The 102,568-nt window shown below is 72.8% G+C and carries 89 protein-coding genes and 1 riboswitch; of the genes, 27 read left to right on the forward strand and 62 right to left on the reverse strand.

The annotated features are described in order from the left end of the window. Positions 1–616 precede the first annotated feature (616 nt). Positions 617–1,921, reverse strand: coding sequence for a tyrosine--tRNA ligase (gene tyrS / locus ACIBFB_RS24725; protein WP_397234075.1), 1,305 nt, complete (start codon positions 1,919–1,921; stop codon positions 617–619). A 203-nt stretch (positions 1,922–2,124) separates the two neighbouring features. On the opposite strand from tyrS, the gene ACIBFB_RS24730 reads away from it, so the two are divergent. From ACIBFB_RS24730 to ACIBFB_RS24745, 4 genes are all read left to right on the forward strand, one after another. After that, positions 2,125–2,934: an alpha/beta fold hydrolase gene (locus tag ACIBFB_RS24730; RefSeq protein WP_397234077.1), complete on the forward strand. Its 810-nt coding sequence runs from the start codon at positions 2,125–2,127 to the stop codon at positions 2,932–2,934. Further along, the gene (locus ACIBFB_RS24735; RefSeq protein ID WP_397234079.1) at positions 2,927–3,553 is read left to right on the forward strand and encodes a TetR/AcrR family transcriptional regulator; all 627 of its coding nucleotides are present in this window, start codon (positions 2,927–2,929) and stop codon (positions 3,551–3,553) included. Before ACIBFB_RS24730 ends, ACIBFB_RS24735 begins: the two co-directional genes overlap by 8 nt. Beyond that, entirely contained in the window at positions 3,553–4,134 is a 582-nt protein-coding gene (locus ACIBFB_RS24740; RefSeq protein WP_397234081.1) for a permease, read from the forward strand. Before ACIBFB_RS24735 ends, ACIBFB_RS24740 begins: the two co-directional genes overlap by 1 nt. Before the next feature lie 174 nt (positions 4,135–4,308). Then, positions 4,309–5,040, forward strand: a complete 732-nt coding sequence (locus ACIBFB_RS24745; RefSeq protein ID WP_397234083.1) for an HNH endonuclease family protein — start codon at positions 4,309–4,311, stop codon at positions 5,038–5,040. Between the two features lie 73 nt (positions 5,041–5,113). Here ACIBFB_RS24745 and ACIBFB_RS24750 read toward each other — a convergent pair whose 3' ends face one another. The 34 genes from ACIBFB_RS24750 to ACIBFB_RS24915 form a co-directional block, all read right to left on the reverse strand. Then, a complete protein-coding gene (locus ACIBFB_RS24750; RefSeq protein ID WP_397234085.1) occupies positions 5,114–5,620 on the reverse strand; it encodes a hypothetical protein in 507 nt (168 codons plus the stop codon). 138 nt (positions 5,621–5,758) lie between these two features. Next, complete coding sequence (gene lhgO, locus ACIBFB_RS24755) at positions 5,759–6,976, reverse strand: L-2-hydroxyglutarate oxidase (RefSeq protein ID WP_397234087.1); 1,218 nt, start codon at positions 6,974–6,976, stop codon at positions 5,759–5,761. Between the two features lie 47 nt (positions 6,977–7,023). After that, the gene (locus ACIBFB_RS24760) at positions 7,024–7,530 is read right to left on the reverse strand and encodes a DUF742 domain-containing protein (RefSeq protein ID WP_397234089.1); all 507 of its coding nucleotides are present in this window, start codon (positions 7,528–7,530) and stop codon (positions 7,024–7,026) included. After that, on the reverse strand, positions 7,520–9,802 hold the full coding sequence (locus ACIBFB_RS24765; RefSeq protein WP_397234091.1) for a nitrate- and nitrite sensing domain-containing protein: 2,283 nt from the start codon (positions 9,800–9,802) through the stop codon (positions 7,520–7,522). The genes ACIBFB_RS24760 and ACIBFB_RS24765 overlap by 11 nt, the downstream gene beginning before the upstream one ends. Before the next feature lie 312 nt (positions 9,803–10,114). Next, the gene (locus ACIBFB_RS24770; protein WP_397234093.1) at positions 10,115–11,032 is read right to left on the reverse strand and encodes a sirohydrochlorin chelatase; all 918 of its coding nucleotides are present in this window, start codon (positions 11,030–11,032) and stop codon (positions 10,115–10,117) included. A gap of 155 nt (positions 11,033–11,187) precedes the next feature. After that, on the reverse strand, positions 11,188–11,805 hold the full coding sequence (locus ACIBFB_RS24775) for a GTP-binding protein (protein ID WP_397234095.1): 618 nt from the start codon (positions 11,803–11,805) through the stop codon (positions 11,188–11,190). Next, entirely contained in the window at positions 11,786–12,304 is a 519-nt protein-coding gene (locus ACIBFB_RS24780) for a DUF742 domain-containing protein (RefSeq protein WP_397234097.1), read from the reverse strand. The genes ACIBFB_RS24775 and ACIBFB_RS24780 overlap by 20 nt, the downstream gene beginning before the upstream one ends. Further along, entirely contained in the window at positions 12,301–12,735 is a 435-nt protein-coding gene (locus ACIBFB_RS24785; RefSeq protein ID WP_397234099.1) for a roadblock/LC7 domain-containing protein, read from the reverse strand. The genes ACIBFB_RS24780 and ACIBFB_RS24785 overlap by 4 nt, the downstream gene beginning before the upstream one ends. Before the next feature lies 1 nt (position 12,736). After that, positions 12,737–15,322: a nitrate- and nitrite sensing domain-containing protein gene (locus tag ACIBFB_RS24790; RefSeq protein ID WP_397234101.1), complete on the reverse strand. Its 2,586-nt coding sequence runs from the start codon at positions 15,320–15,322 to the stop codon at positions 12,737–12,739. A 374-nt stretch (positions 15,323–15,696) separates the two neighbouring features. After that, positions 15,697–17,148 carry an argininosuccinate lyase gene (gene argH / locus ACIBFB_RS24795; protein ID WP_397234103.1) on the reverse strand — a complete coding sequence of 484 codons (1,452 nt, stop codon included), beginning with the start codon at positions 17,146–17,148 and terminating at the stop codon, positions 15,697–15,699. 62 nt (positions 17,149–17,210) lie between these two features. Then, the gene (locus ACIBFB_RS24800) at positions 17,211–17,741 is read right to left on the reverse strand and encodes an arginine repressor (protein ID WP_397234105.1); all 531 of its coding nucleotides are present in this window, start codon (positions 17,739–17,741) and stop codon (positions 17,211–17,213) included. Beyond that, a complete protein-coding gene (argF, locus tag ACIBFB_RS24805) occupies positions 17,738–18,685 on the reverse strand; it encodes an ornithine carbamoyltransferase (RefSeq protein ID WP_397234107.1) in 948 nt (315 codons plus the stop codon). Before argF ends, ACIBFB_RS24800 begins: the two co-directional genes overlap by 4 nt. Continuing rightward, the gene (locus ACIBFB_RS24810; protein WP_397234109.1) at positions 18,682–19,893 is read right to left on the reverse strand and encodes an acetylornithine transaminase; all 1,212 of its coding nucleotides are present in this window, start codon (positions 19,891–19,893) and stop codon (positions 18,682–18,684) included. Before ACIBFB_RS24810 ends, argF begins: the two co-directional genes overlap by 4 nt. Further along, complete coding sequence (argB, locus tag ACIBFB_RS24815; protein WP_397234111.1) at positions 19,890–20,915, reverse strand: acetylglutamate kinase; 1,026 nt, start codon at positions 20,913–20,915, stop codon at positions 19,890–19,892. The genes ACIBFB_RS24810 and argB overlap by 4 nt, the downstream gene beginning before the upstream one ends. After that, the gene (locus ACIBFB_RS24820) at positions 20,912–21,721 is read right to left on the reverse strand and encodes a bifunctional ornithine acetyltransferase/N-acetylglutamate synthase (protein ID WP_397234113.1); all 810 of its coding nucleotides are present in this window, start codon (positions 21,719–21,721) and stop codon (positions 20,912–20,914) included. The genes argB and ACIBFB_RS24820 overlap by 4 nt, the downstream gene beginning before the upstream one ends. Before the next feature lie 17 nt (positions 21,722–21,738). Beyond that, positions 21,739–22,767, reverse strand: coding sequence for an N-acetyl-gamma-glutamyl-phosphate reductase (gene argC / locus ACIBFB_RS24825; RefSeq protein ID WP_397234115.1), 1,029 nt, complete (start codon positions 22,765–22,767; stop codon positions 21,739–21,741). A 128-nt stretch (positions 22,768–22,895) separates the two neighbouring features. Beyond that, a complete protein-coding gene (locus ACIBFB_RS24830; RefSeq protein WP_397234117.1) occupies positions 22,896–23,045 on the reverse strand; it encodes a hypothetical protein in 150 nt (49 codons plus the stop codon). A 200-nt stretch (positions 23,046–23,245) separates the two neighbouring features. Further along, positions 23,246–23,737, reverse strand: coding sequence for a hypothetical protein (locus ACIBFB_RS24835; RefSeq protein ID WP_397234119.1), 492 nt, complete (start codon positions 23,735–23,737; stop codon positions 23,246–23,248). Between the two features lie 53 nt (positions 23,738–23,790). Continuing rightward, positions 23,791–25,215: an NAD(P)/FAD-dependent oxidoreductase gene (locus tag ACIBFB_RS24840; protein WP_397234121.1), complete on the reverse strand. Its 1,425-nt coding sequence runs from the start codon at positions 25,213–25,215 to the stop codon at positions 23,791–23,793. 197 nt (positions 25,216–25,412) lie between these two features. After that, a complete protein-coding gene (locus ACIBFB_RS24845) occupies positions 25,413–25,904 on the reverse strand; it encodes a MarR family winged helix-turn-helix transcriptional regulator (RefSeq protein ID WP_397234123.1) in 492 nt (163 codons plus the stop codon). 254 nt (positions 25,905–26,158) lie between these two features. Further along, positions 26,159–27,385 carry an aspartate aminotransferase family protein gene (locus ACIBFB_RS24850; protein WP_397234236.1) on the reverse strand — a complete coding sequence of 409 codons (1,227 nt, stop codon included), beginning with the start codon at positions 27,383–27,385 and terminating at the stop codon, positions 26,159–26,161. 482 nt (positions 27,386–27,867) lie between these two features. Next, entirely contained in the window at positions 27,868–30,357 is a 2,490-nt protein-coding gene (pheT, locus tag ACIBFB_RS24855; RefSeq protein WP_397234126.1) for a phenylalanine--tRNA ligase subunit beta, read from the reverse strand. Then, the gene (pheS, locus tag ACIBFB_RS24860) at positions 30,357–31,475 is read right to left on the reverse strand and encodes a phenylalanine--tRNA ligase subunit alpha (RefSeq protein WP_397234128.1); all 1,119 of its coding nucleotides are present in this window, start codon (positions 31,473–31,475) and stop codon (positions 30,357–30,359) included. Before pheS ends, pheT begins: the two co-directional genes overlap by 1 nt. Positions 31,476–31,644: 169 nt before the next feature. Continuing rightward, positions 31,645–32,886, reverse strand: a complete 1,242-nt coding sequence (locus ACIBFB_RS24865) for an ATP-binding protein (RefSeq protein WP_397234130.1) — start codon at positions 32,884–32,886, stop codon at positions 31,645–31,647. A 494-nt stretch (positions 32,887–33,380) separates the two neighbouring features. Then, complete coding sequence (locus ACIBFB_RS24870) at positions 33,381–34,238, reverse strand: TrmH family RNA methyltransferase (RefSeq protein ID WP_397234132.1); 858 nt, start codon at positions 34,236–34,238, stop codon at positions 33,381–33,383. A 20-nt stretch (positions 34,239–34,258) separates the two neighbouring features. After that, positions 34,259–34,630: a 50S ribosomal protein L20 gene (gene rplT, locus ACIBFB_RS24875; protein WP_358572802.1), complete on the reverse strand. Its 372-nt coding sequence runs from the start codon at positions 34,628–34,630 to the stop codon at positions 34,259–34,261. Between the two features lie 167 nt (positions 34,631–34,797). Further along, complete coding sequence (gene rpmI, locus ACIBFB_RS24880) at positions 34,798–34,992, reverse strand: 50S ribosomal protein L35 (protein ID WP_017599963.1); 195 nt, start codon at positions 34,990–34,992, stop codon at positions 34,798–34,800. A 188-nt stretch (positions 34,993–35,180) separates the two neighbouring features. Further along, on the reverse strand, positions 35,181–35,843 hold the full coding sequence (gene infC / locus ACIBFB_RS24885) for a translation initiation factor IF-3 (protein WP_083678385.1): 663 nt from the start codon (positions 35,841–35,843) through the stop codon (positions 35,181–35,183). A 290-nt stretch (positions 35,844–36,133) separates the two neighbouring features. Further along, positions 36,134–36,964, reverse strand: coding sequence for a shikimate dehydrogenase (locus ACIBFB_RS24890; protein ID WP_397234137.1), 831 nt, complete (start codon positions 36,962–36,964; stop codon positions 36,134–36,136). Positions 36,965–36,978: 14 nt separating this feature from the next. Then, positions 36,979–39,552, reverse strand: a complete 2,574-nt coding sequence (mltG, locus tag ACIBFB_RS24895) for an endolytic transglycosylase MltG (protein WP_397234139.1) — start codon at positions 39,550–39,552, stop codon at positions 36,979–36,981. Next, positions 39,549–40,037 carry a Holliday junction resolvase RuvX gene (gene ruvX, locus ACIBFB_RS24900; protein WP_397234141.1) on the reverse strand — a complete coding sequence of 163 codons (489 nt, stop codon included), beginning with the start codon at positions 40,035–40,037 and terminating at the stop codon, positions 39,549–39,551. The genes mltG and ruvX overlap by 4 nt, the downstream gene beginning before the upstream one ends. Before the next feature lie 472 nt (positions 40,038–40,509). Continuing rightward, positions 40,510–43,182 (reverse strand): alanine--tRNA ligase, encoded by a 2,673-nt coding sequence (alaS, locus tag ACIBFB_RS24905; RefSeq protein WP_397234143.1) that lies wholly within the window; start codon positions 43,180–43,182, stop codon positions 40,510–40,512. 417 nt (positions 43,183–43,599) lie between these two features. Next, entirely contained in the window at positions 43,600–43,881 is a 282-nt protein-coding gene (locus ACIBFB_RS24910) for a hypothetical protein (RefSeq protein ID WP_397234145.1), read from the reverse strand. Beyond that, positions 43,878–44,270, reverse strand: a complete 393-nt coding sequence (locus tag ACIBFB_RS24915) for a DUF948 domain-containing protein (RefSeq protein WP_397234147.1) — start codon at positions 44,268–44,270, stop codon at positions 43,878–43,880. Before ACIBFB_RS24915 ends, ACIBFB_RS24910 begins: the two co-directional genes overlap by 4 nt. A gap of 372 nt (positions 44,271–44,642) precedes the next feature. On the opposite strand from ACIBFB_RS24915, the gene ACIBFB_RS24920 reads away from it, so the two are divergent. After that, entirely contained in the window at positions 44,643–46,223 is a 1,581-nt protein-coding gene (locus tag ACIBFB_RS24920; RefSeq protein ID WP_397234149.1) for a protein kinase, read from the forward strand. Here the strand turns inward: ACIBFB_RS24920 and ACIBFB_RS24925 are convergent. Together ACIBFB_RS24925 and ACIBFB_RS24930 are read right to left on the reverse strand one after the other, a co-directional pair. Beyond that, positions 46,213–47,550 (reverse strand): replication-associated recombination protein A, encoded by a 1,338-nt coding sequence (locus ACIBFB_RS24925; RefSeq protein ID WP_397234151.1) that lies wholly within the window; start codon positions 47,548–47,550, stop codon positions 46,213–46,215. The genes ACIBFB_RS24920 and ACIBFB_RS24925 overlap by 11 nt on opposite strands. A 35-nt stretch (positions 47,551–47,585) precedes the next feature. Then, complete coding sequence (locus ACIBFB_RS24930) at positions 47,586–49,601, reverse strand: SpoIIE family protein phosphatase (protein WP_397234153.1); 2,016 nt, start codon at positions 49,599–49,601, stop codon at positions 47,586–47,588. 598 nt (positions 49,602–50,199) lie between these two features. On the opposite strand from ACIBFB_RS24930, the gene ACIBFB_RS24935 reads away from it, so the two are divergent. Continuing rightward, positions 50,200–50,340, forward strand: coding sequence for a hypothetical protein (locus tag ACIBFB_RS24935; RefSeq protein ID WP_397234155.1), 141 nt, complete (start codon positions 50,200–50,202; stop codon positions 50,338–50,340). Between the two features lie 93 nt (positions 50,341–50,433). Here the strand turns inward: ACIBFB_RS24935 and aspS are convergent, their stop codons facing one another. Together aspS and ACIBFB_RS24945 are read right to left on the reverse strand one after the other, a co-directional pair. Then, positions 50,434–52,197 (reverse strand): aspartate--tRNA ligase, encoded by a 1,764-nt coding sequence (gene aspS, locus ACIBFB_RS24940; RefSeq protein ID WP_397234157.1) that lies wholly within the window; start codon positions 52,195–52,197, stop codon positions 50,434–50,436. 196 nt (positions 52,198–52,393) lie between these two features. Next, the gene (locus ACIBFB_RS24945; RefSeq protein ID WP_397234159.1) at positions 52,394–53,068 is read right to left on the reverse strand and encodes an MBL fold metallo-hydrolase; all 675 of its coding nucleotides are present in this window, start codon (positions 53,066–53,068) and stop codon (positions 52,394–52,396) included. A 500-nt stretch (positions 53,069–53,568) separates the two neighbouring features. Between ACIBFB_RS24945 and ACIBFB_RS24950 the strand changes: the two genes are divergently transcribed. From ACIBFB_RS24950 to ACIBFB_RS24960, 3 genes are all read left to right on the forward strand, one after another. Further along, the gene (locus ACIBFB_RS24950) at positions 53,569–54,801 is read left to right on the forward strand and encodes a DUF349 domain-containing protein (protein ID WP_397234161.1); all 1,233 of its coding nucleotides are present in this window, start codon (positions 53,569–53,571) and stop codon (positions 54,799–54,801) included. 122 nt (positions 54,802–54,923) lie between these two features. Then, complete coding sequence (locus ACIBFB_RS24955) at positions 54,924–55,637, forward strand: response regulator transcription factor (protein WP_397234163.1); 714 nt, start codon at positions 54,924–54,926, stop codon at positions 55,635–55,637. Continuing rightward, on the forward strand, positions 55,630–57,141 hold the full coding sequence (locus ACIBFB_RS24960) for a sensor histidine kinase (RefSeq protein WP_397234165.1): 1,512 nt from the start codon (positions 55,630–55,632) through the stop codon (positions 57,139–57,141). The genes ACIBFB_RS24955 and ACIBFB_RS24960 overlap by 8 nt, the downstream gene beginning before the upstream one ends. Positions 57,142–57,182: 41 nt before the next feature. On the opposite strand, the gene ACIBFB_RS24965 is transcribed toward ACIBFB_RS24960, so the two are convergent. From ACIBFB_RS24965 to pyrR, 14 genes are all read right to left on the reverse strand, one after another. Continuing rightward, positions 57,183–57,863 carry a hypothetical protein gene (locus ACIBFB_RS24965; RefSeq protein ID WP_397234167.1) on the reverse strand — a complete coding sequence of 227 codons (681 nt, stop codon included), beginning with the start codon at positions 57,861–57,863 and terminating at the stop codon, positions 57,183–57,185. A 94-nt stretch (positions 57,864–57,957) separates the two neighbouring features. Further along, positions 57,958–59,151 (reverse strand): methionine adenosyltransferase, encoded by a 1,194-nt coding sequence (metK, locus tag ACIBFB_RS24970; RefSeq protein WP_397234169.1) that lies wholly within the window; start codon positions 59,149–59,151, stop codon positions 57,958–57,960. 189 nt (positions 59,152–59,340) lie between these two features. Further along, complete coding sequence (gene coaBC / locus ACIBFB_RS24975; RefSeq protein WP_397234238.1) at positions 59,341–60,525, reverse strand: bifunctional phosphopantothenoylcysteine decarboxylase/phosphopantothenate--cysteine ligase CoaBC; 1,185 nt, start codon at positions 60,523–60,525, stop codon at positions 59,341–59,343. A 112-nt stretch (positions 60,526–60,637) separates the two neighbouring features. After that, positions 60,638–60,904: a DNA-directed RNA polymerase subunit omega gene (gene rpoZ, locus ACIBFB_RS24980; protein WP_268643286.1), complete on the reverse strand. Its 267-nt coding sequence runs from the start codon at positions 60,902–60,904 to the stop codon at positions 60,638–60,640. A 78-nt stretch (positions 60,905–60,982) separates the two neighbouring features. After that, complete coding sequence (gene gmk, locus ACIBFB_RS24985; protein WP_397234171.1) at positions 60,983–61,573, reverse strand: guanylate kinase; 591 nt, start codon at positions 61,571–61,573, stop codon at positions 60,983–60,985. 240 nt (positions 61,574–61,813) lie between these two features. Continuing rightward, positions 61,814–62,137, reverse strand: a complete 324-nt coding sequence (gene mihF, locus ACIBFB_RS24990) for an integration host factor, actinobacterial type (RefSeq protein WP_075924976.1) — start codon at positions 62,135–62,137, stop codon at positions 61,814–61,816. A gap of 375 nt (positions 62,138–62,512) precedes the next feature. Further along, positions 62,513–63,226: an orotidine-5'-phosphate decarboxylase gene (gene pyrF, locus ACIBFB_RS24995; RefSeq protein ID WP_397234174.1), complete on the reverse strand. Its 714-nt coding sequence runs from the start codon at positions 63,224–63,226 to the stop codon at positions 62,513–62,515. Between the two features lie 316 nt (positions 63,227–63,542). Next, the gene (locus ACIBFB_RS25000; RefSeq protein WP_397234176.1) at positions 63,543–64,484 is read right to left on the reverse strand and encodes a dihydroorotate dehydrogenase; all 942 of its coding nucleotides are present in this window, start codon (positions 64,482–64,484) and stop codon (positions 63,543–63,545) included. 26 nt (positions 64,485–64,510) lie between these two features. Beyond that, a complete protein-coding gene (locus tag ACIBFB_RS25005; protein WP_397234178.1) occupies positions 64,511–65,410 on the reverse strand; it encodes a dihydroorotate dehydrogenase electron transfer subunit in 900 nt (299 codons plus the stop codon). 100 nt (positions 65,411–65,510) lie between these two features. After that, on the reverse strand, positions 65,511–68,813 hold the full coding sequence (gene carB, locus ACIBFB_RS25010) for a carbamoyl-phosphate synthase large subunit (protein ID WP_397234180.1): 3,303 nt from the start codon (positions 68,811–68,813) through the stop codon (positions 65,511–65,513). 9 nt (positions 68,814–68,822) lie between these two features. Beyond that, positions 68,823–69,965 carry a glutamine-hydrolyzing carbamoyl-phosphate synthase small subunit gene (gene carA, locus ACIBFB_RS25015; RefSeq protein WP_397234240.1) on the reverse strand — a complete coding sequence of 381 codons (1,143 nt, stop codon included), beginning with the start codon at positions 69,963–69,965 and terminating at the stop codon, positions 68,823–68,825. A gap of 50 nt (positions 69,966–70,015) precedes the next feature. After that, entirely contained in the window at positions 70,016–71,317 is a 1,302-nt protein-coding gene (locus ACIBFB_RS25020; RefSeq protein WP_397234182.1) for a dihydroorotase, read from the reverse strand. Between the two features lie 130 nt (positions 71,318–71,447). Continuing rightward, positions 71,448–72,356: an aspartate carbamoyltransferase catalytic subunit gene (locus ACIBFB_RS25025; protein WP_397234184.1), complete on the reverse strand. Its 909-nt coding sequence runs from the start codon at positions 72,354–72,356 to the stop codon at positions 71,448–71,450. Beyond that, complete coding sequence (pyrR, locus tag ACIBFB_RS25030; protein WP_397234186.1) at positions 72,356–72,991, reverse strand: bifunctional pyr operon transcriptional regulator/uracil phosphoribosyltransferase PyrR; 636 nt, start codon at positions 72,989–72,991, stop codon at positions 72,356–72,358. Before pyrR ends, ACIBFB_RS25025 begins: the two co-directional genes overlap by 1 nt. Before the next feature lie 498 nt (positions 72,992–73,489). Here pyrR and ACIBFB_RS25035 point away from each other — a divergent pair, with 498 nt between their 5' ends. Both ACIBFB_RS25035 and ACIBFB_RS25040 read left to right on the forward strand, forming a co-directional pair. Next, entirely contained in the window at positions 73,490–73,984 is a 495-nt protein-coding gene (locus ACIBFB_RS25035) for a transcriptional regulator (protein WP_017576791.1), read from the forward strand. A 312-nt stretch (positions 73,985–74,296) separates the two neighbouring features. Further along, positions 74,297–74,902 carry a GNAT family N-acetyltransferase gene (locus ACIBFB_RS25040; RefSeq protein WP_397234189.1) on the forward strand — a complete coding sequence of 202 codons (606 nt, stop codon included), beginning with the start codon at positions 74,297–74,299 and terminating at the stop codon, positions 74,900–74,902. On the opposite strand, the gene metF is transcribed toward ACIBFB_RS25040, so the two are convergent. Beyond that, positions 74,823–75,683, reverse strand: a complete 861-nt coding sequence (metF, locus tag ACIBFB_RS25045) for a methylenetetrahydrofolate reductase [NAD(P)H] (protein ID WP_397234242.1) — start codon at positions 75,681–75,683, stop codon at positions 74,823–74,825. The two genes, ACIBFB_RS25040 and metF, sit on opposite strands and share 80 nt — an antisense overlap. A 226-nt stretch (positions 75,684–75,909) precedes the next feature. Here metF and ACIBFB_RS25050 point away from each other — a divergent pair, with 226 nt between their 5' ends. The 4 genes from ACIBFB_RS25050 to ACIBFB_RS25065 all read left to right on the forward strand — a co-directional run bounded on the left by ACIBFB_RS25050 (position 75,910) and on the right by ACIBFB_RS25065 (position 80,227). Next, the gene (locus ACIBFB_RS25050) at positions 75,910–76,713 is read left to right on the forward strand and encodes a DUF817 domain-containing protein (protein ID WP_397234191.1); all 804 of its coding nucleotides are present in this window, start codon (positions 75,910–75,912) and stop codon (positions 76,711–76,713) included. 66 nt (positions 76,714–76,779) lie between these two features. Further along, the gene (locus ACIBFB_RS25055; protein WP_397234193.1) at positions 76,780–77,868 is read left to right on the forward strand and encodes a polyprenyl synthetase family protein; all 1,089 of its coding nucleotides are present in this window, start codon (positions 76,780–76,782) and stop codon (positions 77,866–77,868) included. Positions 77,869–77,993: 125 nt separating this feature from the next. After that, complete coding sequence (locus tag ACIBFB_RS25060) at positions 77,994–79,265, forward strand: DUF418 domain-containing protein (protein ID WP_397234195.1); 1,272 nt, start codon at positions 77,994–77,996, stop codon at positions 79,263–79,265. 68 nt (positions 79,266–79,333) lie between these two features. Beyond that, positions 79,334–80,227: an SDR family oxidoreductase gene (locus tag ACIBFB_RS25065; RefSeq protein ID WP_397234197.1), complete on the forward strand. Its 894-nt coding sequence runs from the start codon at positions 79,334–79,336 to the stop codon at positions 80,225–80,227. 148 nt (positions 80,228–80,375) lie between these two features. Here ACIBFB_RS25065 and thiE read toward each other — a convergent pair whose 3' ends face one another. After that, positions 80,376–81,038: a thiamine phosphate synthase gene (gene thiE / locus ACIBFB_RS25070; protein WP_397234199.1), complete on the reverse strand. Its 663-nt coding sequence runs from the start codon at positions 81,036–81,038 to the stop codon at positions 80,376–80,378. A gap of 63 nt (positions 81,039–81,101) precedes the next feature. Further along, positions 81,102–81,461: an Rv2175c family DNA-binding protein gene (locus tag ACIBFB_RS25075; protein WP_397234201.1), complete on the reverse strand. Its 360-nt coding sequence runs from the start codon at positions 81,459–81,461 to the stop codon at positions 81,102–81,104. A gap of 119 nt (positions 81,462–81,580) precedes the next feature. Then, positions 81,581–81,695, forward strand: a riboswitch (TPP riboswitch). On the opposite strand from ACIBFB_RS25075, the gene thiO reads away from it, so the two are divergent. From thiO to thiI, 7 genes are all read left to right on the forward strand, one after another. Continuing rightward, positions 81,692–82,927, forward strand: coding sequence for a glycine oxidase ThiO (gene thiO / locus ACIBFB_RS25080; RefSeq protein WP_397234203.1), 1,236 nt, complete (start codon positions 81,692–81,694; stop codon positions 82,925–82,927). (Overlaps the previous riboswitch by 4 nt.) Then, positions 82,918–83,133 (forward strand): sulfur carrier protein ThiS, encoded by a 216-nt coding sequence (gene thiS / locus ACIBFB_RS25085; RefSeq protein ID WP_397234205.1) that lies wholly within the window; start codon positions 82,918–82,920, stop codon positions 83,131–83,133. The genes thiO and thiS overlap by 10 nt, the downstream gene beginning before the upstream one ends. Before the next feature lie 2 nt (positions 83,134–83,135). Continuing rightward, positions 83,136–83,906 carry a thiazole synthase gene (locus ACIBFB_RS25090; protein WP_397234207.1) on the forward strand — a complete coding sequence of 257 codons (771 nt, stop codon included), beginning with the start codon at positions 83,136–83,138 and terminating at the stop codon, positions 83,904–83,906. Positions 83,907–84,170: 264 nt separating this feature from the next. Next, positions 84,171–86,159 carry a Stk1 family PASTA domain-containing Ser/Thr kinase gene (gene pknB, locus ACIBFB_RS25095; RefSeq protein WP_397234209.1) on the forward strand — a complete coding sequence of 663 codons (1,989 nt, stop codon included), beginning with the start codon at positions 84,171–84,173 and terminating at the stop codon, positions 86,157–86,159. A 95-nt stretch (positions 86,160–86,254) separates the two neighbouring features. Next, positions 86,255–86,914, forward strand: a complete 660-nt coding sequence (locus tag ACIBFB_RS25100; RefSeq protein WP_397234212.1) for a response regulator — start codon at positions 86,255–86,257, stop codon at positions 86,912–86,914. Between the two features lie 110 nt (positions 86,915–87,024). Next, a complete protein-coding gene (locus ACIBFB_RS25105) occupies positions 87,025–88,050 on the forward strand; it encodes a 6-phosphofructokinase (RefSeq protein ID WP_397234214.1) in 1,026 nt (341 codons plus the stop codon). Between the two features lie 192 nt (positions 88,051–88,242). Further along, a complete protein-coding gene (gene thiI, locus ACIBFB_RS25110; protein ID WP_397234216.1) occupies positions 88,243–89,526 on the forward strand; it encodes a tRNA uracil 4-sulfurtransferase ThiI in 1,284 nt (427 codons plus the stop codon). A 75-nt stretch (positions 89,527–89,601) separates the two neighbouring features. Here the strand turns inward: thiI and aroF are convergent, their stop codons facing one another. Further along, positions 89,602–90,648: a 3-deoxy-7-phosphoheptulonate synthase gene (aroF, locus tag ACIBFB_RS25115; RefSeq protein WP_397234218.1), complete on the reverse strand. Its 1,047-nt coding sequence runs from the start codon at positions 90,646–90,648 to the stop codon at positions 89,602–89,604. Positions 90,649–91,030: 382 nt separating this feature from the next. On the opposite strand from aroF, the gene ACIBFB_RS25120 reads away from it, so the two are divergent. Further along, positions 91,031–91,666, forward strand: a complete 636-nt coding sequence (locus ACIBFB_RS25120; protein WP_397234220.1) for a molybdopterin-dependent oxidoreductase — start codon at positions 91,031–91,033, stop codon at positions 91,664–91,666. Positions 91,667–91,679: 13 nt separating this feature from the next. Here ACIBFB_RS25120 and macS read toward each other — a convergent pair whose 3' ends face one another. The 3 genes from macS to ACIBFB_RS25135 are packed head-to-tail and all read right to left on the reverse strand — an operon-like array spanning position 91,680 to position 94,540. Then, entirely contained in the window at positions 91,680–92,882 is a 1,203-nt protein-coding gene (macS, locus tag ACIBFB_RS25125; RefSeq protein ID WP_397234245.1) for a MacS family sensor histidine kinase, read from the reverse strand. Positions 92,883–92,885: 3 nt separating this feature from the next. Then, positions 92,886–93,746, reverse strand: coding sequence for a hypothetical protein (locus tag ACIBFB_RS25130; RefSeq protein WP_397234222.1), 861 nt, complete (start codon positions 93,744–93,746; stop codon positions 92,886–92,888). Continuing rightward, entirely contained in the window at positions 93,743–94,540 is a 798-nt protein-coding gene (locus tag ACIBFB_RS25135) for an alpha/beta hydrolase (RefSeq protein WP_397234224.1), read from the reverse strand. Before ACIBFB_RS25135 ends, ACIBFB_RS25130 begins: the two co-directional genes overlap by 4 nt. A 363-nt stretch (positions 94,541–94,903) precedes the next feature. Between ACIBFB_RS25135 and ACIBFB_RS25140 the strand changes: the two genes are divergently transcribed. Next, positions 94,904–95,752 carry a lysophospholipid acyltransferase family protein gene (locus tag ACIBFB_RS25140; RefSeq protein ID WP_397234247.1) on the forward strand — a complete coding sequence of 283 codons (849 nt, stop codon included), beginning with the start codon at positions 94,904–94,906 and terminating at the stop codon, positions 95,750–95,752. 88 nt (positions 95,753–95,840) lie between these two features. On the opposite strand, the gene ACIBFB_RS25145 is transcribed toward ACIBFB_RS25140, so the two are convergent. Next, positions 95,841–96,788 (reverse strand): ROK family glucokinase, encoded by a 948-nt coding sequence (locus ACIBFB_RS25145; protein ID WP_397234226.1) that lies wholly within the window; start codon positions 96,786–96,788, stop codon positions 95,841–95,843. A 317-nt stretch (positions 96,789–97,105) separates the two neighbouring features. Between ACIBFB_RS25145 and ACIBFB_RS25150 the strand changes: the two genes are divergently transcribed. Both ACIBFB_RS25150 and ACIBFB_RS25155 read left to right on the forward strand, forming a co-directional pair. Beyond that, the gene (locus ACIBFB_RS25150; protein WP_397234228.1) at positions 97,106–98,338 is read left to right on the forward strand and encodes a DUF3500 domain-containing protein; all 1,233 of its coding nucleotides are present in this window, start codon (positions 97,106–97,108) and stop codon (positions 98,336–98,338) included. 19 nt (positions 98,339–98,357) lie between these two features. Continuing rightward, positions 98,358–99,683 (forward strand): HupE/UreJ family protein, encoded by a 1,326-nt coding sequence (locus ACIBFB_RS25155; protein ID WP_397234230.1) that lies wholly within the window; start codon positions 98,358–98,360, stop codon positions 99,681–99,683. Positions 99,684–99,779: 96 nt separating this feature from the next. On the opposite strand, the gene ACIBFB_RS25160 is transcribed toward ACIBFB_RS25155, so the two are convergent. Beyond that, the gene (locus ACIBFB_RS25160; RefSeq protein WP_397234232.1) at positions 99,780–100,166 is read right to left on the reverse strand and encodes a hypothetical protein; all 387 of its coding nucleotides are present in this window, start codon (positions 100,164–100,166) and stop codon (positions 99,780–99,782) included. Between the two features lie 397 nt (positions 100,167–100,563). On the opposite strand from ACIBFB_RS25160, the gene ACIBFB_RS25165 reads away from it, so the two are divergent. Beyond that, positions 100,564–102,363 carry an AMP-dependent synthetase/ligase gene (locus ACIBFB_RS25165; RefSeq protein WP_397234234.1) on the forward strand — a complete coding sequence of 600 codons (1,800 nt, stop codon included), beginning with the start codon at positions 100,564–100,566 and terminating at the stop codon, positions 102,361–102,363. The last annotated feature ends 205 nt before the right edge of the window (positions 102,364–102,568 follow it).

The raw sequence follows: 102,568 nt of genomic DNA on the forward strand, positions 1-102,568 counted from the left end.
TGTGTCCGGTCGCTCTTCCGTGGAAGGCGTCTGCGTTTCCGCTTTGTTGTGTCTTTACTTTATCAGGTGTTCCGTGCCCCGCCAAACCGGCGGTTCCGGATCAACCGAACGGGGTAAAGCACCCGTTGTGCCGCGTTCATTCCAACGACTGGTCGTTGGGACTCGAATTCAGCTCCCCGAGCCTACCGGGTCCGAGCCGGTGCTCGAACCACGTCGACCGGAAGAAGATGTGCTTCGCGGTACGGTTCCGAGTCGACCATACAGGCCGCCCGCCGCCCCGCAGCGACTCTCTCGAGTATAGGGAGGGAGGGGCCAGACGTCAAGGCAGACCCCGGATCGGGTGGGAACCCGTCGATCCGGGGCCTCGTCGCCCCTCACGGGCGGCTTCTGAAGGCCCCCGGCGCGTACGGTCCCCACACCGGGACCGACTGCTCGCGCCAGCTACTGTCACTGTCAACCTGCTAGGTGCCCGGGACATTCCCGATCGAAACCCCCCGAGCCCCGGCAATCCTCGGGGACACCGCCGACCGCGCCCGCGGCCGAACGGCCCTCCGGCACGCGTCGGGGCCGACGCCCGAAGGACGCCGGCCCCGGCCGACACGCATGGGAGCGTCCGTCACCTCCCGGCGAGGATGACTCCGCCGATGTTGCGCTTGCCCCTGCGCAGCACGACGAACCGCCCCTGGAGGACGTCGTCCGAGGACAGTCGCGCCTCGACGTCGGTCACCTTCTCGTTGTTCACGTACGCCCCGCCCTCCTGGATCGCACGGCGGGCGGCGGACTTGCTGTTGGTCAGGCCGCTCTGGGCGAACAGTTCGGCGACGGTCGGCAGCTCCTCCACCGGCCCGGAGACCTCGGCCCTGGGCACTTCGGAGAGGGCGGCGTCCAGCGTGCGCGCGTCGAGGTCGCCCAGGTCGGCGCGGCCGAACAGCGCGAGGCTGGCGTCGAGCACCTTCCGGCACTCCTCCTCTCCGTGCACCAGTGCGGTGAGGTCCTCGGCCAGGGCCCGTTGCGCGGCGCGCGCCTGCGGCCGCTCTTCGGTCTGGCGCTCCAGCTCCTCGATCTCGCTCCGCTCGCGGAAGCTGAACACCTTGAGGTAGCGGATGACATCACGGTCGTCGGCGTTGAACCAGAACTGGTAGAAGGCGTACGGCGACGTGAGTTCGGGGTCGAGCCAGACACTGCCGGTCTCGGTCTTGCCGAACTTGGTGCCGTCCGCCTTGGTGAGCAGGTTGGTGGTGAGCGCGTGCGCCTGGCCGTGCGGCTGGTTGCCGTCGATCCTGCGGACCAGGTCCAGCCCCGCGGTGATGTTGCCCCACTGGTCCGACCCACCGGTCTGGAGCGTGCACCCGTACCGCCGGTAGAGCTGGACGTAGTCGTAGGACTGGAGCAGCACGTAGCTGAACTCGGTGTAGCTCATCCCCTCACCGTCGAGACGGGTACGGACCGTCTCGCGCGCGAGCATCTGGTTGATGCTGAAGTGCTTGCCGACGTCGCGCAGCAGCTCGATCGCGCTCATCGACCCGAGCCACTCAGCGTTGTTGGCCAGGACCGCGTCGGTCGGCCCGGGCTGCTCGCCCTCGGGGGTGAACCGCAGGAAGGCCGACAGCTGGCCGGCCAGATTGTCGACCCAGCCGCGCACGGTCTCGACCGGGTTCATCTGACGCTCGGCGGTGGGCTTGGGGTCGCCGATCAACCCCGTGCCCCCTCCGACGAGGGCGATCGGTCGGTGTCCGGCCTGCTGGAAGCGGGCCAGCGTGAGGATCTGGGTGAGATGGCCGACGTGCAGGCTGCCCGCCGTCGGGTCGAATCCGCAATACAGGCTGACCGGACCATCGGCGAGCGCCTTGCGGAGTGCGTCAAGGTCGGTCGTCTGCGCGAGCAGGCCGCGCCACTGGAGTTCGTCGATGATGTCGGTCACTGTGTGCTCTCTGTCGCTAGGGCGGGCCCGGGGCCCGATCTGCCTGAAAGTGTAGGGCGGGTGTTGCGGATGGTCACTCGACTTTCCCCCACCCCCACGCTATCCGGCGATCACACGTTCACGTGTCGCGCACCGAGCCCTTGACAGCAGAAAGCTAATAGGAATAGCTTTTTGGCTACTGGCACTAGCCACAGGAGGAAGCCATGCACCACCTGCGACGTCCCCAGGGGCGGATCGCCTACGACCTCCACGGTGCGGACAACGACGGCCCACTCGTCGTCTGCGTCCCGGGAATGTTCGACCACCGCGCCTCGTTCCGGTTCGTCGGCTCCGCCCTCGCCGAGCACGGGTTCCGCGTCGCCGCCATGGACCTGCGGGGCCACGGCGACAGCGACGCCGCCTTCGACGACCACACCAACCGCGCAGCCGCGACCGACGCCATCGCCCTGGCCGAGGAGCTCGGCGGCACGGACGTGATCATGGTGGGCAACTCGCTCGGCGGCGCCGCGGTGACCATCGCCGCCCGGGAACGCCCCGACCTCGTCGCGGGCATCGCCCTGCTCGCCCCCTTCCTGCGCAACGAGGGGGACGGCGCGCTGAAGCGGCTGGTGTACCGGCTCATGCTCGTGCGCCCGTGGGGTCCCCCGCTGCTCGTGGCCTTCTACGACAGGCTCAACGTGGGCCGGACGCCGCGGGGCCACGAGGAACACAAGCGCCGGATCCGCGACATGCTGCGCCCGCGCGCCCACTACCGATCCGTCGTCGCCACCGTCCTCGCCCGCTCCGAGCAGATCCTGGAGGCCGGAGAGCTCAGGGCCCGGGCCGCGGTGATCGTCGGCGAGCAGGACCCCGACTGGCCCGACCCCGCGGCCGAGGCGGCCTGGGTGGCCTCCGTGGTCCACGGGTCCGTGGAGATGGTCCCCGAGTGCGGCCACTACCCCCAGTCCCAGCGACCCGACGTCGTCGTGCCCGCGCTCCTGCGCCTGGCCGAGCAGGTGAGCGCCGGTGCCTAGGGCGGGTCTGTCCCCACGGCTGGTGGCGGAGGAGGCCGCGCGGCTCGTCGACGACCAGGGGCTCGACGCCCTGTCGCTCGCCGCGGTCGCCAAACGGTTCGGTGTCGCGGTCCCCAGTCTGTACAAGCACGTGGACGGTCTGGCCGCACTGCGGCGCGAGGTCGCCCTCCTCGGCGCGGCCGAGCTCGGCGATCGGCTGCGCACGGCCGCCACGGGACGCGCCGGACCCGACGCGTTGCGCGCCGTCGCCGCCGCGTACCGCCGTTACGCGCACGCCCACCCGGGCCGGTACGCAGCCCTCCAGCGGGCGCCGGGCGCCGACGACCACGAGGCACGGAGGGTCTCCGCCGTACCGGTCGAGGTGCTCACGGCCGTACTGGCGGGCTTCGGCATCGGCGGCGGTCAGGCGGTGCACGCCGTCCGCACCCTGCGCAGCGCGCTGCACGGGTTCGTGGACCTGGAGACGCGCGGGGGCTTCGGCCTGCCCGAGAGCGTGGACGAGACCTACGAACTCCTGGTCGAGGGGTTCGTACTGGCCGTCCAGAACTGGCCCGGCACCGCGTCCGCGCGGGTCGGGACCGAGCAGGACTCCGAAGGCGAACGACAGGGGAGACACTGATGCTGGCTGGACACTTCGGCGTCGCGGGGATCGTCAAGGCCTGGCGCCCGGCACTGCCCATGGGGGCGCTGCTCGTGGCGGCGCAGCTGCCGGACCTGGTCTTCGGACCACTGGCGCTGTTGGGCGCCGAGACCATGGAACCGGCCGAGCCGGGCCTGACGGGCTACGGCTCGCTCCTGATCACGGCGCCGTTCTCGCACTCCCTGGTCAGCAACCTGGTGGTCGCGTTCCTGGTGGGCGGGCTGACACACCTGTTCCTCCGAGGCCGGTGGGGGCGTGACGCCGGTCTGGTCCTCGGCGGGGTGGTGTTCAGCCACTGGCTGCTCGACCTGCTGGTGCACCGCCCCGACCTGCCCGTCCTGCCCGCCGGAGGGGGCGACCTGCCCCTGCTCGGCCTGGGGCTGTGGGAGCTCCCGGTGGCGACGGGCGTGGTCGAGGGGGCCCTCGTGCTCGCGGGCACGGTGCTGTACACGTGGCGCACGTTCCGGGACGTCCCCGGCCGGACACGGGCATCGTTGTACAGCGCGGGCATCGGTCTGCTCCTCGTGGGCTCGTTCGCGCTCGACCTCCTGTCCGGCTGACCCTCCCCGGGCCGCCTCCGCCGTCTGCTCCGGAACCGTCGACCCCCGCCCACACGCGCGGTGAGAGCTACCTGACCTCCGCTCCTGTTCCCACACGGCATCGGGATGCGCCAAGCTGGTGGTGCCCGGAGCACCCCCGCGCCCGGGGAGATCGGACCGTGTTGGAGTCCCCCCATGCCCAAGAAGATCCTGACCGGTATCGCCGGCGTCCTCGTCCTCGTGGCCGCGCTCGCGCTCTATCGACTGGGCGTCATCGACCTGGCGCCGACCGAGACCGACCAGCAGCGCACCGGCGACACCTCGTCGGGCGCGGCCCCCACCGATCCACCCGCCTCCGGTGGCGCCGACGGCCCGGAGGCAGCCGGATCCTCCTCGGCCGGCACGGCGCTCGCCCTTCTGGACGAGCTGCGTGTGGCGGAGGAGAACGACCCGCCCGGCTACGACCGGTCGCTCTTCCCGCACTGGGACACCGGAGTCCAGGACGACTGCACCACCCGGCAGGCGGTCCTGCTGCGCGACGGCGAGGACGTGGAGGTCGACGAGGACTGCCAGCCGGTGTCCGGCACGTGGTACAGCGTCTACGACGGCGAGACCCTGACGGAGGCGGGGGACCTGGACATCGACCACATGGTCCCGCTCAACGAGGCGTGGCGCTCGGGAGCGGACTCCTGGACGACCGAGGAGCGCAGGCGGTTCGCCAACGACCTCGACAGTTCACAGCTCTGGGCGGTCAGCGCGTCCAGCAACCGGTCCAAGAGCGACGCGGACCCGAGTGACTGGCTGCCCCCGCTGGAGTCCTTCCACTGCGACTACGCGGCGGCCTGGATCGAGGTCAAGCACACCTGGGACCTGGCCGTCGACCCGGACGAGGAGGAGGCCCTGCGCGAGGCGCTGGCGGGCTGCTGAGCCTGGGGCAGGGCGTCCCCTCCGCCGACCGCTCCGGCCCCGGCCCGCCGCCCGGGCGCGGTCCGCCGCCTCGTCAGCCGCGGGCGGTCGGGCTGATCCCCCGCGCGGTCGCCAGCAGTTCCTCCTGGCCGAGGAGTCCGAAGGTGTCCCGGACCTCCACCGCGACCCCGGATTCCGGGCTCCAGAAGGCCTCGGTCTCCCCGTGCAGCGCCGGCGTGCCCCGGTTGTCGAACGGGGTGAGCTCCCAGGCGTCCGGGGCGCGCTCGTGGTACTCGGCCAGGAAGGCGCGGACGGCGTCGAGGTCGGTGAGCCGCTCCCCGCGCATCACCAGGACCTGGAGCACGACCCTGACCCCTCCCCCGTCCGCGGGCTTCTCCCACACACGGGTGGCGAAGGACACGTCCCCCCACTCGTAGTCGAACTCGTCCTCCGTCGTCCGCTCGTCGACCTGCGCGGGCAGGTAGCCGACGGTGAAGCCGTCCACATCTCCTCCTCCGGGGTCAGCGGCGGCCGGGGCCGCCACGAGTACCAGCGCGAGCACGGCGGCGAGCGCCGCCACGAGCCGTCCGACCATGGGCATGGGCACCTCCGGCGGAGGTCACGGGCCCCTCCCGATCCTCCGCCTCCTTCCATCGTCCGACCGCTCCGTGCCCTTCACCAGGGTGATCTCGAACCTGTGGACAACTCCGTTCCGACACGCCTCGGGCCCGCTCCCGCCTCAGCGTCCGGGCACGTGGTGGTCGGCGAGGAACTCGGCGATCGCCAGCGAGGACGTGGCCGCGGGCGAGGGGGCGTTGCGCACGCACACCACCCGTCCGTGGGTGTCGACGCGGAAGTCGTCGAGCAGGCCGCCGTCCCGGCCCAGGGCCTGCGCGCGGACGCCGGACTCGGCGGGCCGCAGGTCGGCCGCGCTGATCTCGGGGACGAGCCGACGCGCCTGGCGCGCGAAGACCGCGCGCGAGGACGACACCAGGACCTCGCGGGCACCCATCGTCCAGTGGCGGCGGGCCAGCCGCCAGAACCCGGGCCAGGCGAGGGTCTCGGCGAGCTCGCGCGGGACGAGGTCCCGGCCGCGGTAGCCCTCGCGCGCGGCCGCGAGGACGGCGTTGGGTCCGGCCATGACCTCACCGTGGACGTGGCGGGTCAGGTGCACGCCCAGGAACGGGTAGCGGGGGTCGGGCACCGGGTAGACGAGGCCGCGCACGAGGTGGCGGCGCTCGGGGACGAGCTCGTGGTAGTGGCCGCGGAACGGCACCGTCCTCGGGTCGGGCGCCGCCCCGGCCATCCGCGCGAGTTCGTCGCTGTGCAGGCCGCCGCAGACCACCAGGCGGTCGAAGCGGTGGATACGCCGTTCGCCCTCGGGCGTTCCGGTGAGGGCGTCGACGCCGTCCTGGTCCTGGCGGAGGCCGATGACGGGCGTGCGGAGCAGGACGCGTCCCCCGGAGCGGCGCACGTCGTCGGCGAGCTGCTCGGCGACGGCGACGAAGTCGGTGATCGCCGTGGTGGGCGAGTGCAGCGCGGCGAGCCCGGAGGCATGGGGTTCGACGTCGCGCAGGCCCCGGGGACCGAGGCGGACCACACCGGGGACGCCGTTGTCCTCGGCGCGCCGCTCGATGTCCTCCAGCCGCGCCCTGTCGTGGGCGTCGACCGCGACCAGGACCTTGCCTGCCTCCTGGTAGGGCAGGCCGTGTTCGGCGCAGTAGTCCCTGAGCAGGCCCACGCCGCGTCGGCAGAGGGTGGCCTTGAGCGAGCCCGGCCGGTAGTACAGGCCGGCGTGGACGACGCCGCTGTTGTGGCCGGTCTGGTGCGCGGCGACCCGGTCCTCCTTCTCCAGGACCGTGACTCGGACGCCGGGCCGCTGGAGGGTCAGCCGCCGGGCGAGGGCCAGGCCGACGATTCCGGCCCCGATGACGCCGATGTGTTCGGTGCTGCGCATGGCCGAACGCTAGCAACACGGCGCCGGGCGGTTCCTCTCCGGGGCGGTCAGAGCGAGCGCAGGCCCACGAGGACCGCGTGGAGGATGTCCTGGCGGTCGAGCGGCCGTGAGGGGCCGCAGACCTGGAGGGCTCCGTCGTCCACCAGGTCGGCGACGATGGCCCGGACCTGACCGACGGGCAGCCGGACCTCCACCGCCAGTTCCACCAGGGTCCGCGCGTGCCGGGCGTGTTCGAGGATCGCGGCGCGCTCGGGGCGCAGCCACTCGCCTCGGCCGGGGGTCCGCGCGGCGACGACGTGCCCCAACAGGTCCGTCCCCAGGCCCCGGTCGCGCGGCCCCGCCGCGTCGGGGTGGCCCGCGTCGACCGCGAAGGGGCGCAGGAACCGTTCTCTCCCGGCCTCGCCGCCCAGTGCCGCGCCGGGCCACGGGTCCGCACTGAGGGCGTCGTGGTCGGTGACGCGCGGTGCGTCCTGCCCCGGCACGCGCGGGGCGGCGACGTCGGGGGCGCGACCGCGCCCGACCGCGGACCGGGCCCGGGAGCCGTCAGCGTTCACCGTCGCCTCCGGGTGGTGTGCGGTGGGCGGCCTGCGGTCCGCTCGGGTGCTCGGGGTACGGGTGGGTGTGCGCCGTTCCGCGGGGGGCGCCCGCCCAGTCCGCGTAGGCGGGGTCGGGGCGCCAGGCCGGTTCCGGCACGGGATCCTCGGGCGCGCGGACGGGAGGCGGCACGGGGGTCGCCGGGCCGTGGTCGGACGGCGGCGGGGGACCCGTCGGCCCCTGGTCGGGGGGCGCCACCGTGCCGGTCGGCCCGTGGGCGGGCACGGGCGGCGCGGGTTCGGGCACCGTGTTCTCCGACGGTTCCAGGAGGGTGTCCGGGATGAGCGTGGTCGCCCGCGTCCCGCCGTACGGGGACGGACGCAGCCAGACCCGGACGCCGTGCCGACCGGCGAGCCGTGCCACGACGAACAGCCCGAGGCGCGGGTCCTCCGGCATGGCCATCACGTCGAACTCCGGAGGCTGGCTCAGCGTCCGCTCCGCCGCGGCGTACCCGTGCTCGGACATGCCCAGACCGCGGTCCTCGACCTCCACCATGAGGCCGTCCACGACAGGGGTACAGCTGACGTCGACGGGTGTTCCGGCCGGCGAGAACTGGGTGGCGTTCTCGATCAGCTCGGCCAGCAGGTGCACGACGTCCTCGACCACCTGCCCCTGCATGAGCGCGCGCGGCGCCGAGGTCAGACGCACCCGCTCGAAGTCCTCCGTCTCGGCGATGGCGGCGCGCAGAACGTCGACGAGCGGCCGCGGGTGGCGCCACCGCCGCGCCGACTGCCCGCCGCCGAGGATGATGAGGTTGTCGGCGTACCGGCGGGCCCGCGTGGCCAGGTGGTCGAGCCGGAAGAGCCTGCGCAGCGCCTCGGGGTCCTGCTCGTGGTACTCGATCTCGTCGAGCAGGCGCAGCTGGCGCTGGACCAGCGTCTGGTTGCGGAAGGCCACGCCGAGGAAGGCCCGGTTGGCGCCGCGCCGGATCTCCGCCTGGCGGACGGCCGCCTCCACGGCGGCGACCTGCGCGCTGTCCAGGGCCTCGGCCACCTGCCCGATCTCGTCGTCTCCGCACTCGTCCAGCAGGGGCAGCTCCTCGTGGACGTCGACCCGCTGCCCGCGCTGTGCCCGTTCGAGGATGTCGGGAAGGTCCTCGTCGCGGTCCAGGATCTGCTCGCGCAGCCGTGCCAGGCGGTCGGTGAGGCGGCGGGAGGAGCGGCCGACGACGGCGATCGCGGCGACCCCCATGCCCAGGGCGGCCACCGCCGCGGCCACGCCGAGGGAGACGCGCAGCAGCGCGGCGCTCCACGCCAGGTCGACGGTCCGCTCGGTCTGCGCCCTGGCCAACCCGTCCAGTACCAGGGCGGCGGCGGCCGAGGAGCCGTCCCACTCGATGCCAGTGACCTCGATGTCGGTGTTCCACGCGGCGGACGCCGGCCCGACCGCTGGTTCGCCCTCCTCCGCGCCGGCCTCGGCGATCGGCGGCCGGGTCACGACACCGCGGCTGAGCCGCTCGGCCCGGCCCCAGGAATCCAGGTCGAGCATGTCCTCGTAGCGGGCCCGCACGGTGGGGTGCATGGCCGGGCCCGCGCTCTCCAGGGCGTCGCGGTAGGCGGCGGTGAGGTAGGTGAAGTGGGCGGTCTCCTCGTAGCTCATCTCGCCCGCAGCGATGACCCCGGCCAGGAGCGCGTCCGCGCGGGCGAAGTCGGACCGGGCGCCCAGGAGTTCCTGGGTCAGGACCGCGTCGGTCAGGTTCTCGCCGCCGTCCGTGGAGTGGATGAGCGCGATGGTGGCGTCCTGGACGGCGTCGAGGACGTCGCCGTAGCGCATCAGCGCCTCGTCGCGTCCCGTGGCGCGTTCGTCGATGTCCGTGCGCAGTTCGGCCACGGACGCGGGGGTCTCCTCGACGGCGGCCGCGCCGCGGTCGACCGCGGCGTCACCCGTCGTCCGGGTCCGAGCGGCGGTGCCGACGGCCTCGGCGAGTGCGGAGTCGGTGCGCGCGCGCTGCCCGTCGAGGGCGGCGTGCAGCTGGTCGTCGGCCACGCCCCGTTCGCGGAGGCCGAGGTGGACCACGGACAGACGCCGCTCGGCGCGCAGTTCGTTGGCGGCCTCGGCGTAGGCGCGCGCCCCGTCCCTCGCCTGGGAGACCGCGCCCGTCAGTTGGACCGCCCGAACCGTGCCGACGGCGGCCACGACGAGCCACAGCGCGAGGAAGCACAGACTCGGGATCAGCACGATTCGGGTGAGCTGCGCGCGGATCGTGGGCGCGCGGTCGCGGGTTCTACGCATGGCCCCCTCCAGCCTGTGGGTCCGCCGGGCTCCTCGGCGGGGTGCGTCGGCGGAGTGCGGTCGATGCGAGGCTATCGGAGTTTCATTGCCCTACGCTGTCAAACAATCACGACTAGTTATCCTTTGGTGCGAGCGCGACGCCGCGGACGTGCTCCAACGCCCGCCGTATCCGCTTCGAACCCCTGGTCACGGGTGCGGACACGCGTGGGGGCCACCCGTGGAACGGATGGCCCCCAGCGAATTCCCCTCGGGGACGCGGCGTGTCGCGCCCCCACCCGCGACGAACGCGGTCCCGCGGTGCGCGTACCCCGGTCAGGACTCCGGGCGGTGCCGGGAACCCACCGGCGCGGGCAGCTCGTCGATGGTCGGCGGCTGCTCCACCCCCAACGAGTTGAGGACCTCGGCGTAGCGCAGCGCCGCGATCTTGCCCAGGAGGCTGTCCGCGCCCAACGGAGTGCCCAGCCGTGCCCCGAACCGCTCGGCGAGCGCCGTCAGCTCCGCCCGGCGCAGCTCCGGTCCCAGGGCGCTGGGCGCGATCACCGGACGCTGGCACCCGCCCTGGCGCAGCTGGCCGACGGTCTGCTCCAGAGCGGCCTCGCTGTCCAGGTCGGCGGGCAGGACGGTCAACCCGAGGCGGGCCGCCAGAAGGACCGCGCTCACCCCGGCCGCGCCGACCGCGCCCTCGCCGCCGACCGCGCCGACCACGACGCCGTCCGCCATCGTGGTGTCGCGCGCGACCACGCTGATCAGGCGCATGCGGTCCGCCCGGACGTACCCGGCCTCGGCCAGACGCAGGTGCAGCACCTCGGCCAGCATCGGGTGCGGGCCGAGCCCCTCGGTGACGCGCACGTTGGCGCCGGCGGCGTCCACGGCGGCGGAGATCGACCGGGCCACCCCCTGGTGCGGCGCGGTGACCAGCGGCACCACGATCCCGCCCAGCGGGCGCTCCTCACCCTCGTCCAGCCCGGTGAGCGCCTCGGTGAGCGACTGCTCGCCGCCCTCGGTGTGCCCGAACCGGATCGTGACCTCGGGCCGGTAGGCACGCACGAGATCGGCCATCCGCGCGCCGATCGACCCGCCGTCGGCGTCCCTGGCCTGTTCGGCCGTACCCGGGACCGCCATGACGAGGGCGGGGGTGCCGAACCAGTTGTCGAAGGACAACGGGTTGCGGTGTCGACCAGAACGACGCTTGGGGAGTTCGCGTGGAGGAAGTCGGTCTGAGTTTCGCATACCAGGATTCAGATGAGAGGCGGATGGGGCGATCAGGGCAGATCACGGCCAAGGTCACTGCCGCGACATTGTAGCGTTCAACACCGCATTCACGGGCGTGTCTCCCGAACGTATACCGGGCCCACCCGCCCACCGGGCGCCGGGGGCGGCCGGACTCATCCGCTCAGTGCCGGACTCCGCACCCTGAGCACGTGCGTGACCAGCTCGACCAACACCTCCTTGCACGACTCTCGGACACGGGCGTCGGCAGGCAGGACCGGCACCCCGTCGGTGACGTCCAGCGCCTCGCGCACCTCCTCCACCCCGTAGTCGGCGGAACCGTCGAACCGGTTGACCGCGACCACGAACGGCACCCCCCGCCGTTCGAAGAAGTCGACCGCGTGGAAGCAGGTGTCGAGCCTGCGCGTGTCGGCGAGCACGACCGCGCCCAGCGCCCCCTCGGACAGCTCGTCCCACATGAACCAGAACCGGTCCTGGCCGGGCGTCCCGAACAGGTACAGCACGATGTCCTCGTTGATCGTGATACGGCCGAAGTCCAGGGCGACCGTGGTCGTCGTCTTGTCCTCCACTCCCCCGGTGTCGTCCACCCCGTAGCTGGCCTCGGTCATGACCTCCTCGGTGCTCAGCGGGGCGATCTCGCTGACGGAGCCGACCATCGTGGTCTTGCCCGCGCCGAACCCCCCGGCGACGATGATCTTGACCGCCCGCGGGATCGGCTCCTGCTGGATCGGCTCACGGGCTCCCGGCCCGGGCTCAGAGTCTGCGGATGCCATCGAGTACCGCCTGAAGTACTTTCTTCTCGGGAAGCTGGGTCACGGGCACGGCGGCCCGGGTGCGAACGTCCCCCTGGGCGACGAGGTCGCCCAGGAGCACCTTCACCACGGTCAGGGGGACGTCGAGCCGCGCCGAGATCTCCGCGACCGAGATCGGCCGCCGGCAGAGCCGGATGATCTCCCGCTGCTCGGGTTCCAGGAGCCGTTCGTTCCGACCGCGCGCGGCGACCACGATGGTGATCATGTCCAGCCGCGGTCCGGAGTCGTCGGGGCGCGTGCGTCCGCGCGTCATGGTGTAGGGGCGGACCAGGGATCCGCCCGGGGCGTCGCCCGCGAGCACGCCCGCCGAGGGCCCTTCGGAGCTGGGGTGGGACCTGCCCCTGTACCAGGGCTCGACCGGGCCGCCGCCCGACCCCCGCCCCGACGGTCCGGTGCCCGCCCCCTCCGCGGGCACCGGACCGGGCAGGGCGAGGCCCCGTTGTTCGCCCGACGTGTTCACGAACCGGTCCCTCCCATGGCGCTGAGCCCCGCGGGTCGCCGGGGCGCGGCCGTGAGGAACTGCCCCACCCTCCTGACCCGCAGGTTCATCTCGTAGGCCACCAGACCGACGTCGGCGTCCTCGCTGGCCAGCACCGCGAGGCAGGCCCCCGACCCCGCCGCGGTGACGAAGAGGTAGGAGTGCTCCATCTCGACCACGGTCTGACGGACCTCCCCGCCGCCGAAGTGCCGCCCGGTCCCCCGCGCCAGGCTCTGGAACGCCGACGCCAGTGCCGACAGGTGCTCGGCGTCCGCGGCGGTCAACGCCCGGGAACGTCCCAGGGACAGCCCGTCGGCCGACAGCACGATCGCGTGGTCCGCGCCGACGACGCGGTCCACCAGGTCGTCCAACAACCAGTCCAGGTTGTCCGCGGCCTTGCTCTTGCCCACCATCTCAGTCGCTCTCTCCCGTGTGATCGTCGGCGCTCGCACCGACCTGACCGTCACTTGCGTGTTCGCTCCCGTCGATGTCCTCGGCCCGGCCGCGCCGGGTGCCCGCGCTGAAGGCCTCCATCATGCGGCGGGCCTGTTCCGGAGTCCTGCCCGCCGCCCTCGTCGCGGGGTCCGCGCTCCGCTCCTCCTTGAGTTGTGGTGCGAGGCTGGCCTGTCGCCTGCGTCGGGGCAGCCCCGGGCGGTCGGGCCCGCCGCCCACCCGACCGCCGCCCCGGGCACCGTCGGTCCCGCGCCGCGGCAGGGGCGTGGCGCCGCCCGCCGAACGGGGGTCCGCGTCCTCGGCGGTACCGGTGGGGCCCGACCCGTCGCGATCGCCGGTGGCGTCGGCTCCGCCGCCCGCGACCGCCAGGTCGGGCACCTGGCGTAGCACCGGAGCGCCGGACGCGCGCGGAGCCCGGTCGACGCCGCCGTCGCCGTCGGAGTGGGGCGGCACCGGACGCAGGAGGGGCCGCTGCCGTCCGGACGGGCCGCCCGCGGCCGCGAGCAGGTCCTGTGACCGGTCGGCCCCGCGCGGCCCGCGCACGGCGTGCGCGCCGGGCCGCGTCAGACCGCCGATCCTGGGTCGCTCGGACGCGGTGCCGGGGGTGGACGTGATCAGGGCCGAGGGGATGAGCACCACCGCGCGCGTCCCCCCGTACGGCGAGGAGCGCAGCTGGACCCCGATGCCGTGCTTGTGCGCGAGGCGGGCGACGACGAACAGCCCGAGCCGGGCGTCGGTGCCCGGGCCCATGACGTCGAACTCCGGGGCCTCGCTCAGCGTGGTGTTGGCCTTGGCCAGGGCGTCCTCGGTCATGCCCAGCCCGCGGTCCTCGACCTCGACGGCCACGCCCTTGGGCACAGTCTCGGTGGCGATGGTGACCTCGGTGTGCGGCGGGGAGTAGGCGGTGGCGTTCTCGACGAGTTCGGCGAGCAGGTGGATGACGTCGGCGACCGCCGCCCCGGCCAGCGAGAGCTCGGGCGCGGACGTCACCCTGACCCGCGCGTACTCCTCGGTCTCGGAGATGGCCCCGCGCAGGATGTCCATGAGGGGGATGGGGTGGCGCCAGCGACGACCGGGCTGGGCCCCGCCCAGGATGATGAGGTTCTCCGCGTGGCGGCGGCCCCGGGTGGCCAGGTGGTCGAGCTGGAAGAGGCTCTCCAGCAGGTCGGGGTCCTCCTCCTCGCGCTCCACCCGGTCCAGGAGCTGGATCTGGCGCTGCACGAGCGACTGGTTGCGGTGGGCGATGCCGAGGAACACCCGGTTGACGCCCGCGCGCAGGTCGGCCTGCTTGACGGCGGCGCTGACCGCGGTGCGCTGTGCGATGTTGAACGCGTCGGCGACCTGCCCCACCTCGTCGTCGCCGTGGTCGAGCTGTTTCATCTCGGCGTCGAGGTCGACGGTGTCCCCCGCCTCCAGGCGTCGGACGATGCGGGGCAGGTCGGAGCGGGCCGTGCCGAGCGTCTCGGCCCTCAGCTTGGCGAGGCGGTAGGTGAGCCTGCTGGCGGAGCGGGCGGCGACGCCGTAGGCGAGGGTGCCCGCGAAGAGGGAGATGATGCCGCCGCCCAGGGCGAGGGTGAGCATCCAGGAGCTGGCGTCCTCGCCCGCGGTGACCACGGAGGAGGTGCGGGTGTCGATCACCGCGCCGAGGTCGGCGGTGACGCGGTCGGCCGCCTCGCGCCATCCGTCGAGTCCCGAGGGCGGAGCGGTGTCGCGGGTCGGCTCGGCGGTCAGGGGGTCGATGGTGACGGGGGGTTCGTGGCGGGCGAGGGTGTCGGTGATGTCGAGGGCCGCGCGCCAGGCGTCGCTCTCGGCGAGGGCGAGCGCGGTGGGGGCCTCGGCGTCGAGCGCGGCCCGGCCGGGGCGGGTGGTGGTCACGCGGTGGCGGGTGTCGGCGGCGAGTTCGGCGACGCGCAGCTGGTCCTCGCGGGTGAGGCGGTCCCGGGCGAGGATCGCGCTGACCCGCGCGTCGGCGTGGCTGAAGCTCTCCATCGCCCACATGAGGTCGGTGGCGGCGGAGGCCTCGGCGGAGGCGGGGCCGTCGTCCAGGGCGCGCGCGATGCTGGAGTAGAGGCGGATGCCGTGGTGGACGGCGGTGGTGTAGGCGGCGAGCGTGGCCTCGACGCCGCCGGGGTCGACGAGGTTGTCGGACCGCGTGGACTCCACCTCGTCCAGGGAGGTGAAGAACGCGTCGGCGAGGTCGGCGACCCCCGGTTCGTCGCGGGCCCCCAGGCTGCCGCGCAGGTCGCGGACGCGGTCGAGGGCGGCGTCGGTGGACTCCGCCGCGTCGGCGAGGGCCCGGCGCGACTCGGTGCCGGGTCCGGACAGGAACTCGGCGCTGAGTCGGCGCTCCTCCTGGAGACGGCCGAGCGCGTCGGCGAGTTCGATGCCGTCGCGTCCGTCGTTGACGGCCGCCCGGAGGGAGACCGCCTGGACGAGCGTGGCCGTGCTCAGGACGGCGAACAGGGCCAGGAAGGTGATGCTGGGGATCAGCACCATCCTGTTGAGCTGTGCTCTGATGCCGTGCCCGGCGGCGCCCGGCTGTCCCATCGCACTCCTCCCCACCGACTGGTCGCGGGCACCCGGTTCGGCGTGGCCGCGCAGCGCCCGGCGGACCGACCACCCGACGTGTCCGTCGCGCGGTGGGCCGGGCCCACGGGGGCACGCGCGATCCCGCTGTGCGCGGGGAGTACAGACAAGGCCACGTATGGTGCCCGCAGATTCAGGACGCTACCGCACTCGCCTTCCGGGTGCTGGGGGAACGCCGAAATGGGCGCGGAGTGGGCGGTCCGGGCCGTGGAAGCGGACGCGTCGGGAGGATGTGCGAACCAAGGAGGGCCGCGCCGACCGCGTCGTTCGGGGGGCGGCACGCGGACGGGCGCCTCCCCTGGCGGGAAGGCGCCCGTCGGCGGTGTCGCCGGCCGCTACCCGGCCAGCCAGCCGTCCCGGTGCGCGGCGACCCCGGCGCGGAGCCGTTCCAGCTGCTCGGCGACGCGGACGGGGGCGGTTCCGCCCTTGCCCGCGCGGGAGGCGAGCGAGCCCTGGACGGTGAGGACCTCGCGCACCTTCGGCGTCAGGTGCTCGGAGACGGCCGCGAAGTCCTCGTCGCCGAGGTCGGGCAGGTCGATCCCGCGCTCCTCGCACACGCGCACGCACGACCCGGCGATCTCGTGCGCCTCGCGGAAGGGCACCCGCTCGCGGACGAGCCACTCGGCGATGTCCGTGGCCAGCGAGAAGCCCTGCGGCGCGAGCTCCGCCATGCGGTCGGTGTGGAAGGTGAGCGTGGCGACCATGCCGGTCATCGCGGGCAGCAGCAGGTGGAGGCTGTCGACGGCGTCGAAGACCGGCTCCTTGTCCTCCTGGAGGTCCCGGTTGTAGGCGAGCGGGAGCCCCTTGAGGGTGGTGAGCAGGCCGGTGAGGTCGCCGACGAGGCGGCCCGCCTTGCCCCGGGCGAGTTCGGCGACGTCGGGGTTCTTCTTCTGCGGCATGATGGACGACCCCGTGGAGAAGGCGTCGTCGAGGGTGACGAAGGAGAACTCCTTGGTCGCCCAGAGGATGACCTCCTCCGACAGACGCGACAGGTCGACGCCGATCATGGCGGTGACGAACGCGAACTCGGCCACGGCGTCGCGGGCGGCGGTGCCGTCGATCGAGTTCTCCGCCGAGGCGGGGAAGCCCAGTTCGGCGCCGACCGCCTCCGGGTCCAGGCCCAGCGACGAACCGGCGAGCGCGCCCGACCCGTAGGCGGACACGGCGGCCCGGCGGTCCCAGTCGCGCAGGCGCTCGACGTCGCGCAGCAGGGGCCAGGCGTGCGCCATCAGCTGGTGGCCCAGGAGCACGGGCTGGGCGTGCTGGAGGTGGGTGCGGCCGGGCATGGCCGCGTCCGGGTGGGCCGCGGCCTGGTCGGCCAGCGCCCGGACCAGCGCCAGGACCTCGTCGGCGATGGTGCGGGCCTCCTCGCGCAGGTACATGCGCACGAGGGTGGCGATCTGGTCGTTGCGGGACCGTCCGGCGCGCAGCCGGCCGCCGAGTTCGGGTCCGACCCGCTCGATGAAGCCGCGTTCCAGGGCGGTGTGCACGTCCTCGTCCTCGAACACGGGGGTGAACGCGCCCGAGGCGACGTCGGCCTCCAGCCGGTCCAGCCCCTCGATCATCCGGTCGAGTTCGTCGGCGGTGAGCAACCCGGCGCGGTGCAGTGCGCGCGCGTGCGCGCGTGATCCGGCGATGTCGTGGCGGGCGAGCCGCCAGTCGAAGTGGGTGCTCAGCGAGAGGCGGGCCAGCGCCTGGTCCGGGCCGCCCTCGAAGCGGCCGCCCCACAGGCGCAGGGCCTCGGGCTGGCCGGCGCCTGGCGTCCCGGTGCCGGGCTGATCGGCCATGGTGGTCTCCTTCGGTGGAACGTGGTCGTGGACGTGCGGGGGTGCGGCGGCGCCGCGCCCGCTCATCTTCGGTCGGCCAGGCGCAGCAGCGCGTCGGCCAGGTCCTCGCCGCCCTGGGGGTCGCGGGAGATCACCAGGATGGTGTCGTCCCCGGCGATGGTGCCCAGGATGGCGTGGAAGTCGGTGTGGTCGATGGCCGAGGCCAGGAACTGGGCGGCGCCGGGCGGGGTGCGGACGATGACCATGTTGGCCGAGGCCTCGGCCGAGACCAGCAGGTCCTCGGCGAGTCGGGTCAGGCGGGCGCCGGAGGCCTCCGCCAGGTCGAGCGTGTCGGGTCGGGTGCGTTGCAGGCGCTCGCCGCCCTCCCCCGGCAGGACGTAGGCCAGGTGCCCGTCGGCGGTGCGGAGCTTGACCGCTCCGAGTTCGTCCAGGTCCCGGGAGAGCGTGGCCTGGGTGACCTGGACCCCGGCGGCAGCCAGGCGCTTGGCCAGCTCGCCCTGGGAGCGGACGTCCTCGCGGGTCAGGACGTCGGTGATCCGGGCGTGCCGGGCCGCCTTGGTCATCGGCGCGGTGCCGCCGCCCTCGTTGGTCATCGGCGCCCGCTCCCGGCGTCCGCCGCGGAGTCCAGGAGGAAGGCGAGGAGGGCCTTCTGGGCGTGGCGGCGGTTCTCCGCCTCGTCCCACACCGCGCTCTGGGGGCCGTCGATGACCTCGGCGGCGATCTCCTTGCCCCGGTAGGCGGGCAGGCAGTGCAGGACGACCGCACCGGGGTGCGCGGCGGCGAGCAGTGCCGAGTCGACGATGTAGCGGCGGAAGGGAGCCTCGCGGCCGGCCGCCTCGTCCTCCTGTCCCATGGACACCCAGGTGTCGGTGGCCAGGACGTCGGCTCCGTCGGCCGCCTCGCGGGGGTCGGTGGTGACGGTGACCGATCCGCCGGTGGTCGCGGCGATCTCGGCGGCGCGGGCCAGGACGGCGGGGTCGGGCTGGAAGCCCTCGGGCGCTCCGACGCGCACGTGCAGTCCGGCCGTGGCGCCCCCCAGGAGGTAGGAGTGGGCCATGTTGTTGCCGCCGTCACCGAGGTAGGCGAGGGTGAGCCCGGCCAGCGTTCCCTTGTGCTCGCGCACGGTCTGGAGATCGGCCAGGATCTGGCAGGGGTGGAACTCGTCGGTGAGGGCGTTGACGACGGGGACCGAGCTGGACCTCGCGAGCGTCTCCAGGTCGGCCTGGGCGAAGGTCCGCCAGACGACGGCGGCGACCTGGCGCTCCAGGACGCGGGCCGTGTCCTCCAGGGGTTCGCCGCGGCCCATCTGGGTGGTGGCGGTGTCCACCACCAGCGGGGCGCCGCCGAGATCGGAGACGCCGACGCTGAAGGAGAGCCGGGTCCGGGTGGAGGGCTTGTCGAACAGGAGCGCGACGGTCCGCGGACCCGCGAGCGGACGGAGGTCGAAGCGGTCCTTCTTCATGGCGTCGGCGAGGTCGAGCACCCGGGCCTGTTCGGCCGGAGAGAGGTCGTCGTCGCGCAGGAAGTGCCGGGTCATGACTGCGTCTCCTTGCTGGCCGCGGCCTCGGCGGCGTCGAGGACGGTCGGCAGCGCCTCGATGAACACGCCGATCTGTTCGGGGGTGATGACCAGGGGCGGGGCGAGGCGGATGGTCTCGGGACCCACCGCGTTGACCAGGAAGCCGCGCACGGCGGCCTGCTCCTGGACGTGGGCGGCGGCGGGGGCGGTCAGGGCGAGAGCCCGCCACAGGCCGCTGCCGCGCTGGCCCCCCAGGAGGGGGTGGTCGATGGCTTCGAGCTGCTCGGCGAGCAGGTCGCCCATGACGGCGGTGTGGGCGAGCAGGCCCTCGCTCTCGATGGTGTCGAGGACGGCGAGGGCGGCGGCGCAGGCGACGGGGTTGCCGCCGAACGTGGATCCGTGGTCGCCCTTCCGGAAGGCGTCGGCGTAGCGGCCGAAGCCGACGCAGGCGCCGATGGGCAGTCCGCCGCCCAGACCCTTGGCGAGGGTGAGGACGTCGGGGCGCACGCCCGTGTCCTGGTGGGCGAACCACTGCCCGGTGCGGCCGATACCGCTCTGGATCTCGTCGAGGACGAAGGCGGCGCCGGTGTCGTCGCACACGGCGCGCACGCCCGCGAGGTAGCCCTCGGGCGCGGGGATGACGCCGGCCTCGCCCTGGGTGGGTTCGGTGAAGACGGCGACGCAGCCCCGGTCCACGGCGGCGGTGAGCGCGTCGAGGTCGCCGTGGGGGACGAACCGCACGTCCATGCCGTAGGGGCCGAAGGGCTCGCGGATGGCGTCCTTCCCGGTCAGGGCGAGTGCCCCGGAGGTGCGGCCGTGGAAGCCGCGCGTGGCGGCGACGAAGTAGTGGCGGCCGGGCCCGGCGGCCCGTTTGACGAGCTTGAGCGCGGCCTCGTTGGCCTCGGTGCCGGAGTTGGCGAAGAAGACCTTGGCGTCGCCGCCGAGGAGTCCGATGAGCCGTTCGGCGAGCTCGACCTCGCGTTCGTGGACGAACAGGTTGCTCGTGTGGGCGAGTGTGGCGGCCTGGTGGGCGACGGCCTTGACGAGGGCGGGGTGCCCGTGTCCGAGGCTGGAGACGGCGATCCCCGCGATGAGGTCGAGGTACTGGCGTCCGTCGGCGTCGTAGACCTCGCAGCCGCGCCCGAGGGTGAGCGCGACGGGCGGCACTCCGTAGGTCGGCATGAGCGCGGCCGAGAACCGTTCGCGCAGGGTGGCACCGTTAGTCACTTCACGCCTCCTGTGTGGTGGACGGTGGTTTCGGTGGGGCGCCAGGGGCGCGGGTGGTGGCCGTTCCCGGCGAACAATGCGGCTTCGAGCTCCTCGTCGGCGACCATGGTGCCCACACCCTGGTCGGTGAAGACCTCCAGCAGGAGCGAGTGCGGGACGCGGCCGTCGATGATGTGCGCCTGGGGCACGCCGCCCTCGACGGCGTGCAGGCAGGCCTCCATCTTGGGCAGCATGCCCGACGACAGGGTGGGGAGCAGGGAGCGCAGCTCGTCGACGTTCAGGCGGCTGATCAGCTCGGTGTTGTCGGGGTAGTCGGCGAACAGGCCCTCGACGTCGGTGAGCATGATGAGCTTGCTGGCGCCCAGGGCGACGGCGAGCGCGGACGCCGCGGTGTCGGCGTTGACGTTGTAGACGCCGCCGTCGTCGGCGCGGGCGACGCTGGAGATGACGGGGATCCTGCCGTCGGCGATGAGGGCGGCCACGGCCCCGGGGTCGACGGCCGTCACCTCGCCGACGCGTCCGATGTCGACGGTCTCGCCGTCGACCGTGACGCTCTTGCGCTCGGCGGTGAGGAGGTTGGCGTCCTCGCCGGACAGCCCGACGGCGAACGGGCCGTGCTGGTTGACCAGTCCGACGATCTCGCGGTTGACCTGGCCGGTGAGGACCATGCGGACGATGTCCATCGCCTCGTCGGTGGTCACGCGCAGTCCGGCGGTGAAGGTGGACTCGACCCCCGCCCGTTCGAGCTGCGCGCTGATCTGGGGTCCGCCGCCGTGGACGACGACGGGACGCAGGCCCGCGTAGTAGAGGAAGACGACGGACTCGGCGAAGCGGACCCGCAGCTCCTCGCTGACCATGGCGTTGCCGCCGTACTTGACGACGACGGTGCGGCCGTGGAAGCGGGAGAGCCAGGGCAGCGCCTCGATGAGGTTGGCGGCCTTGTCGATGGCCTGTGCCCGGTCGTCCTTGGGGTCTGGGCCGGGTGCGGAGTTCGTGCCGTGCTTGGGCGGGCGGGAGATCATGAGGAGGTTCCGTGGTCGGTGGCGGGGGCGCCGGTCGTCGATGCCGCGTCGCCGGGGGTGTCGGTGCCGACCTGGGCGGCCAGGTCGGCGCACACCTCGGTGAGCAGGGCCGCGAAGGCGTCCGGGGCGGGTCGGACACCGCTGGCGCCGCTCGACATGAGCAGGGCGGTGTCATTGGTGGCGGTCAGCGGGGCGAAGTTCTTGGCCATGGCCGCGGCCAGCAGCTCCTGGCAGTGTTCGGCGGTCAGGTCGGCGTCGGTGGTGATGACGCACTGGACCGAGGACACGGAGGCGTCGGGTCCCTTGGCCATCGCCCCGACCGTGTAGCCGTCTCCTCGCCGGAAGACGATCTTGGCGACGGTGTCGGTGGTGCGGATGGCGTCCGCGGCGGCCAGGCCCCCGCTCCGGCCCGCCTCGTCGAGCGCGGCGGTGACGCCGTCGCGCAGGGCGTCGAGGGGCGGCCGGACCGCGGGGGGACCGCTGGAGCAGAGCACGATCTCGGCGGCGGAGTCGGACAGGGCGTCGGCGGCGTGTTCGGCGACGGCGTGGACGTCCTGGAAGCCGAGGGGGCCGGTGCCCGCGTTGGCGCCGTCGGAGTTGAGGACGGCGGCGCGCACGCGTCCGCCCGCGACGACCTGCGCGGACCACAGGACGGGCGCCGCGCGGTCGGCGGCCTCGGTGAACACGGCGCCGGCCGCGCGGGTGGGTCCGTCGTTGACGACGACGGCGACGTCCCGGGCTCCGTCGGCGGACAGACCCGCGGCGACTCCGGCGGCGCGGAAGCCCCGGGGTGCGGTGACACTCACGGTGTGCCTTCCTGTTTCTACGGGGCGACCGCGGTGAGCGGCAGACCGGTCGTCTCGGGCAGGCCGAGGGCGAGGTTGGTGCTCTGGACGGCGCCGCCCGCGGTGCCCTTGGTGAGGTTGTCGAGGGCGGCGACGGCGACCATCCGGTTCGCGTCGGGGTCCACGGTGACCTGGACGAGCGTGGTGTTGGCGCCGAGCGTCATGGCGGTGCTGGGCCAGGTGCCCTCGGGCAGGAGGGCGGTGAAGGGCTCGTCGGCGTAGGCGGTCTCATAAGCGGCGCGGACCTGGTCGGCGGTGACGCCGGGGCGCAGCGGCGCGGTGCAGGTGGCGAGGATGCCGCGCGGGAGCGGGGCGAGGACCGGGGTGAAGGACAGCCGGACCGGTTCGCCGGTGACGGAGGTCAGGTTCTGGACGATCTCGGGGTTGTGCCGGTGGGCGCCGCCGACGCCGTAGGGGCTGAGCGCCCCCATGATCTCGCTGCCGACGAGGTGGGGCTTGGGCGCCTTGCCCGCGCCGGAGGCGCCGGTGACGGCGACGACGGTGAGGTCGGGCTCGACCAGCTGTTCGGCCAGGCCGGGGAAGAGGGCGAGGGTGGCGACGGTGACGTGGCATCCGGGCACGGCGACGCGTCGGGCGCCGGCGAGCCGTTCGCGCTGTCCGGGCAGTTCCGGGAGGCCGTAGGGCCAGGTGCCCGCGTGCGGGGTGCCGTAGAAGCGTTCCCACGCCGCAGCGTCGTTCAGCCGGAAGTCGGCGCCGCAGTCGACGACCAGGACGTCGTCGCCCAGCCGCTGGGCGATGTCGGCGGACTGGCCGTGCGGCAGTGCGAGGTAGACGACGTCGTGGCCGCGCAGTTCGTCCACGGTCGTGGGGGCCAGGACGCGGTCGGCGAGCGGACGCAGGTGCGGCTGGTGCTCGATGAGCGGGGACCCGGCGTTGCCGCCGGCGGTGAGGGCGCCGATCTCGATCTCCGGGTGGCCGAGCAGCAGGCGCAGCAGCTCGCCTCCCGCGTATCCGCTGGCTCCGGCGATCGCGGCGGTGTATCCCATGGTGCTCCCCCATTCGAACCTGACTGAACTATCATGCACGCCTCTGCAAGTTTATGCAAACGTACACGGGAGCACACCGGCCGATCCGGCCGGGGTCGCACCGCACGCGAAGGGGATCGGCGCTTCGACTACTCGGTGACCTCGGGATGGCGGGGACTGGCGTAGTCGATCCACACCGTCCGGTTCTCCTCATCCACCGGATACCAGATCCGGCCCGCACTGGTGACCTCGCTCTGCCAGCGTGAGGTCGGTTTTCCCCGGAAGGACTCAGTCGCCATGGTCCCCTTCATCCTGTGATGCCGGTTGCCGTGCTCCGACGTGTCGGGGTGCGTACGCGTGATCCACCAAGCGGCTGACGTGTGCCCCGGAACCTGCTGGCAGAGTTCCTCCCACCCCTTGGCGGCCTCTGAGGTCAGGAATCGAACTTCGTACTCACCGTCACGCGCCGGAGGGGCGACGCGGTCCCCGCGCTTCGGGCTCACTCCACCACCCCTGGAGGAGGGGGCACCGGACCGAAGTCGGCGTCAGGGTCACGTTGACGAGTCAGTGCCGCGAGGGTCTCGGGATCGGCGTAGACCTCGGCGGTGTGCTTCCACTGTGTCACCAGGGTGAAGACCGGGGCATTGGTGTCGAGTTCCTCGATCGACGTGAGCATCTCCGACAACTCGGCCAGAAACGCGCGTACATCCTCGGGCGGGAGGAAGCGCACCCACGGAAACACCTCCGGGGCGACCTCCATCGCCAGGCGACGCTTCTCCTCGCCCCCGGTCACCAACGCCCTCAGGAAACGCACAGCCGTGTTGACCATCTCCGTGCGGCGCTGGCCCTCCTCCGCATCAAGCAGGACGAGGTCCACGTCATCCCGACGGCGCAGGCGCAGCTCGTGGGCTCGGGACTCCGCGAGCTTGGCGGTCGTCGCCTTGGGTCTGTTGATCAGCTCGGAGAAGGGCACCTCAGGAATCATGGCCATGACATTGGATGTACTTCACATGTCACAGCCTGTCAGGGGAATCGAAAGACCGGTCAGCGGCCCGCGATGCGCGTGGCCAGTCCGGCGAAGCGGGAGGTGTGGGCGCGCTCCTCGGGGGTGCGGGACTCACGGCGGTCGGCGGTGCGGTACAGGCCGTAGATGACCTGGGTGCCGACCCAGCGCAGGGGTTCGGGCTCCCAGCCGCGGACCTGGTGGCCGACCCACGGCAGGCGGGTCAGGTCGGTCTCCCGGCCCAGGACCAGGTCGCGCAGGGTCCGCCCGGCGAGGTTGCTGGTCGCCACACCGCTGCCGACGTAACCGCCCGCCCAGCCCAGGCCGGTCTCGGCGTCCAGATGCACGGTCGGACACCAGTCGCGGGGCACCCCCAGCACCCCGGACCAGGCGTGCTCGACGGGCACGTCGGCCACGTCGGGGAACATACGGGTGAGCGCGCGCCAGAGTTCGGCGATCGCCTGGGGCTGGGTGGCGCCGTCCCGGTCCTGTGCGGAGCCGAAGCGGTAGGGCACGCCCCGGCCGCCGATCGCGATGCGGTCGTCGGCGGTGCGCTGGGCGTAGACGTAGGAGTGCGCGGTGTCGCCGAGGACCTCGCGCCCGCTCCAGCCGATCTTCTCCCACAGGGCGGGGGCGATCGGCTCGGTGGCGATCATCGAGGAGTTCATCGGCAGCCACTCGCGGCGCTGGCCGCGCAGGGTGGAGGTGAAGCCCTCGGTGGCCCGGACGACGTGGTCCGCGTAGACGGTGCCGTGGTCGGTGACCGCGGCGGGACGGGCGGCGCCGCTGCGCGGGCGGATCTCCCGCACGGCGGTGTCCTCGTAGACGTCGACGCCGAGGGCCTCCACCACGCGGGCCAGGCCGGTGGCGAGCTTGGCGGGCTGGACCCGGGCGGCGTGCGGCGAGTACGCGGCGGCGACGGCGCCGTGGACCGCCAGGCGCGGTTCGTGGTCGGCCTCCACGAGGTGGATGTCGTCGGGCCAGTAGCCCCACTCCTGGAGGTAGTCGATCTCCTCGGCCAGGCGTTCGCGCTGGGCGGCGTTGGTGGCGACCAGGCGCATGCCGCCCTTGACGATGTCGGCCTCGATCCCCTCGGCCTCGGCGACGGAGACGACCTCGTCGACGGTGGCCATCATCGCGCGTTGCAGGGCGATCATGGCGGACTTGCCGTGTGACCGCGCGTAGCGTTCGCGGGAGCCCGCGAACTCGGCGGACAGCCACCCTCCGTTACGGCCCGAGGCGCCGAATCCGGCGAACTCGCGCTCGACCACGGCCACCCGCAGGTCCGGCTGGGCCTTCTTGAGGTAGTAGGCGGTCCACAGGCCCGTGTAACCAGCGCCGACCACGCAGACGTCGTAGTCCGCGTCGCCGGGCAGGGCGGCGCGGCGCTCGGGCAGCCCGGACTCGCGGAACCAGAAGGAGACGCCGCCGTTGCGGAATCGCGAGGACCGGGGAATCGGCCTCATCTGCGCCGCAGTCGTGAAAAGTCTCATCATTCCCCCCGGAACCTCTTCGCTCGCGGTCCACCCCGCCTGGGACCCGAGAACTCCCGCCAACCTACACGGGAACGGCGGCGCGTGGGATGTTTTCGACACGTTCGGGCGGATCGCCATGGGAGTGTCGGAGGGAAACGACTACACCGTGTCCGGCCCGTTCGGGCCCCTCAGTGGCAGGCGCTGTCACGGAGAGTACGCGCCAGGGCGGCCAGTTGTCGAACCCCGTCCGCGCCGAGCGGGCCCAGGACGTGCTCGCGCAGCCGTTCGACGTGCTTGACGCGGACCTCGCCGATGAAGGCCAGTCCGGCGTCGGTGAGCGTCGCGTACACGACCCTGCGGTCGGAGTCGCAGGACGCCCGCTCCAGGTAGCCCTCGCGCTCCAGTCGGTCGGCGAGTTTGGTGAAGCCGCCCGTGCTCAGGCTGACCTCGCGGGCCAGACGGCTCATCGGGAGGCGGTGGCCGGGGGTGCGCTGGAGCCGTATGAGCACCTCGAACCAGGGGCCGGCCATGTCCCGGCCGTCCGGCGTCACCCCGCCGAGCAACGTGGGCTGCAGGGCGTTCACCGCCTCGTGGACCAGCCCCCAGGCCGTGATGAGGTCGTCGTCGCTCGGCGGTTCGGCCCCCGTGCCCGACCGTGTGTCCGTCGTCCCCGCGGTCATGTCCCCGTCCCCTCATGGACGTATCACGCCCATCTCACCCACAAGAAGTATCTTCCCAGAAAATATTACTCGATGGGCGACATGTGGGCCAGCACGGCACGTCCCCGACGCGGACGGGGTCGCGTCGGGTCGGACGTCGGGGAACGGGAGGCGGAGGGGGGCGGAGGGCCCGCGCGGCGACGGCGGCCGTCGGACGGGGGACGTCTCCGACCGTGTCCCTGCCGTGCCCCGGACGACGGCAGGGACACGGTCGGTCAGTGCCGTGCCGCCACCGCGTCCAGCGCGCCCGCGAGGGTGGAGACCAGGTGGTCGATCTGCTCCCACGCGATGACCAGCGGCGGCGAGACGAGCAGCGCCGTGGGCACCGGCCTCAGGATGACGCCGCGGGCGCGCGCCTCGGCGAACACCTCCGCCGTGGTGATCCCCCGGTCGACGAGCGCCTCCCGCGTGAGTTCGACGGCGCCCATGACGCCGACCCCCGAGCGGACCTCCGCCACCAGCGGGTGGTCGGCCAGGGTGCGCAGCGCGCTGTCGAGGTGGCGCTCGACCTCCAGGGCCACGGTGAACAGGTCCTCGCGCTCCAGGATGTCCAGGTTGGCCATGGCCGCGGCGCAGCACGCGGGGTGCCCCGCGTAGGTGGTGCCGTGCAGGAACGGGTTGCCCGGTTCGTTCCAGAAGGGGTCGGCGATCCGCCCGCTGGTCACCACGCCGCCCAGGGGCAGGTACCCGCTGGAGACGCCCTTGGCGAAGACGATCATGTCCGGGCTCACGCCGAAGCGCTCGATCCCGAACCAGTTGCCCATGCGGGCGAAGCCGCAGATGACGCTGTCCACGACGAAGAGCACGCCGTACCTGCGGCAGATCCGCGCGACCTCGGCGAAGTAGTTCTCGGTCGGCGGGAACACCCCCCCGGCCCCGATCACCGGCTCGGCGAAGAAGGCCGCCACCCGGTCCGGACCCACGCGCAGGATCTCGGCCTCCAACGCCGCGGCGGAGTCGTGCGGCACCACCGAGGTGTCCTCCACGAGCGGTCCGTAGCCGGCGCGGAAGCGCTCCATGCCGATGATGCTGCTGCCGAAGCCGTGCAGTCCGTGGTACCCGCCGGTGCGGCTGATCAGGTGCGTGCGCTGCGGCTGGCCCAGAACGTCCCAGTAGCGACGGGCGAGCTTGGTGGCGGTCTCGATCGACTCGCCTCCCCCGCAGGTCAGGATGACCTTGGCGTCGTCGACCGGCGCGTGCGCGGCCAGGCGTTCGCTCAGCTCCCGCGCGGGCCTGTTGCTGAAGTCGCCGTAGACGGTGTAGGCGTCGAGGGCGGTGATCTGGCGGTGGACCGCGTCCGCGATCTCGGTGCGACCGTGCCCGACGTTGCAATACCAGAGGCTGGACGTGCCGTCCAGGTACCGGTCGCCGGCCGTGTCCCAGAGCCACACGCCCTCCGCGCGCTCCACGACGAACTCGGGGCCCGCGGCCACGGTGTTCATGTCGCAGAAGGTGTGCCAGAGGCGGCTGGGCTCCCGGTGTTCCTTGGGGATGAGCGCGGACGAGACAACCGTTTCGGTCATAGGGCGACCTCCGAGCCGAGTCATGCGCATGAGCGCAGCGGAAAACTCAGGTTGAACCGACCCACACCCGGGCCCCAGAGTGTGTCAGGTGCTTGCAGGCTAAGTTCTCCACCCGGCCGCTAGCAAGAGCCAAAACGTGCTTTCATGCCCCGAAACCCAAACTTCATGCGCGTTACCCTTGGTGATCGTCGCCAAAACCCCCTCCACGCAGGAAAAACAGGCCGAAAATCCGTTCAGGATCGGTGTCCGCGCAGCGAGGTTTTCGTGGTCCGCCGGGTGGCCGGGTCGCCCGCGAAGCACCCCCGTAACAGACCACGGCGGGACCGGTCGTCCCCGTCTGGGACGGACCGGCCCCGCCGCGTCCGTTCGGGGCGCCGCGAGGGGCGGGCACCCGGTGCGGGCTACGCGCGCGGCGCGGCTCCCGTACGCTCGACCGCCCTGGCCACGGCCGCGTCGCGCGCCGCGGTGGCCTCCTCCGCGGTCAGCGTGCGGTCGTGGGCCCGGAAGCGCAGGGTGAAGGCCACCGACTTGCGCCCCTCCCCCACCTGCTCACCCGTGTACACGTCGAACAGCCGGACGCTCTCCAACAGATCGCCCGCGCCCTCGGCCAGGGCCTCGTCGACCGCCGCGACCGGCACCGACGCGTCCACGACCAGCGCGACGTCCTGGATGGCCACCGGGTAGGTGGACACCACGGGCGCCACGGTCTTCGTGCGCGCCCGCTCGATCCGGTCGAGGTCGACCTCGACGGCGGCCGAGCGCTCCGGCAGGCCGAACGCCTTGACCGTGCGCGGGTGCAGCTCACCGGCGTGTCCGACGAGCAGCCGCTCGCCGTCCACCCGGGTGAACAGGGCGGCGCACCGGCCGGGGTGCCAGGGGGCGTGCTGGTCGGCCTCGACCTCCAGGGGGACCCCGGCGATCCGGGCGATCTCACGGGCGACCTGGACGGCGTCGGCCCAGGAGGCCGCGCGACCCGGTCCCCACCAGCCCGCGCGCTCGGCGTCGCCCGCCAGGACCGCGGCGACCCGCCGCGGCTGGTCGGGCAGCGCCGCGTCGATCCGGGCCAGCTCCTCCGCGCTGGGACCGCGGTCGACCGGCAGCAGCGGCGCGCGGGTCGCTCCGGGCTTGGGCCGGTAGACCAGCCCCGTCTCGAAGAGGGAGACGTCGGTGAAACCGCGGCCCACGTTGCGGGCCAGCGCCTTGAACAGGCCCGGCAGCAGCGTGGTGCGCAGCAGCGGTTCCCCGTCGTTGAGCGGGTTGGCCAGGCGCAGGCTCGTGCGGCGGGCGTCGTCGGCGGGCAACTGGAGTCCGTCGAGGTCGCGTTCGCCGACGAACGGGTAGCTGAGCACCTCGTCGAACCCCGTGGCGGCCAGGGCCCGCCCGACCGCGCGACGCAGCCGCTGGCTGGCGGTCAGCCCGCGCCCGGAGGGGGCCCGCGGCGGGATCGAGGGGATGTTCTCGTAGCCCTCGAACCGGATGACCTCCTCGGCCAGGTCGTTCGGGTCGGTCAGGTCGGGCCGCCAGGTGGGCGGGGTCACCGACAGCCCGTCGCCGTCGGCCCGTACCGAGCAGCCCATGAGGCCCAGCCACTTCTCCGTGGCGCCCTCGGAGTAGTCGACCCCGGCGACGGTGGACGCGTGGGCGGCGCCGATCCGGATCGGCTCGCGCGGCGTGGACCGGTCGACGTGCGTGTAGGCGCTCTCGACGACGGCCCCGCCCAGCTCGGCGAGGAGCCGGGCCGCACGGGTGGCGGCGGCCAGCTGCACGGCCGAGTCGATGCCGCGCTCGAACCGGCGGGAGGACTCCGAGGACAGCTGGTGGCGGCGCGAGGTGCGGGCGATACGCATCGCCTCGAAGTGCGCGGCCTCCACCAGGACCTCGGTCGTGGTCAGGGAGATCTCCGTGGACAGACCGCCCATGACGCCCGCGATGTTGACCGGCCCGGACGGGTCGGCGATGACGATGTCGTCGGGGTCCAGGGCCCGCTGGGCGTGGTCCAGGGTCTCCAGCTTCTCCCCCTGCGCGGCGGCGCGCACGGTCAGGCCGCCCTTGAGACGACCGCGGTCCCAGGCGTGCAGCGGCTGGCCGAGTTCGAGCATCACGTAGTTCGTGACGTCGACCGCCAGAGAGATGGGACGCACGCCGCTCTGGTGCAGGCGGCGCCGCATCCACATCGGGGTGGGGGCCTGCGGGTCGAACCCCGTGGCGCCGCGCAGGACGTAGCGGTCGCACAGCTCCGGGTCGATCTCGGCGGGGTGCCCCTCACCGGTGGACGCGGGGACGTCGAACGCCGCCGGATCGCGGAAGTCCACCCCGTACAGCGCGGCGGCGTCGCGGGCGACACCGCGCATGGACAGCGCGTATCCGCGGTCGGGGGTGACGGCGATGTCGAGGACGTCCTCGCGCAGGCCGAGCGGGCCCATGGCGTCCGCACCGGGCTCGCCGAAGCCCTCGGGCAGGACGATGATGCCGTCCGGGTCCTCCCACAGCCCCAGCTCGGGGGCGGAGCAGATCATGCCCGCGGACGTCCTGCCGTAGGTCGTGCGGGCGCCGATGCTGAAGCCGCCGGGCAGCACCGCGCCGGGCAGCGACACGACGACGAGGTCGCCCTGGACGAAGTTGCGGGCGCCGCAGACGATCTCCTGCGGCTCTCCGGTGCCGTTGGCCGAACCGACGTCCACCCGGCAGAACCGGATGGGCTTCTTGAACTCCGTGAGCTCCTCGATCTCCAGCACGCGGCCGAGGACGATCGGGCCGGTGAGGTCGGAGCCGAGCTCGTCGACGGTCTCGACCTCCAGGCCGGCCAGGGTGAGCTGGGCGGCGAGGTCGCGGGCGGTGACGTCGGACGGAAGGTCGACGTACTCCCGCAGCCAGGTCATGGGGACGCGCATCAGTTCTCACTCCCGAACGCCGAGGTGAAGCGGACGTCGCCCTCGACCATGTCGTGCATGTCGCGCACGCCGTGCGCGAACATCAGTGTCCGTTCGATTCCCAGGCCGAAGGCCCAGCCGCTGTACACCTCGGGGTCCACCCCGGCGGCGGTGAGCACGCGCGGGTTGACCACGCCGCAGCCGCCGATCTCGATCCAGCCCTCGCTGGAGCAGGTCCGGCACGGCGCGTCCGGGTCGCCCACGGACGCGCCCCGGCACGCGAAGCACTCCATGTCCACCTCGGCGGACGGCTCGGTGAACGGGAAGTAGGAGGCGCGGAACCGGGTCCTGAGCCCCTCGCCGAACATGCCGTGGACGAACGCGTCGATGGCTCCGCGCAGGTGCGCCAGGGTGATGCCCTCGTCCACGACCAGGCCCTCCAGCTGGTGGAAGACCGGGCTGTGCGTGGCGTCGAGTTCGTCGGTGCGGAAGGTCTTGCCGGGCGCGACCACGTAGACGGGCAGCTCGCGGTCGAGCAGGGCGCGCACCTGCACCGGGGAGGTGTGCGTGCGCATGACCAGCCCGGAGTCGCCGCCGTCGGGGCCCTCCACGAAGAAGGTGTCCTGCATGGTGCGGGCCGGGTGGTCGGGCAGGAAGTTGAGGGCGTCGAAGTTGAACCACTCCGCCTCGACCTCGGGGCCCTCGGCGATCTCGAACCCCATGCCGACGAAGATGTCGGCCATCCGTTCGGCGACGGTGGTCAGCGGGTGCCGCGCCCCGCGTGAGGTGCGGTCCCAGGGCAGGGTGACGTCGACCCGCTCCTCGACGAGGACGCGCTCGTCGCGCTCGACCTCCAGGACGGCCTGGCGGGCCTTGAGGGCCTGGCCCACGTCTCGGCGGGCCCCGCCCACGCGCTTGCCCGCGTCGGCCTTGGCGGCCGGGGGCAGCGCGCCGATCTCCCGGTTGGCCAGCGCCAGCGGGGAGCGGTCCGAGGCGTGCGCGAGCCGGACCTGCTTGAGTTCGTCGAGGTCTCGGGCTGCCTCGATGGCGGCCAGAGCCTCCTCACGCATGCGGGCGACCTCGTCGGGGTGCAGGGGGGTCACCTCGACGGGGTCGAAGGAATCATTCGGTGCAGACATGGTTGGTTGCCTCGCCGCCGGACCCCGCGACGGGGGCGGGCGGCAGTCACGGTCCGCCTCGGGGGCGGACGAAGCCGACAGGACGAGCACGAGCGGGGCGCCCGGGTGACGGGGCCACCGCCGGGCCCGGGCACGCTGGAACGCCCACCGGGGCCGAAGGTCTGAATGCTCAGACGAACTCGGGTGTCCCGGCGGGCATGGTAAATCGGAACTCGGCGCCGCCGCTGGGGGCGCGCCCGACGGTGATCGTGCCGCCGTGGGCCTCGACGAGGCCCTTGACGATGAACAGCCCGAGGCCGGTCCCGCTCCGGTGCTTGCTGCGCCAGAACTGACGGAAGACGCGCGGAATGGTCTCGGGCGCTATGCCCTGGCCCTCGTCGCGCACCGACACCGCTGCTCCTCCCTCACACGGCTCGATCACCACACTGACAGTACCAGCGCCGTGCCGCACCCCGTTTTCCACGAGGTTCGACAGGATCTGGCCGAGCTTGTCGGCGTCGAGCCACATCTGCGGGAGTTCGCCGCGCGTCTCGACGCGGAACCGCTCCTCCGGCTCCCCGGCGGCGACCCGCCCGGCGACCACCCGCCGCACCGCGTCGGGGAGGTCGACGACCTGGCGGCGCACCTCCAGGCGGCCGGACTCGATCCTGGAGACGTCGAGCAGGTCGTGGATCAGGCGCGTGACACGGTCGGCGTCGGCGTTGACCGTCTCCAGCATGAACAGCTTCTGCTTGTCGGTGAGCCGCTCCCACTTCGTCAGCAGGGTGGAGGTGAAGCCCTTGACGCTGGTCAGGGGCGAGCGGAGTTCGTGGGCGACCTCCGAGACGAGGTCGGCGCGGCTGCGGTCGGCGCTGGTGGCGGCGTCCCTGAGGGTGATGACGAGGCGGACGAGGTCCCCGCCAGGGCGGGCGCGGACGTAGCGGGCGGCGACGAGGATCTCGCGGTCGTCGGGCAGATAGAGGGCCCGCTCGGTCTGGCGGACGCGGTCGCGGTCCCCGCCGTAGGGGTCGCTGGCGTCCCACCAGTCGTGGCCGTCGGGCCCGACGAGGGGGAGGACCTCGCGGAAGCCGCGTCCCAGCGCGACGCGGGCGGGGGTGGCGGTCAGGTGGGCCGCCTGCGCGTTGAACAGGACGACGCGGCCGCGCGCGTCGGCGACCACCACCCCGTCGGGGAGGTCGTCCGCGTGGAGAGGCGCTCCGCCGGGGCCGCCGGACGCGCCGTCCACGTCCCACAGGTCGGCGGCGTCGGCGTCCGTCGCACGCGCGAAACGAACGTCGGGATCGTGCGTATTCTCCGGATCATGGGGAATGTCGGTAGTCGGTTCGGCCCCTCGCCCGGGGTCCCCCGTGGAGCGCCCGGTCCCGTCGCCTGACTCCTCCGCCGGGTGATCCGCCTGCCGGCCGCTGCCCACGCCTCTCCCCGCTCCCCTTGAAGATCCACGACCGCACGCCTCCGGGCCGAGGACCGCTGACCGGTGGCGTGCGACCCACGTCCGCGAGCGCCACCGCAGGTTGTCTACCCTGCACTCCGACCTGGTACGCCTGGTGGACCGGGTTCGGGACGTCCGACGGGAGGCGAGCGTACAAGCACTCCCCGAGCGCCCCGCGGGCCGGATACCGGGCTCCTCCCCCCGGACGGCGCGACGCGTGCTCACGCGGTGTCGTCAAGCCTGCCCGGCGACGGCGGTCCACCGCACCATCCCACCCGTCACACGGGTCGGTGAACAGGCGGCTACGCGGAATCCGCATAGGCCGCGGCGGCTTCGGCACGACCCTATCGGTACCCGCCGCCCGTGCAGGCGCGTTCCGGAGCGATGACGTGTGGTTCGGACGCCGCGGGTGCGTCGCGGGCGGGGCGGCGCGCGACGGAGAGTGAGCGCGGGACCGCCGGGCCGGGGCGTCGGGGTCAGTCGCCGGCGCGCCCGGAGCGCCGCTGCTGGCGGGCCGTGGTGTAGAGGCAGACCGCGGCGGCCGTGGCCAGATTCAGACTTTCGGCCCCGCCGTAGATCGGAACGCTGACCGCGCCGTCGGTGAGGGCGACGGTCTCCTCGGGCAGCCCCCAGGCCTCGTTGCCGAAGACCCAGCCCACCGGGCCGTCGAGGTCGCCCCCGTCCGCGACTCCGTGCAGGTCGCGCGGGCCGCCCCCGTCCGCGGCCCACACCGCGGCGCCCCGTTCGCGCAGGAAGTCCACGGCCTGGGAGACCGGAACGCCGACGACCACCGGAAGGTGGAAGAGGCTTCCCGCGGAGGCACGCACGCACTTGCCGTTGTAGGGATCGACGGAGGCGTCGGTGAAGACGACGACGTCGGCCCCGGCCGCGTCGGCGGTCCGCAGGACGGTGCCCGCGTTGCCGGGGTCGCGCACGTGGGAGAGCACGACCCCCAGCCGGACCCCGCCGACCCGGTCGAGGGGCACGTCGACGAACTCGCAGACCGCGATGATCCCCTGGGGGGTCACGGTCTGGGCCAGCTCCGACATCACGTCGAGACTGACCTGGTGGGTGGGGACGTCGGCCGCGCGGGCCGCGTCCACCAGATCGATGTGGCGCTGCATGGCCTCCGCCGTGGCGAAGACCTCGACCACACCGGCGCCGGTCCCCGCGTGGGACCGGCCGTCGTCGGCCGCGGCGGCCAGGGCCTCCCGGACCGCCTGCGGTCCCTCCGCCAGGAAGCGTCGCTCACGCTGGCGGAAGGTGCGCTTGGCGAGCCGCCGAACCCCCTTGATCCTGGGTGAACGGATGCTCGTGAACTCGTGGCTCGCCATCGCGTCGTCTCCTGAGGGCGTCAGGCCGCGGCGGTGGCGGGGAGGGCCTGCTTGGCCTTCTCCACCAGGGCGGCGAACGCGGCCTCGTCGTTGACGGCCAGCTCGGCCAGCATGCGACGGTCGACCTCGATGCCGGCCAGCTTCAGGCCCTGCATGAGACGGTTGTAGGTCAGGCCGTTGGCGCGGGAGGCGGCGTTGATGCGCTGGATCCACAGACGACGGAACTGCCCCTTGCGGTCCTTGCGGTCCCGGTAGGAGTAGGTCATCGAGTGGAGCATCTGCTCCTTGGCCTTGCGGTACAGGCGCGAACGCTGACCGCGGTAACCACTGGCGCGGTCGAGGACGACCTTGCGCTTCTTCTTGGCGTTGAGAGCCCGCTTCACGCGTGCCACTGTGACTCCCTCGTTGTCTCTTCCGGCGCGCACGGCGCGCCGACCGGCCCGGCTCAGGCGAGCCCGGCGGCCGTGGTCGCTTCAGGTTGTTCTCCTCCGGGTGCCGTCACCGCGCCGAACGCGTCGGGCGCGCGGGCACTCCCAGACGGGAGGAGAAGGGGTTCGGCCTACTTGCCGAGGAGCTTCTTGATGCTCTTGGTGTCGGCGGGAGCGAGCACGGCCTCGTTGCTCAGCTTGCGCTTGCGCTTGGAGGTCTTGTGCTCAAGGATGTGGTTCTTGTTGGCACGGCGGCGCATGATCTTGCCGGAGCCGGTGACCTTGAAACGGTCCTTGGCTCCGCTGTGGGACTTGTTCTTCGGCATGTCGCCGTCGTCTCCTACTCCGTCGGCGCGCCACCAGCGATGGGCTGGTGACGCGGTTCTTCCGCTGCTATGGCGGGCCCCAGCGCGCCGTCCGACCGACGCATCCGGGCCGTTCGCGCACAGCCCGCCCCACCACCCGGCTTCCGCTTTCACGGCGACCGGGCGGTGGGGGACTTCCCCTGACGCCGCTACGCCTGTTCGCGCTGCTGGCGGCGGGTCCTGTCCCCCGCCGCTGCACGGGCCTCGGCCTTGTGCTCGGACCGCCGCTTGTGCGGGCCGATCACCATGACCATGTTGCGGCCGTCCTGCTTGGGCTGGGACTCGACCGTGCCAAGATCCTGGACGTCCTCGGCCAGCCGCGCCAGCAGTCGGCGGCCGAGTTCGGGCCGGGACTGCTCGCGCCCGCGGAACATGATCGTCACCTTGACCTTGTCCCCGCTCTTGAGGAACCGGACGACGTGACCCTTCTTGGTCTCGTAGTCGTGCGGATCGATCTTCGGGCGGAGCTTGATCTCCTTGATGATCGTGTTCGACTGGTTCTTGCGCGACTCGCGCGCCTTCACCGCGGACTCGTACTTGAACTTGCCGTAGTCCATCAGCTTGGCGACCGGCGGGCGGGCGGTCGGCGCGACCTCGACGAGATCGAGGTCGGACTCCTGCGCCAGACGCAGTGCGTCCTGCACGGAGACGATGCCGACCTGCTCACCGTTGGGTCCGACAAGACGGACCTCGGGCACCCGGATGCGGTCATTGATGCGGGGCTCGGCGCTGATGAGACCCCTCCCTAGCTTTCTCGGATTACCTGGGACCGGCCGTCCGCCGGGCGGAGGACGGCCTGCTCGACCGGGGATCCCGAACCGTCGGGCGTTCCGGCCGCGTCGGGGTCCTCGAACAGCGAAAACCCCGCCAGCATGTGCAAGCGGGGTGATCCGACCGATGTTCCCGATGACGGGCACGCGTGTGCGCCGGAGCCCCGAGGGACGCCTGGCGGCCACGACACGTCTGGCCCGTTCATCGAACCGGACCCACTCGGGCTGTACCCGGCAGGTGGGAGGATCTTCTCCGCTTGCGGTTCCGGCGTGCGCGCACACCGGACCAAGTCGATACTGCACCACTCTAGCAGGATCCGTGACCGCTCCGGTCACGTGGCCGCGGTCGCGCGGCGGGCCAGCTCCGCCTCCCCGGCCGCCCGCATGGCCCCGACCGGGACGTCCCGCACCCCGGTCATCAGCCTGACCTGGGCGACCGCCTGGTGCAGGAGCATCGGGAAGCCGCCGACCACGCGACCGCCGCGCGCGGACACCGCCCGCGCCGCGGCGGTGGGCCACGGCGCGTAGACGACGTCGAACAGGTCGGCGCGTGCGGCGGCCAGCAGCTCGGCGTACCGGTCGGACGCCCCCGAGGGCAGGGACGACACGACCAGGTCCACGTCCAGGTGGTCGCCGATCTCCGCGAGCGGGGCCACCCGGACCGGGTGCCCGAGCCGCTCGGCGGCGGCGGTGACCTCGCCGGTGCGGGCGGTGTCCCTGGCCAGCACCGTGACGGGCGAGGCGAGGCCCAGGCCGCGCAGCGCCGCGAGCGCGGAGGCGGCCGTGGCGCCCGCGCCCAGGACGACGGCGTCGCGCGGGGCGGAGATCCCGGCCTCGGTGAGCGCGGCGGCGATGCCCTCGACGTCGGTGTTGTGGGCGTGCCACCCGCCGTCGGCGCGGACGAGCGTGTTCGCCCCGCCGACCTGACGCGCCAGGTCGGCGACCGAGGCGGCCAGGTCCAGCGCGCGGCGCTTGAGCGGCATGGTCAGCGACAGGCCCGCCCACTCGGGGCCGAGGCCGTCGAGGAAGGGCGCCAGGCCCTCCTCGTCGCACTCGTGCAGCCCGTACGACCAGTCCTCCAGGCCCAGCGCCGCGTAGGCGGCGGTGTGCAGGACCGGTGAGAGCGAATGGGCCACCGGCGAGCCCAGGACCGCGGCGCGCACGGCGCCCTCCTTCCCTACCACTCGGCCTGGTTCTCGGCCACCATCTGGTTGTGCTCGTCCAGGGTCCTGGAGAAGCCGGTCTCACCGGACTCGGGGTCGATGAGCGCGAAGTAGAGGTAGTCCTCGTCGGACGGCGCCAGAGCCGCCTCGATGGCTTCCTGCCCGGGAGCCACGTACGGCCCGGCGGGCAGCCCGGTCGTGCCGTAGGTGCCGTAGCCCTGCGGGTCGGCCTCGCAGGCCGAACGCTGTTCGTCGTTGAGGAACGTGCCCTCCGTGTCGAGGACGTAGAAGCACGTGCTGTCCATCTGGAGCTGCATGCCCTGGTCCAGCCGGTTGTGGACGACCGCCGAGATGTTGGCCATGTCCTCCTGCCTGCCGGTCTCGGCCTGGACGATGGCGGCGATCGCCATGACCTCGTTGGGCTCGAGACCGAGCTCCTCGGCCCGCTCCTCCAGGCCGGTCTCCTCGGCGACCCGGCGGAACTCGGTGACCATGGTGCGCAGCACCGCCCCCGCGTCGACTCCGGGATCGAACCGGTAGGTCTGCGGGAACAGGTAGCCCTCGGGGCCCTGGGTCGCGTACTCGGGCAGGCCGAGGGATCCGGCATCCTCGTAGGCCGCCTCGAAGTCGGCCGCGGGGATGCCCAGATCGCCCGAGAGCACCTCGAGGATCCCCGGGCGGCTCCCGACGGTGTGGGCACGCAGTCCCTCCGGGACGGTCACCCGTCCGCCGAGGCGGTTCTCGGGGTCGAGCAGGGCGGCCACCGCGCTCTCCCCGCTCATCTCCTCCGCCAGGGAGTAGGTGCCGGGCACCAGTCCGCCGCCGCCCTCGCGCTCGGCTGCGCCCAGGGCGGCGGTGAAGGCCCGGACGCTGGCGACCACACCGGCCTCGACCAGCCGCTCCCCGACGGCGCTTCCGGAGTCCCCGTCCTCGATGACGACGACGACCTCGCCGGAGCCCTCCCCGCTGTAGTCGGCGGGCATGACGTAGCGGAACGCGCCGTAGCCGCCCGCGCCGAGGACCAGGACGAGCGCGACGGCGGCCGCGGCCGTCGTCTTGCGGCTCCCGTTCCCGCCCCTGCGCTTGCGGCCCTTGGCTCCGCCCGCGCGTTTGGCCTTCTGCGCCTGCTTGAGCTTCCTGCGGCTGCTGCGGCTGCCGCCGTAGGCCTCCGCGATGTCGTTGAGGTTGGGCTCGTCGTACCCGTCGTCCTCGTCCTCGTCCACGGGGTCGTCGTCGACCGCCTCGGGTTCGGGGCCGGGGTCGGCGGCCGCCGCACGCCTACCGCGCCTACGGCGGCTCCGGCGGCCGACGGGCTCCTCGTCCCCGCGGCCGCGCCGACGGCGGCCACGACGGCCGGAGGGCTCCTCGGCGCGGGGCTCGTCCGCGTCGGCGCTGTCGTGGCCGTCGTCGTAGGAGTCGTCGCCGTACGCGTCGTCGGCCGGACCGTCGTCGTGGACGTCGCGGTCCCGTGCACCCGGTCCCCCGAGCGCGGCCAGGGCCGCGGTGTCGGCCGGAACGTCGGCGAGGAAACCGCTGTCTGCGGCCTCCGGAGCGCCTCCGTGGGAGGCGCGGCGGCGGCCGCGCCGACCGGCGGGTTCGTCGACCGGCGGCACGGGAGGCGGTTCCTCCTCGCCGCCGCGCCTGCGGCGTCCGCGGCGGGGCGCGTCGACCACCGGCGTGGAACCGGTGGTCGGAGCGTCGGGCGGAGCCTCCGACACCGTGTCGGTCCCGTCCGCGGCGGGCTCGGGAGCGCGCCGGCGGCCACGGCGGCCGACGGGGGGTTCGGCCGGTGCCTCGCGCTTGCGGCGGCCTCGCCGGGGACGGGGCTCCGGCTCCGGGTCGTCCTCGAGGAAGGAGGGCATGGGGCCGTCGTCGTCACCCCACAGCGGAGACGGGGACTCCGGCTCCTCCGGCGCGGGACGGGCCCGACGCCCGCGCCGGGACGGCTCCTCGGTCGGGGCGGAGGGGGCCGTCGGGGCGGCGCTCTGGCCGCCGAGGTCGGCGAGGGCGGCCAGCGCGTCCTGGGTCGGGTCGGCGGCGCGGCGTCGGGGCGCCGCGCCCTCGCGAGCCGGTCCACGGCCCGTGCCGGGGGCGTCACCGCGGTCGGCGGACGGGCCGCGGCGACGTCCCCCGTCGGGGCCGGGGCGACGGCCCGCGTCGGCCGGCGGGCGCTGCCCGCCGTCGGGCGACGGTCGGCGGCCCGCCTCGGGACCCTGGTCGCGGTTGGCCGCGGACCGCGCGGCGCGACCGCCGCGCAGGGCGTCGGCGGCACCGGCACGGCGCGGCGGCTCGGCGGGGGGGCCGGGCCTGCGGCGGCGCCCCGGGGCTGGGGCTCCCGGGTTCAGCGGGTCCTCGCCCGCACCGGCGCGTGGGGCGCGGCCGGACGTGCGGGGGTCTCCCGCGGCGCGGCGCGGCTGGGGACGGCCGCCGACGTCGCTCTGCTCGCCCGGGGAGGAGGGCTCGGGGCGTGCCCTGCGGCCGCGCGGGCGCGGCTGGCTGGGGAAGGGATCGGTGAGCGGGTCGTAGTCGTCACCGCGGTCGACGCGTCCACGGGAGGGATCGTCGGGGTAGGCATCCCTGTCGTTCATGATTCTCCCTGGCTGGGGCGGACGATCTCGCCCGGGGGGTGGCCTGTTGCCCGTTCCTGGTCCAAGGTGCTCTGGAGGAGCACGGTGGCGGCGGCCTGGTCGATGACCGACCGGCGCGCCCTGCCTCCCTTGGCGCCCTTCTTGGCGAAGGAGGCTCCCGAGAGCAGTTGCGACTGGGCCGTCACCGTGGTGAGGCGCTCGTCGACCAGGCGGACGGGGACGGGGTGAAGGGTTCGGGCGAGGGCGGTCGCGAACTCGCGCGCCGACCGGGCGGCGGGGCCCTCCTCACCGGACAGCGAGGCGGGGTAGCCCACGACGACCTCGCGTGCCCCGCGTTCCACGACGAGCTCGGCGATGCGGTGGATGTCACCCTTGCCGCGCCGCACGGTCTCCACCGGGCTGGCGAGCACGCCGCTCGGGTCGCTCGCCGCGACCCCGATGCGGGCGTTGCCGGGGTCGACCGCCAGGCGCACACCGTGCCTCAAGGACGTGTCTCCCCGGGAACGGGGACGGCGTGCGGGCGGGCCGTGCCGTTGACGGCACGGCACCGCTGCTGGGAAATCCTCAACACGGTGGTCCTGTTCGTCAGCTGGATCGCGGGAATCGCCGCATGGACAGCCGCGTGATCGGCTGTGACGCGCCACAGTATGCCCGATTCGGTGACCGTGCGCAGCCTCGCGAACGGCGACCGGGCGGCGGCCCGTCGCGGACCGGAGAACACGGTGTCACCCACACGGGCGGCGGTTCCGGGGCCCGAAGGTACCGTCCGAGTGTAAGCCACCCACGTGAGATGTCCGGGCAGGCCGGATTCCACGGAGGTGTACCACTACGTACCGTTGTGGACCGACACGCCCTCGGGTCGGCGAGAACGCGAAGGCGGGTGCGGGATCTGCCCCGCACCCGCCCGGCGTGTCGCGCGCCGTGAGGTCGCCGCCAGCGCTCCTCGGGACGGTGCCGCTAGACGGCCGCCACGTGTGCCTCGACCGCGCGCAGCGCCTCGTCGATCCTGCCCGGGTCGCTGCCGCCGCCCTGGGCGATGTCCGGCTTGCCGCCGCCACCGCCGCCGAGCGCGCGGGCCGCGATGCCGACCAGCTCGCCCGCCTTGATCCCGGCCTTCTGCGCGGCCTTGTTCGCCGCGATCACCACGACCGGGCGGTCCTTGGGGACCGAGGTCATGGCGACGACGACGGGCTCGTCCTCGCCGAGCCGGCCGCGCACGTCCAGGACGAGCTTGCGCAGGTCGTCCGCGCCGGCGCCGACGGGCGCCGGAGCGGCGACCACGAGCGCGGAGCCGTGGCGGCGCGCGCCGTCGGCGATGGAGCCCGCGGCCTGGAGGACCTGGGCGGCGCGGAGCCGCTCGATCTCCTTCTCCGCCGCGCGCAGCCGGGAGACCATGGCGTCGATCCGCTCGGGCAGCTCCTCACGCGGCGTCTTGAGCTGTTCGGAGAGCTGGCCGACCAGGGCCGACTCCTTGGTCAGGCGGCGGAAGGCGTCGACGCCGACGGCCGCCTCGACGCGGCGCACGCCCGAGCCGACGGAGGACTCGCCGAGCAGCTTGACGATGCCCAGCTTCCCGGTGGAGGCGACGTGGGTGCCGCCGCACAGCTCGACGGAGTAGTCGCTCATCTCGACCACACGGACGCGGTCGCCGTACTTCTCGCCGAACATGGCCAGGGCGCCCATGCTCAGCGCCTCCTCCAGGCTCCTCTCCTCGGTCTGGACGTCGATGTCGCCGGACAGGACGTGGTTGACCTCCTCCTCGACGCTCGCCAGGCGCTCGTCGCCGAGCGCGTTGTCGGCGGTGAAGTCGAAGCGCAGGTGACCGGGGCGGTTCTCCGAGCCCGCCTGGCCCGCTGAGGGGCCGAGCGCGTTGCGCAGGGCGGAGTGGATGAGGTGGGTCGCCGAGTGGGAGCGCTCGATCGCGTGGCGGCGGCCGGTGTCGATGACCGCGTGCACGGAGTCGTCCAGGACGACCTCGCCGGAGCGCACGGTGCCCCGGTGCACGAACAGGCCCGGCAGCGGCTTCTGCACGTCCTCGACGTCCACCACGCCGCGGCCGTCGACGGTGAGCGTGCCCCTGTCGGCGAGCTGGCCGCCGCTCTCGGCGTAGAACGGGGTGCGGTCCAGGACGATCTCGACCTTCTGCCCCGCGCGCGCCACGGGCGCGCCCTCGCCGTCGACCACGATGCCGCGCACGCGCGCGTCGGTCTCGGACTCGGTGTAGCCGAGGAAGTCGGTGTCCCCCGCGTTCTCGTGCAGTCGCGCGTACAGGGAGATGTCGGCGTTGCCGAGCTTCTTGGCGCGCGCGTCGGCCTTGGCGGTGTCGCGCTGGCGCTGCATGAGTTCGCGGAACTGGCCCTCGTCGACGCTCAGGCCCTGCTCGGCCGCCATCTCCAGGGTGAGGTCGATGGGGAAGCCGTAGGTGTCGTGCAGCTGGAAGGCGTCGGCGCCGGAGAAGACGCCGCCGCCCGCCGCACGGGTGCGCTCGGCCGCACGGCCGAACAGGGCGGTGCCCGCGCGCAGGGTGTCGGCGAAGTTGCGCTCCTCGGTGTCGATGACGCCGTGGATGACCTCCGCCTTGTCCAGCAGGTCGGGGTAGATGTCCTTCATCGCGTCGATGCTGACGTCGGTCAGCTCGTGCAGGAAGAGGGTGTCGCTCTCCCCGGAGAGCAGTCGCAGGTTGCGGACGGAGCGGCGCAGGATGCGGCGCAGGACGTAGCCCGCCTTCTCGTTGCCGGGCTTGACGCCGTCGCCGACGAGCATGACCGCGCTGCGGACGTGGTCGGCGACCACGCGGAGCTTCACGTCGTCGTCGTGGCTCTCCCCGTACCGGGTGCCGGTGAGTTCGGCGGCGCGGTGGAGGACGCGGCCGATGATGTCGGTCTCGTAGATGTTGTCGACGCCCTGGAGGACGGCCGCGAGGCGTTCGAGTCCGAGGCCGGTGTCGATGTTCTTCTTGGGCAGTTCGCCGAGGATGGGGAACCCGGTCTTGTCGCCGCCCTCACCCCGCTCGTACTGCATGAAGACGAGGTTCCAGATCTCGATGTAGCGGTTGTCGTCCGCAGCCGGGCCGCCCTCGACCCCGTACTCGGGGCCGCGGTCGTAGAAGATCTCGGAGCAGGGGCCGCAGGGTCCGGGGACGCCCATCGACCAGTAGTTCTCCTCCATGCCCATGCGCTGGATGCGCTCGGGGCGGACGCCGACCGTGTCGCGCCAGATCGCCTCGGCCTCGTCGTCGTCGAGGTAGACGGTCACCCACAGCCTCTCGGGGTCGATCCCGAAGCCGCCGTCCTCGACGGGCGTGGTGACGAGCTCCCACGCGAGCGGGATCGCCCTCTCCTTGAAGTAGTCGCCGAAGGAGAAGTTGCCGAGCATCTGGAAGAAGGTCGCGTGCCGGGAGGTCTTGCCGACCTCCTCGATGTCCTTGGTCCGGATGCACTTCTGGACGCTGGTGGCGGTGGTGTACGGGGGCGTGCGCTGGCCCAGGAAGTAGGGCTTGAACGGGACCATGCCTGCGGGCACCAGCAGCAGGGTCGGGTCCTCGGCGATCAGGCTTGCCGAGGGCACGACGGTGTGTCCGTTCTTCTCGAAGAAACTGAGGAAGCGGCGCGCGATCTCTGCCGTCTCCATGGATGCCCTCCTGTGCTTGCCTGCGCCGCCCTGGGCGACGTGGGGGTCCCTCGGGACCGTCGTGACGCGGTGATCTGGTGACCGGCCCATCGTAGAGCGGACCGCACCGCCAGCGCGCGTGAATTGCGGTGGCCGCCGGGGCCCGTGCTGATGACGACAACGGCGGCAGCCTGGTTGTTCCGAGGCTTTGGGTGTTGGTCCAAGGCTATCGCCGCCGACCACCGCGCGGGCCCCGTGCCGTGGGGGGCCGCCCCTCGGGGCCGGGGCTCCGGATCCGGGCCGCGGGGAGGGGCCGTGGAGACCCGCTCCGGCGGCGTCCCGCGGTGGCGCCCGGGGCGGCGCGGACACGGGGTCCCCTCGGAACCCGCGGAGGGGGCGGTGCACCCGGGGTACCCCGGGTGGACGCGTGTGAGCGCGTCACCGGCCGGTGAGGCGCTCCGGGACGTCCCGCGGCGCGGTCAGCGCCGCCCTGCCGCGCCTCGGCGCGTACCGCGCGAGGAGTTCGCTCTCCTGGGCGCGCACCTCCTCGGCCAGGTCCTCATTGAGCTCGCGCAGGGCCCCCTTGTACTCGGAGACCCGGCCCTCGACCCGTTCGGCGAGGCCGCCGGGGGTGAGCGCGCGGCGCGCCCGGTTGACCCGGTGGACGACGTACCCGCCCAGGGCGGCCCCGGCCGCGAGGTAGAACAGCCTGCCGATCACCGGCTCTCCTTCCGCCTGCGCGAACGCACGACCGCCAGGGCCCGGCGCTGGCCCGCGACCCGGCGCACCGCGTAGGTGATCGACGCCACGCGCACGAGCGGGCCGGTGAGCACCGCGCGGGTCAGCGCGGTCACCGTGGACACGTCCTCGGAGGTGGCCTGCACGTTGGCGGTGATCTCCTCGACCCGTTCCAGCGAGGTGTTGGTGCGTTCCACCGTGGAGGCGACGTCCTCCAGCAGGGGCGGGGTCCGTTCCCCGAGGTCCGAGACCACCGCCGTGGCCGCGTTGATGAGCTTGATGAGTTTGACGAGCGCCACGCACATGAACGTGGCCAGCACCGCCCAGACCACCGCGGCGACGAGCGCGGCGACCTCTCCTCCGGTAAGCATGCGGGCTCCGTGAGCAGATCGAGGATGGATCGAGGGTGTGTGAACGGCCCCTCGCGCACGGGCGTCGAGGGAGGCTCCCGCGTGCCGTCGACTGCGCCGGGTCGGGCCGCCGAAGCCGTGCCGGGCGGCTCCGGGGTGGGTCGGGGCGCGCCGGTTTCGGCTGACCCTATCGCGTCCGGACACCGTTCGACCGGGCGCACCTCGGCGAGCCACGGGAGGAAACGGTCACGGGTCCATCACCAATGCGCTGGTGAGCGGTGCGAGGGATCGACGGCCGGGCAGCATTCCGGAAGAATCCGTACTGAGTGGGATCTTCCCCATGAAGTCCCGACACTCCGCCACACCGCCCGGGACGCACCGACAGGACCCTTGATGAGCGCTCGTCCTCCCCGAGAGATCTCCGTACTGGTACCCGCGGACCTGTCTCCCCTGTACCCCGCCGACCCCGAGCGGATCGGCCCCTACCTGGTGCTGGGCCGCCTCGGCCACGGCGCCACCGGCACGGTCTACGCGGCCGTGGACGTGCGCGCGCCCTCGCCCGGGGACCGTCTGCTCGCGGTGAAGACGCTGGTCTGCCCGGAACTCGATCCGCCCGAGGCCTACCCCGCGCTCGCACGTCGCCTGCGCGCGCTGGCCGGTGTCGACTCGCCGCGCGTGACCACTCCCCTGACCTTCGACTCCGACGCCAACCCGCCGTGGGCGGCCCTGCCCTACGTCGCCGGGCCGCGCCTGTCGCACTACGTCTCGACGCGGGGCGGGCTCGCCAGCGGGAAGGTGGTCGCCCTGGCCGTCGGCCTGGCCGAGGCGCTGGCCGCCCTGCACGCGCGCGGTGTCGCCCACGGGTCGCTGCGCCCCAGCGACGTGGTGGTCGGACCGCACGGACCGCACGTGATGGAGTGCGCCGTGGTGGCCTCCGCGGAGCGCCTGCGCGCCACCGCGGCCAGTTGGACGGGACCGGAGCGCGCGCGGGGCGGCGCCGCGACCCCGGCGGCGGACGTGTTCGCCTGGGGCGCCCTGGTCGCGTTCGCCGGAACGGGACGCCTGCCGTTCGGCTCGGGCGAGCCGGAGGAGATCGTCGAACGGGTCGCGCGCGGGGCGTTCGACCTCGGCGGCCTGCACGCGGGCCTGCGCCCGATCGTGTCCCGGGCGCTGGACCCGGACCCGGTCCGCCGGCCCGCCGTGGCCGAGGCGGTCGAGGAGGTCCTCGCCGTGTGGGCGGCCGAGTGCGCGGTCCGTGAGGAGGCGGAGGACGCGTCGGAGGAGGGCGCGGCCGCCGCCCCGGGACGCGCGGAGCTCCTGCGCCTGCTGGAACACGAGTGGGAGGGCGTCGAACCCCCGGCGCGGGTGCCCGAGGTGGTGCGGTTGGAGGGCCGTCTGGCGCGCCACCGGCCGCGCAGGGCCCTGGTCATGGCCGGGACCGCCGCGCTCGCGCTCGGACTGATCGGCGGCGGCGGGTGGTTCCTCTCCGGGTTCTTCGGTCAGGACGAGGAGGAGGACGCCCTGGTCTCGGAGGTGACCGAGGAGGTCTCGCCGGAGCCCGGCGAGGAGGAGGAACCGCTGACCATGGTGGTCCGGTTCGACCCCGCCGAGCAGGAGGACCCGGTGGACGGGCCGTGGGTGTTCACCCCCGTCGACCGCGAGGGCGACCCCGTGCGCGGGCAGGGCGTGCCGACCCACGACGAGTGGGCCGAGCAGTGGGACGAGGCCGGCGAGCCGCGGGAGGCGGTCATCCGGGAGGACGCCGCGGTGCTGTGCGCGAAGTTCTGCGCCGCCCCGGACCACCTGTTCATCGACGCGGACGGGCGCGGCACGTGGGAGCTGACGGGCTCCGACTTCATCGACTACCTGTCGTGGGGCCCGGTGATGGTCGTGGAGGTCACCTTCGCGGAGGGGTCCTCCGAGGAGGACGGCCCCCGGGAGATCGTGGCGGTCACCGAGCTGTTCACGGACTGACGCCGCGCAGGACGTCCTTGATCCGCCGCAGGACCTCGCCGAAGCGGCGTTCGGCGCCGTGCCCGGTGGGCCGGTAGTACTCGCGGTCGGTCAGCCCGTCGGGCGCGTGCCGCTGGGGCGCGACCCCGCCCGGGTAGTCGTGCGCGTACCGGTAGCCCTCGCCGTGGCCCAGCTCCGCCGCGCCCTTGTAGTGGCCGTCGCGCAGGTGGGCGGGGACCGGTCCCGCGTGGCCCGCCCGCACGTCCGCGATCGCCTCGCCGATGGCGGTGATCACCGCGTTCGACTTGGGCGCGAGGCTGATGTGGATGACCGCCTGGGCGAGGTTGATGCGCGCCTCGGGCAGACCGACCAGGTCGACGGCCTGGGCGGCGGCCACCGCGGTCTGGAGGGCGGTGGGGTCGGCCATGCCCACGTCCTCGCTGGCGTGCACGACGAGGCGGCGGGCGATGAACCGGGGGTCCTCCCCCGCCTCGATCATGCGGGCGAGGTAGTGCAGGGCCGCGTCGGGGTCGCTGCCGCGCATGCTCTTGATGAACGCGCTGACGACGTCGTAGTGCTGGTCGCCGGAGCGGTCGTAGCGGACGGCGTGCCGGTCCACGGCGCGTTCGACGTGGGCGGCGGTGACGGTGACGGGCTCGGGCCCCGGGGCTCCGGCGACGAGGGCCGCGGCCTCCAGGTAAGTCAGGGAGCGGCGTCCGTCGCCCCCGGCGAGGCGGACGAGGTGTTCGACGGCGTCGTCGGCGAGCGCGTAGCGGCCGTCCAGCCCGCGCGCGTCGGTCAGCGCCCGGTCGAGCAGGGCGCGCACGTCGGCGTCGTCCAGGGACTCCAGGGACAGGAGCAGAGAGCGGGAGAGCAGGGGGCTGACCACGGAGAAGAAGGGGTTCTCCGTGGTGGCGCCGATGAAGCTGACCCAGCGGTTCTCGACCGCGGGCAGGAGGGCGTCCTGCTGGGTCTTGTTGAAGCGGTGCACCTCGTCGACGAAGAGCAGCGTCCGCGTGCCGTGCATGCCCAGGCGCCGCCGCGCCTCGTCGACGACCGCGCGGACGTCCCTGACCCCGGCGTTGACCGCGGACAGCTCCACGAAGCGGCGCTCGGTGACGTGGCTGACCACGGTGGCCAGGGTGGTCTTGCCGGTGCCCGGCGGTCCCCACAGGAAGACGGACATGGGGGCGTCGTCCTCGACGAGGCGGCGCAGCGGGCTGCCCTCACCGAGCAGGTGGCGCTGGCCCACGACCTCGTCCAGGGTGCGCGGGCGCATGCGCACGGCGAGCGGTTCCTGCCCCTTGGCGGCCTCGGCTCCGGCGTCGTCGAACAGTGTTTCGGACACCCACCCAGGGTAGGGCACCCGCGACGGGGCGCCGGTCAGTCCCCGGGCTCGCCCTCGGCGTCCTCGTCGTCGGTCATGCGCGTGATGAGCAGGGCGATGTCGTCCCCCCGGCCGGCGGGCGCCATCTCGGCCAGGAGGTGCGCTGCCGCCTCGGGGTCCTCACCGTGCTCGGCCAGAGCCTCTCCCACGAGGGCGAGTCCGTCCGCCATGGGCAGGTCCGAGCTCTCCACGAGCCCGTCCGAGCACAGCAGCAGGGTGCCGCCGGGCGGGAGGGAGCGCGTGGTGACGGCGTACTCGGTGTCCGGCAGGACGCCCAGCGGAGGGCCGGTCTCGGGTTCCCAGAGCTCGTAGCTGCCCTTGGAGGCCAGGACGACGGGCGGCTGTCCGGCCCAGGCGGCCTGCATGACGCCGGTCTCCCGGTCCAGGACCAGGTAGCCGCAGGTGGCGAAGACGATCTCGCCGGTCTCGGTGAGCAGCCGGTTGGTCTCGCCGAGGACCACGCCGGGGTCGGACTGGTTGGTGGCGTAGGCGCGGAAGGCCACGCGGATCTGCCCCATCGCGGCGGCCGCCTCGACGCCGTGGCCCTGCACGTCGCCGACGAGCAGTCCGACGCGGTTGTCGGGGAGTTCGATGACGTCGTAGAAGTCGCCGCAGATCCGCCAGTCGGCGCGGGAGGGGAGGTACTTGGTGGCGATGGCCATGTCGGGGAAGCTGGGGACCTGGCGGGGCAGCATGCGGCGCTGGACGGCGTCGGCGAGTTCGAGTTCGGCCTGTTGGGCCTTGATCCGCTGGAGCGCCTGTCCGGCGAGACCGGCGAAGGTGAGCATGAGGGCGCGCTCGTCGCGGCTGGCGTGGTGGGGGCGGTCCCAGGTCATCTGCCACACGCCGAGGGCGATCTTGCCGTCGCCGAAGATCGGGACGGTCGCCCAGGCCTGTCCGCTCACGTTGCGCATCAGGCCCACGGCGGCGGGGAAGCGGCTGATGATCTCGGCGCGGCTCTCGAAGAAGCGGGGCTGCCGGTCCTGGATCACGGCGCCCATGGGGAAGTCGGTGTCGTCGGCCCGGCGGCCGTCGAGCTGCTCGATGTTGCCGCCGCGCGAGCGCGCGCTGGGCGAGGTGCGCAGCAGGCCGTCCTGGACGTAGAGGGCGGCGGCGTTCATGCCGCCGAAGATCGGCAGGAACTCCTCGCTGAGCAGGTCCATGACGTCGTCGACGGTGGTGGCCGACACGAGTTTGGAGGACAGCTCGGTGACCAGGCGACCGTGCTCGGCCTCGGTGCGGCGGCGGTCGGCCAGGCGGCGGACCAGCTGCACGTGCTCGGTGACGTCGTCGACGATGCCGACGAGCCGGTCGGGCTGGCCGGGGACGAAGCGCGCCCGTACGTGCAGGGAGCGTTCGTCGCCGAGCCGGTCGAAGACGCGGAAGCGCTGTTCGTAGTCGCGGCCGGTGAAGGCGGCCGACATCGCGTCGCGCACGCGGGCGATGTCGTCGGGATGCACGCGCTCCAGAATGGTCTCGAGCTGGCGTTCCCCTCCCGCGAGGAGGTCGCCCAGGGGCGTGGGGCCGAACAGTTCGCGCAGGCGCCCGGTGCTCAGGTCCAGGCTCCAGAGCACGGAGTCGGAGCTGTCCGTGCGCAGCTCGCCCACCACCCGCAGATCCGCCTCGTTGGCGGACAGCACGTGCAGAAGCACGACAACCCGGGCGCCGGGCCGGTCCCCGTTGGGTCCGGGGACGGGGCGCAGCTCCGCCTCGACGACACCGGGGCGGGCGGTCGCGGGCCCCAGGCGCAGGTGGGTGCGTTCCGCGCGGTGTCCGCCCGCGACCTCGCCGTGGATCCGGGCGCCCCGGGCGGCGTCGTCACCGTCGAGGAGGTCGTACCAGGCGCGCCCGGCCAGCCCCTCGCCGTCGAGGCCGACCAGCGCGGCGAAGGCCAGGTTGGCGTGCAGGATCGCGCCGTCGTCCCGGGTCAGCACCATGGGCTCGGGGGCGTGGGAGAACGCCCCCGCGAGCGCGTTCTCGGAGCCGTCGCCTGAGGCGCGTTTTCCGTTCACGTATGACTCATCCTCATGTCGTCTCGGACGTCACACCCGCGCCCGGACGCGGTACCCCCGGAACGTTCCGATTCGGGCCATTCTAGTGTCGGGGACCGGCCGCCTCGGGTGGGGAGACCGCGGCCGTGCCCGCCGGGCGGCGCCATCTCCACCCGTGTGACCTGGGGCGACACGGGCCGCGGAGAGGGGCTTGGGACGGGGCGGGCGGCCGACCCCCCGTGAGGTGGGACTTTGACCGACCTCAGGGCGCAAATCGTTACGCTCGTGTGACTCATTGGCGCACAATGCACTCGGCCACCGATCCGACCACGAAAGCGGTGAACCCGCCGCTGCCCGTGTTCACTCCCTGGCACGGGCGAACCGTGGTTCGGAAAGGGTGATTCGCCCCCAACCGTAGGGGATGACGGGCCTATCCGCATCCGTGGCGGGGATCGGAAGTCGTCCGCGACCGAGTCCGGCCACAATTCCCGTGCGCGGGTCACGGCCCATAATCCCCGAATACCGCCAAGTGACCGAATGCGGCAGGTTCAAAGTCCCAGGAATCCGGGCACCCCACATGTCAGGTTCGAAAACTCGCCGAAGCCCCAAGGACGCATTCATGTACCTGGTACGCGAGGCCGCCGTGGTGGACCTGGCCGTCCACGGCACCACCTGGAACTGGACCTGTCGACTGTGCAGCCACAGCAACCCGGACGACGAGGACATCTGCTGCCAGCGCTGCGGAGCGATGAAGCGCTGACGGCGCACCACCGCGCGACGTTCGTCGGTCCCGCCGCACGAGGGGGCGGTGCGCACGTCGCGCACCGCCCCCTCGGTTCCCCCGTCGCCCCGGCTACTTCCCCGCCGGGGGGAGGGCCGTGCGGATGTGCACTTCGTGCAGCTGCTGGTCGGAGACCGCCGAAGGCGCGCCCATCATCAGGTCCTGCGCGTTCTGGTTCAGGGGGAAGGCGATGGTCTCGCGGATGTTGGGCTCGTCCGCGAGGAGCATGACGATCCGGTCCACGCCGGGCGCGATGCCGCCGTGCGGCGGGGCGCCGAACTTCAGGGCCCTGAGCATGCCGCCGAACTCGGCCTCGACCGCCTCCTTGTCGTACCCGGCGATGTCGAAGGCCCTGTACATGATCTCGGGCGAGTGGTTCCGGATCGCCCCGGAGGACAGCTCGACCCCGTTGCAGACGATGTCGTACTGCCACGCGAGGATGTCCAGGGGGTCCTGGGTCTCCAGTGCCTCCATCCCGCCCTGCGGCATGGAGAAGGGGTTGTGGCTGAACGCGACGTCGCCCTGCTCGTTGATCTCGAACATCGGGAAGTCGACGATCCAGCAGAAGCGGTAGGCCTTCTCCTCGAAGAGGTCCGCGCGCCTGCCCGCCTCGACACGCACCGGCGCCATGATGCGGTTGATCTCCGCCTCGTCCTCGCTCGCGCAGAAGAACAGGCCGTGGCCGGGACCGGCGCCCAGGGCCGACAGGAGCTCGCCGCTGATCCCGGTGACGAACTTGGCGATGGGACCGGTGAGTTCGCCCTCCGGGCCGACCTTGAGCCAGGCCAGCCCCTTGGCGCCCTGCTCCACCGCGAAGTCGCCGATGCCGTCGAAGAACTTCCGGGGCTTGTCGCCCACCCCCGGCACCGCGAGAGCGCGCACCTTCTTGCCCTCGAAGGCACGGAAGTCGGTCTTGTCGAACAGTGCCGTGACGTCGAGCATCCGCATCGGCACGCGCAGGTCGGGCTTGTCGGTCCCGTACCACTCCAGAGCGTCCCGGAAGGCGATGCGGGGGTAGGGCGAGGTGATCTCCCAGCCGTCGGAGAACTCCCGGAAGACGTCGGTCATCACCTTCTCGATGACCTCGAAGACGTCCTCCTGCTCGACGAAGCTCATCTCCACGTCGAGCTGGTAGAACTCGCCGGGCGAGCGGTCCGCGCGGCTGTCCTCGTCACGGAAGCAGGGCGCGATCTGGAAGTAGCGGTCGAACCCGGAGACCATCAGGAGCTGCTTGAACTGCTGCGGCGCCTGGGGAAGGGCGAAGAACCGCCCCGGGTGGAGCCTGGAGGGCACCAGGAAGTCACGGGCGCCCTCGGGGCTGGAGCTGGTCAGGATGGGGGTCTGGAACTCGTTGAAGCCCAGGTTCGTCATCTTCTGGCGGATCGACGCGATCACCTGGGACCGGAGCATGATGTTGCGGTGCATCCGCTCGCGCCGCAGGTCGAGGAAGCGGTAGGTGAGACGGCGCTCCTCGGAGGTGTTGTCCTCCGGGAAGACGGTGAGGGGAAGCTCCTCGGTGGTGCCCAGGACCTCCATCTCCGTGGCCTCGATCTCGATCTCGCCCGTGGGCAGTCCGGGGTTGACGTTCTCGTCGCTGCGGGCGGAGACGTGCCCGGTGACCTGGATCACCGACTCCTTGGGGATGCGGCTGAGCTGCTCGAACACCGGGGACTCGGGACGCGCCATGAGCTGTGTGACGCCGTAGTGGTCGCGCAGGTCGACGAAGAGCAGACCACCGAGATCACGGCGGTTGTGCACCCAGCCCGAAAGGCGCACCTGCTGCCCGACGTGCTCCTTCCGGAGCTGACCACACGAATGAGTCCTGTAACGATGCATGAGTTACCAAGTCCACTAACTACACGGCTGGGCGAGAATGCCGGGGATCCCGGTAGCGGGTCCGGCCGGAGGGACGGCATGCCCCTTGACTTCTGGAATCCTACCGCCACGACCGCGACCCGGCCGCCCGGCCTCCGGAGCCCGGTGACCCTCTGTGCGCGCGGGGCGACGCCGACCGGGGCCGGTCGGCGTCCGGTCAGAGGGCGCGCAGGTACGGGTTGGCGGCCCGCTCGCGCCCGACGGTGGTGGCGGGTCCGTGGCCGGGCAGGATCTGGGTGTCGTCGCCGCGCGACAGGACGGCCGCGGCGAGGCTGGAGTCCATGGCCGCGGGATCCCCGCCCGGGAAGTCGGTGCGGCCGATGGACCCGGCGAAGACCAGGTCGCCCGCGAGCATGACCGGCGGGTGGCCGTCCCCCGCGGCCAGGTGGTAGACCACCGACCCCGGCGTGTGCCCCGGGGTGTGCTCGACGGCGAACTCCAGCCCGGCCAGGGTCAGGGTGTCGCCGCCCCCGACCTCGACGAGGCGCTCCGGTTCGCGGAAGGGGCCCGGGCCGAGCAGCACCGACAGATGTGCGGCGAAACCGGGGTCGACCCCGGCGCCGGGGTCGGTGAGCAGACGGCGGTCGGCCGCGTGCAGGTGGACCGGGAGCCCCGCGCGGTCGGCCAGCTCCGCCGCCGACCACACATGGTCGAAGTGGCCGTGCGTGAGCAGGACCGCGGTCGGGTTCAGGCCGTGCTCGGCGAGGGCCTTGTCCACCTGCCCGGTGGCGTCCTGACCCGGATCGACGACGACGCAGTCGCCTCCCGGGGCCGGAGCGAGCAGGTAGCAGTTCGCGGCGAGGGGCCCGGTGGCGAGGGCGGCGATGAGCACGGCGTGGTCCTGTCCTCGGTCGGGATGCGTCCGGCGGCGGGGGGAGAGGGGCGCGGGGCCCGCCGAAGCTCCGTCGCGACCCCGTTGCGGGTCCGTCCCGGCGGGGCCGGCGGACGTACCCTACGTACAGAGCCTACCGACGCGTCCGAGGGGCGGCGAACCGGCATCGGAGGGGGTGCGCGGCTTTGATCACCATTCGATCACCGCACGCGCCCGGCCTCTTTGCCAAACCGCGTGGTAATGCCATATTGGTCACCGGTGCCGTGTGCGCCGCGTCCGCCGACCAGCGCCTCTCCACGGCGGGTCCCCGGCCCGGCCAGACACACGAGGGCGCCGCCGCGGACACGACGGATCCGCGCAAGAGTGAATCACGGCGCGTCGATGCCGCCCCAACTGATGGATATCGTGCTGGGCACGGTGGTTCCCATCACAATCCGGTGCGGTACGCCGCGACGACCCGAACCCGCCTACGGCCGGGCTCATGACAGCAGGAGGACACGGTGACCACGGACCCTTGGGGCCGCGTAGACGACGACGGCACGGTCTACGTGCGCACGAGTGAAGGCGAGCGGGTCGTCGGATCGTGGCAGGCGGGGGCCCCGGAGGAGGCCCTGGCCTTCTTCCGCCAGAAGTACGACGCCCTGGTCACCCAGGTGGAGCTGCTGGAGAAGCGGCTGCGCAGCACCGACCTGTCCGCCGCCTCGGCGATGTCCAGCATCGACAAGCTGCGCACCCAGGTGAAGGAGGCGCACGCGGTCGGGGACCTCGACTCCCTGGCGCGGCGTCTCGACGCCCTCTCCGGGCGCGCCGAGGAGCGCAAGGTCGAGCAGAAGCACGCCCAGGAGCAGGCGCGCGGCCACGCCCGCGAGATCAAGGAGCGGATCGTCGCCGAGGCCGAGCGGGTCGCGGTGGAGACCACGCACTGGAAGTCCGGCGGCGAGCGGATGCTCCAGCTCATCGAGGAGTGGAAGAAGGCCCCGCGCGCCGACCGCCCGACCGAGCAGGCGCTGTGGAAGCGCATGTCCGCGGCGCGCAACTCCTTCTCCAAGCGCCGCAAGGCCTACTTCGCCAGCCTCGACCAGCAGCGTGAGGAGGTGCGCGCGGTCAAGGAGCGCATCGTCGCCGAGGCCGAGTCGCTCGCGAGCTCGGACGACTGGGGGGCCACGGCCCGCGCCTACCGCGACCTGATGCAGCAGTGGAAGAGCAGCGGGCGCGCCGACCGTGCCAGCGAGGACCGCTTGTGGGCGCGCTTCAAGGCGGCGCAGGACCAGTTCTTCGACGCGCGCAACGCGGTCTTCGCCGAACGCGACGCCGAACTGCGGGTCAACGCCGAGGCCAAGGAGCGGATCCTGGCGGAGGCCAAGGACGAGATCGCCCAGATCTCCGACCCGCGCCGCGCCCGCGCGCGCCTGCGCGACTTCCAGGAGGCCTGGGAGGAGGCCGGTGAGCTGCCGCGCGACGTGCGCGACCAGCTGGAGGGCGCCTTCCGGCAGATCGAGGACGGCGTCCGGCGCGCCGAGGACGCCGAGTGGGAGCGCACGAACCCGGAGGCCCGGGCCCGCGCCCAGGCCACGGTCGGGCAGTTGGCGTCCGCGATCAGCGACCTGGAGGCGAAGCTGGAGAAGGCGCGCGAGCGCGGCGACGCCCGGCGGATCAAGGAGCACGAGGACGCGCTGCAGGCGCGCCGTGCCTGGCTGGCCGAGGCGGAGAAGGCGCTCAGCGAGCTGAGCTAGCCCCGACCCCCGCGACGGGCCGTGCTCCCTGGTGGGAGTGCGGCCCGTCGGCATTGGCGAGAATGGGGGGACTCCGGGTCCGGTGGCTGGGCCCGTGCCCGCCGACACGCTCCGAGGTCCACATGTCCGACCCCACCGCGCCGTCGCCGACCATCCTGGTCGTGGACGACGAACCCAACATCCGAGAGCTCCTTGCCGCCTCGCTGGAACTGGACGGCTTCACCGCGGTCCGGGCGGGGGACGCGGCGGGCGCGCTGGCGAGCGCGCGGAGGCACGGTCCCGCGCTGGCGGTCGTGGACGTCATGCTGCCCGACGCGGACGGTTTCTCGCTCGCCGCCGACCTGCGGTCGGAGCACCCGGATCTGCCCGTGCTGTTCCTGACCGCGCGGGACTCGGTCACCGACCGGGTCGCGGGTCTGCGGGCCGGCGCGGACGACTACGTGACCAAGCCGTTCAGCGTGGAGGAGGTGGTCCTGCGGATCCGCGCGATCCTGCGGCGCGTGCGCCCTGCCGAACACGCCGAGGAGGGCCCCGTCCTGCGGTACGAGGACCTGGAGCTGGACGAGGACGCCTACGAGGCGCGGCGCGCCGGTCGGACGATCCGCCTGTCCCCCACCGAGTTCGCTCTGCTCAGGTACCTGATGGCCAACGCCGGACGCGTGCTGACCAGGCCGCAGATCCTGCGGACGGTGTGGGGCCAGGAGGGCGACGACAGCCGCGTGGTGGAGACCTACATCAGCTACCTGCGCCGCAAGGTGGACGTGGCCGGGCCGCCGCTGATCCACACGGTCTGGGGCGTCGGGTACAGCCTGCGGCGGAGCCGCGACCATGGCTGAGCGGTGGCGGATCCGCCGACTGGCGCCCGCGACCCTGCGGGGGCGGCTCGTGCTGTCGGTCCTGGTCCTGACCACGCTCGCGATGGCGGTGTTCGGGGTCGCCGGTTCCGTGCTGCTCCGCGGGTCCCTGGTGGCGGAGGTGGACGACCGGCTGGACCGGATGGTGGCGCCGGCCGTCGCGGACCGGGAGTCCCCGCCGGCCGGGCGGCCCGCCGAGCCGCCCGGCCTCCCCTCCGACCTGCGGGAGCTGCGGTTCGACTCCGGTGGGAACGTGCTGTGGAGCGTGGGCCAGACCGACGAGGACCCTTCGGGTCCGGACGTGTCGGGGCTGGACGCGGAGGCGCTGCGCGCGGCGGAGGGGTCCGTCGTCGAGCTTCCGGACACGGAGGGCGGGTCTGACTGGCGGGCGGTGGTCAGGCAGGCGCCGGACGGGACGGTCGTGCTGGTGGCGCAGTCCCTGGACGGGGTGGACACGACCCTGGCGCTGCTCGCGTGGGTGCAGTTCGGAGCGGGTGCCGCCGTGTTGCTGGTGCTGGCGGCGGGAACGGTCGCGACGGTGCGCGTCCAGCTGCGCCCGCTCGACCGGATGCAGCGGGCGGCCGACGCCATCGCGGGCGGGGACTTCGAGGCGCGTGTCCCGGAGGACCGCGGACGCGGCGGGGCCTCGGAGACCGCGCGTCTGGGCGCCGCGCTCAACACGATGCTGGCGCGTCTGTCGGAGGCGCTCCGGGAGAGGGAGGCCACCGCGGAGCGGATGCGGCGGTTCGTCGCCGACGCCTCGCACGAGCTGCGCACCCCGCTGGCGTCGATCAGCGGGTTCGCGGAGCTGTTCCGCCTGGGCAGGGAACGCGGTCGGATCGCGGCCGATCCGGTGGTGGACGACTGGATGCGGCGCGTGGAGTCCGAGGCGGAGCGGATGGGGTCGCTGGTGGACGGTCTGCTGCTGCTGGCCCGTCACGACGAACACCCGGAGGTGGCCGCCGACGACGTCGATCTGGCCGGCCTCGTGCGGGAGAGCGTGGCGGCGGCGCTTGCCCGGGAGGGGGAGGGCGGGGACCGCCTGTCGTTGGGGGACGTGCCCGGGGTGCGGGTGGTCGGGGACCGGTCGCGGTTGCGGCAGGTGCTGGACAACCTCATCGGCAACGCCCAGACGCACACGCCGCCGGGGACGCCGGTGCGGGTCTGGATGCAGGTGCGTGAGGACGCGGCCGGGGACCTCACCCCGTCACCGGAGGCGGTCCGCGTGGGCGCGCTTCCGGCGGACGTGCGCGGGGTGGTCGCGGTGTGCGTGCGCGACGAGGGGCCCGGGATCCGCCGCGCGGACCGGGAGCGGCTGTTCGACCGGTTCTTCCGTGCGGACCAGGGGCGTTCACGCCAGGCGGGCGGCAGCGGGCTCGGCCTGTCGATCTCGGCCGCGATCGTGACCGCGCACGACGGGGCCCTGGAGGTGGTCGGCGAGCCCGGCGACGGCACGCTCTTCCGGATGTTGCTGCCGTTGGGTTAGCCGGGACGTCCCCCGGCTCCCCGCGCTCGCCCGTTCGGACCTCAGCGGCGTGAGTCCAGGTGGTAGACGTTCGCGGGCGCGGGCTCCTCGTCCGGCGCGGTTCCCCGTTCCTCCCCCGCCGTCGGCTCCGGTCCCTCCGGCCCGGGCGCCGGCTCCGGCCCCTCCGCCTCCGCTCCCGTCCGCGCCTCCGCCGCGGAGGCGGTCCGCCGCGACCGCCGGTACAGCGCGACCGCCCCCGTGGCCAGCAGCACCAGCAGGCTCGCGCCGCCGATGGCCCACGGGGCGAGCACGGGGCCGCGGACGCTCTGGGCCGACGACGCGCACGAGGCCAGCGTGGCGTCGGGATCGGGCCGCACGCACACGGTGGTGACCGCACGCGCTCCGCCGAGGGCGCCCGTGACCTCGCCGACGGCGTGCAGGACCGCGCGTTCACCGGGTTCCAGCGCGCCCGTCCAGACGATCCGGCCGCCCTCGGCGACGGCTCCTGGAGAGGTGGGCCGGACCGACATGCCCGCGGGGAGGAACTGCACCACCTGGGCCTCCGGGAGGCTCTCGCCGCCCGCGTTGCGGACCCGGATGGTGAAGTCGACGTGACCCCCCTGGCGCAGGGGGGACTCCGCGACGGAGGACTCCAGGACGACGTGGAGGGTGTCGGCGCCCGGGACGGGGGCCATGAGCAGGGCGGCCAGTCCTCCGGCGGACAGCGCCGTGAACGCGGACATGACGGACCCCCTCCGACGACCATAATCACTGTGCGCACATCATATGTGGCAATGTGTGATAGTTCCAGGTCGGAGGGGGCCCGTCTTCGTGACTCTAGGCGCCGACGGCCGACCGGAGCGCGGCGGCGCGGTCGGTCTGCTCCCAGGTGAACTGGGGCAGCTCGCGGCCGAAGTGGCCGTAGGCGGCCGTCTTGGAGTAGATCGGGCGCAGCAGGTCGAGGTCGCGCACGATCGCGGCGGGCCGCAGGTCGAAGACCTCCTTGACCGCCTTCTCGATCAGCTCGGGGGCCACCTTCTCGGTGCCGAAGGTCTCGATGAACACACCGACCGGGTGCGCCTTGCCGATCGCGTAGGCGACCTGGACCTCGGCGCGCTCGGCGAGCTCCGCGGCGACGATGTTCTTGGCGACCCAGCGGGTGGCGTAGGCGGCGGAGCGGTCGACCTTCGACGGGTCCTTCCCCGAGAAGGCGCCGCCGCCGTGGCGGGCGTAGCCGCCGTAGGTGTCGACGATGATCTTGCGGCCGGTCAGGCCCGCGTCGCCCATCGGGCCGCCGATCTCGAAGCGGCCGGTGGGGTTGACCAGCAGCCGGTAGTCGTCGGCGTCCAGGCCGTAGGAGGCCACGACCGGCTCGATGACGTGCTCGCGCACGTCCGGGGCGAGCATCTCGTCGAGGTTGATGTCGGCGGAGTGCTGGCTGGAGACCACGACGGTGTCGAGGCGGACGGGGGTCTGGCCCTCGTACTCGACGGTGACCTGGGTCTTGCCGTCCGGACGGAGGTAGGGGACGGTCCCGTTGCGGCGGACTTCGGCGAGGCGCTCCGCGAGGGCGTGCGCCAGCTTGATCGGCAGCGGCATGAGCTCGGGGGTCTCACGGTTGGCGTAGCCGAACATCAGCCCCTGGTCACCGGCGCCCTGCCGGTTGAGGTCGTCGTCCTCGTTCTCGACACGCGCCTCGTAGGCCGTGTCGACACCCTGGGCGATGTCGGGGGACTGGGCGTCGATGGAGACGTTGACCCCGCAGGAGTCACCGTCGAAACCCTTGGCTGACGAGTCGTACCCGATCTGGAGGATCCGCTCGCGCACGATGGCGGGGATGTCGACGTAGGTCTGGGTGGTGACCTCACCCGCGATGTGGACCTGACCGGTGGTGATCAGCGTCTCGACCGCGACCCGGCTCCTGGGGTCGTTGGCGAGCATCGCGTCGAGGATCGAGTCACTGATCTGGTCGGCCATCTTGTCGGGATGGCCTTCGGTGACCGACTCGGAGGTGAAAAGGCGGCGGGACACGTTGCCTGACTCCTTGCAGCGGCTGCTGGCTGACATGGACCGGCGACTCGGGGGCCGACCGGCGAGGTTGTTGTTGCTCCACTGTAACGGGACTGGTGCGGGTGGAAATCCCGTGGTCGCGTGATCACGGGTTCCCGAAGGAAGTGTGGCGTACTCAGAGGTGGGAATCCAGTCCCGGGCGGTGGTGATTTACGCCAGGCGTGCGACGACGAGATCCCACACGCGGTCGGCCAGGTCCTCCTTGGGGCCGAACGGGACCTCCACGGCGGTGCCGTCGGAGCCGAGGACGACCGCCTGGTTGTCCTCGGTGCCGAACGCGCGTCCGCCGCCGACCTGGTTGACCACGAGCAGGTCGCAGCCCTTGCGCTCCAGCTTGGCGCGGCCGTGCGCGAGGACGTCGTCGGTCTCGGCGGCGAACCCGACGATGGTCTGCGCCAGTCCCTCCTCGTCGCGGGAGGCGACCAGCCCGGCGAGGATGTCGGGGTTCTCGGTGAGCTCGATCGGCGCGGGCCGACCGCCGGACTTCTTGATCTTGCTCCCCGCACTGGCGGCGGGACGGAAGTCGGCCACGGCGGAGGCCATGACCACGACGTCCGCCCCGGCCCGCTCGGCGGCCACGGCCTCGGCGAGGTCGAGCGCGGACCCGACGCGGACGACGCGGACCCCGGCCGGGTCGGGCAGCGCGACGTTGGCCGAGACGAGCGTCACCTCGGCGCCGCGGGCGGCGGCGGTCCGGGCCAGGGCGTACCCCTGTTTGCCGGAGGAGTGGTTGCCGATGAAGCGCACCGGGTCGATCGCCTCACGCGTGCCCCCGGCGGAGATCACGACGCGCCGACCCGCGAGGTCGGCGGCTCGCCCGCGCAGGGCCACGCGGGCCGCGTCGAAGAGTTCGGCGGGCTCGGGCAGGCGGCCCTTGCCGGTGTCCGCGCCGGTCAGGCGCCCCTCGGCCGGGTCGAGCACGATCGCGCCGCGCGAGCGCAGGGTGGCCACGTTGGCCTGGGTCGCGGGGTGCTCCCACATCTCGGTGTGCATCGCCGGGGCGAACACGACCGGGCACCGGGCGGTCAGGAGCGTGTTGGTCAGCAGGTCGTCCGCCAGACCGGCGGCGGCCTTGGCCAGGATGTTGGCGGTGGCGGGGGCCACGAACACGAGGTCGGCCGACTGGCCGATGCGCACGTGGGGCACCTCGTGCACGCCGTCCCAGACGGCGGTCGCGACGGGCTGGCCGGACAGGGCGGCCCAGGTGGGCTCGCCGACGAAGCGCAACGCGTCGGCGGTGGGCACGACCCGGACCCGGTGGCCGGACTCGGTCAGCCGTCGGAGCAGCTCGCAGACCTTGTACGCGGCGATGCCGCCGCCGACGCCGAGCACCACCCGGGGCGCGCGGTCGGGTTCTCTCTCACTCACGGAACGAGTTCTACCAGGTGCCGCCCCGGGCATCGCGCCCGAGCCCCGTGCCGCGCCCGTGAGGCCGCGGGAGCGCAGCTCAGTTGCCCTCGTAGGGCTCGGCGGTGAGCAGGCCGGACTTGACCTCGCGCAGGGCGATGGACAGGGACTTCTCCTGCACGTGGGTCTCCACGAGCGGGCCGACGTACTCCAGCAGGCCCTCGCCGAGCTGGGCGTAGTAGGCGTTGATCTGGCGGGCCCGCTTGGAGGCCATGGTCACCAGGCTGTACTTGCTGTCGACGCACTCCAGCAGGTCGTCGATCGGCGGGTTGGTGATGCCTTCGGCGACGGGCTCGGTACCAGCCACTATCTACCCCCAGGGACGGTCTCCGGCTCGTCGAAAGCCGTGACGTGATTGACAGGTGGGCGCCCGCGGGCGGCGGTATCACACCTTGGGCGCTCTGATCAACGCTAGCAGCTCGTCGCATACGTCCCGTACGGCCGTGTTGACGAGCGTCGTGTCGAACTCCTTCTCCGCGGCGAGCTCGACCCGGGCCGCGTCCAGCCTGCGCTGGACGACCTCCTCGGACTCGGTGCCGCGGCCGGTCAGGCGGCGGACGAGCTCCTCCCAGGAGGGAGGCGCGAGGAAGACGTGCAGGGAGTCGGGCATGGACGCGCGCACCTGGCGGGCGCCCTGGAGCTCGATCTCCAGCAGGACGGGGATCCCGGCGCCCAGGCGCTCGGTCACGGGGGTGCGGGGGGTGCCGTAGCGGTTGCCCGCGAACTCGGCCCACTCCAGCAGTTCGTCGTCGGCGACGAGGCGGTCGAACTCCGCGTCGGAGACGAAGCGGTACTGCACACCCTCGCGCTCACCGGGCCGGGGGGCGCGGGTGGTCACCGACACCGAGAGCCAGACGTCGGGGTGGTCGCGGCGGATCGCGTCCACCACCGTGCTCTTTCCCACACCGGAGGGGCCGGACAGGACGGTCAGCCGCTTCTCCTGCGGGCTGGACTGGGCTCCGGGCGCGTCTGGCATGGGTGGATCGGGCTTCCCTTCGAGGTCTCCGCGGTCGCGGGAAGCTCCATTTATACCACCGCGCCGCGGCGCGGCGGACGCGTCGACCTGGGGCCGAGCGTCCGCCGACCGCGGCGCGGGCGAAGACTCACCGGGGGTTCGGCCACCGCTGTGGCACGCGGCCGTTCCCGCGTGAGCGAGGAACGGTCTCCGCCGCGACTGTGGGGGACGCGGACGGGCCGGTGTTACTCGGGGGACGACCTACTTGGTCAGGTCCCCGAACTCGCTCTCGAGAGCGGCACGCTGGTTCGTGCCCAGGCCACGGACGCGGCGGGACTCAGCGATGTTGAGCCGCTCCATGATCTGCTTGGCACGGACCTTGCCGACGCCGGGCAGGGATTCCAGCAGAGCCGAAACCTTCATCTTGCCGATGACGTCGTCCTTGAGCCCGTCGGCGAGGACCTCGGACAGCGAGATGCCGCCGTTCTTGAGCTTGTTCTTGACCTCAGCGCGCTCTTTTCTGGCCTTGGCGGCCTTCTCAAGAGCCGCACTGCGCTGCTCGGGTGTGAGGGGAGGAAGGGCCACGCCGGGTCACCTCGGATTTCTACTCGTTTGTAGAGGGCGGACGCCTGCGCAAGTTAGTAGGTCTGACCCCCCTTAGGCAACGCAAAGTGGCCTTTCAGCGGCTATTTCATCGAAGGAACTACTGAGAGTCACACCACCACTGCGGGCAGAGACGAAAATCAGGACCTAAGTCCCGGTTGAAGAGTCCGAGAAGCATGCCACCAGTGCAGGTCACAGAGGGGTGACGCGGGTCACTCTCGGCGTTGAGAACCTGATTTCGGACACACTTTTTTGGTGACCGTCCGTGATCCACAACTGCGCGTGATGGGATCACTGCGACATCCCGGCCAGACCTCCCCTCCGCTCCGTTCCACCGGTCGCGACCCCCCGCCTCCGCTAGGCACGGACCCCGGCGCGCCGAACCGCTGCCGCGATGGCTGCCGCGGCGGCGCCGGGGTCCGCCGCCCTGGTGATCGGGCGGCCGACGACCAGCAGGTCCGCACCCGCCGCCACGGCCTCCTCCGGGGTCGCCACCCGCGACTGGTCACCCCTGTCCGCCCCCGCCGGGCGCACGCCCGGCGTGATCAGGGTGATGTCGGGGCCCACCTCGGAACGCACCAGGGCCACCTCCCGCGGCGAGCAGACCAGGGCCCGGGCCCCGGCGCCCACCGCCATCGCCGCCAGACGCCGCACCGCGTCGCGAGCCGGACCGAGCAGCCCCACCTGCTCCAGGTCCTTCTCGCTCATCGAGGTGAGCACCGTCACGGCGGCGATCCTGGTGTCCGGCGCGGCCTCCACCGCCGCCCGGACCATGTCCGCTCCCCCACTGGCGTGCACCGTGAGGATCGACGGGCGAAGGCCCGCGACGCTGCGCGCCGCACCCGCCACCGTCGCCGGGATGTCGTGCAGCTTCAGGTCGAGGAACACCCCGACCGGGTTGGCGCCGCGCACCGCGCTCACCGCCTCGGGGCCGTACCGCAGGTACAGCTCCAGCCCGACCTTCACCGTGCTCACGTGCGGAGCGACCGCGGACGCCCAGGTGGCGGCGGTCTCGATGTCGTCGGCGTCGATCGCCACGGCGATCGGGGCGGGAGCGGTGGGCGCGGTCATGTCGGTTTCCCCTCTTCGTCCGACACCGTACAGTCGGTGTCAGCACCTGCACCTGTGCTTACGAATGTGCTTACGAAAGCACTGGCCGATGCACGTTCACTGTCATGTGCACACACCAAGGTGTGCGATTCCCCGGATGAGGCGCTTCATGCGCCCCCGGTAGGTCACTTCCCCGTAACAGCTTCCGAGGCGGCCGTGGACGGGCCGCCCCCCGGTATGTATGTCCGGGATGCCGGATGCGTACGTTCGGTCGCACAGCGCCGTCTCAGCGCCGTTCAGGCCGGTCAGGAGCCCCGCGCTCGGTCTGGACCGCGTCTCAGGCGCCCACCCCCGCCCCGTGGGCCGCGCCGACCAGGTCGCGGGCCCGCTGGATTCCGCGCGCCTCCAGCTCCTCGGTGAACTGCCGGAGCACGCGCGCGCACGCGGAGGGGTCGGAGAAGTTGGTCGTGCCCACCGCCACGGCGCTCGCCCCGGCGGCCATGAACTCGACCACGTCCGCGCCCGTGCGGACCCCGCCCATGCCCACGATCGGCACGTCCGGCAGGGCCTCGTGCACCCGGTAGACGCACCCCACCGCGAGGGGGCGGATCGCCGGACCGGACAGCCCGCCCACACCGCCCGCCACCGCGGGCCGCAGGGTGCGGGTGTCGATCGCCATCCCGCGCACGGTGTTGATCATCGACAGTCCGTCCGCCCTGGCCGCCACGCACGCGGTGGCCAGTTCCACGACGTCGGGGACGTCGGCCGCGAGCTTGGCCAGGACGGGCACGTCCGAACGGGCGTGCGCGCGCACCGTGCTGACCACCGCCGCGGCGCTCGCCGGGTCGTCGACGAAGTACCGCCCGCCCGGGTCGGCCGGGTTCGGGCAGGAGAGGTTGACCTCGATGGCGCTGACCCCGGCGGCCTCGGAGACGCGCCGGGCCAGCTCCCCGAACTCCGCCGTCCCCGTCCCGGCGATGGACACGATCGCCCGTCCGCCGCGCGACAGCAGCCAGGGCAGGTCCCGCTGGAGGAAGACGTCGATCCCCGGCCCCTGCATGCCGACGGTGCTCAGCATCCCGCTGGGGGTCTCGGCCATGCGCGGCGCGGGCCGCCCGGCGTGCGGCTCCAGCATCACCGACTTGGTGGTCACCGCGCCGATCGAGGAGATGTCGAAGAACCGGGCCAGCTCGCGGCCCGCCCCGGCGCACCCGGCGGCGGTCACCACCGGGTTGGGCAGCTCGGCGCCCCCGAGTCGGATCGTCAGGTCCGCGTTCACAGTCCCACCCTCCAGGTGTGTGCGGGTCAGGCGATGTCGCGCGCGGACTCGGCCGCGCGGGCCGCCTTGGAGCCCTTCCAGCCCGGTGCGCCCAGGGCGTCGAAGGGGATCGAGCCGACGTCGTCGAAGCGCACCCGCTCGCCCCGGAACACCGGACCGTCCACGCAGGAGCGCACCATGCGGGTGACGCCGTCCTCGCCGACGACGGGGATCACGCAGGTCATGCAGATCCCCGTGCCGCAGGCCATGGTCTCCTCCACGGCCACCTGGACGGGGACCCCGTGCTCGCCCGCCACCGCGGTGACCCCGCGCAGCATGGGCATCGGGCCGCAGGCGTACACCGCGTCGGAGCGGGCGTCCTCGATGACCCGGCCGAGCACGTCCGTCACCCGGCCGCGCGTGCCGAAGGAGCCGTCGTCGGTGGTGAAGACGGCCGTCTCGGCGACACGGCGGGCGGTGATCGCGCTGAAGACGCGGTCGGCGGAGGCCGCGCCGAGCACGAAGTCGACGCGGCAGCCGCGCCTGCGCAGGGACTGGGCGAGCGGGAACAGCGGGGCGCTGCCCGACCCGCCGCCGACGAGCACGCAGTTGACCGGGTCGCGCGGCAGCGGGAAGGGACGGCCCAGGGGACCGACCACGTCCAGCAGGTCGCGTGATCTCCGTTCGGACAGCCAGGCCGTCCCGGTCCCCCGCACGGAGAACAGGAACTCGACGGTACCGCCGTAGTCGGGCTTGACGTCGTGGATGGCGAAGGGGCGGCGCAGCAGGGTGCTGGAGTGGTCCCCGCCCACGCCCACGGTGACGAACTGCCCGGAGCGGAAGCGCTCGGCTATCCCGGGCGCGACCACGGTGATGGCGTAGTAGGCGTCCACCCTGCGCACGTTCAGCACGGGGCACCTGATCTGCACCGGTCCGTTGTCGCTCATCGTTCGGGCCAGCCTTCCTCGCCTCGGCCGTGCGTTCGCCGCGGGCTCGCGGCCCGCGGCGAACGCACTCTACTGCGTCCGGCCCCGCCGTCCGGTCCGGTTACGCCCGACCGGCCTGCAGCGTGCTCGCGTGCTCCTGGAGGGACCGCACGCCGACGTCACCGCGCACACGCGCCTCGATCGCCTGCACCGCCGCGGCGAGCCCCTGCACGGTGGTCACGCTGGGGACGCCCCGCACGACGGCGGCGGTGCGGATCTCGTACCCGTCCAGACGCGGACCGGCCTGCCCGGCGCTGCCGAACGGGGTGTTGACGATGAGGTCGACCCCTCCGTCGTGGATGAGCTGCACGATGGTCGGCTCGCCGTCGGGGCCGGGGCCCTCGCTGTGCTTGCGCACGACGGTGGCGCGGACCCCGTTGCGGCGCAGGACCAGGGCCGTGCCCTCGGTGGCGAGGATCTCGAAGCCGAGGTCGGCCAGGCGCTTGACCGGGAAGATCATCGAGCGCTTGTCGCGGTTGGCCACCGACACGAACACCCGGCCGCTGGACGGGACGGCGCCGGTGACGCCGAGCTGCGACTTGGCGTAGGCGGCGCCGAACTGCGTGTCCAGGCCCATGACCTCGCCGGTGGAGCGCATCTCCGGGCCGAGGATGGTGTCGACGCCCTCGCCCTGCCTGTCGATGAACCGGTTGAACGGGAGCACGGCCTCCTTCACCGAGACCGGCGCGTCGGCGGGCAGGTCGCCGCCGTCGCCCTCGGCCGGGAGCAGGCCCTCGGCGCGCAGCTCGGCGATGGTGCTGCCCGCCATGACCCGGGCCGCGGCCTTGGCCAGCGGCACCGCGGTGGCCTTGGACACGAACGGCACGGTGCGCGAGGCGCGCGGGTTGGCCTCCAGCACGTACAGGACGCCGGAGGCGAGGGCGTACTGGACGTTGAGCAGGCCACGCACACCGGTCCCTCGGGCGATGGCCTCGGTGGAGTAGCGGATCCGCTCGATGTCCTCGCCGCCCAGGGTGATCGAGGGCAGGGTGCACGCCGAGTCGCCGGAGTGGATCCCGGCCTCCTCGATGTGCTCCATGACACCGCCCAGGTACAGGTCGGCGCCGTCGTAGAGGGCGTCGACGTCGATCTCGATGGCGTCGTCGAGGAAGCGGTCGATCAGCACCGGGTGCTCGGGGCTGACCTCGGCGTTGCGGCGGATGTAGTCGGCGAGCATCGTCTCGCTGTAGACGATCTCCATGCCGCGGCCCCCGAGCACGTAGGACGGGCGGACCATGACCGGGTAGCCGATCTCGTCCGCGGCGGCCTTGGCCTCCTCGAAGGAGTAGGCGGTGCCGTGCTTGGGCGCGGGCAGCCCGGCCTCGGCCAGGACCTTGCCGAACTCGCCCCGGTCCTCGGCCAGGTCGATGGCCTCGGGGCTGGTGCCGATGATGGGGACCCCGGCCGCCTTGAGGCGGCGGGCCAGGCCGAGCGGGGTCTGGCCGCCCAGTTGCACGATGACCCCGGCGACCGGACCGGCGGCCCGCTCGGCGCGGACGACCTCCAGGACGTCCTCCAGCGTGAGCGGCTCGAAGTAGAGCCGGTCGCTGGTGTCGTAGTCGGTGGAGACGGTCTCCGGGTTGCAGTTGACCATCACGGTCTCGTACCCCGCCTCGGAGAGCGCGAAGGAGGCGTGGACGCAGGAGTAGTCGAACTCGACGCCCTGGCCGATGCGGTTGGGTCCCGAGCCCAGGATGATGATCTTGGGCCGGTCGCCGGTCGGGACCTCGGTCTCCTCGTCGTAGCTGGAGTAGAGGTAGGGCGTGCGGGCGGCGAACTCGGCGGCGCACGTGTCCACGGTCAGGTAGACGGGGTGGATGCCCAGGGCGTGGCGCAGTTCGCGGACCACGTCCTCGCTCCTGCCGGTGATCTCGCCGATCTGGAGGTCGGAGAAGCCGAGTCCCTTGGCCTCGCGCAGCAGTCCGGCGTCGAGCTTGGCGGCGCCGTCCAGGGCGCGGGCCGTCTCCTCCAGGCGGAGCATCTGGTCGAGGAACCATGGGTCGATCCGGGTCGCCTCGTGCAGCTCCTCGACGGTCGCACCGGCGCGCAGGGCCTGCTGGACCTGGCGCAGGCGGTGCTCGGTCGGGGTGGCGGCCAGGCGCAGCAGGTCGTCCTTGTCCCCGGTCTCGCCCGCCCAGGTGAAGCCGATCCCGGCCTTCTCCACCGAGCGCATGGCCTTCTGGAGGGCCTCGGGGAAGGAACGGCCGATCGCCATCGCCTCACCGACCGACTTCATGGTGGTGGTGAGCGTGGGGTCGGCGCCCGGGAACTTCTCGAAGGCGAACCGGGGGACCTTGACGACCACGTAGTCGAGTGTGGGCTCGAAGCTGGCCGGGGTCTCCCGGGTGATGTCGTTGGGGATCTCGTCGAGCGAGTAGCCGACGGCGAGCTTGGCGGCGATCTTCGCGATCGGGAAGCCGGTGGCCTTGGAGGCCAGCGCCGAGGACCGGGACACGCGCGGGTTCATCTCGATCACGATGACCCGGCCGGTGGTGGGGTGGACAGCGAACTGGATATTGCAGCCGCCGGTGTCCACGCCGACCTCGCGGATGACCGCGATCCCGATGTCGCGCAGCTTCTGGTACTCGCGGTCGGTCAGGGTCATGGCGGGGGCCACGGTGATGGAGTCCCCGGTGTGCACGCCCATGGGGTCGAGGTTCTCGATGGAGCACACGACCACGACGTTGTCGTTGGTGTCGCGCATCAGCTCCAGCTCGTACTCCTTCCAGCCGAGGATGGACTCCTCCAGGAGCACCTCGGTGGTCGGGGAGAGCGCGAGGCCCTGGCCGGCGATGCGGCGCAGCTCGCCCTCGTCGTGGGCGAAGCCGGAACCGGCGCCGCCCATGGTGAAGGACGGGCGGACCACGACCGGGTAGTCCAGCTCCTCGGCGGCGTCCAGGCACTCCTGGAGGGTGTGGCAGATCCGCGAGCGCGCGGACTCGCCGCCGATGCGCTCGACGATCCCCTTGAACGTCTCGCGGTCCTCGCCCGACTGGATGGCCTGGATGTCGGCGCCGATGAGCTCGACGCCGTACTTCTCCAGGATGCCCGCCTCGTCCAGGGCGACGGCGGCGTTGAGCGCGGTCTGCCCGCCCAGGGTGGGCAGCAGGGCGTCGGGGCGCTCCTTGGCGATGATCTTCTCGATCATCTCGGTGGTGATCGGCTCGACGTAGGTGGCGTCGGCGATCTCCGGGTCGGTCATGATCGTGGCCGGGTTGGAGTTGACCAGGATGACCCGCAGGCCCTCGGCCCGCAGGACACGGCAGGCCTGGGTGCCCGAGTAGTCGAACTCGGCCGCCTGCCCGATCACGATCGGGCCGGAGCCGATCACGAGGACGGATGAAAGGTCACTACGGCGCGGCATGTTCTTCCTCTACTGCTGCTGGCCAGCGGGCTGGGCGGACATCAGGTCGCAGAACTCGTCGAAGAGTCCGGCGGCGTCGTGGGGGCCTGCGGCGGCCTCCGGGTGGAACTGGACGCTGAACGCGGGTCGGTCCAGCAGCCGCAGGCCCTCGACGACCTGGTCGTTGAGGCCGATGTGGCTGACCTCGGCCCGGCCGTAGGGGGTGTCGAAGGAGCCGTCGAGCGGCGCGTCGACGGCGAACCCGTGGTTCTGGCTGGTGATGGCGACCTTCGCGGTGCGGGTGTCGCGGACCGGCTGGTTGACGCCGCGGTGCCCGAAGGTCAGCTTGTACGTGCCGAGTCCCAGGGCGCGGCCCAGGATCTGGTTGCCGAAGCAGATGCCGAAGAGCGGCTTGCCCGCGTCCAGGACGCCGCGCATGGCGGCGACGGGGCCGTCGGCCGTGGCGGGGTCGCCGGGGCCGTTGCTGAAGAACACGCCGTCGGGGTCGAGGGCGAGGATGTCCTCGGCGGTCGCGGTGGCGGGCAGCACGGTGACCCGGCAGCCGCGCTCGGCCAGGCGCTGGGGCGTCATGGCCTTGATGCCGAGGTCGACGGCGGCCACGTGGAAGCGGGTCTGGACGCCCTCGGGCGGCAGGACCTCGTAGCGGGCGTCGGTGCTGACCTCGGCGGCCAGGGCCGACCCGGCCATGCGCGGCTGCTCCTGGATGCGGGCGAGCAGCGCCTTCGGGTCGGTCTCGACGGTGCTGATCGCGGCGCGCATGGCACCCCGGTCGCGCAGGTGGCGGGTGAGGGCGCGGGTGCCGGTGAGGGCGATGCCGACCACTCCCTGGCGGCGCAGTTCCTCGTCGAGGGTGCGCTGGGCCCGCCAGTTGGACGGGATGCGCGCGGGCTCGCGGACGACGTACCCGGCGACCCAGATCCGGCCCGACTCGGGGTCGTCGTCGTTGACACCGGTGTTGCCGATGTGCGGGGCGGTCATCGCGACGATCTGGCGGTGGTACGAGGGGTCGGTGAGGGTCTCCTGGTAGCCGGTCATGCCGGTATTGAAGACGGCCTCGCCGAAGGTCTCCCCGGTGGCGCCGAAGGAGCGCCCGTGGAAGACCCTGCCGTCCTCGAGCACCAGAACCGCCGGTCCGCCGGTTTCCTCGGACACGTTCTCCCCCTCTACCGAACCAGTGCTGACCTGGGTCTTCTCTGTCGTGTTCAACTGATCTTCCCTTCCAGGACGGTCGGAACCCCGCGCAGGAAGGTCGCGCGGACCCGGCCGGGCAGCGTCATGCCGCGGAAGGGGGTGTTGCTGCTCTTGGTGGCCATGGCCGCGCCGTCGACCTCGACGGGGGCCGCCGGGTCGTACAGCACGACGTTGGCGGGCTCACCGGCGACGAGGTCGCGTCCGTGTCCGGAGACCCGTCCGATGCGGGCGGGGGCGGCGGACATGCGGTCGGCGACCTGGTCCCAGGTGAGCAGGCCGGTGTCGACCATCGTGTGCTGGACGACCGCCAGGGCGGTCTCCAGGCCGACCATGCCCATGGCGGCGGTGGACCACTCGGTCTCCTTGGCCTCCACCGGGTGCGGGGCGTGGTCGGTGGCCACGATGTCGATCGTGCCGTCGGCCAGCCCCTCGCGCAGCGCCTGGACGTCCTCGGCCGTGCGCAGCGGCGGGTTGACCTTGTAGATGGGATCGTAGCTCTCGACCAGGTCGTCGGTGAGCAGCAGGTGGTGGGGGGTGACCTCGGCGGTGACGTCGCAGCCGCGGGCCTTGGCCCAGCGGACGATGTCGACGGACCCCTTGGTGGAGACGTGGCACACGTGCAGGCGGGAGCCGACGTGCTGGGCGAGGAGGCAGTCGCGGGCGATGATCGCCTCCTCGGCGACCGCCGGCCATCCCGGCAGGCCGAGGCGGTCGGAGACGCATCCCTCGTTCATCTGGGCGCCCTCGGTCAGGCGGGGCTCCTGGGCGTGCTGGGCCACGACGCCGTCGAAGGCCTTGACGTACTCCAGGGCCCGGCGCATGAGCAGGGCGTCGGAGACGCAGACGCCGTCGTCGGAGAAGACGCGGACCTGGGCGGCGGAGTCGGCCATGGCGCCGATCTCGGCGAGCCGCTCACCGGCCAGGCCGACGGTGACGGCGCCGACGGGGCGCACGTCGCAGTACCCGGCCTCGCGGCCCAGGCGCCAGACCTGCTCGACGACGCCGGCGGTGTCGGCGACGGGGTCGGTGTTGGCCATCGCGTGGACCGCGGTGTAGCCGCCCATCGCGGCGGAGCGGGAGCCGGTGGCGACGGTCTCGGCGTCCTCGCGGCCGGGCTCGCGCAGGTGGGTGTGCAGGTCGACCAGGCCGGGCAGGGCGATCAGACCGTCGGCGTCGAGGGTCTCGGCGCCCTCGGGGGCGTCCAGGTCGCGGCCGACGGCGGAGATCCTGCCGTCGGCGAGCAGGATGTCGACGGGGTCGCCGCCGAGCGCGCGGGCGCGGCGGATGAGGTGCAGTCCGTGGGTGTCGGGCATCGCTGTGTGGTGTTCCTCGTGTTCGGTGTGCGGAAGGTCGGTGCGAGGGCGCGCCGGAACCCGGGCGCGGCGGCCCGGGGGTCGCGGGCGCGCGCCGGGGTGGCCGAGGCGCTCGGAGCGGCCGGAGCGGTCAGGAGCCGCCGAGCAGCAGGTAGAGCACGGCCATGCGCAGGCTCACGCCGTTGGCGACCTGTTCGGTCACGGTGCAGCGCGGCGAGTCGGCGACCTCGGCGGAGATCTCCACGCCGCGGACCATGGGGCCGGGGTGCATGACGATCGCGTCCTGGGGCATGCGCGCCAGGCGTTCGCCGTCCAGCCCGTAGTTGCGGCTGTACTCGCGCACGGACGGGAAGTAGGACTCGGTCATCCGCTCGGCCTGCACCCGCAGCAGCATCACCACGTCGGACTTGGGCAGGACGTCGTCGAGGTCGTAGGAGACCTCGCACGGCCAGGTGTGCACCGAGACCGGCAGCAGGGTGGGCGGCGCGACCAGGGTGACGTGCGCGCCGAGGGTGTTCAGCAGGAGCACGTTGGAACGGGCGACGCGGCTGTGCAGGATGTCGCCGACGATGGCCACCCGCAGCCCGTCCAGGCGTCCCAGGCGGGAGCGCATGGTGAAGGCGTCCAGGAGGGCCTGGGTGGGGTGTTCGTGGGTGCCGTCGCCCGCGTTGAGCACGGAGCCGTCGACCCAGTTGGCGAGGCGGTGGGCGGCGCCGGAGGCGCTGTGGCGGATGACGACGCCGTCGGCGCCCATCGCCTGGAGGGTCAGGGCGGTGTCCTTGAGGCTCTCGCCCTTGGAGACGCTCGACCCCTTGGCGGAGAAGTTGATGACGTCGGCGGACAGGCGCTTGGCCGCGAGCTCGAAGGAGGTGCGGGTGCGGGTGGAGTCCTCGTAGAAGAGGTTGACCACGGTGCGTCCGCGCAGGGTCGGGAGCTTCTTGACCGAGCGGTCGCTGACCCGCGCGAGCTCGGCGGCGGTGTCCAGGACGAGGGTCGCCTCGTCACGGGTGAGGTCGCCGGTGGAGAGCAGGTGGCGCATCAGTCGTCCCCCTCCGCGGCGCCGGGGCGCGGCCGTGCGGGGCCGAGCAGGACCGCGTCGTGTCCGTCGGTCTCGGTGAGGCGGACGGTGACGTTCTCGCGCAGGGAGGTCGGCAGGTTCTTGCCGACGTAGTCCGCGCGGATCGGCAGTTCCCGGTGGCCGCGGTCGACGAGGACGGCGAGCTGGACGGCGCGGGGACGGCCGAGGTCGCCCAGGGCGTCCAGCGCGGCGCGCACGGTGCGGCCGGAGAAGAGGACGTCGTCGACGAGGACGACGACGCGGTCGTCGAGTCCTCCCGCGGGGATCTCGGTCCTGCCGAGCGCCCGCGCGGGGGCGAGCCGCAGGTCGTCGCGGTACATGGTGATGTCGAGGGAGCCGGTGGGCACCTTCAGGTCCTCGACGTGTTCGATCCGCCGGGCGAGGCGCCGGGCGAGGGGAACGCCCCGCGAGGGGATGCCCAGGAGCGTGACGTGCCGGCCGCCCTTGGTGCGTTCGAGCACCTCGTGGGCGATGCGGGTGAGCGCCCGGTTGATCTCGGGTCCGTCGAGGACGGCCCGGGCGCCGTCGGGCACTTCGGGTGACGACGCGGGGTCGGTGGACCCGGTGTCACCCCTCGTCTGATTGCGCGCACGCAAAGTAGTGACTCCTTCCCTGCCTCACTGAACAGGTCGTTAAAGGATGTCGATCGGGCCCACGCTACCAGCGACGACCAGGGACCTTCGAGAGGCGGTCGATCTCAGTCGGTCACGAATGTGACTCTCGTCACATTCAGAGTGGGCGCTTAGTCACCCAAGGGTAGCCGTTTCATGACTGGCCGGATTGGCCCCTTCCAGGGGCAAAACGTGAAAACGCCTGCCAGATCGGGCTTTTCGCCCATGAAATCCGCCCCACTCGCCCCGATCGGTCCACACATGAGAGGTGCCTCACGTACGCACGGTTTGGCCACTGATTCGTCGCGTTTCACACCAACGGCTTGACCTGGAAGCCAGACCCCCCTAGCGTCACTGTCTGTAACCATTGCCGGGTGGGGTTGCACCCCGTGACCACCGATGGACCGCCTGTGCGGCCCGCCGAGGACGAGCGGACGCCTCCCCACCACGCCAGCCACCGTCACGGCCGGGAGCGACAAGAAGATGCCATCCGAATACGCGAAGTCCCTCGGTGCGCGGCTGCGTGCCATCCGCACCCAGCAGGGTCTGTCCCTGCACGGGGTGGAGGAGAAGTCCCACGGGCGCTGGAAGGCCGTCGTGGTCGGCTCCTACGAGCGTGGCGACCGCGCCGTCACCGTCCAGAAGCTCGCCGAACTGGCCGACTTCTACGGTGTCCCGATGTCGGAGCTGCTGCCCGGCGGCGCCGCCCCCACCCCCCTCGGCCCGACGCCCAAGCTGGTCATCGACCTCGAGCGCATGCAGCAGCTGCCGCAGGAGAAGGCCGGCCCGCTGTCCCGCTACGTGGCCACCATCCAGAGCCAGCGGGGCGACTACAACGGCCGCGTGCTGTCCATCCGCCAGGAGGACCTGCGCTCACTCGCGGTCATCTACGACAAGTCTCCGTCGGACCTGACCGAGGAGCTCATCAACTGGGGCGTCCTCGACCCCGAGGCGCGCCGCGCGGTCGACGCCTTCTAGGGCGGGGAAGGTCCTCCCGGCGGTCGGCGGGCCGCCCGGACCCGTACACGAGAACCGGCGATCCTCGGGACGCCGGTTTCTTGTGTGCCCGGCGCCGTCCGGGCGCCCGCCGGGAGCGCGACGGTGGCGACGGCGCACGCGAACGGCGCGGCCAGACGTGGGGCTTCCCCTCCCCAACCTGGCCGCGCCGTCGTCCGTCGGGGGGCAACCCTTCGGACCGCGATCGAACTCCAGTTCGATCGCCACCAGTTAACCCCAGGGCGGGTAACGCGTCAAGCGACGCGCCCGCCGGACACGATCTAGGCTGACGGGGTGGCAGCAGACACCGAACTGCGCGAACTCGCCCCCGCGGCGTTCGCGCACGCCGTCCCCGCCCTCCTCGGGGTGTACGAGGCGGCCATGCGCCCCCCGCCCGAACAACTGCCGGGCCGGGCCTCCGTCATGAACGGGCACACCCGCCACCCGGGGTTCCGCTCGGTGGTGGCGGTGTCCGAGGAGCGCGCGGTCGGCTTCGCCTACGGGTTCCACGGACACGGGGGCCAGTGGTGGCACGACGTCGTCACCGAGGCGCTGCACGCGCGCGGCCGGGCGCGGCTGGCGCGCCGGTACCTGTCCGACCCGCTGGAGATCGCCGAGGTCCACGTCCACCCCGAGGCGCAGAACCGGGGCATCGGACGGGCGATGCTGCACGCCCTGTGCGAGGGGCGGCCCGAGCGCACCGCGGTGCTGTCCACACGCGTGGGACCCACCGCGGCGCGCCATCTGTACCGCTCGTGCGGGTTCACCGAGGTGCTGGGGGACTTCTCCTTCCCCGGCAGCCCGAGTCAGCCCTTCTCGATCATGGCCGCCCGGCTCCCCCTGCGGGCCTGCCCGGGGCGACCTCCCGGTAGATCTCCCTGGTGGCGGTGGACTGGTTGAAAGTGATGAAGTGGATGCCCGGCGCCCCCTCGGCGAGCAGCCGCTCGCACATGCGCTGGGCGTACTCGATGCCGAACGACCGCACCGCGTCGGCGTCGTCGCCGAGGCGCGCGTAGCGCTCGGCCAGCTCACGCGGGAAGGGCGCCCCGGAGAGCTTCTCCGAGTGCGGGATCGAGGCCAGCCTCACCACCGGGAACACCTCGGGGATGATCGGCACCTCGCAGCCGCGCGCGGCCACCCGGTCCCGCAGCCGCAGGTAGTCCTCGACGTCGAAGAACATCTGGGTGATGGCGTAGTCCGCGCCCGCCTCGCACTTGCGCACGAAGTGGTCGGTGTCGGTACCGACGTCGGCCGACCGGGGGTGCTTGTAGGGGAAGGCGGCCACGCCCACGCTGAAGTCGCCGCTCTCCTTGAGCAGCCGGACGAGCTCCTCGGCGTAGGTCAGCCCCCGGGGGTGCCGGACCCACTCGCCGGTCGGGTCGCCGGGAGGGTCACCGCGCACGGCCAGCATGTTGGACACGCCCGCGTCGGAGAACCGCCCGATGAGGTGCCGCAGTTCGGCGACCGAGTGGTCGACCAGTGTCATGTGCGCGACCGGCAGCAGCGTGGTGTCGGTCGCGATCCGCTCGGTCGTCTCCACGGTGAGGTCGCGCGTGCCGCCGCCCGCGCCGTAGGTGACCGAGACGAAGGAGGGGCCGAGCGCCTCGATCTCGCGGATGGCGCGCCACAGCCGCGCCTGGGACTTGGGGCCGCGCGGCGGGAAGAACTCGAAGGAGAACATCGGCTCGCCCGAGTTGAGGAGTTCACGAATCTGACGCGGCCGTGGGGCCGTGTTTCGGAGCCCCGCGGGGCGTGTCGGTGCAGCCAGCATGCGTACAACCTTAGGCGAGCCCCCCTCGCGCATCGAAAGAATCGTCCCACTCCGTGAGACGGACTGTCTCGGATGTGGTCGTGGGCATGCCGGGGACGGGGTGCACCGGGGCTCGTGGGCCTGCGATCATCGGCCGATGGCACGAACGTCCGCCCCGCCCCGGTACGTCCTCGCGCAGCTGCTCAGGTTCGCCTGGCTGCAGTCCCGGGCGTGCGCCTTCGCGGTGTGCATGTTCGCCGGGCTGGCGGCGTCCACGGCGGTGCCCCTGCCCCTCCCCCGCTACGACGCGCTCCTGCTCTACGCGGTGGCGGTGACGGCGGTGTTCTGGGGTCTGCGGCTGGAGAGCGGCCGGGAGATCGCCGCGATCGCGGGCTTCCACGTGGTGGGCCTGGCCTTCGAACTGGCCAAGGTACGGCTCGGCTCGTGGTCCTACCCCGAGGAGGCCTGGACGGTGCTGTGGGGCGTGCCCCTGTACAGCGGCTTCATGTACGCCGCGGTGGGTTCGTACATCGTGCGGGCGTGGCGGCTGTTGGACCTGGGTCTGGTCGGCTACCGGGCCTGGGCGACGACCGCGGTGGCGATCGCGATCTACCTCAACTTCCTCACCCACCACTGGCTCCCTGATCTCCGCGTGCTCCTGGCGGCCCTGCTCGTCGCCGTCACGTGGGGCACCTGGGTGTACTTCACCGTCGGCGAGGCGCGGTACCGGATGCCGCTGTCCCTGTCGTTCCTGCTGATCGGGGTGTTCCTGTGGGTCGCCGAGAACGTGTCCACCCTGTTCGACGCCTGGCGGTACCCGCACCAGGCCCAGGGCTGGGAGTTCGTGCACGTCGCCAAGCTCGGCGCCTGGGCCCTCCTGGTGACGGTGTCCTTCGTCCTGGTCGCCAGCTGGCACCAGACCCGGGGCTCCGGGCCGGAACGCGCGGCGGCGGTGCGTTGAGCCGGGCCCGCGGGCGATCCGCGGAAACCGCACCGGCCGTCCAGGCCAGCCGCTAGTGTGCTGGGTATGGCCCCTTTCGCTTCCTCCGCCCCGTCAGCCTCGCCCGTGTCCGTGATCCGCTCCGCCGTGGACGACGAGCTGACCGCGTTCTGCGCCGCGCACCGGACACAGCTGCTGGAGATCGGCGAGGAGCTGGCCCCGGCCATGGACGCCCTGGAGGCGATGCTCACGGGCGGCAAACGCCTGCGGCCCACCTTCTGCTACTGGGGGTGGCGCGGCGCGGGCGGGGCCGGGGAGGACGGCCGGATCACCCGTGCCGCGGCGTCCCTGGAGTTCCTCCAGGCGTGCGCGCTCATCCACGACGACGTCATCGACCGCAGCGACACCCGCCGCGGGCTGCCCGCCACGCACAAGCGCCTGGAGACGCTGCACGCCGAGCACGGCTGGAGCGGCGACAGCGCGGGGTTCGGCCAGGGTGCGGCGATCCTCATCGGCGACATCTGCCTGGCCTGGTCCGACGAGATGTACCAGGCCAGCGGGTTCGCGCTGGAGACGCTGCAGGCCGGTCGGCCGCCCTTCGACGCCATGCGCACCGAGGTCATGGCGGGGCAGTACCTCGACACCCTGGAGCAGGTGCGCGGGACCGGAACGCGCGAGGCCGCCCTGCGCGTGATGCGGTACAAGTCCGCCAAGTACACGATCGAGCGCCCGCTGCACCTGGGCGCGGCGCTGGCCGGTCGGCTCGACGCCCTGGAGGGGGTCTACACCGCCTACGGCCTGCCGCTGGGCGTGGCCTTCCAACTGCGCGACGACGTCCTCGGGGTGTTCGGCGACCCGGGCACCACGGGCAAGCCCGCCGGGGACGACCTGCGCGAGGGGAAGCGGACCCTGGTCGTGGCCGAGACCCTCGCACGCTCCGCGGACGCCGACGCCGACCGGTTCCGCTCCCTGTTGGGCACGCCGGACCTGTCCGCGGAGTCGGTCGCGTGGATGTGCGGGCTGATCGCCGACTCCGGCGCGCTCAAGGCGTGCGAGGCGCTCATCGAGGAGTACGCCGCTCAGGCGATGGCCGCCCTGGAGAGCCCCGAGCTGGACGCCGGCGCCCGCGAGCCGCTGCGCCGGCTCGTGGTGGCCGCCACGTCCCGGACGCACTGAGTCCGGGGCCGCGCGGCCCGGGACGGACGTCGGGGACGAACCCTACGAAAGTAGGTTGCCGCCCGCTGTTCCCGCCCGATTGAATCGTCGTCATTCGTATCGGGACCACGGGGGGGGACGTCGTCATGTCTGCGAGAACCGCGTCGAGGGGGCCGACGGGGGCGGGTGAGCGGGCGCTCGCACCGGACCTGGCGCGCGGTTTCATGCTGTTGTTCATCGCGCTCGCCAACACGGTCTGGTACCTGTGGGCGGTGCCGATGGGCGGTCTGGGCGCCCACCCGGTGCCCGAGGGGACGCTGGACAAGGTCGCGCAGTTCTTCACCATCGTGGCCGTGGACGCGCGCAGCTACCCGATGTTCGCGTTCCTGTTCGGGTACGGGATCGTGCAGCTCGCCACACGGCAGGAGGCCGCCGGGGCCGACCCGAGGAGCGTGTCCGCCCTCCTGCGGCGGCGCAACCTGTGGCTGCTGGCCTTCGGCTTCGTCCACGCCCTCCTGCTGTGGATGGGCGACGTGCTAGGCGCCTACGGCCTGGCCGGTCTGCTGATGTGCTGGCTGTTCCTCCGCCGCAGGGACACCACCCTGCTGGCGTGGGCCGGGGCGCTCACGGGCGTCCTGGCTCTGCTGTCGCTCCTCAGCCTCGTGCCGCTCGCGCTGTCGCAGTCCGGGGCGGAGTCCTCGACGGCGGACGTCATCGACACGCTGGCCGACAACATCGGCGACCCCTCCCTGGTCGGCGCCGCCCTGGGCCGTGTCACCGCCTGGCCCCTGATCGTCCTCGGCCAGGGCGTGCTCGGGATGGTGGTCCCCACCGTGATCCTGCTCGGGTTCTGGGCCGCGCGCCGCCGGATCCTGGAGGAGCCCGGGCGCCACCTCGTCCTGCTGCGCCGGGTCGCCTTCGGCGGCATCGCAGCGGGCTGGCTGGGCGGCCTCCCGACGGCGCTGACCCAGACCGGGGTCCTGGACTGGTCCCCGGGCGACGCTCTGTCCATGCTGAACGCCACCACCGGCATGATGGGCGGCCTGGGGTACGTCGCGCTGATCGCGCTCATCGCCCACCGGATCCAGCTGCGGGGGCGCGAGCCCGGTCCGGTGCTGACCGCGCTCACCGCCACCGGTCGGCGCTCGCTCTCGTGCTACCTGGCGCAGTCGGTGCTGTGCGCGCCGCTGCTGGCCGCGTGGGGCCTGGGACTGGCCGCGCACCTGACGTCGTGGAGCATGTTCCTGTTCGCGGTCGGGGTGTGGCTGGCGACGGTGGTGTTCGCCTCCACGCTGGAGCGCGCCGGCCGCCGCGGTCCCGCCGAGGTGCTGCTGCGCCGCCTGTCCTACCGGCGTCCCCTCCGGGGCGGGGCCGCCCCGCCCGAGCGGGACGCGGACCAAGAGCGCACCACCCACTGACCGGTAGCCGCAAAAACGCGCGTGCCGTTCGGTGCCCGGCCCGTCCCGATCCCTCAGGATGGGGTGTCATGGGCGACGATCAGATGACAAACCACACCATAGGGGTGACCGGGGCGACCGGGGCCGTCGGCGGACGCGTCGCGGCCCGGATCGCACGGCTCGGGATGGCGCAGCGGCTCATCGTCCGCGACATCAACCGGGCCCCGGAGTACCCGGGCAGCAGCGCGGCGATGGCGGCCTACGAGGACACCACCGACTTCGAGCGCGCCTGCCGCGGGGTGGACACGCTGTTCCTCGTGTCGGCGACCGAGTCGGAGGACCGGATCGACGCGCACACGAGCGCGGTGGACGCGGCGGTCAAGGCGGGGGTGTCGCGGATCGTCTACCTGTCGTTCCTCAACGCCGGACCGGCGGCCACGTTCACCTTCGCCCGGACGCACTTCTTCACCGAGGCGCACATCCGGCTGTCCGGAGTGGCGCACACCTTCCTGAGACCCAGCCTGTACCTGGACCTGCTGCCGCGCTGGGCGGACGAGCGCGGTGTGGTGCGCGGGCCCGCCGGCGACGGCCGGGTCGCCTGGGTGTCGCGCGACGACGTGGCGGACGTGGCGACCGCCGTGCTGACCGACCCGGCGGTGGTCGCCGTGTCCGACGGCGCGACCTTCGACGTCACCGGCCCGGAGGCGCTGACGCTGGGCGCCACCGTGGACAAGCTGTCCTCCCTGACCGGCCGCACCGTGCGGTACGTGCCGGAGACGTGGGAGGAGGCGCTGGAGTCGCGTCGGTCCGGTGGGGCGCCCGAGTGGGCGGTCGAGGGGTGGGCGTCGTCCTACGCGGCGATCGCCACCGGGGAGATGGACGTGGTCGCGCCCACCGTCCCGAAGCTGACCGGGCACCCGGCCCAGTCGATCGAGGGGTTCCTGCGGCGCCACCCGAGCGCGCTGTCGCACGTCGCGGTCTGACTGCTGCCGCGGGCGGTGTCCCCCGAGGCGGTCGACCCGGGGGGTCCCGTTCGGTCGCCGCCGGGGTGCTCGGGGTCGCGACCGCCGAGGGCGTCCGTGGAGGGCGACGGGCGGGCCGGAGCGAAGCGGAGGCCGGGAGCGGACACGGCTAGGCGCGGGCTGCCAGACGGGCGCGCAGCTCGGCGGCGGCCGCCCGGGGGTCCTCCGCCTCGGTGATCGCGCGGACGACCACGACCCGGCGGGCACCGGCGTCGAGGACCCGGTCGACGTTGGACAGGTCGATCCCGCCGATGGCGAACCACGGCTTGTCCGTGTCCAGCGCGGCGGCCCGCTCGACCAGTTCCAGCCCGGCGGCGGGCCGGCCCGGCTTGGTGGGGGTCGCCCAGGTCGGGCCCACGCAGAAGTAGTCGCTGCCGAGTTCCGCGGCGGAGGCGGTCGCGGCGCCGATGTCGTTGTTGGAGCGGCCGATGACCGGGTCCGCGCCGATGATGTCCCGGGCCATGGGGACCGGCAGGTCGCGCTGGCCCAGGTGCAGGACGTCGGCGCGCACCGCGCGGGCGATGTCGGCCCGGTCGTTGACCGCGAGCAGGGCGCCGTGCCGCTCGCAGGCCTCCCTGAGCACCTCCAGGGCGGCGATCTCCTCGCGCGCCTCCAGGCCCTTGTCCCGGAGCTGGATGATGTCCACGCCCCCGGCCAGGGCGGCGTCGGCGAACTCGGCGAGATCACCGCGCTCACGCCGGGCGTCGGTGCACAGGTACAGAAGGGATGCGTCCAGGCGCTTGCGCAGGCTGGTTCCGTGGCTGGTCCTCACGCCGACCAGCCTAGGGCCTGTGCCGCGGAGCGCCCAAGGGACGGTCCCCGACGGCGCGCCTCCTCAGAAGGCCAGGCTCTGCGCCCGGCGGCGGACCTCGGTGCCCCGGTTCTCGCGCATGGCCTGGATCGGCGTGCCCGGAAGGGTGTCGTCGTGCGTGAACAGCCAGCGCAGGGCCTCCTCGGTGGAGAAGCCCGCGTCGGTGAGCAGCACCAGTGTCCCCGGAAGACCCTTGACGAGGTCGTCCCCGTCCAGGAACGCGGCCGGAACGGACAGCTCTCCGGAGCGGACGACGCCCATCATCCGGTTCTCCCGGATCAGCTGCTTGATCCGGTTCGGGCTCACGCCCAGCGGCGCCGCCGCCTCCCTGAGAGTCAGCCACTCGCCGACCAGTGCGTCGATGTCGGATTCGCGTTGTGTCACGTTTCCAATCTGCCATACCGGCGAGGGGCCCGGACACCCTCGCCGGGAGGGCCCGACGCGTGCCCGCGAGATCCCCGTCACCGCCCCCGAACCGGGGTGATCTACGATGAACGCGGAAGTGAACGTCCCGCGGGAGCCGGGTGGACCCGGCTGAGAGGGAGGCTGATCCGGCCTCCGACCGCACGAACCTGATCCGGGTCATACCGGCGAAGGGAGTGGAACCCAGCGCCATGCGCACATCGAACGAGCCCCGCTCCGAGGCGAGTCGTCCTACCAATGACGGCGACCGGGTGGTCGTGGTCGGCGGCGGCCTCGTCGGGCGGGTCACCGCCTGGCGCGCCGCCCAGCGCGGACTGTCCGTCACCCTCGTCGAGCCCGACCCCGTCGGCGCCCCCTCGCGCGCCCGGGCCTCCTCGGTGGTCGCCGCGGGCATGCTCACCCCCGCCACCGAGGCGGTGTTCGGCGAGGAGCGGCTGGTCGGACTCGGCGTCCGGTCCACGGGCATGTACCCGGACTTCGTCGCCGAGCTGGAGCGGGCGAGCGGCGTGCGGGTGGGCTACCGCACCACCGGCACGCTCCTCGTCGCCTTCGACCGCGACGACCTGGCCGTCCTCGGCGACCTCCAGGACCTCCAGCGGCGTATCGGCGTCGTCAGCGAGCGCCTGACCAGCCGCGAGTGCCGACGCCTGGAGCCCATGCTCGCCCCGTCCGTGCGCGGCGGCCTGCACGCCCCCGACGACCACTCGGTGGACCCCCGGCTGCTGCTGCGGGCGCTGGCCGCGGCGGGCGCACGGGCGGGCGTGGCCGAGCTCGCCGACCGGGCCGAGGAGGTCACCGACGGCGGACCCGGCGGCGCGCCCCTGGGAGTGCGCCTGGCGGACGGCGACGTCCTGCCCACCGACCAGGTGGTCCTGGCCGCGGGCTGCTGGACCGACCGGATCACCGTCCCCGGGCCGGCGGTGCCGCACCTGCGCCCGGTCAAGGGCCAGCTGCTGCGGATGCGCCCGCCCGCCGGGGAGCCGCCCATCGTCGGGCGCACGGTCCGGGGGCTGGTCCGCGGCTTCCCCGTCTATTTCGTGCCGCGCGAGGACGGGGAGGTCATCGTCGGCGCCACCCAGGAGGAGATGGGCTACGACACCGCGCTGACCGCCGGGGGGCTGTGGCAGGTCCTGCGGGACGCGCGCGAACTCGTCCCGGGCGTGACCGAACTGGAGGTCACCGAGACCTGCGTCGGCCTGCGCCCGGGCTCACCCGACAACGAACCGCTCCTGGGCCCCACCCGGATTCCGGGCGTGCACCTGGCCGGCGGTCACTACCGGCACGGCGTCCTGCTGACCCCGGTCACCGGGGAGGTCATGGCCGAGGCCCTCACCGGCGGCGCCCTGCCCGAGTACGCGCGCGCCTTCGCCGCCGACCGCGAGCTGGGCGGCGGCCACACGAGCACGTGGGAGAAGCAGTGGAACTGATCATCAACGGCGACCGGCGCGAGGTCGCCGAGGACACCACCGTCGCCGCTGTCGTGCGCGACCTGACCGCCCCGGACGGCGGCGAGGCCCCCGGCGGCATCGCCGTGGCCGTCAACGACGAGGTGGTGCGCCGGACCGCCTGGGCGCACACGCCCCTGGGCGCCGGCGACCGCGTGGACGTCCTGACCGCAGTGCAGGGAGGCTGACCATGACCGACAACCTGGACGACCCGTTGGTGATCGACGGCGTCTCCTTCGGCTCCCGGCTCATCACCGGCACCGGCGGCGCCCCGTCGATGGAGGTGTTGGAGGAGGCGCTCGTCACATCCGGGACCGAGCTGACCACCGTGGCGATGCGCCGGGTGACACCCGGCGCCCGGGGGTCCGTGTGGGACGTCCTGACCCGCAACAAGATCCGCCCCCTGCCCAACACCGCGGGCTGCTTCACCGCCGCCGACGCCGTGCGCACCGCCCGCCTCGGCCGGGAGGCCCTGGGCACCGACTGGGTCAAGCTCGAGGTCGTCGCGGACGAGCACACCCTCCTGCCCGACCCGGTGGAGCTGCTCGACGCCGCCGAACGGCTCGTGGACGAGGGCTTCACCGTCCTCCCCTACACGAACGACGACCCGGTCCTGGCGCGCCGCCTGGAGCAGCTGGGGTGCGCGGCGGTGATGCCGCTGGCCGCGCCGATCGGCTCCGGCCTGGGCATCCGCAACCCGCACAACCTGGAGCTGATCGTCGAACAGGCGGGCGTCCCGGTGATCGTCGACGCCGGGATCGGCACCGCCAGCGACGCCGCGCTGGCCATGGAGCTGGGCTGCGACGCGGTCCTGCTCGCCACGGCGGTGACCCGCGCGCAGGACCCGGTACGGATGGCGGCGGCCATGCGCGACGCCGTCCGCGCGGGCCGCGCCGCGCGCCTGGCGGGTCGGATCCCGGTGCGCCGACACGCCCGGGCGTCCTCTCCCACGGTCGATTGACGACGGGCGCCGCCGAGGTCCCCACGGGCGTTTGGCGGCGTCCCTTACCGTGGATGGGGTACGCGGTGCTAACGGAGCGGCACCGCACGACCGAACACGACCCGCGAACGCCGCCCGCGCGGAGAGATCCGGGCGGCACGACCGCGATCCGCGGGGCGGCCCGGGCGCGCGCTTCCGCTATCGTGTCGATTCGACACCCGGTGCCGGGTACGCGCCACCGGCCGCGAACGCCCACGCTCCCCGCAGCAAGGACACTACTCCGCCGTGGACATGACGACTTCCGATCCCCTCGTAGGCGCGACGCTGGACCGACGCTACTTCGTCGAGTCCAGGATCGCCGGTGGCGGGATGGCGACCGTCTACGTCGCCCACGACCTGAGGCTCGACCGGCGACTGGCGCTGAAGGTGATGCACCCGTCGCTCGCGCAGGACCCCACGTTCGTCCAGCGCTTCATCAACGAGGCCCACTCCGTCGCCAAGCTGTCCCATCCCAACGTGGTCCAGGTCTTCGACCAGGGCGAGGACCAGGGACACGTCTTCCTGGCGATGGAGTACGTGCCGGGGTCGACCCTGCGCGACCGGCTCAAGTCGGCCGGGCGGCTGGGCACCCGCGAGGCCCTCCACGTGATGGCCTCGGTGCTCGCCGCGCTGGGCGCCGCCCACCAGGCGGGGATGATCCACCGCGACGTCAAGCCCGAGAACGTGCTCATCACCCACGAGGGCATGGTCAAGGTCGCCGACTTCGGTCTGGCCCGGGCCGTGGAGCAGTCCAACCAGGGGCTCACACGCACCGGCACCCTCATGGGCACGGCGGCCTACCTCGCTCCCGAGCAGATCGAGCAGGGCGTGGCCGACGCCCGCACGGACGTCTACGCCGCGGGCATCATGCTCTACGAGCTGCTCACCGGCAGCCAGCCGCACACCGGCGAGACCCCGATCGCCATCGCGTACCAGCACGTGACCGAGGACGTCCCGCGTCCCTCGCACTACCTGCCGGGGCTGCCCGCCGAGGTCGACGGCCTCGTCACCAAGGCCACCGAACGCGACCCGCGGTACCGGCCGAGCAACGCCGGCCAGTACCTGGCCAGGGTCCTGGAGGTCCTCCACGGACTGCCCGAGGACGCGGCGGACGCCCACGGCCCGCTGGCCCCCGTCGCGCCGACGGGCGCGGTGACGGCCGCCGTGACCGCTCCGCAGCTGATCGCCGGCGGCGCCGGACCGGGCACTGGGAACGCCACGATGGTCGTGGACATGGGCGCCGTCCCCCTGGACGACGACCGGTATGACGACTACCCCGACGACGACTACCGCGACGACGACGCCGACGCCCTGCGGCGGCGGCGCAACCTCCTGCTGGGGATCGCCGGCGCGGTCATGGCGATCGTCGTGTTCGGCGCCGGCTGGTGGCTGCTCCTGGGACGCTTCGAGAGCGTTCCGGACGTGACGGGCGTGAGCGTGTCCGCCGCCCGTGACCAGATCCGCGCCGAGGGCCTCACCCTCGTGGAGGCCGAGGAGAGCGTCTACAGCGACGTCGAGGCCGGGGCGGTCGCGCGCACCGAACCGGAGGCCGGGGAGCGGGTGTCCCCCGGCGACGAGATCACCGCGTTCGTGTCCAGGGGTCCGCAGGTGGTGGAGATGCCCGACCTGGTCGGGGAGGACGGCGCCAACGCGATGGCGGCCCTGGAGGAGCTCGGTTTCCACCCGGACAACCTCCAGGAGGAGATCGTGGACGACGAGGACGTGCCGCCGGGCGAGGTGATCTCCACCGACCCCGCCGCGGGTGAGGACGCCGACCGCGAGGAGACCGTCACCGTCCAGGTCAGCCGCGGCATCCAGGTCCCCGCCGTCGGCGGCCAGGAGGTCGAGCAGGCCCGTCAGGCCCTGGAGGAACTCGGGCTGGCGGTCGAGGTCGTCGAGGAGGAGAGCGAGGACGTCGCCGAGGGCGTGGTGATCGGCCAGGACCCGGACAACGGCAGCACGGTGGGCGCCAACGCCACCGTCACGCTCACCGTCTCCAGCGGTCCGCCCGGCGTCGACATCCCCGACGTCGTCGGCATGCGGGTCGGCGAGGCGCGCGAGGCGCTGGAGGACGCCGGCTTCGAGGTGAACGTCGAACGGTTCTTCGGCGGCAACATCGTGTCGGAGCAGTCCCAGACGGGCCGGGCCCCCGAGGGCACGGAGATCGAGATCATCGCGACCCCGGGCGGCGTCGACCTCGGCGGCGGCTTCGGCGGCGACCAGGACGACGACTGACCGTCGGCCGCGCCCACGGGGCGGGCGGGGCGCGGGGGACGTGCCCCGCCCGCCCCGTCGTGCACGGACCCTCCCGTCCGGATAGGCTCGCCCGCATGGACGGCGAGGCGATCCGGGTTCTGGTGGTGGACGACCACCCGATGTGGCGTGACGCGGTGGCGCGCGACCTCGGGGAGGCGGGCGTCGAGGTGGTGGGGACGGCGGGCGACGGCGCCAAGGCGCTGCGCATCGCCCCCGCCGTGCGGCCCACGCTGGCGGTGGTGGACCTCAACCTGCCCGACATGACCGGTGTGGAGCTCACGTCCGGCCTGGTGGCCCTGGACCAGCCGCCCCGCGTCCTGGTGCTCTCGGCCAGCGGGGCCGGCGACGACGTGCTGGCCGCGGTCAAGGCGGGCGCGACGGGCTATCTGGTCAAGTCGGCCGGGCGCGAGGAGCTGCTGGACGCTGTGCGCCGCGTGAACACCGGCGAGGCCGTGTACACCCCGGGACTGGCGGGCCTGGTCCTGGGCGAGTACCGGCGGCTGTCGGCGGCGGCCGACACGGGCACCGGCGGGGGCGCCCCTGTGCTGACCCCCCGGGAGACGGAGGTCCTGCGCCTGGTGGCCAAGGGGCTGGCGTACAAGCAGATCGCGCGGAGGCTGTCGATCGCGCACCGGACCGTCCAGAACCACGTCCAGAACACCCTCACCAAACTGCACCTGCACAACCGTGTCGAACTGGTGCGATACGCCATCGACCAGGGTCTGGACGATTGAACGGTCGGTGAATTCGCCCCGGAGGTTGGCCTGCGCTCCGCCTTGACACTATGGTCTAGACCATATGGCGGCGGGCGCCGCCCGGAACCCACGAATCGAGGAGAAGTCGCATGCGAGTCGGTGTTCTGACCGGTGGTGGAGACTGCCCCGGTCTCAACGCGGTCATCCGCGCCGTGGTGCGCAAGGGCATCAAGGACCACGGCTACGAGTTCGTCGGCTTCCGCGACGGGTGGCGCGGCCCCCTCGAGGGCGACACCATGACGCTGGACGTGGAGGCCGTGCGCGGCATCCTCCCGCGCGGAGGAACCATCCTGGGCTCCTCGCGGACCAACCTCATGAAGATCGAGGGCGGCGTCGAGCGGGTCAAGGACAACATGGCCGGGCTGGGCGTGGACGCCCTCGTCGCCATCGGCGGCGAGGACACCCTGGGCGTGGCCCGCCAGCTGCACGACCGCGGCGTCAAGGTCGTGGGCGTGCCCAAGACCATCGACAACGACCTCAACGCGACCGACTACACGTTCGGTTTCGACACCGCCGTGAACATCGCCATGGAGGCGATCGACCGCCTGCACACCACGGCGGAGTCCCACCACCGGGCGCTCGTGGTGGAGGTCATGGGCCGCCACGCCGGATGGATCGCGCTGCACTCGGGCATGGCCGCGGGAGCCAACGTCATCCTCGTCCCTGAGCGGCCCTTCGACATGGACGAGGTCGTCAAGCACGTCGAGAGCCGGTTCCGCACCCAGTACGCCCCGATCATCGTGGTCGCCGAGGGCGCCCACCCCAAGGAGGGGCAGATGGAGCTGGCCACCGGCGAGAAGGACGCCTTCGGCCACGTGCGCCTGGGCGGCATCGGCCAGCGTCTGGCCGACGAGATCGAGCACCGCACCGGCAAGGAGGCGCGCTCGGTCGTGCTCGGCCACGTGCAGCGCGGCGGTACCCCCACCGCGTTCGACCGGGTCCTGGCCACCCGTCTGGGCCTGCACGCGATCGACGCCGTCGCGGCGGGCGACTTCGGGAAGATGGTCGGCCTCCAGGGCACCAACGTCGTCCGCGTCGACCTGTCCGAGGCCACCGACACGCTCAAGACCGTCCCGGGCGAGCGCTACCAGGAGGCCGAGACCTTCTTCGGCTGACCGCCGCCGGGCGTCCTCCCGCCCGCCGTCGCTCCCGGGGCGCGGCGGGCGGTCGCGTGTGGCCGGTTCCGCCCGCGAAACGGATGGAGCGGTGGGCACGGTGTTCGATACTGGAGGGGGACGGCGGGTGTGCCCGGTCCCGCCGCCGTCGCATCCACGTCGCACCGGGGCGCATCCACCGGAGGTAGCACCATGTCCGCGTCGCTTGAGTCCGCGCCGCTCCCCGCAAACCCGGCCGGAGCCGACGCCGGACTGGGCGAGCTCTGCGTCCTGATGAAGCTCGGGGAGATCGTCCTCAAGGGCTCCAACCGCAAGCTGTTCGAGCGGCGGTTGCACAACAACATCCGCAACTCCGTGCGCGACCTCGGCGAGATCCGCCTGTCCCAGCGCGGTTCGGGCGTGATCATCGTGCGCAAGCCGGGCGCCTCCGACCTCGAGGTCGCCGAGATCGCCGACCGCATGGCCGACGTCATGGGGATCGTGTGGGTGCACCTGGTCCGCCGCGTCGCCAAGGACCTGGACGTGGTCACCGACGTCGCCGTGCGTTCCATGGCCGACCGCACCGGCACGTTCGCCGTGCGGGCGCGCCGTCGCGACAAGCGCTTCGAGATGACCTCCTCCGAGCTGGCGGGCTACCTCGGCTCGAAGATCATCGAGGCGCACGGGTACCCGGTCGACCTCAAGCGCCCCCAGAACACCCTGTACGTGGAGGTGGACAAGGACGAGGCGTTCGTGTTCACCGACGGCATCCCGGGCCAGGGCGGGCTGCCCGCCGGGATGAGCGGGCGCGGCCTGGTGCTGATGTCCGGCGGGATCGACTCCCCCGTCGCCGCCCACCGGATGATCCGGCGCGGGCTCAAGGTCGACTTCCTGCACTTCTCCGGCATGCCGTTCACCGGCCCCGAGTCCATCTACAAGGCCTACAGCCTGGTGCGCCAGCTCGACCGTTTCCAGGTGGGCTCGCGCCTGTTCGTGGTTCCCTTCGGCAAGGCGCAGCAGCAGCTGAAGAGTTCGGGCATCGAGCGGCTCCAGATCGTCGCCCAGCGCCGGCTCATGCTCAAGACGGCCGAGGCGCTCGCCGACGACCTGGGCGCGCAGTGCCTGATCACCGGTGACGCGCTGGGCCAGGTGTCCAGCCAGACGATGGCCAACCTCACCGCGCTCGACGACGCCGTGGACCTTCCGATCCTGCGTCCGCTCATCGGCATGGACAAGACCGAGATCATGGACCAGGCCCGCCGGATCGGCACGCTCGCCATCTCCGAGCTGCCCGACGAGGACTGCTGCACCATGCTGACTCCGCGCCAGGTGGAGACCGCGGCCAAGATCCCGGACCTGCGCCAGATCGAGCGCCGTCTGGACGCCGAGGAGCTGGCCGAGCACCTGGTCGGCACCGCCCAGCTGCACAAGCCGAGCTTCCTGGGCGAGGAGGCCCCCGCGCGCGTGGAGGGCCGCGCGGCCACCGTCCGGGCCTGACGACACGGCGCCGCCCCGTCCGCACCCGGGTGCGGACGGGGCGGCGCCGTGTCCGACCTGCTTGTCCGCGCAGGCTCAGAAGGCGGCGAGCTGGCGGCCCGGGGCCGGGGTCAGCTCACGGCCGGCCAGCGTCGCCAGGGTGGCCGCGAGGTCGCGCAGCTCGGCCAGGTCCTCCTTCAGGAGCGCCTGGGGACCGTCGCACAGCGCGTTCTCCGGGCTCGGGTGGACGTCCACGATGACGCCGTCGGCACCGATCGCGATGGCCGCGCGGGACAGCGGGAGCACCAGCTCGCGCTTGCCGCCGGAGTGCGACGGGTCCACGATCACCGGCAGGTGGGACAGGTTCTGCGCGACCGGCACCGCGCTGATGTCCAGGGTGTTGCGGGTCGACTTCTCGAAGGTGCGGATACCGCGCTCGCACAGGACGATGTCGAGGTTGCCGCGCTGGGCGATGTACTCGGCGGCCATCAGCCACTCCTCGATGGTGGCGCTCATGCCGCGCTTGAGCAGGACCGGCTTGCCCGCGTCGCCCACCGCCTGGAGCAGGGCGAAGTTCTGCATGTTGCGCGTACCGACCTGGAGCATGTCGGCGTAGGAGGCGACGAGCTCGACGTCGGCCGCGTCGACGACCTCGGTCACGATCGGCAGCCCGGTCTCCTCGCGCACGTCGGCGAGGATCCGCAGGCCCTCCTCGCCCAGGCCCTGGAAGGCGTAGGGCGAGGTGCGCGGCTTGTAGGCGCCGCCCCTCAGCAACGAGGCGCCCGCGGTCAGCGCCATGCGCGCCGCCTCCAGGGTCTGCTCGGGCGTCTCGACGGCGCACGGGCCCGCGATGACCGTCATGTGGTCGCCGCCGATCGGCACGCCGCGCACGCTGACCACGGAGCGGCTGTCGTGGTTCTCGCGGCTGACCAGCTTGTACGGGGCGGAGATGCGTAGTACGTCGCTCACGCCCGGTTTGGCGGCCAGGCCCAGGTCCTGGAAGCGTTCGACGTCCCCGACCAGGCCGATGATCGTTCGGCTCACGCCGCGCGTCACGTAGGCCTCGCCCCCGGAGGAGGCGACGAGGTCGACCAGATCGTCGATGTTCTCTGCGGTGGCGTCCGGCGCCATGACGATGACCATGTGCGTTTCCCTTGCTTGTCGGTGTTGGCGGCTGAGCCTCGCGGGACCGCGTTCACCGGGTGGCCGGGCCGGAACGCGAAGGAGCCCCGGGCCGACCGGCCCGGGGCTCCTTGTGAGGTCTTCTGTCAGCGCAGCGCTCGACAGGCGACCGTCCGAGGATCGGGCCGGTAGCCATAAAAGCGCCAGAAGTTCCGCTGCATGGGTGTGACTATAGCGCACGATCGGCGGCGGGCCGAGCACCCGGGGCGAGTGACGTAGCTCTCGTGTCGCCTGGCAGGATGGCCAGATGCCGACCTTTCCCCACAGGACGGGAGAACCCGCCCGCCAGCGGCGGAGTCGAGACCGGGGCCGACAGGCCGGAGCCAGAGGATCGGAGGACGGAGTGTCCGACGGAACGGGGGACGGTGACCGGGAGGGCACACGGGCGGTGCGGTTGCCGCCGGGCCAGGCCCTGCGGGGTGAGCACAGGGCCCTGCACTACGGGCCCGTGCCGACCTTCCGCGAGCACCGGTGGGACTTTCGGGTGATGGGGGTCACCGAGACGCTCGGCAGCCACCGCTGGACGTGGGAGGAGTTCGGGCGGCTGCCGAGGGAGGACTCGGTGAGCGACTTCCACTGCGTGATGCGGTTCAGCGTCCCGGACGTGCGCTGGCGCGGCGTGCGCGCGGTGGACCTGGTCCGGGTCGCGCCGCCCGGCCCCGAGGTGACCCACGTGATGGCGTGGGGCGAGTACGGGTACAGCGCGAACCTGTCGCTGGAGACCTTCCTGGGCGAGGACGTCGTGCTCGCCACGCACCGGGGCGGAGAGCCGCTGGCCCCGGAGCACGGGTTCCCGCTGCGCCTGGTGGTGCCGAGGCTGTACGGCTGGAAGAGCGTGAAGTGGCTGCGCGCCGTGGAGTACATGACCGCGGACCGGCGGGGCTTCTGGGAGGAGCGCGGCTACCACAACCGCGCCGACCCCTGGCGGGAACAGCGCTTCTCGTACCAGGAGGAGCCCGGGCACGGCCCGCCCCTGTGACCGCGGCCCGCGGTCAGGCGCCGCCCGGGGCGCGCTCGCGGGGGAGCCGGAGTTCGACCTCCGTGCCCTCCTCGGGCCCGCTCACGACCTCCGCGGTGCCGCCCAGGTCGCGCAGCCGCCCCACGACCGACTGCGCCACGCCGAGGCGCCCGCCCCGGCGCGCCTCCTCGAGTCTCCCCGGCGGGAAGCCGGGTCCCTCGTCCCGGACGGAGACGGTCACGGCGTGGTCCTCGTCCTCGACCAGGACCCAGGCCGGTGTGCCCGGGGGGCAATGCCGCGCCACGTTGTCCAGGGCGGCCGCGACGGCCGCGGCGAGTTCGCGCGCCACGTGGGCGGGGAGCGCGACCGCGGTGGCGGGCGCCGCGACGGTCACGTGCACCGACTCGTGCCGCCGGATCAGGTCGCGCAGGTCGACCGTGCCGGAGCCGCCCGTGTCCGCGGCGCCGGGCGTGTCGGACGCCGCCGGTGCGGGGTCGGCCGGAGCGCCGCGGGCGTCCTCGCCGTCCACGAGACCGTCGGTGAACAAGGAACGCAGTCGCACCTCCTGCTCCCCCGCCATGCGGCCGAGTTCGGCGGCCTCTCCGCCGACCTCCGCGCCGCGCCTGCTGACCAGGGCCAGCACCTGGAGCACCGAGTCGTGGACGGAGCGCGCCAGCTGCTCGCGTTCGCGGATGCGCGCCTCCAGGGCGACCGCCCGCGCGAACCGCTCCTCCGCGCGTCCGGCCACGTTCGCCATGTACCCGACGGCCAGGCCGGTGAGCAGGAGGAGGACCACGCCGCGCGCGGTCGCGTCGGTCACGGCGGCGTCCATGACCACGCGCAGGGCGATGTCGGCGAAGCCGTACAGGAGGGCGACGGCGGCCGACCCGCGTCGGCCCCAGATGACGCTGGCCGCGAGCGCGGACCCGGCGAACCAGTAGCCGCTCAGCGGCGGGGCCTGGGTGAGGTAGTAGGCGGTGGCGGCGGGAGCCGTGGCGAACAGGCAGGCGAAGGACACGGCGAGGTCGGCGGTGAGCAGGCGCCACGTCCTCAGCCGCGGCCGGGCGTAGGCGCGCGTGGTGACCACCGTCCACGCCACCATGAGCGCGAGCACGGACCAGGCCAGCCAGGGGCGGCTCAGGGCTTCGTGGTGGTGGACGGCGAGGACCGCCGAGTAGACGAGGGAGGCGGCGCGGAAGACGGCGATCGCGCGCCAGAGGGGGACGTCGAAACCCAGGGCTCAGACCACCGCCCCGTCGTCGGGGCCGTCGCCCCCGGACCTGCTGTCGGTCATGCGCAGGATCAGCACGACGAAGCTGACCAGGAAGGCGGCGATCGCCAGGAACATGATCCAGTTGGGGAGCCTGATCCCGGCGAAGGCGGCGCCGAAGAGGACGACCGGTCCGCCCAGGAGGCCGAACCAGGCGGCGATGCCGAGCCGGTCGCCCTGGAGCAGCGGTGGCGGCGGCGGGGGCTCGTAGTGGCCCTCGCGTTCGGCCTCGGCCCTGCGGCGCGCCTCCTCCTCGGCGGCCTCGCGGGCCAGGGCGTCGTCGTGGTCGAAGGCCGGGCCGCCCGCGAGCAGGTCGCCCAGGGCGGGCTCGTCGCGCTCGTCGGGGACGCTCAGGTTCTCGGCGTCGGGCCAGGCGGCCCGGCGGCGGGTCGCGGCGGCGTCCGTGTCGCCGTCGTAGAACCGGGCGACCAGGTCGTTCCAGACCTCGTCCTCGTCAGGGGGGTCCACCGGGGGCGCGTCGGGGTCGGCGTGGACCGGAGGCCCCTCCAGCAGGTCGCCGCCGCGCGGGTGGTCGTGGTCCTCGGGGGCGGGGGCGGCGCCCGTGCGGCCGCCGAGGTCGGGGAGCTCCACCCCCAGCACGCGCTCGGCCGCCGTGCGCTCCTCGGCGTCGACGTACAGGTGGTCGGTGGGCGGGTCGTCGGTCTCTCCCCCGCCGCCCGGTTCGAGGACGTCCTCGTCCAGGGGGACCGCGTAGGCGGCGATCCCGCTGCGGCGCAGGGCCTCCAGCATGCGGTCGGCGTGGGAGGGCGCGAGGAGGGCCAGGGGAACGTAGGCATCGGCGAGCAGGCCGTTGCCCCGACGTTGTGTCATCGGACCGCTCCTTCCCCGCTTCTCCTCTGCTCTCGCACGAAGGCGAGGCTCCCGTCGAAGATCACGTCGGCGTCGTGGTCGAGCGTCGCCACGTGGTAGCTGTCGTGGAGCAGGTGGATCGTCAACGACGTGTTGACCGCCCTCCTTGCGAGCATACGCAGACTGCGCGGCCCGACGACGTGGTCCTGCGGGCTGCGGTAGGCCAGGATCGGCGCTCGCAAACCGGACATGCCCTGCTGAACCGCGCGCCACAGCTTCGGGAGTGTCGCGGCGGCGGCCGTGGGCGTGCGCGTGTAGCCGCCCTCCCGTTCACCGGGTTTGGCGACGTCGCTCGTCAACCCGGGCGTCGAGGGCATGATCCGTGCGGCCAGGCCGCGGAACGGGGCGACGAGCGGGAGCCGGACGTCCTCCACGACCAGGGACGGGTTGACCACCACCGCGCCGCGCACCAGGTGCGGGTGTTCCTGGGCCAGCCGGAGGGTGAGCGCGCCGCCCATCGACAGGCCCATGACGAAGACCTCCTCGCACCGGGAGGCCAGGTCGAGCAGGGCCCGCTCGGCCGCGGCGTACCAGTCGTCGCTGGTGGTGAGGTTCATGTCCTGCCAGGTGGTGCCGTGCCCCGGCAGGAGGGGCACCTCGACGCTGTACCCGGCGGCGGCCAGGCGTTCGGCCCAGGGGCGCATGGAGTAGGGCGAGCCGGTGAAGCCGTGGCAGAGGAGGACGCCGACCTCGGACCCCCGGTGGCTGTAGGGCTCCGCTCCCGGAAGCAGGGGGGTGGCGGCGGTCGGTCTCATGCGGCGGCTCCAGGGGCTCGTGCGGTACGCGCGCGGGTGACGGCAGGCCCCCGGCTTCAGGCGTGAGGTTAGTCGTTCGACGATCCGTTCGCCATCGAGGGTTCCCCGCGCCGCGCCGTGTCTGCCGGAGTGGCACTCCACGACGCTCGGGTCGGTGGGTATCCTCTTACGGGTCGGGCGTGGCCGTCCGATTGGGGACGCTTTGGCAGTTGCCCACGTGCGATGGGAGGATGGCGCACGTCAGGTAACGGCTCCTCCGCACCCGGCGGGCGGAGGCGTTCGCGACCTTGTTGGCCGAGCGGGACAGTGAACCGAGGCAGACCCTGCCCAGAGCTCCCCGCGTGTGCAGGGGTGATCTCAACGATGTTCTACTGGGTGGTCAAGGCGATTCTGGGGCCGGTCCTGGCCGTTCTGTGGCAGCCGCGCGCCGAGGGCGTGGAGAACGTGCCCCGTCGCGGCGCGGCGATCATGGTGAGCAATCACCTGTCCTTCTCCGACCACTTCTTCGGTCCGCTGCCGCTGCCGCGCAAGATCACCTTCCTGGCCAAGTCCGAGTACTTCACCGGGACGGGCGTCAAGGGTCTGGTCAGCCGCGCGTTCTTCACCGGCGTGGGGCAGATCCCCATCGACCGCTCCGGCGGCAAGGCGAGCGAGGCGGCGCTGCGCACGGGCCTGCGCGTGCTCAAGCGCGGCGACCTGCTGGGCATCTACCCCGAGGGCACGCGCTCCCCCGACGGCCGCCTCTACCGCGGCCGCACGGGCGTGGCGCGCCTGGCGTTGGAGGCCAAGGTCCCGGTGGTGCCGATGGCGATGATCAACCTGGAGAAGATCATGCCGCCCGGCCGGACCATCCCGAAGCTGGGCGTGCGCCCCAAGGTGGTGTTCGGCGAGCCGCTGGACTTCTCCCGCTACCACGGGATGGAGCGCGACCCCCGCGTCCTGCGCGCCGTCACCGACGAGATCATGTACGCGCTGATGTCGCTGTCCGGCCAGGAGTACGTGGACCGGTACGCGCAGTCGGTCAAGGCGGAGCTGGAAGCCGAGGCCAAGGAGGCACGCCGCGAGCAGCACGCCTCCGACAAGGACCGCAGACACGCCGAGCGCACCAAGCGCAAGGAGGAGCGGCGCGCACGCCGCGAGCAGAAGCGGGCCGAGCGGGCCGAGCGCAAGGCCGCCGGGCGAGCCGGCCAGGACCAGGACGCGAAGGACTGAGTCCGCCCCGCACGCGGCACAGGGCGCGGCTCCGGTGGGAACACCGGAGCCGCGCCCTGCCCGTCTCGGGCCTTCGCCCCGTGAGGAGTCAGTGCCGGGCGAGGTCCCCCGCGCCGACGATGCCCGCCTCGCCGCCGAGCTCGGCCAGGCGCACCTCCGCCAGGCGGCGGTAGGGGCGCCCGGAGACGTGGCGGGCGTAGGAGGCCCGGACCGGGTCGAGGAGGATCCTCCCCGCGTCGGACACGCCGCCGCCGATGACGAAGCACTCCGGGTCGAGGACGGCCGCGAGGTCGGCCAGGCCCATCCCCGCCCACTCCCCCACGGACGCGAAGCACTCCAGGGCGGCGGCGTCGCCCTCCAGGGCCGCCTGGGTGACGATCGGGCCCTGGACGCGCTCCACGTCCCCGTCGGCGAGCTTGAGCATCCGCTCCGCCGCCCGGGGGTGGGTGCGGGCCAGGTCCTGCGCCTCGGCGACCAGGGCGCGACCGCTGGCGTACTGCTCCCAGCAGCCGTGGTTGCCGCACGGGCACCGGCGGCCGAAGGGCACCATCCGGTAGTGGCCGACCTCCGAGGCCACGCCGAAGCGCCCCCGGTACAGCCTTCCGTCCAGCACCAGACCGCCGCCGATCCCCGTGCCCAGGGTGACGCAGACGATGTGGTCGCTCCCGCGGCCCGCGCCGAACCGGGCCTCGGCCCACGCGGCGGCGTTGGCGTCGTTCTCCACCACGACGGGCAGGCCGACGCGCTCCTGGACGAGGTCCCGGAGCGGGTGGTCGTGCAGGCCGAGGTTGACGGCGACCTGGACGGTGGCCCGGTCCTCGTCGACGAACCCGGCCATGCCCACGCCGACCGCGACGCAGTCTCCTTCGGTGCGCCGGTCGCGCAGTTCGCGGACGGCCCGGGCGACGACGTCGGCGAGTTCCTCGGAAGCGTTGGCCGGGGTGGGGTACCTGACCTTGTCCAGGATCCTCCCGTCGGGATCGACGACCCCGGCGGCGACCTTGGTACCACCGATGTCTACGCCGATGGTCAGCATGGGGGAGACTCCTCCGTACTTACGCCCGAACTCTGACATAAGTATCAAGGTTCGCGACAGAGAACTTGCAAATGCGGGAAACCATTCGATTAAACCAGGCCCCCACCCTCGCGAACACCCCTTCGGCGAAACCTGCTCGACTACCAGATATACACGGTTCGCGACGCTGGGTGCCCAAACGCACGCTCCGGCGTCGTTCCGCACTCCGACGCCCGCGCGCGTCCCATTCTCAGGCCGCTCCCACCCGGTTCACAGACTTCTCCCAGGTGTGTCCGCGATGATCCGGTGACCGAACACCGAGCCCCGGGAGGAGCCCCATGAACACCGCCTCGAAGCGCGAGGGCGCACTGCGCGCGACGGCCGCGCTCGCACTGTGCGTCGGCCTCGTCGCCACCGGCTGCGCCGCGTCCGACGACGGCGCCGACTCAGGGTCGGCGGTCTCGTCGGGGACGCTCCCGGAGAGCGCCACGGGCGCCGGCGGCGCCAACACCGCCGAGGTCGCGGCCGCCGCGAACGCGTTCCTGGACACGCTCTCCGACGATCAGCGCGACACCGTGCTCCACGACTTCGACGACGAGGCCAAGACCACCGGCTGGTCGAACCTCCCCGCCGCGGCCGCGGAGCGCAACGGCGTCGCCCTCTCGGACCTGGACGAGGAACAGCGGGCCGCCGCGTTGGCGGTCATGGAGGCCGCCCTCAGCGAGCAGGGCTACGAGGAACTCCAGGGCATCCTCGCCGCCGACGACTACCTCGCCTCGGTCCAGGGGTCCGAAGGCGGACAGGCTCAGGGAGCCCCGGCCGACGGTGAGGACGCACCGGCCGGAGCGAGCCCGGACGCCGAGGACGAAGGCGCGCCTCCGGAGGGAGCCGGGGGCGAGGGCGGGCCTGGCGGAGGCGCGCCCGGCGGGGGCCTGGGGTACGGATCCGACCTGTACTACCTGGCGTTCTTCGGCGAGCCCGGCGAGAGCGGCCAGTTCATGGTCCAGTTCGGCGGCCACCACGCGGCCTACAACATCACCTACGCCGGGGATGACGTGAGCCTGTCCCCGACGCTGACCGCGATCGAGCCGATGGAGTTCGAGTACGAGGGCGAGTCCTACGCGCCCCTGGAGGACACCCGGACCGCCACCATGGCGGCCGTCGCGTCCCTCGACGAGGACGAACTGGCCGCGGCCGAGATCAGCGACAGCTACGACGACCTGCTGCTGGGCCCGGGCAACGACGGCCCCTACCCCGAGCAGCCCGAGGGCGTCCTGGTCTCCGACCTGACTCAGGAGCAGCAGGACCTGGTCACCGCGATGCTGCGCACCTGGGTCGCCGACCTGGACGAGGAGGCCGCCGAGTCGCTCATGGCCAAGTACGTGGCCGAGTACGACCAGACCTACCTCGGCTGGAGCGAGGCCACCACCCTGGACGACGAGCGGACCTACGTCCGGCTGGACGGACCGTCCGCATGGGTGGAGTTCTCCAACCAGGGCGGCATCGTGCTCGACGGCGTCCACCAGCACACGATCTTCCGCGACGAGACCGCCGACTACGGCTGGGCCTGACGGGAGCCCGTGACACACCATGGTGCGCCGTGCCCTACTCACCCTGCTCCTCACCGTGCTCGTCCTGGGCGGCGGCCTCGCGGCGCCGGCCAGCGCGCACCCGCAGAGCACCTCGGCCGTTCTCCTCGACGTCGGCGACGACCGCGTCGAGGGTGAGGTGCAGCTGCCCGTCGACCGCCTGGCCGTGGCCGTGGACCGCGACCTGACCGCCGGGAGCGTCCTGGACGCCGACCGGGACTTCCTCGCCGACTACACCGCGGACCACATCGGCGCCACCGGCGCCGACGGCCGGCCCTGGACCGTCGACCTCGGCGAGGGCACGGTCCAGGTGATCGACGGCGTCGACCACCTCGTCTACTCGATCACCCTCACCCCGCCGGACGGACGGGTCACCGACGTCGAACTGCGCTACGACGTCATCGTGGAGTCGCTGGTGACCCACAGGGCCGTCGCCACGGTCCGCCACGACTTCGACCGCGGCATCCTCACCGCCGACGACGCCGAGACCCTCGGGGTGTTCGACTTCTCGACGCCGACCCTGACGGTGCCTGCGGACGACGGCTCGTGGTGGCGGGGGTTCGCCGCCACCGCGCACCTGGGGACGGAGCACGTCGCCGAGGGGGCCGACCATCTGCTGTTCCTGGCCACCCTGCTGCTGCCCGCGCCGCTGGTGGCCGTCGGAGGGCGGTGGCGGGCGGGGCCCTCGGCACGCCGGAGCCTGGTGCGTGTGGTCCACGTGGTCACGGCCTTCGCCGTCGGGCACTCACTGACCCTGGCGCTGGCGGCCGCCGGCGTGGTGGACGCGCCCTCCCGTCCGGTCGAGACACTGATCGCCCTGTCGATCGCGGTGTCGGCCGTCCACGCCCTCCGGCCGCTGGTGGCGCGCGGCGAGGTGCTCATCGCCGCCGGGTTCGGGCTCGTCCACGGGTTGGCGTTCGCCTCGCTCGTCGCCGACCTGGGCCTGGACCGCGGATCCTTGGTGACCACACTGCTGGGCTTCAACCTGGGTATCGAGTTCACCCAGGTGCTCGTGGTCCTGGCCATGATGCCCGCACTGGTGCTGATGGCGCGCACACCCGTCTATCCGGCCTTCCGCGTCGGCGTCGCGGCCGTGGCGCTGGTGTTCTCGGTGTCGTGGACGCTGGAACGCGCCACGCTGACGTCCGTCGATCCGTTCGAGGGCGCCCAGACGTGGCTGGTCGGACATCCTCTGTGGGTGGCCGCCGGGGTGACGGCGCTCGCGGTGGCCGCGTACCTGGCCTCGGCCCGCACGGGTCGGGAGGGCGGCGGACCCGACGCGGTGGAACCGGACACCGAGCCCGCCGCGACGGCGCACCGCGGCTAGGGCGCCTCCGGTGCCCGCGCTCCGCCCCGGTCCGTCCGTCGCCGCCCTCGCCCGCGGGGGCGCCGCCCACGACGGGCGGACCGCCGTCCTCGGCTCCTACGAGCGCCGCGGCCCGGCCTCCGACGCGTCGTTCCGGGTCTGCTCCAGGGAGCGCTCGACCACGTCCCACGTGCGGCCGAGCGCGTCGGCCATCACCAGACCCGCCCGTCCGAGGTGCCCGGCGATCTGCGGCGCGCTCGTGCGCACGATGTCGAGGACCTCGCTCAGCGGCGGGCGCTCCGGCCGCGTCTCCAGACGGATCGCCTCCTCCCACACGTCCCCCTTGGACGGCGGCGACGTGACCGCGCTGACCCCGCGTCTGACCCCGGCGGCCAGCAGCTTGCGCTGGAGGCCGTCGACCAGCCGCAGCGCGTCGTCGACGAGGTCGGGCGACGATCCGCTCCCGCCCGACGTGCCCTCGCCCCGACCGTTGTTCTCCGTCATGCCAGACCTCCTTGGCGCCGAGTCCGTTGGCCTTACGTTAACCGGCCGCGAGAGCGCCCTACAGGGCCCTCGGGGGCGAACCAGGGGGGAACCAGGGAGACCCCGAGGAGGCGGGTGCGACGCGCCCGCGCCGACGCCGACGGAACGCCACGGAAAGCGACATTCAACGCGTTGTTCACGCCACGTGCACAAACCCCACGCAGGCGATAGTGTCGCGTGCGTGCGCGGAGCCGCCGGGACGAGCCGTCCGCCCCCACGCATCCACCCACGTCAGACACCAGGTTCGGTCACCGTTGGATACCGAACCGCAACCTGTCCTACTCACGAGTAGCATGGTGTTGTTACGGTCGTCACGTCCCCACACAAGAGAACCCCGTACACGCCCAGGAGCCACAACGTGCGCGAATACAGCTCTCCCGCGAAAGCTGAGATCTCCGACGACGCGCGGCTGACCGACACGCTCTACGCGCGCGCGGCCAGCGAGCCCAACGCCGTCGCCGCCCGCCGACTGGAGTCCGGACAGTGGCGCGACGTCACCGCCGCCGAACTGCACGGCGACATCACCGCGTACGCCAAGGCGCTGATCAACGCGGGTGTCGAGCACGGTGACCGAGTCGCGCTCATGTCGCGGACCCGTTACGAGTGGACGGTCGTCGACTACGCGATCTGGTCCATCGGCGGCATCACCGTACCGATCTACGAGACCTCCTCCACCGAGCAGATCGAGTGGATCCTCTCCGACTCCGGCGCCAAGGCCGCCTTCGTGGAGACCGACGCCCACGCCGAGCGCATGGAGTCGGTGCGCTCCGCCTCCCCCGACCTCGCCCACGTGTGGAGGTTCGACGGCGACGACCTCGCCACCCTGCGCACCACCGGCTCCGACGTCGACGACGCGACCCTCGACAAGCGCCGCACCGCGGTCAAGGTCGACGACGTCGCCACCCTCATCTACACCTCGGGCACCACTGGCCGCCCCAAGGGCTGCCAGCTGACCCACCGCAACTTCCTGTTCATCGCCCACTCGGCCCTGGAGGGGCCGGCCAAGCCGATCCTCATGGAGACGGCGAACCCCTCCACGCTGCTCTTCCTCCCCCTCGCGCACGTGTTCGCGCGGTTCGTCCAGGTCATGGTCATCGAGGGCAAGGCGGTCCTGGGCCACTTCCCGTCGACGGGCCCCGAACTGATCGACCAGTTCGGCGTCTTCAAGCCCACCTTCATCCTCGCCGTCCCCCGCGTCTTCGAGAAGGTCTTCACCAAGGCCGAGCAGAAGGCCACCGCCGAGGGCAAGGGCAGGATCTTCGGCGCGGCGGCGGGCACCGCGATCGACTACAGCAAGGCCCTGTCCACCGGCCACGTGCCCTTCGGTCTGAAGGTCAGGCACGCCGTGTTCAAGAAGCTCGTGTACGGCAAGCTCATGGACCGGCTCGGCGGCCAGTGCCGGTACGCCGTCTCCGGCGGATCCGCCCTCGGCGACCGCCTCGGGCACTTCTTCCGCGGCGCGGGCCTGACCATCATCGAGGGCTACGGCCTCACCGAGACCACCGCGCCCACCACGGTCAACAGCCCCGGCTTCAACAAGATCGGCACGGTCGGCCAGCCCCTCCCCGGCACCTCCGCGCGGATCGGCGACGACGGCGAGATCCTCGTCAAGGGCGACCACATCATGGTCGGCTACTGGGACAACGAGAAGGCCACCGGCGAGGCGTTCACCGAGGACGGCTTCTACCGCACCGGTGACCTCGGCACCCTCGACGACGACGGCTTCCTCAGCGTCACCGGGCGCAAGAAGGAGATCATCGTGACCGCGGGCGGCAAGAACGTCGCCCCGGCCGTCCTGGAGGACCGCATCCGGGCGCACGCCCTCGTCAGCCAGTGCATGGTCGTCGGCGACAACCGCAAGTTCATCGCCGCCCTGGTCACGATCGACCCCGAGTCGTTCGAGCAGTGGAAGTCCGACAAGGGCAAGACCGGCGAGATCGCCGACCTCACCGAGGACGCCGACCTCAACGCCGCCGTCCAGGAGGCCGTGGACCACGCCAACCAGGCCGTCTCCAAGGCCGAGGCGATCAAGAAGTTCCGGATCCTGCCCAGTGACTTCACCGAGGAGAGCGGGCAGCTGACGGCCTCCATGAAGGTCAAGCGCCACGTGGTGAGCAAGAGCTGGAGCAAGGAGATCGACGAGATCTACAACGTCTGACCCTCCGCCGCCGCGAGAGGGAGCCGGTCGCCCCGTGGGGGCGGCCGGCTCCCTCGTCCGTTGTCGGCGGACGTCTCCCGGTGACGCCCCGGGGCGTCACCGCCCCCGGACAATCGGGTAGGCGGGTCGGGTCGCCCGACCCGCCTCCCACACCACCGGACATGCGGACCACGCATCCGGCGGTTCGTCAGACCGCTTCCCTGAA

Origin of the sequence: Nocardiopsis sp. NPDC050513, assembly GCF_044457925.1 — a bacterium.
Lineage (GTDB): Bacteria > Actinomycetota > Actinomycetes > Streptosporangiales > Streptosporangiaceae > Nocardiopsis.

What these genes read in the sequence shown, in the direction of transcription:
- ACIBFB_RS25060 (WP_397234195.1), top strand. Translation starts at nt 77,994, where the DNA reads ATGTCTGCGAGAACCGCGTCGAGGGGGCCGACGGGGGCGGGTGAGCGG.
- ACIBFB_RS24955 (WP_397234163.1), top strand. Translation starts at nt 54,924, where the DNA reads ATGTCCGACCCCACCGCGCCGTCGCCGACCATCCTGGTCGTGGACGAC.
- lhgO (WP_397234087.1), bottom strand. Translation starts at nt 6,976, where the DNA reads ATGCGCAGCACCGAACACATCGGCGTCATCGGGGCCGGAATCGTCGGC.
- ACIBFB_RS24840 (WP_397234121.1), bottom strand. Translation starts at nt 25,215, where the DNA reads ATGAGGCCGATTCCCCGGTCCTCGCGATTCCGCAACGGCGGCGTCTCC.
- aspS (WP_397234157.1), bottom strand. Translation starts at nt 52,197, where the DNA reads ATGCATCGTTACAGGACTCATTCGTGTGGTCAGCTCCGGAAGGAGCAC.
- ACIBFB_RS24730 (WP_397234077.1), top strand. Translation starts at nt 2,125, where the DNA reads ATGCACCACCTGCGACGTCCCCAGGGGCGGATCGCCTACGACCTCCAC.
- metF (WP_397234242.1), bottom strand. Translation starts at nt 75,683, where the DNA reads ATGTTCTCCTTCGAGTTCTTCCCGCCGCGCGGCCCCAAGTCCCAGGCG.
- ACIBFB_RS24845 (WP_397234123.1), bottom strand. Translation starts at nt 25,904, where the DNA reads ATGACCGCGGGGACGACGGACACACGGTCGGGCACGGGGGCCGAACCG.
- ACIBFB_RS24935 (WP_397234155.1), top strand. Translation starts at nt 50,200, where the DNA reads ATGTACCTGGTACGCGAGGCCGCCGTGGTGGACCTGGCCGTCCACGGC.
- ACIBFB_RS25025 (WP_397234184.1), bottom strand. Translation starts at nt 72,356, where the DNA reads ATGCGCCACCTGCTCTCCACCGGCGACCTCACCCGTGACGAGGCGACC.
- ACIBFB_RS25140 (WP_397234247.1), top strand. Translation starts at nt 94,904, where the DNA reads ATGTTCTACTGGGTGGTCAAGGCGATTCTGGGGCCGGTCCTGGCCGTT.
- gmk (WP_397234171.1), bottom strand. Translation starts at nt 61,573, where the DNA reads ATGCCAGACGCGCCCGGAGCCCAGTCCAGCCCGCAGGAGAAGCGGCTG.
- ACIBFB_RS24765 (WP_397234091.1), bottom strand. Translation starts at nt 9,802, where the DNA reads ATGCGTAGAACCCGCGACCGCGCGCCCACGATCCGCGCGCAGCTCACC.
- ACIBFB_RS24960 (WP_397234165.1), top strand. Translation starts at nt 55,630, where the DNA reads ATGGCTGAGCGGTGGCGGATCCGCCGACTGGCGCCCGCGACCCTGCGG.
- ACIBFB_RS25150 (WP_397234228.1), top strand. Translation starts at nt 97,106, where the DNA reads ATGAACACCGCCTCGAAGCGCGAGGGCGCACTGCGCGCGACGGCCGCG.
- argH (WP_397234103.1), bottom strand. Translation starts at nt 17,148, where the DNA reads ATGGCCGATCAGCCCGGCACCGGGACGCCAGGCGCCGGCCAGCCCGAG.
- ACIBFB_RS24915 (WP_397234147.1), bottom strand. Translation starts at nt 44,270, where the DNA reads ATGCTTACCGGAGGAGAGGTCGCCGCGCTCGTCGCCGCGGTGGTCTGG.
- ACIBFB_RS25130 (WP_397234222.1), bottom strand. Translation starts at nt 93,746, where the DNA reads ATGACACAACGTCGGGGCAACGGCCTGCTCGCCGATGCCTACGTTCCC.
- pheT (WP_397234126.1), bottom strand. Translation starts at nt 30,357, where the DNA reads ATGCGCGTCCCCATGACCTGGCTGCGGGAGTACGTCGACCTTCCGTCC.
- argC (WP_397234115.1), bottom strand. Translation starts at nt 22,767, where the DNA reads ATGGGATACACCGCCGCGATCGCCGGAGCCAGCGGATACGCGGGAGGC.
- pheS (WP_397234128.1), bottom strand. Translation starts at nt 31,475, where the DNA reads ATGTCTGCACCGAATGATTCCTTCGACCCCGTCGAGGTGACCCCCCTG.
- carB (WP_397234180.1), bottom strand. Translation starts at nt 68,813, where the DNA reads ATGCCGCGCCGTAGTGACCTTTCATCCGTCCTCGTGATCGGCTCCGGC.
- ACIBFB_RS24745 (WP_397234083.1), top strand. Translation starts at nt 4,309, where the DNA reads ATGCCCAAGAAGATCCTGACCGGTATCGCCGGCGTCCTCGTCCTCGTG.
- ACIBFB_RS24790 (WP_397234101.1), bottom strand. Translation starts at nt 15,322, where the DNA reads ATGGGACAGCCGGGCGCCGCCGGGCACGGCATCAGAGCACAGCTCAAC.
- ACIBFB_RS25135 (WP_397234224.1), bottom strand. Translation starts at nt 94,540, where the DNA reads ATGAGACCGACCGCCGCCACCCCCCTGCTTCCGGGAGCGGAGCCCTAC.
- ACIBFB_RS25160 (WP_397234232.1), bottom strand. Translation starts at nt 100,166, where the DNA reads ATGACGGAGAACAACGGTCGGGGCGAGGGCACGTCGGGCGGGAGCGGA.
- ACIBFB_RS24850 (WP_397234236.1), bottom strand. Translation starts at nt 27,385, where the DNA reads ATGAACACCGTGGCCGCGGGCCCCGAGTTCGTCGTGGAGCGCGCGGAG.
- pyrF (WP_397234174.1), bottom strand. Translation starts at nt 63,226, where the DNA reads ATGACCGCGCCCACCGCTCCCGCCCCGATCGCCGTGGCGATCGACGCC.
- ACIBFB_RS25155 (WP_397234230.1), top strand. Translation starts at nt 98,358, where the DNA reads ATGGTGCGCCGTGCCCTACTCACCCTGCTCCTCACCGTGCTCGTCCTG.
- ACIBFB_RS24775 (WP_397234095.1), bottom strand. Translation starts at nt 11,805, where the DNA reads ATGGCATCCGCAGACTCTGAGCCCGGGCCGGGAGCCCGTGAGCCGATC.
- argB (WP_397234111.1), bottom strand. Translation starts at nt 20,915, where the DNA reads ATGATCTCCCGCCCGCCCAAGCACGGCACGAACTCCGCACCCGGCCCA.
- rpmI (WP_017599963.1), bottom strand. Translation starts at nt 34,992, where the DNA reads ATGCCGAAGAACAAGTCCCACAGCGGAGCCAAGGACCGTTTCAAGGTC.
- ACIBFB_RS25065 (WP_397234197.1), top strand. Translation starts at nt 79,334, where the DNA reads ATGGGCGACGATCAGATGACAAACCACACCATAGGGGTGACCGGGGCG.
- ACIBFB_RS24920 (WP_397234149.1), top strand. Translation starts at nt 44,643, where the DNA reads ATGAGCGCTCGTCCTCCCCGAGAGATCTCCGTACTGGTACCCGCGGAC.
- ACIBFB_RS24830 (WP_397234117.1), bottom strand. Translation starts at nt 23,045, where the DNA reads ATGGCGACTGAGTCCTTCCGGGGAAAACCGACCTCACGCTGGCAGAGC.
- ACIBFB_RS25145 (WP_397234226.1), bottom strand. Translation starts at nt 96,788, where the DNA reads ATGCTGACCATCGGCGTAGACATCGGTGGTACCAAGGTCGCCGCCGGG.
- ACIBFB_RS25100 (WP_397234212.1), top strand. Translation starts at nt 86,255, where the DNA reads ATGGACGGCGAGGCGATCCGGGTTCTGGTGGTGGACGACCACCCGATG.
- alaS (WP_397234143.1), bottom strand. Translation starts at nt 43,182, where the DNA reads ATGGAGACGGCAGAGATCGCGCGCCGCTTCCTCAGTTTCTTCGAGAAG.
- ACIBFB_RS24800 (WP_397234105.1), bottom strand. Translation starts at nt 17,741, where the DNA reads ATGACCAACGAGGGCGGCGGCACCGCGCCGATGACCAAGGCGGCCCGG.
- ACIBFB_RS24965 (WP_397234167.1), bottom strand. Translation starts at nt 57,863, where the DNA reads ATGTCCGCGTTCACGGCGCTGTCCGCCGGAGGACTGGCCGCCCTGCTC.
- ACIBFB_RS25005 (WP_397234178.1), bottom strand. Translation starts at nt 65,410, where the DNA reads ATGAGCGACAACGGACCGGTGCAGATCAGGTGCCCCGTGCTGAACGTG.
- ACIBFB_RS25105 (WP_397234214.1), top strand. Translation starts at nt 87,025, where the DNA reads ATGCGAGTCGGTGTTCTGACCGGTGGTGGAGACTGCCCCGGTCTCAAC.
- thiO (WP_397234203.1), top strand. Translation starts at nt 81,692, where the DNA reads ATGCGCACATCGAACGAGCCCCGCTCCGAGGCGAGTCGTCCTACCAAT.
- thiI (WP_397234216.1), top strand. Translation starts at nt 88,243, where the DNA reads ATGTCCGCGTCGCTTGAGTCCGCGCCGCTCCCCGCAAACCCGGCCGGA.
- mltG (WP_397234139.1), bottom strand. Translation starts at nt 39,552, where the DNA reads ATGAACGACAGGGATGCCTACCCCGACGATCCCTCCCGTGGACGCGTC.
- ACIBFB_RS24870 (WP_397234132.1), bottom strand. Translation starts at nt 34,238, where the DNA reads ATGGCGAGCCACGAGTTCACGAGCATCCGTTCACCCAGGATCAAGGGG.
- ACIBFB_RS25020 (WP_397234182.1), bottom strand. Translation starts at nt 71,317, where the DNA reads ATGCCCGACACCCACGGACTGCACCTCATCCGCCGCGCCCGCGCGCTC.
- ACIBFB_RS24750 (WP_397234085.1), bottom strand. Translation starts at nt 5,620, where the DNA reads ATGCCCATGGTCGGACGGCTCGTGGCGGCGCTCGCCGCCGTGCTCGCG.
- ACIBFB_RS25055 (WP_397234193.1), top strand. Translation starts at nt 76,780, where the DNA reads ATGGCCCCTTTCGCTTCCTCCGCCCCGTCAGCCTCGCCCGTGTCCGTG.
- ACIBFB_RS24770 (WP_397234093.1), bottom strand. Translation starts at nt 11,032, where the DNA reads ATGCGAAACTCAGACCGACTTCCTCCACGCGAACTCCCCAAGCGTCGT.
- ACIBFB_RS25090 (WP_397234207.1), top strand. Translation starts at nt 83,136, where the DNA reads ATGACCGACAACCTGGACGACCCGTTGGTGATCGACGGCGTCTCCTTC.
- argF (WP_397234107.1), bottom strand. Translation starts at nt 18,685, where the DNA reads ATGACCCGGCACTTCCTGCGCGACGACGACCTCTCTCCGGCCGAACAG.
- ACIBFB_RS24740 (WP_397234081.1), top strand. Translation starts at nt 3,553, where the DNA reads ATGCTGGCTGGACACTTCGGCGTCGCGGGGATCGTCAAGGCCTGGCGC.
- ACIBFB_RS24785 (WP_397234099.1), bottom strand. Translation starts at nt 12,735, where the DNA reads ATGGTGGGCAAGAGCAAGGCCGCGGACAACCTGGACTGGTTGTTGGAC.
- aroF (WP_397234218.1), bottom strand. Translation starts at nt 90,648, where the DNA reads ATGGTCATCGTCATGGCGCCGGACGCCACCGCAGAGAACATCGACGAT.
- ACIBFB_RS25035 (WP_017576791.1), top strand. Translation starts at nt 73,490, where the DNA reads ATGCCATCCGAATACGCGAAGTCCCTCGGTGCGCGGCTGCGTGCCATC.
- ACIBFB_RS25050 (WP_397234191.1), top strand. Translation starts at nt 75,910, where the DNA reads ATGGCACGAACGTCCGCCCCGCCCCGGTACGTCCTCGCGCAGCTGCTC.
- ACIBFB_RS24835 (WP_397234119.1), bottom strand. Translation starts at nt 23,737, where the DNA reads ATGGCCATGATTCCTGAGGTGCCCTTCTCCGAGCTGATCAACAGACCC.